The sequence below is a fragment of the Streptomyces sp. CNH189 genome (genome assembly GCF_000527195.1).
Genome location: NZ_AZUS01000002.1, coordinates 56,608 through 168,879, shown reverse-complemented (window position 1 = coordinate 168,879; position 112,272 = coordinate 56,608). Strand labels below are relative to the sequence as shown.

At 71.3% G+C, this 112,272-nt stretch carries 109 protein-coding genes and 6 pseudogenes; 36 read left to right on the top strand and 79 right to left on the bottom strand.

Going from position 1 to position 112,272, the window contains the following annotated elements:
• Positions 1-194: 194 nt before the first annotated feature.
• The 14 genes from nuoN to B100_RS0103565 are packed head-to-tail and all read right to left on the bottom strand — an operon-like array spanning position 195 to position 16,233.
• Positions 195-1,847 carry an NADH-quinone oxidoreductase subunit NuoN gene (nuoN, locus tag B100_RS0103630; RefSeq protein WP_024883104.1) on the bottom strand — a complete coding sequence of 551 codons (1,653 nt, stop codon included), beginning with the start codon at positions 1,845-1,847 and terminating at the stop codon, positions 195-197.
• Complete coding sequence (locus B100_RS0103625; RefSeq protein WP_024883103.1) at positions 1,844-3,415, bottom strand: NADH-quinone oxidoreductase subunit M; 1,572 nt, start codon at positions 3,413-3,415, stop codon at positions 1,844-1,846. Before B100_RS0103625 ends, nuoN begins: the two co-directional genes overlap by 4 nt.
• Positions 3,416-3,420: 5 nt before the next feature.
• Positions 3,421-5,385 carry an NADH-quinone oxidoreductase subunit L gene (gene nuoL / locus B100_RS0103620; RefSeq protein WP_024883102.1) on the bottom strand — a complete coding sequence of 655 codons (1,965 nt, stop codon included), beginning with the start codon at positions 5,383-5,385 and terminating at the stop codon, positions 3,421-3,423.
• A gap of 14 nt (positions 5,386-5,399) precedes the next feature.
• On the bottom strand, positions 5,400-5,699 hold the full coding sequence (nuoK, locus tag B100_RS0103615; protein WP_004927567.1) for an NADH-quinone oxidoreductase subunit NuoK: 300 nt from the start codon (positions 5,697-5,699) through the stop codon (positions 5,400-5,402).
• Complete coding sequence (locus tag B100_RS0103610; protein ID WP_024883101.1) at positions 5,696-6,538, bottom strand: NADH-quinone oxidoreductase subunit J; 843 nt, start codon at positions 6,536-6,538, stop codon at positions 5,696-5,698. The genes nuoK and B100_RS0103610 overlap by 4 nt, the downstream gene beginning before the upstream one ends.
• Positions 6,535-7,176 carry an NADH-quinone oxidoreductase subunit NuoI gene (gene nuoI / locus B100_RS0103605; protein WP_024883100.1) on the bottom strand — a complete coding sequence of 214 codons (642 nt, stop codon included), beginning with the start codon at positions 7,174-7,176 and terminating at the stop codon, positions 6,535-6,537. Before nuoI ends, B100_RS0103610 begins: the two co-directional genes overlap by 4 nt.
• Positions 7,169-8,542 carry an NADH-quinone oxidoreductase subunit NuoH gene (nuoH, locus tag B100_RS0103600; RefSeq protein ID WP_024883099.1) on the bottom strand — a complete coding sequence of 458 codons (1,374 nt, stop codon included), beginning with the start codon at positions 8,540-8,542 and terminating at the stop codon, positions 7,169-7,171. Before nuoH ends, nuoI begins: the two co-directional genes overlap by 8 nt.
• Complete coding sequence (locus B100_RS0103595) at positions 8,539-11,043, bottom strand: NADH-quinone oxidoreductase subunit G (protein WP_024883098.1); 2,505 nt, start codon at positions 11,041-11,043, stop codon at positions 8,539-8,541. The genes nuoH and B100_RS0103595 overlap by 4 nt, the downstream gene beginning before the upstream one ends.
• Positions 11,040-12,386, bottom strand: a complete 1,347-nt coding sequence (gene nuoF / locus B100_RS0103590) for an NADH-quinone oxidoreductase subunit NuoF (RefSeq protein WP_024883097.1) — start codon at positions 12,384-12,386, stop codon at positions 11,040-11,042. Before nuoF ends, B100_RS0103595 begins: the two co-directional genes overlap by 4 nt.
• Positions 12,386-13,246 carry an NADH-quinone oxidoreductase subunit NuoE gene (gene nuoE, locus B100_RS0103585; RefSeq protein WP_024883096.1) on the bottom strand — a complete coding sequence of 287 codons (861 nt, stop codon included), beginning with the start codon at positions 13,244-13,246 and terminating at the stop codon, positions 12,386-12,388. Before nuoE ends, nuoF begins: the two co-directional genes overlap by 1 nt.
• Entirely contained in the window at positions 13,243-14,562 is a 1,320-nt protein-coding gene (locus B100_RS0103580; protein ID WP_024883095.1) for an NADH-quinone oxidoreductase subunit D, read from the bottom strand. Before B100_RS0103580 ends, nuoE begins: the two co-directional genes overlap by 4 nt.
• Complete coding sequence (locus B100_RS0103575; protein ID WP_024883094.1) at positions 14,559-15,308, bottom strand: NADH-quinone oxidoreductase subunit C; 750 nt, start codon at positions 15,306-15,308, stop codon at positions 14,559-14,561. The genes B100_RS0103580 and B100_RS0103575 overlap by 4 nt, the downstream gene beginning before the upstream one ends.
• Positions 15,305-15,859 (bottom strand): NuoB/complex I 20 kDa subunit family protein, encoded by a 555-nt coding sequence (locus B100_RS0103570; RefSeq protein ID WP_006133126.1) that lies wholly within the window; start codon positions 15,857-15,859, stop codon positions 15,305-15,307. Before B100_RS0103570 ends, B100_RS0103575 begins: the two co-directional genes overlap by 4 nt.
• A gap of 14 nt (positions 15,860-15,873) precedes the next feature.
• Positions 15,874-16,233, bottom strand: a complete 360-nt coding sequence (locus B100_RS0103565; RefSeq protein ID WP_003974383.1) for an NADH-quinone oxidoreductase subunit A — start codon at positions 16,231-16,233, stop codon at positions 15,874-15,876.
• 838 nt (positions 16,234-17,071) lie between these two features.
• On the opposite strand from B100_RS0103565, the gene B100_RS0103560 reads away from it, so the two are divergent.
• Positions 17,072-17,899 (top strand): C40 family peptidase, encoded by an 828-nt coding sequence (locus B100_RS0103560; RefSeq protein WP_037722410.1) that lies wholly within the window; start codon positions 17,072-17,074, stop codon positions 17,897-17,899.
• 301 nt (positions 17,900-18,200) lie between these two features.
• Here the strand turns inward: B100_RS0103560 and B100_RS0103555 are convergent, their stop codons facing one another.
• Both B100_RS0103555 and B100_RS0103550 read right to left on the bottom strand, forming a co-directional pair.
• A complete protein-coding gene (locus B100_RS0103555; RefSeq protein ID WP_024883092.1) occupies positions 18,201-19,889 on the bottom strand; it encodes a hypothetical protein in 1,689 nt (562 codons plus the stop codon).
• 166 nt (positions 19,890-20,055) lie between these two features.
• On the bottom strand, positions 20,056-21,339 hold the full coding sequence (locus tag B100_RS0103550) for a geranylgeranyl reductase family protein (RefSeq protein WP_024883091.1): 1,284 nt from the start codon (positions 21,337-21,339) through the stop codon (positions 20,056-20,058).
• A gap of 99 nt (positions 21,340-21,438) precedes the next feature.
• Here B100_RS0103550 and B100_RS0103545 point away from each other — a divergent pair, with 99 nt between their 5' ends.
• Both B100_RS0103545 and B100_RS0103540 read left to right on the top strand, forming a co-directional pair.
• Positions 21,439-21,945, top strand: a complete 507-nt coding sequence (locus tag B100_RS0103545; RefSeq protein ID WP_024883090.1) for a GNAT family N-acetyltransferase — start codon at positions 21,439-21,441, stop codon at positions 21,943-21,945.
• 123 nt (positions 21,946-22,068) lie between these two features.
• Positions 22,069-22,422: a PASTA domain-containing protein gene (locus tag B100_RS0103540; RefSeq protein ID WP_037722409.1), complete on the top strand. Its 354-nt coding sequence runs from the start codon at positions 22,069-22,071 to the stop codon at positions 22,420-22,422.
• On the opposite strand, the gene B100_RS0103535 is transcribed toward B100_RS0103540, so the two are convergent.
• On the bottom strand, positions 22,409-23,104 hold the full coding sequence (locus B100_RS0103535) for a demethylmenaquinone methyltransferase (RefSeq protein ID WP_024883088.1): 696 nt from the start codon (positions 23,102-23,104) through the stop codon (positions 22,409-22,411). The genes B100_RS0103540 and B100_RS0103535 overlap by 14 nt on opposite strands.
• 255 nt (positions 23,105-23,359) lie before the next feature.
• Between B100_RS0103535 and B100_RS0103530 the strand changes: the two genes are divergently transcribed.
• The gene (locus B100_RS0103530) at positions 23,360-24,349 is read left to right on the top strand and encodes a chitinase (protein WP_024883087.1); all 990 of its coding nucleotides are present in this window, start codon (positions 23,360-23,362) and stop codon (positions 24,347-24,349) included.
• An 18-nt stretch (positions 24,350-24,367) separates the two neighbouring features.
• Here B100_RS0103530 and B100_RS0103525 read toward each other — a convergent pair whose 3' ends face one another.
• The 4 genes from B100_RS0103525 to B100_RS0103510 all read right to left on the bottom strand — a co-directional run bounded on the left by B100_RS0103525 (position 24,368) and on the right by B100_RS0103510 (position 29,993).
• Entirely contained in the window at positions 24,368-24,967 is a 600-nt protein-coding gene (locus B100_RS0103525; RefSeq protein ID WP_024883086.1) for an imidazolonepropionase-like domain-containing protein, read from the bottom strand.
• A gap of 7 nt (positions 24,968-24,974) precedes the next feature.
• Positions 24,975-26,174: a cyclic dehypoxanthinyl futalosine synthase gene (gene mqnC / locus B100_RS0103520; RefSeq protein ID WP_024883085.1), complete on the bottom strand. Its 1,200-nt coding sequence runs from the start codon at positions 26,172-26,174 to the stop codon at positions 24,975-24,977.
• A 68-nt stretch (positions 26,175-26,242) separates the two neighbouring features.
• Complete coding sequence (locus tag B100_RS0103515) at positions 26,243-26,980, bottom strand: prepilin peptidase (protein WP_024883084.1); 738 nt, start codon at positions 26,978-26,980, stop codon at positions 26,243-26,245.
• A gap of 13 nt (positions 26,981-26,993) precedes the next feature.
• A complete protein-coding gene (locus B100_RS0103510) occupies positions 26,994-29,993 on the bottom strand; it encodes a BTAD domain-containing putative transcriptional regulator (protein ID WP_024883083.1) in 3,000 nt (999 codons plus the stop codon).
• A gap of 223 nt (positions 29,994-30,216) precedes the next feature.
• Here B100_RS0103510 and B100_RS37475 point away from each other — a divergent pair, with 223 nt between their 5' ends.
• Both B100_RS37475 and B100_RS0103500 read left to right on the top strand, forming a co-directional pair.
• Positions 30,217-30,894 carry a hypothetical protein gene (locus B100_RS37475; RefSeq protein WP_024883082.1) on the top strand — a complete coding sequence of 226 codons (678 nt, stop codon included), beginning with the start codon at positions 30,217-30,219 and terminating at the stop codon, positions 30,892-30,894.
• 89 nt (positions 30,895-30,983) lie between these two features.
• Entirely contained in the window at positions 30,984-31,328 is a 345-nt protein-coding gene (locus B100_RS0103500; RefSeq protein WP_024883081.1) for a hypothetical protein, read from the top strand.
• 30 nt (positions 31,329-31,358) lie between these two features.
• On the opposite strand, the gene B100_RS0103495 is transcribed toward B100_RS0103500, so the two are convergent.
• The 15 genes from B100_RS0103495 to B100_RS0103425 all read right to left on the bottom strand — a co-directional run bounded on the left by B100_RS0103495 (position 31,359) and on the right by B100_RS0103425 (position 43,001).
• The gene (locus B100_RS0103495) at positions 31,359-31,592 is read right to left on the bottom strand and encodes a hypothetical protein (RefSeq protein WP_024883080.1); all 234 of its coding nucleotides are present in this window, start codon (positions 31,590-31,592) and stop codon (positions 31,359-31,361) included.
• Positions 31,593-31,953: 361 nt separating this feature from the next.
• The gene (locus B100_RS0103490) at positions 31,954-32,544 is read right to left on the bottom strand and encodes a hypothetical protein (RefSeq protein ID WP_024883079.1); all 591 of its coding nucleotides are present in this window, start codon (positions 32,542-32,544) and stop codon (positions 31,954-31,956) included.
• An 8-nt stretch (positions 32,545-32,552) separates the two neighbouring features.
• On the bottom strand, positions 32,553-33,164 hold the full coding sequence (locus tag B100_RS0103485; protein ID WP_024883078.1) for a hypothetical protein: 612 nt from the start codon (positions 33,162-33,164) through the stop codon (positions 32,553-32,555).
• Positions 33,161-34,477 carry a hypothetical protein gene (locus B100_RS0103480; protein ID WP_024883077.1) on the bottom strand — a complete coding sequence of 439 codons (1,317 nt, stop codon included), beginning with the start codon at positions 34,475-34,477 and terminating at the stop codon, positions 33,161-33,163. The genes B100_RS0103485 and B100_RS0103480 overlap by 4 nt, the downstream gene beginning before the upstream one ends.
• Entirely contained in the window at positions 34,474-35,901 is a 1,428-nt protein-coding gene (locus B100_RS0103475; protein ID WP_024883076.1) for a hypothetical protein, read from the bottom strand. The genes B100_RS0103480 and B100_RS0103475 overlap by 4 nt, the downstream gene beginning before the upstream one ends.
• Positions 35,898-36,233 (bottom strand): hypothetical protein, encoded by a 336-nt coding sequence (locus B100_RS0103470; RefSeq protein ID WP_024883075.1) that lies wholly within the window; start codon positions 36,231-36,233, stop codon positions 35,898-35,900. The genes B100_RS0103475 and B100_RS0103470 overlap by 4 nt, the downstream gene beginning before the upstream one ends.
• Positions 36,234-36,342: 109 nt before the next feature.
• On the bottom strand, positions 36,343-36,804 hold the full coding sequence (locus B100_RS0103465; RefSeq protein ID WP_037722439.1) for a pilus assembly protein TadG-related protein: 462 nt from the start codon (positions 36,802-36,804) through the stop codon (positions 36,343-36,345).
• A gap of 38 nt (positions 36,805-36,842) precedes the next feature.
• Positions 36,843-37,277: a TadE/TadG family type IV pilus assembly protein gene (locus tag B100_RS0103460; protein WP_024883073.1), complete on the bottom strand. Its 435-nt coding sequence runs from the start codon at positions 37,275-37,277 to the stop codon at positions 36,843-36,845.
• Complete coding sequence (locus B100_RS0103455) at positions 37,277-37,726, bottom strand: TadE family protein (RefSeq protein WP_024883072.1); 450 nt, start codon at positions 37,724-37,726, stop codon at positions 37,277-37,279. The genes B100_RS0103460 and B100_RS0103455 overlap by 1 nt, the downstream gene beginning before the upstream one ends.
• 29 nt (positions 37,727-37,755) lie before the next feature.
• Positions 37,756-38,007: a hypothetical protein gene (locus B100_RS0103450; RefSeq protein ID WP_006133157.1), complete on the bottom strand. Its 252-nt coding sequence runs from the start codon at positions 38,005-38,007 to the stop codon at positions 37,756-37,758.
• Positions 38,008-38,092: 85 nt separating this feature from the next.
• The gene (locus B100_RS0103445) at positions 38,093-39,022 is read right to left on the bottom strand and encodes a type II secretion system F family protein (protein ID WP_024883071.1); all 930 of its coding nucleotides are present in this window, start codon (positions 39,020-39,022) and stop codon (positions 38,093-38,095) included.
• Positions 39,019-39,975, bottom strand: coding sequence for a type II secretion system F family protein (locus B100_RS0103440; RefSeq protein WP_024883070.1), 957 nt, complete (start codon positions 39,973-39,975; stop codon positions 39,019-39,021). The genes B100_RS0103445 and B100_RS0103440 overlap by 4 nt, the downstream gene beginning before the upstream one ends.
• 106 nt (positions 39,976-40,081) lie before the next feature.
• Positions 40,082-41,389, bottom strand: coding sequence for a TadA family conjugal transfer-associated ATPase (locus B100_RS0103435; RefSeq protein ID WP_024883069.1), 1,308 nt, complete (start codon positions 41,387-41,389; stop codon positions 40,082-40,084).
• The gene (locus B100_RS0103430; RefSeq protein WP_024883068.1) at positions 41,386-42,252 is read right to left on the bottom strand and encodes a hypothetical protein; all 867 of its coding nucleotides are present in this window, start codon (positions 42,250-42,252) and stop codon (positions 41,386-41,388) included. Before B100_RS0103430 ends, B100_RS0103435 begins: the two co-directional genes overlap by 4 nt.
• A gap of 17 nt (positions 42,253-42,269) precedes the next feature.
• The gene (locus B100_RS0103425) at positions 42,270-43,001 is read right to left on the bottom strand and encodes a hypothetical protein (protein ID WP_024883067.1); all 732 of its coding nucleotides are present in this window, start codon (positions 42,999-43,001) and stop codon (positions 42,270-42,272) included.
• Positions 43,002-43,525: 524 nt separating this feature from the next.
• Between B100_RS0103425 and B100_RS0103420 the strand changes: the two genes are divergently transcribed.
• The 8 genes from B100_RS0103420 to B100_RS0103385 all read left to right on the top strand — a co-directional run bounded on the left by B100_RS0103420 (position 43,526) and on the right by B100_RS0103385 (position 50,273).
• Entirely contained in the window at positions 43,526-44,401 is an 876-nt protein-coding gene (locus B100_RS0103420) for a hypothetical protein (protein ID WP_024883066.1), read from the top strand.
• 278 nt (positions 44,402-44,679) lie between these two features.
• Positions 44,680-45,339: a hypothetical protein gene (locus tag B100_RS0103415; protein WP_024883065.1), complete on the top strand. Its 660-nt coding sequence runs from the start codon at positions 44,680-44,682 to the stop codon at positions 45,337-45,339.
• 155 nt (positions 45,340-45,494) lie between these two features.
• A complete protein-coding gene (locus tag B100_RS0103410; RefSeq protein ID WP_037722438.1) occupies positions 45,495-46,376 on the top strand; it encodes a hypothetical protein in 882 nt (293 codons plus the stop codon).
• 23 nt (positions 46,377-46,399) lie between these two features.
• Positions 46,400-46,699 carry a hypothetical protein gene (locus B100_RS0103405; RefSeq protein ID WP_024883063.1) on the top strand — a complete coding sequence of 100 codons (300 nt, stop codon included), beginning with the start codon at positions 46,400-46,402 and terminating at the stop codon, positions 46,697-46,699.
• Between the two features lies 1 nt (position 46,700).
• Complete coding sequence (locus B100_RS0103400; RefSeq protein ID WP_024883062.1) at positions 46,701-47,918, top strand: enoyl-CoA hydratase/isomerase family protein; 1,218 nt, start codon at positions 46,701-46,703, stop codon at positions 47,916-47,918.
• Between the two features lie 35 nt (positions 47,919-47,953).
• Complete coding sequence (locus B100_RS0103395) at positions 47,954-48,871, top strand: hypothetical protein (RefSeq protein WP_024883061.1); 918 nt, start codon at positions 47,954-47,956, stop codon at positions 48,869-48,871.
• Positions 48,872-48,901: 30 nt separating this feature from the next.
• A complete protein-coding gene (locus B100_RS0103390; protein ID WP_024883060.1) occupies positions 48,902-49,639 on the top strand; it encodes a hypothetical protein in 738 nt (245 codons plus the stop codon).
• A 223-nt stretch (positions 49,640-49,862) separates the two neighbouring features.
• On the top strand, positions 49,863-50,273 hold the full coding sequence (locus tag B100_RS0103385) for a hypothetical protein (RefSeq protein ID WP_024883059.1): 411 nt from the start codon (positions 49,863-49,865) through the stop codon (positions 50,271-50,273).
• A gap of 261 nt (positions 50,274-50,534) precedes the next feature.
• Here the strand turns inward: B100_RS0103385 and B100_RS33620 are convergent, their stop codons facing one another.
• From B100_RS33620 to B100_RS0103355, 5 genes are all read right to left on the bottom strand, one after another.
• Positions 50,535-51,404 carry a hypothetical protein gene (locus B100_RS33620; RefSeq protein WP_158686698.1) on the bottom strand — a complete coding sequence of 290 codons (870 nt, stop codon included), beginning with the start codon at positions 51,402-51,404 and terminating at the stop codon, positions 50,535-50,537.
• A gap of 49 nt (positions 51,405-51,453) precedes the next feature.
• Positions 51,454-52,107 carry a hypothetical protein gene (locus tag B100_RS0103370; RefSeq protein ID WP_024883058.1) on the bottom strand — a complete coding sequence of 218 codons (654 nt, stop codon included), beginning with the start codon at positions 52,105-52,107 and terminating at the stop codon, positions 51,454-51,456.
• The gene (locus B100_RS34765) at positions 52,107-53,426 is read right to left on the bottom strand and encodes a putative T7SS-secreted protein (protein ID WP_024883057.1); all 1,320 of its coding nucleotides are present in this window, start codon (positions 53,424-53,426) and stop codon (positions 52,107-52,109) included. The genes B100_RS0103370 and B100_RS34765 overlap by 1 nt, the downstream gene beginning before the upstream one ends.
• 2 nt (positions 53,427-53,428) lie before the next feature.
• Positions 53,429-53,740 carry a hypothetical protein gene (locus tag B100_RS0103360; RefSeq protein WP_024883056.1) on the bottom strand — a complete coding sequence of 104 codons (312 nt, stop codon included), beginning with the start codon at positions 53,738-53,740 and terminating at the stop codon, positions 53,429-53,431.
• A gap of 91 nt (positions 53,741-53,831) precedes the next feature.
• Positions 53,832-54,131, bottom strand: a complete 300-nt coding sequence (locus B100_RS0103355; protein ID WP_006133193.1) for a WXG100 family type VII secretion target — start codon at positions 54,129-54,131, stop codon at positions 53,832-53,834.
• A gap of 327 nt (positions 54,132-54,458) precedes the next feature.
• Between B100_RS0103355 and B100_RS0103350 the strand changes: the two genes are divergently transcribed.
• Complete coding sequence (locus B100_RS0103350; RefSeq protein WP_024883055.1) at positions 54,459-59,156, top strand: FtsK/SpoIIIE domain-containing protein; 4,698 nt, start codon at positions 54,459-54,461, stop codon at positions 59,154-59,156.
• Positions 59,157-59,186: 30 nt separating this feature from the next.
• On the opposite strand, the gene B100_RS0103345 is transcribed toward B100_RS0103350, so the two are convergent.
• Both B100_RS0103345 and B100_RS0103340 read right to left on the bottom strand, forming a co-directional pair.
• Entirely contained in the window at positions 59,187-61,163 is a 1,977-nt protein-coding gene (locus B100_RS0103345) for a serine/threonine-protein kinase (protein WP_024883054.1), read from the bottom strand.
• A gap of 135 nt (positions 61,164-61,298) precedes the next feature.
• On the bottom strand, positions 61,299-62,147 hold the full coding sequence (locus B100_RS0103340) for a menaquinone biosynthesis protein (RefSeq protein ID WP_024883053.1): 849 nt from the start codon (positions 62,145-62,147) through the stop codon (positions 61,299-61,301).
• Between the two features lie 333 nt (positions 62,148-62,480).
• On the opposite strand from B100_RS0103340, the gene B100_RS0103335 reads away from it, so the two are divergent.
• On the top strand, positions 62,481-62,684 hold the full coding sequence (locus B100_RS0103335) for a cold-shock protein (RefSeq protein WP_006133199.1): 204 nt from the start codon (positions 62,481-62,483) through the stop codon (positions 62,682-62,684).
• Between the two features lie 301 nt (positions 62,685-62,985).
• Here the strand turns inward: B100_RS0103335 and B100_RS37470 are convergent.
• A pseudogene (locus tag B100_RS37470) lies at positions 62,986-63,075 on the bottom strand (DNA-binding protein); the annotation flags it as partial.
• Between the two features lie 2 nt (positions 63,076-63,077).
• On the opposite strand from B100_RS37470, the pseudogene B100_RS37465 reads away from it, so the two are divergent.
• A pseudogene (locus B100_RS37465) lies at positions 63,078-63,155 on the top strand (AzlD domain-containing protein); the annotation flags it as partial.
• A gap of 80 nt (positions 63,156-63,235) precedes the next feature.
• Positions 63,236-63,919 (top strand): class I SAM-dependent methyltransferase, encoded by a 684-nt coding sequence (locus B100_RS0103325; protein ID WP_024883052.1) that lies wholly within the window; start codon positions 63,236-63,238, stop codon positions 63,917-63,919.
• 3 nt (positions 63,920-63,922) lie between these two features.
• On the opposite strand, the gene B100_RS0103320 is transcribed toward B100_RS0103325, so the two are convergent.
• Positions 63,923-65,845: an AMP-dependent synthetase/ligase gene (locus B100_RS0103320; protein ID WP_024883051.1), complete on the bottom strand. Its 1,923-nt coding sequence runs from the start codon at positions 65,843-65,845 to the stop codon at positions 63,923-63,925.
• Between the two features lie 243 nt (positions 65,846-66,088).
• Positions 66,089-67,375: an acetyl-CoA C-acetyltransferase gene (locus B100_RS0103315; protein WP_024883050.1), complete on the bottom strand. Its 1,287-nt coding sequence runs from the start codon at positions 67,373-67,375 to the stop codon at positions 66,089-66,091.
• 101 nt (positions 67,376-67,476) lie between these two features.
• Between B100_RS0103315 and B100_RS0103310 the strand changes: the two genes are divergently transcribed.
• Both B100_RS0103310 and B100_RS0103305 read left to right on the top strand, forming a co-directional pair.
• Positions 67,477-68,784: a 3-oxoacyl-ACP reductase gene (locus tag B100_RS0103310; RefSeq protein WP_024883049.1), complete on the top strand. Its 1,308-nt coding sequence runs from the start codon at positions 67,477-67,479 to the stop codon at positions 68,782-68,784.
• A gap of 5 nt (positions 68,785-68,789) precedes the next feature.
• The gene (locus B100_RS0103305) at positions 68,790-69,659 is read left to right on the top strand and encodes a MaoC/PaaZ C-terminal domain-containing protein (RefSeq protein WP_024883048.1); all 870 of its coding nucleotides are present in this window, start codon (positions 68,790-68,792) and stop codon (positions 69,657-69,659) included.
• On the opposite strand, the gene B100_RS0103300 is transcribed toward B100_RS0103305, so the two are convergent.
• The 11 genes from B100_RS0103300 to B100_RS0103255 all read right to left on the bottom strand — a co-directional run bounded on the left by B100_RS0103300 (position 69,629) and on the right by B100_RS0103255 (position 79,144).
• Positions 69,629-70,327, bottom strand: coding sequence for a TetR/AcrR family transcriptional regulator (locus tag B100_RS0103300; protein ID WP_024883047.1), 699 nt, complete (start codon positions 70,325-70,327; stop codon positions 69,629-69,631). The genes B100_RS0103305 and B100_RS0103300 overlap by 31 nt on opposite strands.
• A 23-nt stretch (positions 70,328-70,350) precedes the next feature.
• Positions 70,351-71,676 (bottom strand): SPFH domain-containing protein, encoded by a 1,326-nt coding sequence (locus B100_RS0103295; RefSeq protein ID WP_024883046.1) that lies wholly within the window; start codon positions 71,674-71,676, stop codon positions 70,351-70,353.
• Positions 71,673-73,355: an SPFH domain-containing protein gene (locus B100_RS0103290; RefSeq protein WP_024883045.1), complete on the bottom strand. Its 1,683-nt coding sequence runs from the start codon at positions 73,353-73,355 to the stop codon at positions 71,673-71,675. The genes B100_RS0103295 and B100_RS0103290 overlap by 4 nt, the downstream gene beginning before the upstream one ends.
• 183 nt (positions 73,356-73,538) lie before the next feature.
• Complete coding sequence (locus B100_RS35230) at positions 73,539-73,676, bottom strand: hypothetical protein (RefSeq protein WP_199785207.1); 138 nt, start codon at positions 73,674-73,676, stop codon at positions 73,539-73,541.
• Positions 73,677-73,848: 172 nt separating this feature from the next.
• Positions 73,849-75,156, bottom strand: a complete 1,308-nt coding sequence (locus B100_RS0103280; protein WP_024883044.1) for a dicarboxylate/amino acid:cation symporter — start codon at positions 75,154-75,156, stop codon at positions 73,849-73,851.
• A gap of 55 nt (positions 75,157-75,211) precedes the next feature.
• The gene (locus B100_RS37460) at positions 75,212-75,298 is read right to left on the bottom strand and encodes a putative leader peptide (RefSeq protein ID WP_311642580.1); all 87 of its coding nucleotides are present in this window, start codon (positions 75,296-75,298) and stop codon (positions 75,212-75,214) included.
• Between the two features lie 168 nt (positions 75,299-75,466).
• On the bottom strand, positions 75,467-75,772 hold the full coding sequence (locus B100_RS0103275; RefSeq protein ID WP_024883043.1) for a DUF4229 domain-containing protein: 306 nt from the start codon (positions 75,770-75,772) through the stop codon (positions 75,467-75,469).
• Positions 75,773-75,893: 121 nt separating this feature from the next.
• Positions 75,894-76,418, bottom strand: coding sequence for a GNAT family N-acetyltransferase (locus tag B100_RS0103270; RefSeq protein ID WP_024883042.1), 525 nt, complete (start codon positions 76,416-76,418; stop codon positions 75,894-75,896).
• A 267-nt stretch (positions 76,419-76,685) separates the two neighbouring features.
• Positions 76,686-77,849 carry an aminofutalosine synthase MqnE gene (gene mqnE, locus B100_RS0103265; RefSeq protein WP_024883041.1) on the bottom strand — a complete coding sequence of 388 codons (1,164 nt, stop codon included), beginning with the start codon at positions 77,847-77,849 and terminating at the stop codon, positions 76,686-76,688.
• A 49-nt stretch (positions 77,850-77,898) separates the two neighbouring features.
• The gene (locus B100_RS0103260; protein WP_024883040.1) at positions 77,899-78,357 is read right to left on the bottom strand and encodes an Lrp/AsnC family transcriptional regulator; all 459 of its coding nucleotides are present in this window, start codon (positions 78,355-78,357) and stop codon (positions 77,899-77,901) included.
• A 100-nt stretch (positions 78,358-78,457) separates the two neighbouring features.
• Positions 78,458-79,144: a UbiX family flavin prenyltransferase gene (locus B100_RS0103255; protein ID WP_078540703.1), complete on the bottom strand. Its 687-nt coding sequence runs from the start codon at positions 79,142-79,144 to the stop codon at positions 78,458-78,460.
• A 92-nt stretch (positions 79,145-79,236) separates the two neighbouring features.
• Here B100_RS0103255 and B100_RS0103250 point away from each other — a divergent pair, with 92 nt between their 5' ends.
• A complete protein-coding gene (locus B100_RS0103250; protein ID WP_024883038.1) occupies positions 79,237-79,842 on the top strand; it encodes a rhomboid family intramembrane serine protease in 606 nt (201 codons plus the stop codon).
• Positions 79,843-79,875: 33 nt separating this feature from the next.
• Here B100_RS0103250 and mqnP read toward each other — a convergent pair whose 3' ends face one another.
• Both mqnP and B100_RS0103240 read right to left on the bottom strand, forming a co-directional pair.
• Positions 79,876-80,781, bottom strand: coding sequence for a menaquinone biosynthesis prenyltransferase MqnP (gene mqnP, locus B100_RS0103245; RefSeq protein WP_024883037.1), 906 nt, complete (start codon positions 80,779-80,781; stop codon positions 79,876-79,878).
• Positions 80,778-82,235: a menaquinone biosynthesis decarboxylase gene (locus B100_RS0103240; protein WP_024883036.1), complete on the bottom strand. Its 1,458-nt coding sequence runs from the start codon at positions 82,233-82,235 to the stop codon at positions 80,778-80,780. Before B100_RS0103240 ends, mqnP begins: the two co-directional genes overlap by 4 nt.
• A 67-nt stretch (positions 82,236-82,302) precedes the next feature.
• Here B100_RS0103240 and B100_RS0103235 point away from each other — a divergent pair, with 67 nt between their 5' ends.
• Both B100_RS0103235 and B100_RS0103230 read left to right on the top strand, forming a co-directional pair.
• On the top strand, positions 82,303-82,635 hold the full coding sequence (locus B100_RS0103235; protein WP_024883035.1) for a PLD nuclease N-terminal domain-containing protein: 333 nt from the start codon (positions 82,303-82,305) through the stop codon (positions 82,633-82,635).
• A gap of 94 nt (positions 82,636-82,729) precedes the next feature.
• Entirely contained in the window at positions 82,730-82,975 is a 246-nt protein-coding gene (locus tag B100_RS0103230) for a hypothetical protein (RefSeq protein ID WP_158686697.1), read from the top strand.
• A gap of 6 nt (positions 82,976-82,981) precedes the next feature.
• On the opposite strand, the gene B100_RS0103225 is transcribed toward B100_RS0103230, so the two are convergent.
• Positions 82,982-84,811 (bottom strand): serine/threonine protein kinase, encoded by a 1,830-nt coding sequence (locus B100_RS0103225; protein ID WP_024883033.1) that lies wholly within the window; start codon positions 84,809-84,811, stop codon positions 82,982-82,984.
• 164 nt (positions 84,812-84,975) lie between these two features.
• Here B100_RS0103225 and B100_RS0103220 point away from each other — a divergent pair, with 164 nt between their 5' ends.
• A complete protein-coding gene (locus B100_RS0103220) occupies positions 84,976-85,425 on the top strand; it encodes a nucleoside deaminase (RefSeq protein WP_024883032.1) in 450 nt (149 codons plus the stop codon).
• Between the two features lie 66 nt (positions 85,426-85,491).
• Here the strand turns inward: B100_RS0103220 and ccsB are convergent, their stop codons facing one another.
• The 7 genes from ccsB to hemL all read right to left on the bottom strand — a co-directional run bounded on the left by ccsB (position 85,492) and on the right by hemL (position 93,366).
• Positions 85,492-86,601, bottom strand: a complete 1,110-nt coding sequence (ccsB, locus tag B100_RS0103215; protein WP_024883031.1) for a c-type cytochrome biogenesis protein CcsB — start codon at positions 86,599-86,601, stop codon at positions 85,492-85,494.
• A complete protein-coding gene (resB, locus tag B100_RS0103210; RefSeq protein WP_024883030.1) occupies positions 86,598-88,376 on the bottom strand; it encodes a cytochrome c biogenesis protein ResB in 1,779 nt (592 codons plus the stop codon). The genes ccsB and resB overlap by 4 nt, the downstream gene beginning before the upstream one ends.
• A 3-nt stretch (positions 88,377-88,379) precedes the next feature.
• Positions 88,380-89,153 (bottom strand): cytochrome c biogenesis protein CcdA, encoded by a 774-nt coding sequence (locus tag B100_RS0103205; protein ID WP_024883029.1) that lies wholly within the window; start codon positions 89,151-89,153, stop codon positions 88,380-88,382.
• Between the two features lies 1 nt (position 89,154).
• A complete protein-coding gene (locus B100_RS0103200; protein WP_024883028.1) occupies positions 89,155-89,835 on the bottom strand; it encodes a TlpA disulfide reductase family protein in 681 nt (226 codons plus the stop codon).
• Positions 89,836-89,912: 77 nt separating this feature from the next.
• A complete protein-coding gene (locus B100_RS0103195; protein ID WP_106966933.1) occupies positions 89,913-91,214 on the bottom strand; it encodes a polysaccharide deacetylase family protein in 1,302 nt (433 codons plus the stop codon).
• Positions 91,215-91,345: 131 nt separating this feature from the next.
• Entirely contained in the window at positions 91,346-91,993 is a 648-nt protein-coding gene (locus B100_RS0103190) for a histidine phosphatase family protein (RefSeq protein WP_051489929.1), read from the bottom strand.
• Between the two features lie 56 nt (positions 91,994-92,049).
• Positions 92,050-93,366 carry a glutamate-1-semialdehyde 2,1-aminomutase gene (gene hemL / locus B100_RS0103185; protein ID WP_024883025.1) on the bottom strand — a complete coding sequence of 439 codons (1,317 nt, stop codon included), beginning with the start codon at positions 93,364-93,366 and terminating at the stop codon, positions 92,050-92,052.
• A gap of 328 nt (positions 93,367-93,694) precedes the next feature.
• Between hemL and B100_RS0103175 the strand changes: the two genes are divergently transcribed.
• Entirely contained in the window at positions 93,695-94,303 is a 609-nt protein-coding gene (locus B100_RS0103175; protein WP_199785206.1) for a hypothetical protein, read from the top strand.
• 77 nt (positions 94,304-94,380) lie between these two features.
• On the opposite strand, the pseudogene B100_RS0103170 reads toward B100_RS0103175, so the two are convergent.
• Positions 94,381-94,800, bottom strand: a pseudogene (locus B100_RS0103170) (tyrosine-type recombinase/integrase); the annotation flags it as partial.
• Between the two features lie 238 nt (positions 94,801-95,038).
• Between B100_RS0103170 and B100_RS0103165 the strand changes: the two are divergent.
• From B100_RS0103165 to B100_RS0103155, 3 genes are all read left to right on the top strand, one after another.
• Positions 95,039-95,224 carry a hypothetical protein gene (locus tag B100_RS0103165; RefSeq protein WP_024883023.1) on the top strand — a complete coding sequence of 62 codons (186 nt, stop codon included), beginning with the start codon at positions 95,039-95,041 and terminating at the stop codon, positions 95,222-95,224.
• A 261-nt stretch (positions 95,225-95,485) separates the two neighbouring features.
• Positions 95,486-95,767, top strand: coding sequence for a metal-sensitive transcriptional regulator (locus B100_RS0103160; protein WP_024883022.1), 282 nt, complete (start codon positions 95,486-95,488; stop codon positions 95,765-95,767).
• Positions 95,768-96,075: 308 nt separating this feature from the next.
• The gene (locus tag B100_RS0103155) at positions 96,076-96,330 is read left to right on the top strand and encodes a hypothetical protein (RefSeq protein ID WP_051489919.1); all 255 of its coding nucleotides are present in this window, start codon (positions 96,076-96,078) and stop codon (positions 96,328-96,330) included.
• Between the two features lie 75 nt (positions 96,331-96,405).
• On the opposite strand, the gene B100_RS0103150 is transcribed toward B100_RS0103155, so the two are convergent.
• The 4 genes from B100_RS0103150 to B100_RS0103135 all read right to left on the bottom strand — a co-directional run bounded on the left by B100_RS0103150 (position 96,406) and on the right by B100_RS0103135 (position 99,624).
• Positions 96,406-96,981 (bottom strand): rhodanese-like domain-containing protein, encoded by a 576-nt coding sequence (locus B100_RS0103150; protein WP_024883020.1) that lies wholly within the window; start codon positions 96,979-96,981, stop codon positions 96,406-96,408.
• Positions 96,982-97,118: 137 nt separating this feature from the next.
• Entirely contained in the window at positions 97,119-97,862 is a 744-nt protein-coding gene (locus tag B100_RS0103145) for a sulfite exporter TauE/SafE family protein (protein ID WP_024883019.1), read from the bottom strand.
• On the bottom strand, positions 97,859-98,224 hold the full coding sequence (locus B100_RS0103140; protein WP_024883018.1) for a rhodanese-like domain-containing protein: 366 nt from the start codon (positions 98,222-98,224) through the stop codon (positions 97,859-97,861). Before B100_RS0103140 ends, B100_RS0103145 begins: the two co-directional genes overlap by 4 nt.
• A 35-nt stretch (positions 98,225-98,259) precedes the next feature.
• Positions 98,260-99,624: an MBL fold metallo-hydrolase gene (locus B100_RS0103135; RefSeq protein WP_024883017.1), complete on the bottom strand. Its 1,365-nt coding sequence runs from the start codon at positions 99,622-99,624 to the stop codon at positions 98,260-98,262.
• A gap of 179 nt (positions 99,625-99,803) precedes the next feature.
• Here B100_RS0103135 and B100_RS0103130 point away from each other — a divergent pair, with 179 nt between their 5' ends.
• The 5 genes from B100_RS0103130 to B100_RS0103100 all read left to right on the top strand — a co-directional run bounded on the left by B100_RS0103130 (position 99,804) and on the right by B100_RS0103100 (position 106,029).
• Entirely contained in the window at positions 99,804-100,199 is a 396-nt protein-coding gene (locus B100_RS0103130) for a DUF302 domain-containing protein (protein ID WP_024883016.1), read from the top strand.
• 1,527 nt (positions 100,200-101,726) lie between these two features.
• On the top strand, positions 101,727-103,349 hold the full coding sequence (locus B100_RS0103115) for an MFS transporter (protein ID WP_024883013.1): 1,623 nt from the start codon (positions 101,727-101,729) through the stop codon (positions 103,347-103,349).
• Between the two features lie 118 nt (positions 103,350-103,467).
• Positions 103,468-103,932 (top strand): SHOCT domain-containing protein, encoded by a 465-nt coding sequence (locus tag B100_RS0103110; RefSeq protein ID WP_024883012.1) that lies wholly within the window; start codon positions 103,468-103,470, stop codon positions 103,930-103,932.
• A gap of 31 nt (positions 103,933-103,963) precedes the next feature.
• Complete coding sequence (locus tag B100_RS0103105; RefSeq protein ID WP_024883011.1) at positions 103,964-105,478, top strand: diacylglycerol kinase family protein; 1,515 nt, start codon at positions 103,964-103,966, stop codon at positions 105,476-105,478.
• Between the two features lie 287 nt (positions 105,479-105,765).
• Entirely contained in the window at positions 105,766-106,029 is a 264-nt protein-coding gene (locus B100_RS0103100; RefSeq protein WP_024883010.1) for a hypothetical protein, read from the top strand.
• A 52-nt stretch (positions 106,030-106,081) separates the two neighbouring features.
• On the opposite strand, the pseudogene B100_RS37455 reads toward B100_RS0103100, so the two are convergent.
• Positions 106,082-106,279, bottom strand: a pseudogene (locus B100_RS37455) (site-specific integrase); the annotation flags it as partial.
• Between the two features lie 114 nt (positions 106,280-106,393).
• Positions 106,394-107,878, bottom strand: a complete 1,485-nt coding sequence (locus B100_RS0103095) for an NAD(P)-binding domain-containing protein (protein ID WP_024883009.1) — start codon at positions 107,876-107,878, stop codon at positions 106,394-106,396.
• A 169-nt stretch (positions 107,879-108,047) separates the two neighbouring features.
• On the opposite strand from B100_RS0103095, the gene B100_RS0103090 reads away from it, so the two are divergent.
• Positions 108,048-108,413 carry a metalloregulator ArsR/SmtB family transcription factor gene (locus tag B100_RS0103090; RefSeq protein WP_024883008.1) on the top strand — a complete coding sequence of 122 codons (366 nt, stop codon included), beginning with the start codon at positions 108,048-108,050 and terminating at the stop codon, positions 108,411-108,413.
• A 160-nt stretch (positions 108,414-108,573) separates the two neighbouring features.
• On the opposite strand, the pseudogene B100_RS0103085 reads toward B100_RS0103090, so the two are convergent.
• Positions 108,574-108,786, bottom strand: a pseudogene (locus tag B100_RS0103085) (arsenic resistance protein); the annotation flags it as partial.
• 397 nt (positions 108,787-109,183) lie between these two features.
• Between B100_RS0103085 and B100_RS0103080 the strand changes: the two are divergent.
• A pseudogene (locus B100_RS0103080) lies at positions 109,184-109,876 on the top strand (DUF5994 family protein); the annotation flags it as partial.
• Between the two features lie 95 nt (positions 109,877-109,971).
• Positions 109,972-110,358, top strand: coding sequence for an STAS domain-containing protein (locus B100_RS0103075; RefSeq protein WP_024883005.1), 387 nt, complete (start codon positions 109,972-109,974; stop codon positions 110,356-110,358).
• Here B100_RS0103075 and B100_RS37180 read toward each other — a convergent pair.
• The 4 genes from B100_RS37180 to B100_RS0103055 all read right to left on the bottom strand — a co-directional run bounded on the left by B100_RS37180 (position 110,307) and on the right by B100_RS0103055 (position 112,218).
• Positions 110,307-110,477: a hypothetical protein gene (locus tag B100_RS37180; RefSeq protein WP_199785205.1), complete on the bottom strand. Its 171-nt coding sequence runs from the start codon at positions 110,475-110,477 to the stop codon at positions 110,307-110,309. The two genes, B100_RS0103075 and B100_RS37180, sit on opposite strands and share 52 nt — an antisense overlap.
• Positions 110,478-110,616: 139 nt before the next feature.
• Positions 110,617-110,850: a hypothetical protein gene (locus B100_RS0103065; protein ID WP_024883004.1), complete on the bottom strand. Its 234-nt coding sequence runs from the start codon at positions 110,848-110,850 to the stop codon at positions 110,617-110,619.
• 38 nt (positions 110,851-110,888) lie between these two features.
• Complete coding sequence (locus B100_RS0103060; protein WP_024883003.1) at positions 110,889-111,320, bottom strand: Asp23/Gls24 family envelope stress response protein; 432 nt, start codon at positions 111,318-111,320, stop codon at positions 110,889-110,891.
• 34 nt (positions 111,321-111,354) lie between these two features.
• The gene (locus B100_RS0103055) at positions 111,355-112,218 is read right to left on the bottom strand and encodes an alpha/beta fold hydrolase (RefSeq protein WP_024883002.1); all 864 of its coding nucleotides are present in this window, start codon (positions 112,216-112,218) and stop codon (positions 111,355-111,357) included.
• Positions 112,219-112,272: the final 54 nt, after the last annotated feature.

The window sequence follows — 112,272 nt, the reverse complement described above, 5'->3', positions numbered from 1 at the left end:
CGTACCCCGCGGCCGTCCCTCGACCACTGCCCCCACCTTAGGCGTCCGGACCGACAGTCCCGGAGTTGTCCACAAGGCCGCACGGAACGGCCCGGCCCTGTACGGAACGGCACCCGTCCCGACCGGGAACGACCGCGGCCCGGCCCCCCGCCGAGGGGTACCGGGCCGCGTCCGTCGTCCGGCGGGCGTGCGCCTCAGCGCACGAACACCCCCGCGTCCCCGGCCAGCTCCAGGAAGTACTGCGGTGCCACACCGAGCACCACCGTGACCGCCACGCCGACCCCGATCGCCGTCATCGTCAGCGGCGACGGCACCGCGACGGTCGGGCCCTCGGGGCGCGGCTCGCTGAAGAACATCAGCACGATGACGCGGATGTAGAAGAACGCCGCGACCGCGGACGAGATCACACCGATCACGACCAGCGGGGCCGCCCCGCCCTCCGCCGCCGCCTTGAACACGGCGAACTTGCCGGCGAAGCCCGAGGTCAGCGGGATGCCAGCGAAGGCCAGCAGGAACACCGCGAACACCGCCGCCACCAGTGGGGAGCGCCGGCCCAGGCCCGCCCACTTGGACAGGTGGGTCGCCTCGCCGCCTGCGTCCCGGACCAGCGTGACGACGGCGAAGGCGCCGATCGTCACGAAGGAGTAGGCCGCCAGGTAGAACAGCACCGACGAGATGCCCGACGGCGTGGCCGCGATGACACCCGCGAGGATGAAGCCCGCGTGCGCGATCGAGGAGTAGGCCAGCAGCCGCTTGATGTCGGTCTGGGTGATCGCCACGATCGCGCCGGCCAGCATGGTGACGATGGCGACGCCCCACATGACCGGCCGCCAGTCCCAGCGCAGGCCCGGCAGCACCACGTACAGCAGGCGCAGCAGGGCACCGAACGCCGCGACCTTGGTGGCCGCAGCCATGAAGCCGGTGACCGGTGTGGGGGCGCCCTGGTAGACGTCGGGCGTCCACATGTGGAAGGGCACCGCGCCGACCTTGAACAGCAGGCCCATGACCAGCAGCGCGGCGCCGATCAGCAGCAGCGCGTCGTTGCCCATGGTGTCGGCGAGCGCCGGGGTGATCTCCGGCACCGTGCCGTCGACGACCTGCGCGATCGTCGCGTACGACATGGAGCCCGCGTAGCCGTACAGCAGGGCGATGCCGAACAGCGTGAACGCGGAGGCGAACGCGCCGAGCAGGAAGTACTTGACCGCCGCCTCCTGCGACATCAGCCGCTTGCGGCGGGCCAGCGCGCACAGCAGGTACAGCGGGAGGGAGAGGACCTCCAGGGCCACGAACAGCGTCAGCAGGTCGTTGGCCGCCGGGAAGACCAGCATGCCCGCGACCGCGAAGAGCAGCAGCGGGAACACCTCGGTGGTGGTGAACCCGGCTTTGACGGCCCGCTTCTCGGCATCGCTGCCGGGGACGGCCGCGGCCTGCGCGGCGAAGGAGTCGACGCGGTTGCCGTGCGCCTCCGGGTCGAGCCGGCGTTCGGCGAAGGTGAACAGGCCCACCAGCGCCGTCAGCAGGATGGTGCCCTGCAGGAAGAGCGCCGGTCCGTCGACGGCGATGGCGCCCATCGCCGCGATGCCCGCCTTGGTGGTGGCGTACCCGTCCGCGGCGAGCGCCACCACCGCGGCGAACGCGGCGGCCAGCGCGACCACGGAGACGAACATCTGCGCGTAGTACCGGGACCTGCGCGGCACGAACGCCTCGACCAGCACCCCCACGAGCGCCGCGCCGACGACGATCAGGGTGGGCGCGAGCTGCCCGTACTCGATCTTGGGTGCGTCGATCTTGGCGATCGGATCGGCCGCGGTTGTCCACAGGCTGTGGACGGCTGCTGTTGCGCTCACTTGGCCGCCTCCACCTCGGGCTGGGGGTCCTTCTTCTGTACGTCGGACATGGTGTGCTCCACTGCCGGGTTCACGACGTCCGTGACGGGCTTCGGGTAGACGCCCAGGAACACCAGCAGCACGACCAGCGGCGCCACCACCGCGATCTCCCGGACCCGCAGGTCGGGCATCGCGGCGACCTCCGGCTTCACCGGGCCGGTCATCGTCCGCTGGTACAGGACGAGGGTGTAGAGCGCGGCGAGCACGATGCCGAAGGTGGCGATGATGCCGATCACCGGGTAGCGCGTGAACGTGCCGACCAGGACCAGGAACTCACTGACGAAGGGCGCGAGCCCCGGCAACGAGAGGGTCGCCAGGCCCCCGATCAGGAAGGTGCCGGCGAGCACCGGGGCCACCTTCTGCACACCGCCGAAGTCGGCGATGAGCCGGGAGCCGCGCCGGGAGATCAGGAACCCGGCGATCAGCATCAGCACGGCGGTCGAGATGCCGTGGTTGACCATGTAGAGCGTGGCCCCGGACTGGCCCTGGCTGGTCATCGCGAAGATGCCCATGACGATGAAGCCGAAGTGGGAGATCGAGGCGTAGGCGATCAGCCGCTTGATGTCGCGCTGGCCGACGGCGAGCAGCGCGCCGTAGATGATGCTGATCACCGCCAGCACCAGGATCACCGGCGTCGCCCACTTGCTGGCCTCCGGGAAGAGCTGGAGGCAGAAGCGCAGCATCGCGAAGGTGCCCACCTTGTCGACGACCGCCGTGATCAGCACGGCGACCGGCGCGGTGGACTCCTGCATGGCGTTGGGCAGCCAGGTGTGCAGCGGCCACAGCGGCGCCTTCACCGCGAAGGCGAAGAAGAAGCCGAGGAACAGCCAGCGCTCCGTGCTGGTCGCCATCTCCAGCTCGCCGTTCGCGCGGGCCTGCGCGATCTCGGTGAGGGAGAAGTTCCCGGCGACCACGTACAGCCCGATCACCGCGGCCAGCATGATCAGACCGCCGGCCAGGTTGTAGAGGAGGAACTTCACCGCCGCGTACGACCGTTGGGTCGCCGCCTTCTCCTCGCCGTCCTTGTGCGCACGGTCCCCGAAGCCGCCGATGAGGAAGTACATCGGGATGAGCATGGCTTCGAAGAAGATGTAGAAGAGGAAGACGTCGGTGGCCTCGAAGGAGATGATCACCATCGCCTCGACGGCCAGGATCAGGGCGAAGAAGCCCTGCGTCGGCCGCCACCGCCTGTTGCCGGTCTCCAGCGGGTCGGCGTCGTGCCAGCCCGCCAGCACGATGAACGGGATCAGCAGGGCGGTCAGCGCGATCAGCGCCACCGCGATGCCGTCCACGCCCAGTTCGTAGCGGACGCCGAAGTCGGCGATCCAGGAGTGGGACTCGGTGAGCTGGTAGCGGTCGCCGTCCGGGTCGAAGCGGACCAGGACGGTGATGGCGAGGGCGAGGGTCGCCAGCGAGAACAGCAGGGCCAGCCATTTGGCGGCCGTGCGCTTCGCGGCCGGTACGGCGGCCGTGGCGATCGCCCCGATGGCCGGGAGCGCCGCCGTCGCTGTCAGGAGAGGAAAGGACATCGGTATCAGACCGCCCTCATCAGCAGGGTCGCGGCGACGAGGACCGCCGCGCCGCCGAACATCGAGACCGCGTAGGACCGCGCGAAGCCGTTCTGCAGCCTGCGCATCCGCCCGGACAGGCCGCCCACGGAGGCGGCCGTGCCGTTGACGACGCCGTCGACCAGGGTGTGGTCGACGTACACCAGCGACCGGGTGAGGTGCTCGCCGCCGCGGACCAGGACCACATGGTTGAAGTCGTCCTGGAGCAGGTCGCGGCGGGCGGCCCGGGTGAGCAGCGAACCGCGCGGGGCGACGGCCGGCACCGGGCGCCGTCCGTACTGCGCCCAGGCGATCGCCACGCCGATGACCATGACCGCGACCGTGGACAGCGTCACCGTCAGCGCGCTGACCGGCGGGTGCCCGTGGGCGTGCCCGGTGACCGGCTCCAGCCAGTGCACGAAGCGGTCGCCGATGCTGAAGAACGCGCCGCCCGCGACCGATCCGACGGCCAGCACGATCATCGGGACGGTCATCGACTTCGGTGACTCGTGCGGGTGCGGGGGCTCGTACGTCCCGCGCGTCTCGGCGGCCGGCTCGACGTCCGGGGCGGCCGGGGACGGCGTGGGCGCGTTGCGCCAGCGCTCCTCGCCGAAGAACGTCATCAGCATCACGCGCGTCATGTAGTACGCGGTGATGGCCGCGCCCAGCAGGGCGCAGGCGCCGAGGATCCAGCCCTCGGTGCCGCCCTTGGCGAACGCCGCCTCGATGATCTTGTCCTTGGAGAAGAAACCGGACAGGCCCGGGAAGCCGATGATCGCGAGGTAGCCGAGCCCGAAGGTGACGAACGTGACCGGCATGTACTTCCTGAGGCCGCCGTAGCGGCGCATGTCGACCTCGTCGTTCATGCCGTGCATGACCGAGCCGGCACCGAGGAAGAGGCCGGCCTTGAAGAAGCCGTGCGTCACCAGGTGCATGATCGCGAAGACGTAACCGATCGGGCCGAGGCCCGCGGCCAGCACCATGTAGCCGATCTGCGACATGGTCGAGCCGGCCAGCGCCTTCTTGATGTCGTCCTTGGCGCAACCGACGATCGCACCGAACAGCAGCGTGACCGCGCCGACGATGGTGACCACCAGCTGGGCGTCCGGGGCGCCGTTGAAGACGGCCGCCGAGCGGACGATCAGGTAGACGCCCGCCGTGACCATGGTCGCGGCGTGGATGAGGGCCGAGACGGGGGTCGGGCCCTCCATCGCGTCGCCGAGCCAGGACTGCAGCGGCACCTGGGCGGACTTGCCGCACGCGGCGAGCAGCAGCATCAGGGCGATCGCGGTCAGCTTGCCCTCGCCCGCCTCACCGGCGAGAGCGGCCTCCCCGTGGCCGCCGAGCACCGGTCCGAAGGCGAAGGTGCCGAACCACAGGAACATCAGCATGATCGCGATCGACAGGCCCATGTCGCCGACGCGGTTGACCAGGAAGGCCTTCTTCGCGGCCGTGGCCGCGCTGGGCTTGTGCTGCCAGAAACCGATCAGCAGGTACGAGGCGAGACCGACGCCCTCCCAGCCGACGTACAGCAGCAGGTAGTTGTCGGCGAGGACCAGGATCAGCATCGCCGCGAGGAAGAGGTTCAGGTAGCCGAAGAAGCGGCGGCGCCGCTCGTCGTGCTCCATGTACCCGACGGAGTAGAGGTGGATCAGCGAGCCGACGCCCGTGATCAGCAGCACGAACGTCATCGACAGCTGGTCGAGCCGGAAGGCGACGTCCGCCTGGAAGCCCTCCACCGGGATCCAGCTGAACAGGTGCTGCGTGACGGTGCGTTCCTCGGCGCCCTTGCCCAGCAGGTCGCTGAAGAGCACCAGGCCGAGGGCGAACGAGACGGCGGCCAGTGCCGTGCCGATCCAGTGGCCGACGGCGTCCAGCCGGCGTCCGCCGCACAGCAGGACCGCCGCTCCGAGCAGAGGCGCCGCCACCAGCAGCGCAATCAGGTTCTCCACGATTCAGCAGCCCCTCACAGCTTCATCAGGCTGGCGTCGTCGACCGAGGCCGAGTGGCGGGAACGGAACAGGGACACGATGATCGCCAGCCCCACCACGACCTCCGCGGCGGCGACGACCATCGTGAAGAACGCGATGATCTGGCCGTCGAGGTTGCCGTGCATGCGGGAGAAGGCGACGAACGCGAGGTTGCAGGCGTTGAGCATCAGCTCGACGCACATGAACACGACGATCGCGTTGCGCCGGATCAGCACACCGGTGGCGCCGATGGTGAACAGCAGCGCCGCCAGGTACAGGTAGTTGACGGGATTCACTTCGACGCCTCCTCGGCCCGCTTGAAGTTCGGCGGATCGATCGCCCGGCGCTCCAGGCGCTCCTCCGCGCGCTGCTCCATCGCCCGCAGGTCGTTGATCGCCTCCTGCGACACGTCACGGACCTGACCGCGGTCCCGCAGCGTCTGGCTGACGGTGAGGTCCGAGGGGGTGCCGTCGGGCAGCAGGCCCGCGATGTCCACCGCGTTGTGCCGGGCGTAGACGCCGGGCGCGGGCAGCGGCGGCAGGTACGTGCCCTCGCGGACGCGCTGCTCGGCCATCTCCCGCTGGGTCCTGGCACGCTCGGTGCGCTCCCGGTGGGTGAGCACCATGGCGCCGACGGCGGCCGTGATGAGCAGGGCGCCGGTGATCTCGAAGGCGAACACGTACTTGGTGAACAGCAGGGAGGCGAGCCCCTGCACGTTCCCGCCGGCGTTGGCCTCGCCGATGCCGTTGAACTCGTTCAGCGAGGCGTTGCCGATGCCGCCCACCAGCAGGACGCCGAAGCCGAGGCCGCACAGCAGGGCCAGCCAGCGCTGGCCCTTGATGGTCTCCTTCAGGGAGTCCGCCGCCGTGACGCCGACCAGCATCACCACGAACAGGAACAGCATCATGATCGCGCCGGTGTAGACGACGATCTGCACGACGCCCAGGAAGTAGGCGCCGTTGGCCAGGTAGAACACGGCCAGGATGATCATGGTGCCGGCCAGGCAGAGCGCGCTGTGCACCGCCCGCCGCATGAAGACGGTGCACAGGGCGCCGATCACGGCGACGGTGCCCAGCACCCAGAACTGGAAGGCCTCTCCGGTCGAGGTGGAGTAGGCGGCGAGCTGCCCGGTCATCGCCCGATCACCTTCTCCGACGCGGGCTCCTCGGGGCCGAAGGTCGAGTCGGCCTCCTGCACCACCTCGCCCTTGGAGTGGGCGACCTGGGGCTCCGTACCGGGCGCGGCCTCGGTCACCAGGCCCCGGTAGTAGTCCTGTTCGTCGGTGCCCGGGTACATGGCGTGCGGGGAGTCGACCATGCCCTCCTCCAGGCCCGCGAGCAGCTGCTCCTTGGTGTAGATGAGGTTGGCGCGGCTGGAGTCGGCCAGCTCGAACTCGTTGGTCATCGTCAGCGCGCGCGTGGGGCACGCCTCGATGCACAGGCCGCACAGGATGCAGCGGGCGTAGTTGATCTGGTAGACGCGGCCGTACCGCTCGCCCGGCGAGTAGCGCTCCTCCTCGGTGTTGTCCGCGCCCTCCACGTAGATCGCGTCGGCGGGACAGGCCCAGGCGCACAGCTCGCAGCCGACGCACTTCTCCAGGCCGTCCGGATGGCGGTTGAGCTGGTGCCGTCCGTGGAAGCGCGGAGCGGTGGTCTTCTGCTGCTCCGGGTACTGCTCGGTGAGCCGCTTCTTGAACATGGCCTTGAAGGTCACGCCGAAGCCTGCCACCGGGTTCATGAAACCGGGCTTGGTGTCCTTCGGTTCCTCAGCCATCGGACGCCTCCTTTCCATCCGTCGATCCGCCCTGGGATTCGTCACTGTGAGTATCGGGTCCGCCACTGACAACGAGCTCCCGCTCCCGGCGCGGACGGCGTCGCGGCACCGGCGGCAGCTCCTGCCCGGGCAGCGGCGGCACGGGGAACCCGCCCGCCGTCGGGTCGAAGGGAGGCTGGTCGACGGGCTCCCCGGTGTCCTGGCCCCTGCCGCGGAACATGTCGGCGACGAAGGAGAGCAGCAGCAGGACGAGGACGGCGCCGGCGATGTAGAGCGCGATGTCGGCGAAGTCGTAGTTCTCGTTGCGCAGCGCCCGCACGGTGGCGACCGCCATCAGCCACACCAGGGAGACCGGGATGAGGACCTTCCAGCCGAGCTTCATCAGCTGGTCGTAGCGGACGCGCGGGAGCGTGCCGCGCAGCCAGACGAAGCCGAACAGCAGGGTCAGCAGCTTGCCGGTGAACCAGAGCATCGGCCACCAGCCGTGGTTGGCGCCCTCCCAGAAGGTGCTGACCGGCCAGGGGGCCCGCCAGCCGCCCAGGAAGAGGGTCACCGCGACCGCCGAGACGGTCACCATGTTGATGTACTCGGCGAGCATGAACATCGCGAACTTGATCGACGAGTACTCGGTGTTGAAGCCGCCGACCAGGTCGCCCTCGGACTCCGGCATGTCGAACGGGGCGCGGTTGGTCTCACCGACCATCGTCACGATGTAGATCAGGAACGACACCGGCAGCAGCAGCACGTACCAGCGGTCGGCCTGCGCCTCGACGATCGTCGACGTCGACATCGACCCCGAGTAGAGGAAGACGGAGGCGAACGCGGCGCCCATGGCGATCTCGTAGGAGATCATCTGCGCGCAGGAGCGCAGGCCGCCGAGGAGCGGGTAGGTGGAGCCGGAGCTCCAGCCCGCCAGGACGATGCCGTAGATGCCGACCGAGGCGACCGCGAGGATGTAGAGCGCCGCGATCGGCAGGTCGGTGAGCTGCATCGTGGTGCGCTGGCCGAAGATCGAGATCTCGTTGCCGGCCGGGCCGAAGGGGATCACCGCGAACGCCATGAAGGCCGGGATCGCGGCGACGATCGGCGCGAGGACGTAGACCGCCTTGTCCGCGCGCTTGACGATGACGTCTTCCTTCAGCATCAGCTTCACGCCGTCGGCGAGCGACTGGAGCATGCCCCAGGGGCCGTGCCGGTTGGGGCCGACGCGCAGCTGCATCCAGGCGACGACCTTGCGCTCCATGACGATGGAGAGCAGCACGGTCACCATCAGGAAGGCGAAGCAGAACACCGCCTTGACGAGGATCAGCCACCAGGGATCGCGGCCGAACATCGAGAGGTCTTCAGCGGCGAGGTACGGGCTCATGCCTCCACCTCCTGGGGAGCCTCACCGGCGACGGTCGCCGGGCCGATGCGGACGAGCGAGCCGGGAAGTGCCCCGGTGCCGGAGGCGACCCCGCCGTCCGTGGAGTTGAGCGGGAGCCAGACCACCCGGTCGGGCATCTCGGTGACGGACAGGGTCAGTTCGAGGGTCCCGGCGGTGCCGGTCACCGCGAGCGTGTCGCCGTCCTTGACGCCGACCTCGGCGGCCGTGGCGGCCGACAGCCGGGCGTGGGCGGCGTGCCGGGTGCCGGCCAGTGCCTCGTCGCCCTGCTGGAGCACGCCCAGGTCGAGCAGGAGCCGGTGACCGGCGAGCACCGCCTCGCCCGCGGCCGGCCGGGGCAGGGCGCCCGCGGTCTCCACCGGGTCGGCGGCGCGCGGGCCGTCCCACACGCCGAGCCGGTCGATCTCCGAGCGGACCGTGCGCAGGTCCGGCAGGCCCAGGTGGACGTCCATGGCGTCCGCGAGCATCTGCAGCACGCGCGCGTCGGTGGGCGGGAGCCGCCGGGTCATCTGGTCGGGCTTGAGCGCCGCCTCGAACAGCCGCACCCTGCCCTCCCAGTTGAGGAAGGTGCCTGCCTTCTCGGCGACCGCGGCCACCGGCAGGACCACGTCGGCGAGTTCGGTGACCTCACCGGGCCGCAGCTCCAGGGAGACCACGAACCCGGCCTCGGCGAGCGCGGCACGCGCGCGGGCCGGGTCGGGCAGGTCGGTGACCTCCACGCCCGCCACCAGCAGCGCCTGCAGCTCGCCGCGGGCGGCCGCCTCGACGATCTGGGCGGTGTCCCGGCCGTAGCGGTGCGGCAGTTCGGAGACGCCCCAGAGGGCCGCCACCTCCTCCCGCGCACGCGGGTCGGTCGCCGGGCGCCCGCCCGGGAGCAGCGACGGCAGCGCGCCCGCCTCGATCGCGCCCCGCTCCCCGGCCCGGCGCGGGATCCACACCAGCCGGGCACCGGTCGCGGTGGCGAACCGCACGGCCGCGGTCAGCCCGCCGCGTACGGCGGCCAGCCGCTCGCCGACGACGACGACCGCGCCCTCGGCGCGCAGCGCCTCGGCGGCCACGGCCCCGTCGCCCTCCAGGCCGACGCCGCTCGCCAGCGCGTCCAGCCACTCGGTCTCGGTGCCGGGGGCCGCCGGCAGCAGCGTGCCGCCGGCCTTGGTCAGACCGCGCGTGGCGTGCGTGGCCAGGGCGAAGCTGCGCTGCCCGTGTCCGCGCCATGCCTTGCGCAGCCGCAGGAAGACGCCCGGTGCCTCCTCCTCGGACTCGAACCCGACCAGCAGGACGGCCGGGGCCTTCTCCAGGGAGGTGTAGGTGACGCCGCTGCCGTCCAGGTCGCGGCCCCGTCCCGCGACGCGCGCGGCGAGGAAGTCGGCCTCCTCGGGGCTGTGGGCGCGCGCCCGGAAGTCGATGTCGTTGGTGGCGAGCGCGACCCGGGCGAACTTGCTGTACGCGTAGGCGTCCTCGACGGTCAGCCGGCCGCCGGTCAGCACGCCCGTGCGGCCCCGGGAGGCCAGCAGGCCCTGTGCCGCGATCTGCAGCGCGTCCGGCCAGGACGCCGGCTCCAGGTCACCCTCCGCGTTGCGCACCAGCGGGGTGCCGAGACGGTCCCGCTGCTGGGCGTACCGGAACGCGAAGCGGCCCTTGTCGCAGATCCACTCCTCGTTGACCTCGGGGTCGTCGGCGGCGAGCCGCCGCATGACCTTGCCGCGCCGGTGGTCGGTGCGGGTGGCGCAGCCGCCCGAGCAGTGCTCGCACACCGACGGCGAGGAGATCAGGTCGAACGGGCGGGAGCGGAACCGGTAGGCGGCCGAGGTGAGCGCGCCGACCGGGCAGATCTGGATGGTGTTGCCGGAGAAGTACGACTCGAAGGGGTCGCCCTCGCCGGTGCCGACCTGCTGCAGCGCGCCCCGCTCGACCAGCTCGATCATCGGGTCGCCGGCGATCTGGTGGGAGAACCGGGTGCAGCGGGCGCACAGCACGCACCGCTCACGGTCCAGCAGCACCTGCGTGGAGATCGCGACGGGCTTCTCGTAGGTGCGCTTCTTGCCCTCGAAGCGGGACTCGGCGTTGCCGTGCGACATCGCCTGGTTCTGCAGCGGGCACTCGCCGCCCTTGTCGCAGACGGGGCAGTCCAGCGGGTGGTTGATGAGCAGCAGCTCCATCACACCCTTCTGGGCCTTCTCCGCGACCGGGGAGGAGAGCTGCGTCTTCACCACCATCCCGTCGGTGCAGGTGATGGTGCAGGACGCCATGGGCTTGCGCTGGCCCTCGACCTCCACGATGCACTGGCGGCAGGCGCCGGCCGGCGCGAGCAGCGGGTGGTCGCAGAACCGGGGGATCTCGATGCCGAGCTGCTCGGCGGCCCGGATGACCAGGGTGCCCTTGGGCACGCTGATCTCGGCGCCGTCGATGGTCAGCGTCACGAGGTCCTCGGGCGGGACCGCCGCCTGACCCCCGCCGGAGGGAGCGTTGGTGGTCACAGTCATGCGTGCACCTCCGTACGGTCGGCCCAGACCGTCGACGCGGCCGGGTCGAAGGGGCAGCCACGGCCCGTGATGTGCTGCTCGTACTCCTCGCGGAAGTACTTGAGCGAGGAGAAGATCGGCGAGGCGGCGCCGTCGCCGAGGGCGCAGAAGGACTTGCCGTTGATGTTGTCGGCGATGTCGTTCAGCTTGTCGAGGTCGGACATCTGTCCCTTGCCGGCCTCGATGTCGCGCAACAGCTGGACCAGCCAGTACGTGCCCTCGCGGCAGGGGGTGCACTTGCCGCAGGACTCGTGGGCGTAGAACTCGGTCCATCGGGTGACGGCGCGGACCACGCAGGTGGTCTCGTCGAAGCACTGCAGCGCCTTGGTGCCGAGCATGGAGCCCGCGGCACCGACCCCCTCGTAGTCGAGGGGTACGTCGAGGTGCTCGTCGGTGAACATCGGGGTGGACGAGCCGCCCGGTGTCCAGAACTTCAGCCGGTGGCCCGGCCGCATCCCGCCGCTCATGTCGAGCAGCTGGCGCAGGGTGATGCCGAGGGGCGCCTCGTACTGGCCGGGGCTCGCGACGTGGCCGCTGAGCGAGTAGAGCGTGAAGCCCGGGGACTTCTCGCTGCCCATCGAGCGGAACCACTCCTTGCCCCGGTTCATGATGGCGGGAACCGACGCGATGGACTCCACGTTGTTCACCACGGTGGGGCACGCGTAGAGGCCCGCGACGGCGGGGAAGGGCGGACGCAGGCGGGGCTGGCCCCGGCGGCCCTCCAGGGAGTCGAGCAGCGCGGTCTCCTCACCGCAGATGTACGCGCCCGCGCCCGCGTGTACGGTCAGCTCGAGGTCGAGTCCGCTGCCCAGGATGTTCTCGCCGAGAAAGCCGGCCTCCTTCGCCTCGCGCACGGCCTCGTGCAGCCGCCGCAGGACGGGGACGACCTCACCGCGCAGGTAGACGAAGGCGTGCGACGACCTGATGGCGTGGCAGGCGATGACGATGCCCTCGATGAGGCTGTGCGGGTTGGCGAAGAGCAGCGGGATGTCCTTGCAGGTCCCGGGCTCGGACTCGTCGGCGTTGACGACGAGGTAGTGGGGCTTGCCGTCGCCCTGCGGGATGAACTGCCACTTCATGCCCGTGGGGAAGCCGGCGCCGCCGCGTCCGCGCAGTCCGGACTCCTTGACGTACGCGATGACGTCGTCCGGTGACATGGCGAGCGCCTTGCGCAGCCCCTCGTACCCGTCGTGCCGCCGGTAGACGTCGAGCGTCCAGGACTTGTCCTCGTCCCAGAAGGCCGACAGCACCGGTGAGAGCAGCTTCTCCGGGCTGGTGTCCTTGAGTTCGGGTGCCAAGGTCATCACTCCCCCTCCTCGGCGACGGGTCCGGCCGGGTGGGACGCATCGGAGGCCGACGTGTCCTGCGGCGCGTCGTGCGAGCTGAGGTGCTCGGTGGGCGACGGCTCGTGCGGCGGGGTGTCCTGCGGCGCCTCGCCGCGCGGGTGCACCACGCGCGCGGGGGCGGCCTCGCCCTTGGCCAGCTTCAGGCCGATCAGGGAGGCGGGGCCCGCGCTGCCGGTGGCCTCGACGGCCCCTTCCCGCTCGTCGGGGAAGCCGGCCAGGATGCGGGCGGTCTCCTTGAAGGTGCACAGGGGCGCGCCGCGGGTGGGCGCGACCGGGCGGCCGGCGCGCAGGTCGTCGACCATGCGCTTGGCGCTCTCGGGGGTCTGGTTGTCGAAGAACTCCCAGTTGACCATCACGACGGGCGCGTAGTCGCAGGCCGCGTTGCACTCGATGTGCTCCAGGGTGACCTTGCCGTCGCCGGTGGTCTCGCCGTTGCCGACGCCCAGGTGCTCCTGGAGCTCCTCGAAGATCGCGTCGCCGCCCATGACCGCGCACAGGGTGTTGGTGCACACCCCGACCTGGTAGTCGCCGCTCGGCCGGCGTCGGTACATGGTGTAGAAGGTGGCGACCGCGGTCACCTCGGCGGTGGTCAGGTCCAGCATGTCCGCGCAGAACCGCATGCCGGTGCGCGTGACATGGCCCTCCTCCGCCTGCACCAGGTGCAGCATCGGCAGGAGGGCGGACCGGGAGTCCGGGTAGCGGGCGACGATCGCGCGCGCGTCGGTCTCCAGCCGGGCCCGGACGTCGTCCGGGTAGGCGGGTGCGGGCAGTTCCGGCATGCCCAGGCTGACGCCCCGCTCGGAAGAAGAGGTGGTCACCGGTCGACGCCTCCCATCACGGGGTCGATGGACGCGACGGCGACGATGACGTCGGCGACCTGGCCGCCCTCGCACATCGCCGCCATGGCCTGCAGGTTGGTGAAGGACGGGTCGCGGAAGTGGACCCGGTAGGGGCGGGTGCCGCCGTCGGAGACGACGTGCACGCCGAGTTCGCCCTTGGGCGACTCCACGGCCGCGTACGCCTGGCCCGGCGGGACCCGGAAGCCCTCGGTGACCAGCTTGAAGTGGTGGATCAGGGCCTCCATGGAGGTGCCCATGATCTGCTTGATGTGGTCGAGGGAGTTGCCGAGTCCGTCGGGTCCCAGGGCGAGCTGGGCGGGCCAGGCGATCTTCTTGTCCTCGACCATGACCGGTCCGGGCTGGAGCCGGTCCAGGCACTGCTCGACGATGCGCAGCGACTGGCGCATCTCCTCCAGCCGGATCAGGAAGCGGCCGTAGGAGTCGCAGGTGTCGGCGGTCGGGACGTCGAAGTCGTACGTCTCGTAGCCGCAGTACGGCTGCGCCTTGCGCAGGTCGTGCGGCAGGCCGGTGGAGCGCAGCACCGGGCCGGTGGCGCCGAGGGCCATGCAGCCGGCCAGGTCCAGGTACCCCACGTCCTGCATGCGGGCCTTGAAGATGGGGTTCCCGGTGGCGAGCTTGTCGTACTCCGAGAGGTTCTTCCGCATCTTCTTGACGAACTCGCGGATCTGGTCGACCGCGCCGGGCGGCAGGTCCTGGGCGAGGCCGCCGGGACGGACGTACGCGTGGTTCATCCGCAGGCCGGTGATCAGCTCGAAGATGTCGAGGATGAGTTCACGGTCACGGAATCCGTAGATCATGATCGTGGTGGCGCCGAGCTCCATGCCGCCGGTGGCGATGCACACCAGGTGGGAGGAGAGCCGGTTCAGCTCCATCAGGAGCACCCGGATGATCGTGGCGCGGTCGGGCACCTGGTCCTCGATGCCGAGCAGCTTCTCGACCGCGAGGCAGTACGCCGTCTCGTTGAAGAACGGCGTCAGGTAGTCCATGCGCGTCACGAACGTGGTGCCCTGGGTCCACGTCCGGTACTCGAGGTTCTTCTCGATGCCGGTGTGGAGGTAGCCGATGCCGCAGCGGGCCTCGGTGACGGTCTCACCGTCGATCTCCAGGATCAGCCGGAGCACTCCGTGGGTGGACGGGTGCTGCGGACCCATGTTGACGACGATGCGTTCGTCGTCGGTGCGGGCCGCTGTCTCGACGACCTCGTCCCAGTCGCCGCCGGTGACGGTGTAGACGGTGCCCTCGGTGGTCTCGCGAGGGGTTGCGTGCGTGCTCACGAGTACGACCTCCGCTGGTCCGGAGCCGGGATCTGGGCGCCCTTGTACTCGACGGGGATGCCGCCGAGGGGGTAGTCCTTGCGCTGCGGGTGGCCCTGCCAGTCGTCCGGCATCATGATCCGGGTCAGGGCCGGGTGGCCGTCGAAGACGATGCCGAAGAAGTCGTACGTCTCGCGCTCGTGCCAGTCGTTCGTCGGATAGACGGAGAACAGCGACGGGATGTGCGGGTCGCTGTCCGGCACGCTCACCTCCAGGCGGATCACCCGGTTGTGGGTGATCGAGCGCAGGTGGTAGACGGCGTGCAGCTCGCGCCCTTTGTCGTCCGGGTAGTGCACGCCGCTGACGCCGGTGCACAGTTCGAAGCGCAGGGCGGGGTCGTCGCGCAACGTCTTCGCCACCCGCACGAGGTGCTCCCGCTCGATGTGGAAGGTGATCTCGTCGCGGTCGACGACCGTCCTCTCGATGGCGTTCTCCGGGAGCAGGTCCTGCTCCTCCAGCGCCCCTTCCAGCTCGTCGGCGACCTCGTCGAACCAGCCGCCGTAGGGGCGGGCCGCCGGTCCCGGGAGCCGGACCGAGCGGACCAGGCCGCCGTAACCGGAGGTGTCGCCGCCGTTGTTGGCGCCGAACATGCCGCGCTGGACGCGGATCTGCTCGCCGCCCTCACCGCGCTGGCCGGGGAGGTTCTCGGCGGAGAGTTCCTTCTCGGGGTTCACGTCGTCACCCGCGGTGTTGTTCGCGTCGCTCATCGCAGCAGCCCCTTCATCTCGATCGTGGGCAGGGCCTTGAGCGCCGCCTCCTCCGCCTCGCGGGCCGCCTCCTCGGCGTTCACGCCGAGCTTGGAGCTCTGGATCTTCTGGTGGAGCTTGAGGATGGCGTCCATCAGCATCTCGGGGCGGGGCGGACAGCCGGGCAGGTAGATGTCGACCGGGACGACGTGGTCGACGCCCTGGACGATCGCGTAGTTGTTGAACATGCCGCCCGAGGAGGCGCAGACCCCCATGGAGATCACCCACTTGGGGTTCGGCATCTGGTCGTAGACCTGCCGGAGCACCGGCGCCATCTTCTGGCTGACCCGCCCGGCGACGATCATGAGGTCCGCCTGCCGCGGCGAGCCGCGGAAGACCTCCATGCCGAAGCGCGCCAGGTCGTAGCGGCCCGCGCCGGTGGTCATCATCTCGATGGCACAGCAGGCGAGGCCGAACGTGGCGGGGAAGACGGACGACTTGCGCACCCAGCCCGCGGCCTGCTCGACGGTGGTCAGCAGGAATCCGCTCGGCAGCTTTTCTTCGAGTCCCATGACTTAGTGGCCCCTCAGTCCCATTCCAGGCCGCCGCGCCGCCATACGTACGCGTACGCGACGAAGACGGTGAGCACGAAGAGCAGCATCTCCACGAGCCCGAAAATCCCCAGGGCGTCGAAGGTGACGGCCCAGGGGTAGAGGAAGACGATCTCGATATCGAAGATGATGAAGAGCATCGCCGTCAGGTAGTACTTGATGGGGAAGCGCCCGCCGCCGGCCGGCGTGGGGGTCGGCTCGATGCCGCACTCGTAGGCCTCGAGCTTCGCCCGGTTGTACCGCTTCGGACCGATCAGCGTGGCCATGACCACGGAGAAGATCGCAAAGCCTGCCCCGAGGGCTCCCAGTACGAGGATGGGCGCATACGCGTTCACCGCTCCTCGCTCCTCTCAGTCGGCACTGACTGCTGGCGGTTTGCATTGGACTCACGCGCCCCGCACGCCCCTCGAACCACGCCCGCCCCGGCGAAGATCGAGAACATGTGAAGCAGGTCACAAGCCCAACCGCTCCGCATCTTATGCCTGTGGGTCTGTGATCTGCGACACGGGGTATTGCACAAGCTTTGTGATCTCTACCACCTGACGAACGATCATGAAGTCGGATGAGCAGTGATCTTCACACGCCAAGCGTCCGCGTGATCACCAAAGGTGACATCTTGACCGGTCGATGCAGCTCAGAGGGGTTCCGGAGGAGGCGTCTCCATATCAAGACGATTCCTCTGCATGCAAATTGGTGTGGGACGAGATCGCTTGATAGAGGACGCGTTCACACATGAGGGGGGTCGCGAGGCGCGATGTGGACGTGTGCACGCGTTCACGAAGTCCGGACCGCGCTCCGATCACCCAACACCCCCGCCGTGCGGCCGACTCGGGAGGGGCAAAGCGGGCACTTCATCTCATGAAGGCACCCCAGGAGCCGCGAACCGGACAAGCGGCCCTCGCGGAGGTGCCCGCCGGCCCGCCGGACGCCCTGACGGCCCCGATCGTTCCGTGACCTCCGTCACACTTATGAGAGGCCCTCAGGAACGGGGCTTGGCCAACCAACCCAACCAGTGGTAAGCGGGGAGCAATTCGGGCGTAACGATGAAAGTACGTGATCACGGCCCGGTCACGGCCGCCCGCAATGTCCGTTGTGGCGTCAATGGCAGGGGACGCGCGGGGAATTTGGGCGCCCGATTGAACAACTGTGGCGCAGCACACGTTTCTTGAAGATATGAAGCAGCCCCTGGTACCGGTTGTTCCCATGTCCCACACCGCTCACATACGCAGCCACCGGAAACCCCGCCGCACCGCGCCCTCCACGATCGCGATGCGGGCCGGAGTTGCCGGTGGCGTCCTCAGCACCCTGGCAGTGGCCGGGGCGTCGGGTTCGGCGAACGCCGCCGAGCCGGTGACGCAGACCCTCGAACTGCCCACCCTGACGGCCGACCTGGCCGCCCAGGTCGCCCAGTCCGCGGACGCCACCCAGCAGGCGGCCGCGAACTACCAGCTGCGGGCCGAGCGCGACGCGGCGGCCGAACTGGCCGCCAAGCAGGCCAAGGCGGACCTCGCGGAGGCCAAGAAGAAGGCCGAGGCCAGGAAGAAGGCGGCCGAGGAGGCCCGCGAGGCGGCCGCCGAGCGCGCCGCCCGCGACGCCGAGCGCCCCTCGCTCACCACGCAGAGCGCGACCGTCTCCGCGCCGGCCAGCGGCAGCGTCGCGACGGTCATCGCCTTCCTCCAGGCGCAGGTGGGCGACGCCTACGTCATGGGTGCCACGGGCCCCAACGCCTGGGACTGCTCCAGCCTGGTGCAGGCCGCGTTCAAGCAGGTCGGTGTGGACCTGCCGCGCGTCTCCCAGGACCAGTCGATGGTGGGCACCGACATCCCGCTGTCGCAGGTCCAGGTCGGCGACATCCTCTACTGGGGCGGCAAGGGTTCCGCGTACCACGTGGGTGTCTACATCGGGAACGGCCAGTACCTGGACGCCGCCAACCCCTCGAAGGGCGTCGTCATCCAGGACCTCTCCGGCTACCCGGCGTCGGGTGCCGTGCGCGTGCTCTGAGCCGCGCCCCACGGACGGAAGGGCCGCTGCCTCACGGAGGCGGCGGCCCTCCGCGTGTTGAAGGGCGGGCCCGCACGGCACGCCGTCCCTCCCGGTGACCGCGCACGCCCGCGCGGCGGGCAAGATCACCGTAATGCCGGAATTGCACCCTGCGCGGCGGGCGTTGGCGGCGCGCGGAACCCCATCGCGACCCCCGCCGCGCCCCGTGACGGGCTCTCACGGGCCCCCGGACACGCGACGGGGGCCGGAGTCCGACGCGGCGGACTCCGGCCCCCACAGGGGCGTCACAGCGACGCGCGCGTCAGGCGGCCGCCTCTCCCCCGCGCCGTGCGCGGCGGCGCTGGTGCGCCACGACGCCCGCGCCGAGTCCCAGCGCGAGCAGTGCCGCGCCGCCGAGCAGGCCCACGCCCTGGGCGCCGGTGAGCGCCAGACCGCCGTCGGTGTCGCCGCCCGCGGCGCCGCCGGAGGTGCCGTTCGTCCCGTTCGTCCCGCTGTCCGGTCCGTCGGAGCCGCCCTCGTCACCGGTCCCGGGCGCGGACGGGTCGGCCGACGGGCCGCCGTCGGACCCGCCCGCACCGCCGTCGTCCGGCGCGTCAGGGGCGTTCAGCACGATCCACGCGGTGTCGTTCGCGGGGTCGGAGTCGTAGGGGTTGTCCCACTCCGGCATCGCCACCTTGCCCTTGGCGCCCTCCACGACCCGGTCGACGCGCAGCTCGAACGGGAAGGTGAGCCGGGCGTCCTCCAGCAGCGGGGTGGCCACCGAGCAGCGGTAGCCCGGCACGCTCCCGTCGACCGTGATGGTCCGGCACTCCTTCGGCGCCGAGGCCACACTCGACCCCTCGGGCGCGGTCACCGTGAAGGAGAACGGCTCGCCGCCGGAGCGCAGGGCGCTGATCCAGGCCGGCCCGTTGTTGCGGAAGCCGATCTCCGCCGTGACGGTGTCGCCGGCCGCGCCGGACGCGGAGACGCCGGTGAGTTCCAGGTCGTAGGTGTTGGTCGTGGGCAGGTCCAGCTCGGCGTACTTGGTGTGGTCGGCGGGGTCGGCGTCCGCCGCCCGCCGCAACGTCAGGTCCGGCCCGGTGCCTTGCCGGCGCCCCTGGCCCTGGTGCAGCGTCTTCTCCTCGCCCGGCTCCAGGGGCCGGAACGAGTAGGAGAAGATGTCGTGCAGCGCGAAGTCCGCGGCCTTCACCCGCACCGGCCGCGACAGGGTGTACGCCGCCCCCGCCTCGAGGGTGTCCGGGAAGGTGCAGAGCACCTCGGTGTGCTGCTCCAGCAGCGGGCCCGTGTCCACCACGGTCGAGGAGCAGTTGCCGTACGGGTCGGGGAAGGACAGCCCGCGGGAGCCGTACAGCCGGAGCACCGCCCCCTCGGACGACAGCCCGCCGACGTTCATCACGCCCGGCGCCGGCTCGAAGGTGCCCCCGGCCTTCAGGTTCTCCGGCAGGGAGAGCCGGCGGTTCAGCAGCTCGGGCCCGCCGACGCGCACGTCGATCGTGAGCGGCCGGAAGTCCAGCCCCTCCCCCTCGCCGGTGACGACGATCTTCCCGGCGTCCCCGGCCTCGCTGTCGTCGGCGAGGTCCAGTCTGATGCCGCCGACCCGGTTGTAGGTCGTGCCGGCGTACAGGTCGTAGCCCGAACAGACCGCGACCAGGCCGTCGGCCTCGCAGGGCAGGTCGGCCTTCGCGACGCCCTTCAGCCCGCGGGCGTCGATGCGGATCGTGTAGTCCCCGAGGTGCACCGGCGGGACCTCACCGTCCCCCTCGAACGGCGTGCCGGGGGCGTCGAGCCGCAGGTCGACCTGCGGCTCGGTGGGGTCGCCGTTGTCCGAGTGGAGGGACAGGTCCACCCGGTCCTCGCCCGTGATCACCACCGGGAGCGGGGCGTCGGCCGCGTGGGCCGCGCCCTGGACTCCGGCGGCGGCCAGAGCCGTGGCGCCCACCGCTCCCAGTGCCGCGAGCCGCGCGCGCAGCCGTCTCGCCTGCTGTGTCATGGATGGCTCTTTCGTCGAACGGGACGTGCCCGACTGGGTCACGTCCCGTTCGACACCGCCCGGAGTCGATCAGTTGTTCACGGATGCGTCACACGAAGATCACGATCGGACACCGTGCCCGGCCATGCCGGACATGCCCGCCGACTCCGGTCACGCGCGCCGCCGGTCACGCCTTCGGGGCCACCTTGCTCAGACCGTTGATGATGCGGTCCATCGCGTCGCCGCCCGTCGGGTCGGTCAGGTTGGCGAGCAGCTTCAGCGTGAACTTCATCAGCATCGGGTGCGTCAGGCCGCGCTGGGCGGCGATCTGCATGACCTTCGGGTTGCCGATGAGCTTCACGAAGGCGCGGCCGAGCGTGTAGTAGCCGCCGTAGGTGTCCTTCAGGACGCGCGGGTAGCGCTGGAGGGCGACCTCCCGCTGGGCGGGGGTGGCGCGCGCGTGAGCCTGCACGATGACGTCGGCGGCGATCTGCCCGGACTCCATCGCGTAGGCGATGCCCTCGCCGTTGAACGGGTTGACCAGGCCGCCCGCGTCGCCGACGAGCAGCAGCCCGCGCGTGTAGTGCGGCTGGCGGTTGAAGGCCATGGGGAGCGCGGCGCCGCGGATCGGGCCGGTCATGTTGTCCGGGGTGTAGCCCCAGTCCTCCGGCATGGACGCGCACCAGGCCTTCAGGACCTCGCGCCAGTCCAGCTCCTTGAAGGAGTCGGAGGTGTTGAGCACGCCGAGGCCGACGTTGGAGGTGCCGTCGCCCATGCCGAAGATCCAGCCGTAGCCGGGCAGCAGCCGGTCCTGCGGGCCGCGGCGGTCCCACAGCTCCAGCCAGGACTCCAGGTAGTCGTCGTCGTGGCGGGGCGAGGTGAAGTAGGTGCGCACGGCGACGCCCATCGGGCGGTCCTCGCGCCGGTGCAGCCCCATCGCCAGGGACAGCCGGGTGGAGTTGCCGTCGGCGGCCACCACCAGCGGGGCGTGGAAGGTGACCTCCCGCTTCTCCTCGCCCAGCTTGGCCTTCACGCCCGTGATGCGGCCGGTGCGGTCGTCGATGATCGGCGCACCCACGTTGCACCGCTCGTAGAGCCGGGCGCCCGCCTTCTGGGCCTGCCCGGCGAGCTGCTCGTCGAAGTCGTCGCGCTTGCGGACGAGTCCGTAGTCCGGGAAGGAGGCGAGTTCCGGCCAGTCGAGCTGGAGGCGGACGCCGCCGCCGATGATGCGCAGGCCCTTGTTGCGCAGCCAGCCGGCCTCCTCGGAGATGTCGATGCCCATCGCCACGAGCTGCTTGGTGGCGCGCGGGGTCAGGCCGTCGCCGCAGACCTTCTCCCGGGGGAACTCGGTCTTCTCCAGCAGGAGCACGTCGAGTCCGGACCGGGCCAGGTGGTAGGCGGTGGTGGAGCCGGCTGGCCCCGCGCCGACGACGATCACATCGGCGGTGTTGTCGGAGAGGGGCTCGGTCACGGCGGGATCTCCCCAAGGTTCGAAATCTTCGTGCCGACCGGCACTGGACACAGGCAGTCTATTCAGCGGACGTGATCACCCGGCTGAAGGGCTGCCCCCGTGAACCGAGCTCTCCCCGCTGTACGGCTGCGAGTCCCCACCGACGAGGACGCCGTCACCTGGCACCGCATCTTCGACGACCCGGACGTGATGGAGTTCCACGGCGGGAAGGCGGCGGAGCTGTCGGTCTACGAGGAACTCACCGCGCGCCAGCGCCGGCACGACGCCGAACTGGGCTTCTGCCTGTGGAGCATGCTCGACGAGACGGGGCAGGTCATCGGCTTCACCGGCGCCCAGCCCTGGCCGCACGCGTGGGGCCCGGCCGGTGAGATCGAGATCGGCTGGCGGCTCGCCCGGAACCACTGGGGCAAGGGGTACGTCACGGCGGCGGCCGTGGAGACGCTGGAGCGGGTGCGCGCGACGGGCCTGACGCACGTGGTGGCGATGGTGGACACCCGCAACGCCCGGTCCACGGCGGTCACCCAGCGGCTGGGCATGCGCCTCGCCGAGACGTTCACCTCGCCGGCGTCGCGGCGGGAGGGCCACTGCTACCGGCTCGACCTCTGACCGCACCACGCCCGCCGCTACGTAACTCTCGGTCGTCGATTGTCACGGAACGCCACAGAATGCTTCCGTCGGGCGCGCCCCCGGCCTACCCTGCCGGTACCGCTGGGGGTGACGTCCGTGCGTATGACACCCGAGCATTTCAGGGCATCCGGGGTGCGCGTGCCGCGCCTGGTCGGCCTGATGGCCGTGGACGCGCGCGAGTCGGCGCGGGCCAGGGGCCTGTCCGTCGAGGCGCCCGGCCGGCCGGACTTCCGCCACGCCGTCGTGGACTACGTGGTCCGCCAGTACCCGCAGCCCGGCACCGAGGTGCCCCGCCACTCCGTGGTGCACGTATGGCTGGACTTCGGCGAGGGCGAAGGAGGCGGCGGGGTGCGCGAGCCGCGCGGCCCGCTGCCGCCGCCGGGCGGACTCCGGTGCGAACGGGACGAACCCGGCGCCGGGGCCGCCGCGCGTGTCGTGGCGCTCAGCTCTCCTTGAAACCCCGGTGCAGCGCCACCACACCGCCGGTGAGGTCGCGCCACGCCACCTTGGACCAGCCGGCCTGCTGGAGCCGTCCGGCCAGTCCCGCCTGGTCCGGCCAGGCGCGAATGGACTCGGCGAGGTACACGTAGGCGTCCGGGTTGGACGACACCGCGCGGGCGACCGGCGGCAGCGCCCGCATCAGGTACTCGGTGTAGACCGTGCGGAACGGCGCCCACGTCGGGTGCGAGAACTCGCAGATGACGATCCGCCCGCCGGGCCGGGTCACCCGGTGCATCTCGCGCAGCGCCCCGTCGAAGTCCTGCACGTTGCGCAGGCCGAAGGAGATGGTGACGGCGTCGAACACGTCGTCCTTGAAGGGCAGCCGGGTCGCGTCGCCCGCCGTGAACGGCAGCCAGGCGTTGCGCTGCTTGCCGACCCTGAGCATGCCCTGGGAGAAGTCGCAGGGCACGACGTAGGCGCCGGTGCGGGCGAACGGCATCGACGAGGTGCCGGTGCCCGCCGCCAGGTCGAGGACCTTCTGCGCGGGCCGGGCGCCGACCGCCTTCGCGACCTCCTTGCGCCACAGCCGCGTCTGCCCGAGGGACAGCACGTCGTTGGTCAGGTCGTACCGTTCCGCGACGTCGTCGAACATCGAGGCGACTTCGTGCGGCTGCTTGTCCAGGGATGCGCGGGTCACGGGCCCATTCTTGCAGCCCGCCCGTCCGGCGGAGGCGTCGGCTCGTCCCGGGCCGTTCGGCGTCCCCCTCGGCGACCGGTCCCGCAGCCCGCCCGTCGCCGCGCCCGCGTACCCTGTGGGTTCCCCGAGGAATCACACGAACCGGGCCGTCCGCCGAGAATCACCGAAATGCAGGTGTACATCCTCAGAAACCACACAGACTCGTGTGCCATGGTGACCCCCCTCCGACGTCGACTCATGAACGGAACGAACCCGATGCGCGGTCCGCTGTCCTCCGCTGCCGGGTTCGCCCTCCTCGCCGCCCTGGCCCTGGCCGGCGTGGGCTGCTCCGCCGGGGACGACGCGGCGGACGCGAACGCGGGATCCTCCGTGCCGGTCCCCGCGTACGCGCCCTACGTCAACGCCTCCACCGCCTCCGGCACCGACGCGGCGGGCTCCCCCACGACGTACAACCTGGCGTTCGTCATCTCCTCCGACGGCGGCTGCACCCCGGCCTGGGACGGTGTCCAGGACGTCGACGACGCGCACGTGACGTCCCGGATCGCGGCGCTCACCCGCACCGGCGCCGATGTGCGGGTCTCCTTCGGCGGCGCCCACGGTGACGAACTGGCGGCCGTCTGCGACACCCCCGAGGACCTGGCCGAGGCGTACGGCGCGGCACTGGACGCGGCCGGTTCCACCCGCGCCGACTTCGACATCGAGGGCGACGAACTCGCCGACTCCGCCTCCGTGGACCGGCGTTCCGAGGCGATCGCCCTCCTCCAGGAGGAACGCGAGGATCTGGAGGTGACGTTCACCCTCCCGGTCATGCCGTACGGGCTCGACGACGAGGGACTGGAACTGCTGGAGTCGGCGAACGACCACGGCGTCCAGGTCGCCACCGTCAACCTCATGACGATGAACTACGCCGAGTCCTACGACGGCGACATGGGCGACTACGCCCTCACCGCCGCGCGGTCGGCGCACGCCCAGCTCCGGGACGTCTTCGGCCTGTCGGAGGCGGCGGCCTGGCGGGGCATGGCACTCACCCCGATGCTCGGCGTCAACGACGTGAAGGGCGAGACGTTCACGCTTCAGGACGCGGCGCAGGTCCGTGCCTTCGCCGAGGACAAGGGCGTCGCGTGGCTGTCGGCGTGGTCGGCGTTCCGGGACCGCCCCTGCGAGAAGGACGCCGACGACCCGCTGACGGACTGCAGCGGGGTGGAGCAGGAGGACGGCGCGTTCGGCGAGACGCTCACGGGCTGAGAACCGGCCGGCCCGCGGTCAGCGCCGCCGGTGCACCAGACGTCCGGCCACGACGGTCGCCACGCACGTGGACGCGCCCTCACGGACCAGGGCGTCGCGGTCGGGCACGTCGAACACCGCGAACCGCGCGGGCTTCCCGGCGCCGAGACCCGGCAGCAGCACCAGCGGCACCGGGGAGAGCGCCGGAGTCCCGGGCAGTGCGGCCGGACGCCCCGCCAGGGCGAGCCCCGCCCTGCGCACCGCGTCCAGGGCCTCACGGCTGCGCAGTTCACCGGCGACCGCGACCGTGCCGTGCGCCAGCAGGCGCTGCACCCCACGGCGCGCGCTGGCGCCCCGCGCGGAGGGCCCGGAGGCGAGCAGGGCCCGCGCGCGCAGCCCGAACAGCGGCTCGGTGCCCAGCCGGTCCGCCTCGCGCGGGTCGGGGTGGTAGGCCTGCTCCAGCAGTTCCGGGCCGTACGGGTTGAGCAGTCCGGGCGTCATGATGCCGGGCCACCGCCGCAGCCGGGCGTCCGGGTGGGCGGCGGCCAGTTCCTCGTGCGGGCCGACGGCCGCGATGAGCGCGCCGTCGACCAGGACGGCCGTCCCGGGCGAGGCGTCGGCGACGTGAAGGGTCAGCACCGGGGCGTCAGTTCGCCGGCAGGAGCTTCAGCTCCGGGTGGGCCGTGCCGCCCTCGATGGCGGTGGAGGAGATGTGCGAGACCACCCGGTCGTCGACGGGATCGTTCGCCGGGTCGTCGTGCACGACGAGGTGCTCGTACGTCGTCGAGCGCTGCGCCGGGACCCGGCCCGCCTTGCGGATCAGGTCGATGATCTCCAGCCGGTTGGAGCGGTGCCTGGCACCGGCGGAGGAGACCACGTTCTCCTCGAGCATGATCGAGCCGAGGTCGTCCGCGCCGTAGTGCAGGGAGAGCTGGCCGACCTCCTTGCCGGTGGTCAGCCAGGAGCCCTGGATGTGCGCCACGTTGTCCATGAAGATCCGGGCGACGGCGATCATCCGCAGGTACTCGAAGAGCGTCGCCTGCGTGCGGCCCTTCAGGTGGTTGTTCTCCGGCTGGTAGGTGTACGGGATGAACGCGCGGAAGCCGCCCGTGCGGTCCTGCACGTCCCGGATCATCCGCAGGTGCTCGATCCGCTCGGCGTTGGTCTCGCCGGTGCCCATCAGCATGGTGGAGGTGGACTCCACGCCCAGGTTGTGGGCGATCTCCATGATCTCCAGCCAGCGTTCGCCGGACTCCTTCAGCGGGGCGATCGCCTTGCGCGGGCGCTCCGGGAGCAGTTCGGCGCCGGCGCCGGCGAAGGAGTCGAGACCGGCCGCGTGGATCCGCGTGATCGCCTCCTCGACGCTCACCTTCGAGATCCGCGCCATGTGCTCGACCTCGCTCGCCCCCAGGCTGTGGATGACGAGCTGCGGGAACTCCTTCTTGATGGCCGCGAAGTGCTTCTCGTAGTACTCGACGCCGTAGTCCGGGTGGTGGCCGCCCTGGAACATGATCTGCGTGCCGCCCAGCTCGACGGTCTCCGCGCAGCGGCGCAGGATGTCGTCGAGGTCGCGGGTCCAGCCCTTGGCGGTGTCCTTGGGGGCCGCGTAGAACGCGCAGAACCTGCACGCCGTGACACACACGTTCGTGTAGTTGATGTTCCGCTCGATGATGTACGTGGCGATGTGCTCGGTGCCCGCGTAGCGGCGGCGGCGGACGGCGTCGGCGGCGGCGCCCAGCGCGTGCAGCGGGGCGTCGCGGTAGAGGACCAGGGCCTCTTCGGGGGTGATCCGCCCACCGGCGGCGGCACGGTCGAGGACGGGCTGAAGGTCGGCCTTCTCGGTCACCGGTGTCCCTTTCGCAGGGGTGTGGACGGACGGAATCAGCGTACGTCAGCCGGTTGCGCCCGTTGACGTCAGGCCGCGTACGCGCCCATCAGCAGCCCCGCGAAGGCCCCGCCGATCAGGAACGGGCCGAACGGGACGGACGTCTTGCGCCCCGCCTTCCGGGCGACCACCAGCGCCCCGCCGTACAGCGCCCCGAGCAGAAAGCCGGCGAGGGTGCCGAGCAGCACGGTCGGCCAGCCGTACCAGCCGAGGACCGCGCCCGCGCCGAGCGCCAGCTTCACGTCGCCGAAGCCCATCCCGGACGGGTTGACCAGGAACAGCACGAAGTAGCCCGCGCCCAGCGCGAGCGCGCCCAGCAGGGCGTCCGTCCACTCCCCCGCGTGCTCGGGCACCAGCGCGGTCAGGCCCAGCAGCACCAGGGCGGTGGCCGCGAAGGGCAGGGTGAGCGGGTCGGGCAGCCGCTGCACCCGGAAGTCCACGGTCGCGAGCAGCACGCCGGCGGGCGCCAGCAGCAGCCACACCGCCAGCTCGGGGCGGGTCCCGGTGGCGGCCGCGAGGGCGGCGCAGACCAGCGCGGTGACCGTCACGGGGACGGCGGCGCCCTTCCCGTACGGCGCTCCCGCGCACGCCCGGCAGCGGGCCGGTCCGAGCCAGCCCGCCAGCTGATGTCCCTGCGGGCACGCCGTACGCCACTCCTCCCCGGCCGGGACGGAGAACCGGTGTGCGGCGCGGGGCAGCACCGCGCCGGCCGCCGCGCCCCACAGGGCGGCGACGGCGATCAGCGCGACCTCCAGGCCGTCGGTCATCCCGTCCGGCCGCTCAGCCGGCCGCCGCGACCGCGTCGCGCCACGTCGGCAGCAGTTCGTCCAGCAGCGCCTCGGTGCGCGGCGGCAGCCCGCGGGCACCGCCGCGCGCGACCAGGTCGGACGCCAGGGCGGTGAGCCGCGCCGGGTCGTCCAGGGCGTGGGTGGCCCGCAGCAGCTCGTTCCACAGCCGCTCGTCGGCCGGGGCCGTGCGCAGCGCGGCGTTCAGCGCCTCGATGGCCTTCTCCGCGCGGTTCTTCTCCATGTGGAACTCGGAGAGCGCCAGGCCGGTGTCCGCGACGAGCAGCGGCAGCTGCGCGTCGACGATCTCGTGGGTGAGCCAGCGGTAGCGGCCCTCGGGCCGGTCGGCGAGGAGCGGGCCGCGCACCAGCACCAGCGCGTCGGTGAGCAGGCGCCCGCGCACCGCCCGGCTGTCGACGCCCTTGCCCTGCGTCGCCTCGTGGTACAGCGAGCGCAGCACGTCCAGGTCGGAGACCACGGACTTGGCGAGGGTCAGCCGGCCGGTGTCGTCGGTGCGCAGCCGCGGGCTGCCGTCGGGGTCGGTGCCGAGCCAGTCGCGCAGCCGGCCGATCAGCGCCTCGCGCACGTCGTCGGTGACACCGCGCGGCCACAGCGCGGAGGACAGCACCCGCGGGTGCACTCCCTCGCGGTGCAGGAGCAGCAGCGCCAGCGCCTCGTGCAGCAGCGCGCTGCGCTCGCCGTCGGGCGCCTCCAGACCGATGATCTCGTACGACCCGACCAGACGCGCGTACACGGCGGGCCGGCCCTGCTCGCTGATGTCGACGAGGAACGGCGGCGTGGTGCCGGGCCCGTCGGGGCTGCGCTCCGGGTCGGACTCGGTGAACAGCTCGACGACCGCGCGCTGTTGAGCGGCGGGCAGCAGCTGCGCGTCGAGTTCCAGACCGAGCAGCGGGGCGAGCAGCTTGCCCGCGCCGGTGATCTCCATCTCCCAGGCGGCGCCCGGCAGATCGCCGCTGCCGGTGCCGACGAGGTAGCCGATGCCGAGACGACTGGCGTCCGCGGCGAGTTCGGCGAGCGTCATGGCGTCGTCGGGGGACGGCTCGGCGGCGAGCAGCACCAGGTGCGGGGCCCAACGGGTGTGCTGTGCGGGGCCGGTGCGGCCGGTGAGCACCGAGTCGTGCCCGGCCGCGCCGAGCGCGCCGCGCCGCTGCCGGGTCTCCGCCTCCATCGTCTCGATCAGCGCCTCGATGCCGTCGAGGTGGCGCAGCCGGCTGGGCGCGAGCGCGGTGAGGTCCTCGCCGAACCCGACGAGGGTGATGGTCATGCGGTCCGACCAGCCGTTGGTGGCCAGCTCGGCGGCGACGGACGCGAACACCGCCGCCCGGTCCTCCTCACGGCCGCTCAGCGACACGATGCCGGGGACCGACTCCAGGTTGAGCAGCAGCCGGGAGTCGTCCATGGTGCCGAGGCTGACCAGGCCGGGGTACGGCGCTGCGGTGTCGACGTCCTCGTAACTCCCGGCGTCGGCGCGGGCCAGCATCCAGAACGTCTGGTCCTGCCCGAGCTGCCAGGGCGCCGGCGGCTTCCCGGACGGCTGGGCGAGCTGGAGGTGCAGATCACCGTTGCTGAGCCAGGCCGCGTAGACCGTGGGCAGCGGGCGGGACTCGGCGGCCAGCGACGCGGCGAGCCCGCGCAGCGACCGGTCCAGCAGCCGTACGCCCTCGGGGTCGGCGCCGACCAGCAGCGCGTCCTGGACGTCGAGGGCGTCGCCGGTGGGCGTCGGCGGCTCCATGCCACGCCGCCCGCCGATACCGCCGAACGCCGACTGCCACAGCGCCTGCCGGCGCCGGTGCCCGAGCGCCCCGAGCAGACCGGCGGCCAGCAGCGGGGCGGCGAGCAGTGCCTCGGGGAGCCCGAACGACGAGGAGTCCCGGGCGGGCGTGGCGACCTGGTCCGGCGCGGGGCGTCGCAGGTCGGCGTGACCGGTCTCGCCGGCGGGCGCGGGCCGCTGCTCGGGCACGTTCACGTGGGCGGTGCCGGGGCCGCTGCCGCTGCCGCTGCCGCTGCCCTGAGCCTGGTCGCCGCCGCTGCCCTGAGCCTGGTCGCCGCCGCCGGCCGCGCCGTCGCCGGTCTTCGCGTAGTCGCTGATCTGCTGCCGCACCTCGGGCGACACCTCGGGGGCGTCGTCCGGCATCTCGACGAGGTCGCCGCCGCGGGCGTCACCGGGCATCTCCATGATCCAGCCGGGGCGGATCAGACTGGCCTCGTTCAGCCGCGAACCGTCGGGCTGCACGCGGTCCTTGTTGAGCTCGAAGATCTCCTTGTACCGGCGTCCGTCGCCGAGGTGCCGCTCGGCGATCTCCCACAGCGAGTCGTGGTGACGGCCCTCGGGCGGCTGGATCCGGTAGAACTTCGTGTCGCCCTGCTGCCTGGCGGTGGAGCCGGCAGCCTCGGTGTGCGAGGCCTGCTCGGCGACCGCGGCTGCGGTGCCGGCCGCCTGCTCCTGCTGCTGGGCGAAGAGGCCGGGCGTCTGCTGGGCGGCGGCCACGGTGGGCCGCTGGTTGTCGTCGTAGGTCTGCCCGAGCTGGGCGAGCGACGGGGTGAAGCTGGCGGCGGTCGCGCCGACGAGCAGCAACGCCGCGACGAGCTGCCGGGCGAGCAACTGGCTGGGCCCGGCGCCGGGCACCCGCCCCGGCACGCCGACCCCGGAGAGCGCGGCCTTCATCTCCACCAGCACGCACGCGGTGAACTGCGCCCAGGCGAGCCAGACGATGAACGTCAGGATGGAGAGGAAGGTCGAGACGGAGATGTCCTGCTTGAGCCACTCCATCGGCTCGAACGTGTCGGGGAACGGCCAGCCCGCCGTCACCGCCAGCGCGAGCGGCACGCCGACGACCAGCACGAGCAGCGCCACGAACGCGAGGAACGCCTTGACGAAGTCCCCGAACGACCGCCGCCGCACCCGCACGGGCTGCGGCGTCCTGTTCCTCGGAGCCGTCGAGCTCGACGGGCTGTCACTGCGGCGTCGCGGCATGGCGGGTGTCCTGAGGTGTGGGGAGAAGAGGTCCTTGAGGCTAGGGGGATCTTATTGACTCGAATGGCCGCAGTCGAAGGGTCCCGCCCGTCTCCGCTCCGTCGGCCCTCGCTCCTCGCCCCGCACACTCCGCACAGCCCCCACACAACCCCCCAATGCCTCACAAAGACCCCTGATAGCTTCGATGGCAGCTACACACAGCCGACACCAGGGGGAACCGTCCGTGGCACGCCGCGCCTTCATCACGTCCGCCGCCGCCCTCACTGCGGCGACGGCACTGCTGCTCACGGGGTGCGGAGGTGACGACTCGTCCCCGGACGACATCAAGGGAGCGGACGCGGGGTCCAAGAGCCCGTCGGCGACGGCACCGGCCCCGACGGCGCCCGGCGCGGACCGCCCGGAGATCACCATCCCGAGCAGCTTCAGGCTCACCTTCCAGGACTGGACGAGCGACGACCCGACGAAGCAGGCCGTCCTGGACGACGGGCGGGAGCAGCTCCGCGCGGGGTACGCGGCCATCATCGCCAACGACCCCGAAGGCGAAGCCCTCGCCTTCTACCACACGGAATCGGGCACCTTCGGCGAGGTCGAGGAGAACGAACTGTCGGCCACGGCCACGACCTCCCGCATCAAGGTCACCCAGACGAGGGGGCCGAAGGGCGGGACGGGCACCCTGTCGTCGGTCGACCCGTCCTGGGAACCACCGCCCTGCTGGTACGAACCGGTCTTCACCCCAGAACAGTTGAAGAACTTCGCGGAGTCGGAGGCCGCGGGGGACGTCAGCATCCGGCAGGCCTGGTACGGCGAGGGTCTGTGGACCGACCATTTCAGGGACGAGAAGGACGCCCGGAACTACTTCGGCACACCTGCGGCCGTTCCGGGCTACGAGAACAACCGCTGAACGGAGCCGCGGCCCGGCCGGTGCCGGTCGTACTCTGCTGAGGAGTGCCGAGCCGGCCGTCGGGGCCGGACCGCCGAGGGGGATGCCGTATGGGTGAGGGCAAGAGCGATCTCGCGCTTCCGTTGTCCGATCTGGAGGATTACGGGCGCCGGTTGCGGTCGCTGAAGAAGCGGATGAACCACACCAAGAAGCTCTTCGACTCGTACAAGGACGACGTCGGCGACGGCGGCGTCAACGACGCCCTCTCCGACTTCGAGTCGAACTGGGAGGACGGCCGTGAGGACATCACCCAGCAACTCGACGCGCTCGCGGGCATGTCCGACGCAGTGGTGCGCGAGTTCAAAAAGCTCGAGGACGAACTCACCAAGCAGGTCAACGAGAAGATGAAGGTCGAGGACAAGCGCCCCAGGAAAGGCGGCGGGGCCGAGAAGTGAGCTCCCCGGCCCCGGCCCCGTGACGCCGGCTCAGTACAGCGTCGCGTGCAGGTGGGCGTCCACCGCGACGCCCTGCGGGGAGAGCGAGACGCCCACACCCGCGGTGAGGCCTATGTTCCCCGCCTCGACGTGGACACCGAGGGCGCCCGCCTCCGCGTGGACGCCGAGGTCGAGGCCGGCGCCGCCGCCCGCCTGGCCGCCGGAGACGAAGTCCAGGTCGGCGTCGGAGAGTTCGGCGGTGTCCACCCGGGGGGCAGGATTCATGGGGGCGCGTTTCCCTTCGTGTCGGACGTCGCGTCGCTTGACGTCCACCGATTTCCGTCACGGAATGCGGAATGGTCCGCGGCGGCGAACAGCGATCGCTTCACCGATGAAAGCACGCGCGCATTTCCCCGACCAGCGGCGTTCGACCGGCGGCCCGCTCCGAGGCACCGAACACGTCACAGGTGTGACGGGAACGGCGAGGAAAGGGCGCGGCTTCTTCACGTCCGGCACTCGGTGATCGGCCACGCACCGGTCACGGCCCGGTGAAAAGGCAGGTCACGTAAACGCCACGAGTAGCAGCCGTGAATCCTGTGCCCATTTCCGGGTTTCTTCGGTCAGGGCGTCGGAGCCGTTCGAGCCGTCACAGCGTCAGGGTCCGCGCGATGCCGTCCACGATGCCCTCCAGTGGTTCGTCGAGGACCGGTTCGGTCCAGGACACCATCAGCGTGACGGCCGCGTCCGTCGTCGGCGGGCGCACGCCGTAGAAGAGCGTGCGGACGACCGGCCGCGGCCCGAACGGCCGCTTGCGCTCCTCGACGAGGTTCTGCCGGATCCGTACGGCGTCCCCGAGCGGCAGCCGCACCCGGCTGACGTCCGGCGGCCCGAAGTCCGTCGCCGACATGGACTCGGCGAGGAGGTCGAGGGTCACCTCGGGGTAGGTCGCGTCGGGGTGGATCGCGTCCAGTTCGAGCACCGCCGCCACGGACTGGTGCCCGCTGACGTACCAGCCGAACGCGCCGAGCGGCTCCCGGCCGCGGCAGTCGGCCGCCGCGCGTTCCAGGTCGCGGGCCAGCAGCCGGGCGCTGCCCTTCTCGCCGTCGCGTGCGTAGCGCTCGACGAGCTCCCTCGCCTGGTACTTGGCCCAGTAGGACAGGTCCAGCGTGCCGGCCACCGGGAACGGCACCCAGTCCTCCGAGCACTCCAGGCCCAGCTTCGACAGGTCGTCGGTCATCGGCGGGATCACTCCGTCCAGGTGAGCGAGGAGGCGATGGCGTCGAAGAGGCCGGCCATGGCGTCGGCGACGGGTTCCAGCGGCGTCGAGAAGGTGAGCAGCAGGTACTGGGCGGTGCCGGGGACCGGCACGTGGTACTCGACCGAGACGGACGCGCGGTGCCCGTCCTGCCGCTCCCGCTCCGTCGGCCGCGTGGCGGACCGCACCCGTACGGCCGTGCCCGCCGCCAGGTCCTCGACGCTCACCTGCGTGCCGTCGTCGTCCGGTCCGGTATCGCGTGCGAACGCCCGCGCCAGGTCCTGCGGCGGCAGCGGCTCGGGGCCGCGCAGCGGGGCGAGGCTCACCAGCAGCGAGGCCGGGACGGTCAGCGGTCCCGCCTCCTGGAAGCTGAGGTACAGCTCGATGCCGCCGCCCTCGTAGGCCTCGGCGGCCCGACGGCGCAGGTCCGCGCGCATCTCCTCCTTGAGGTGCGGCGCGTCGTCGATGCCCCGGAAGCGGCGCTCCACCAGCGCGTCGACCGACGTGTCCCGCTGCTCGGGGTCGAGCAGGATCCGGAACCACCCGTCGGGCAGCAACAGCTGGTAGTCGGAGGGCGGTTCGGTGTTCTCGGGGCCGGTCATCGTCGGGCCTCCTCAGGCGTCCGCTCCACGGCCGGCCGGTCGAGGACCAGCCGGCCGCGCAGTTCGTGCACGGCGTACGGCACGGCCTGCAGGACGAGACCGAGCACCCCGGCGGCCACCGCGACGGCCCCGGCTCCGGGCGCCGTGTCGGCGACGCGTACGCCCTGGACGACGGAGAAGAGCGAGCCGAAGGCCATGACGGCGGTGGACGACACCCCCGCCGCCGTACCGGGGAAGCGGGCGGCCCGGCGGGCGTCCGCGCCGGTCCGGGGCAGCAGGCCCGTGCCCAGCACGGGCCCCTTGAGCCAGGTCCGCCTGCCGCTGAGGCGCCGTTCGGAGACCGTCAGCCCGGTGGCACGGCACAGCCGCGACCATCCGTCGGCGCCGTTCCCGCCGCCGAACCACAGGTCCCACGGAAGAACCGCCCGCACCTGCTCGCCGGGGCCCCGCAGTTCCACCCCCACGGGGCGGCCGGTCCCGTCGGTCACCCGGACCAGCCGGGTCACCGCGTGCGGGCCGGACCGGGCGAACCAGTACTCCTGGCCCCCCAGGTCACGCAGCACCAGGTCGCGGTCCTGCACCCGCAGCTCGGTGTCCCGCAGGAACCGGACCGTGGCCCCGGCCCCCGGCGCCGGGCTGGGTACGACGCGTTCGACGACCGTCACCCGGCGACGGCCCGCCCGCAGCCGCGTCCAGCCGCGCAGCGCCAGGCGGGCCACAGGCCCGCACAGGGCGGTCAGGGCGAGCAGCAGCACCAGCCAACCGGGCGCGGCGTCGGAGAAGACGACCACGGTGAACGCGGAGAACCACAGCGTCCCGGCGACGGCACGCACGCACCAGTACCACAGCGGGAAGGCAGGCCCGGGCCCGAGGGAGACACCCGAACTCCTCTGCGTCCGGCCGTCGTTCCGGTCGCTCGCGATGTGCAGCGGCACGCCCGCGGCCTTCAGCAGCCCGGCCACGCCGGACCGCTCCAGCAGCTGTTCCCCCCGCACGGAACCCGGCGGGAGCGCGGGCGCCTCCGGCAGCCACTCCTCGACGGCGACACGGGCGACCGGCGCCCCGTGCACATCCAGCAACCGCACCTCGCTCCAGGCTCCGGGGCGGCCCGGCTCCTGCCGTGCGGCGTCCCCGCCCGGCGCGTCGACGAACTCCGCGCGGACGACACCGCCCTCGCCGACGGGGACCCGGCGGGTACGGCCGCGGGCGCGCAGGACGAGCGCGCCGTCCTCCACGGACAGCCGGGACCCGTGACACCGTTCCAGACCGGGACCGCGCCCGCCGGCCGGCCGGAGAACGGGCTCGTCACTCATGGGGTGACCCGGTCCGCCAGCGAGGTCACCGTGCCGTAGGCGCCCTCCGCGCCGGCGACGACACCGGTGGCCGTGGCGCCCGCCCAGACGTTGGTCTGGCCGGTGAAGTTGTTCAGCGCGCTGCTGACCGCGGGGAACTCACGGGCGGCCGGGGCGATGCCGTCGAGCCCGGCGGCCGCCCGGGCGAGGTCCGGGTCCAGCGTGCCCGCGGAGCGCGGGGCGGCCATGCCGCTCAGCCCCTCGCGCCAGCCCTCCCGGGAGAACGCGTTGCGTACGGATTTCACACCGTCGACCGTATCCCGGTACATCGCGGTGGGGCTGAAGCCCTCCTTGATGTTGCTCCAGTTCGGCAGCTTGCCCTTGGGCATGGTGGCCATCGCCCGGGCCGCGTCCTTGCCGCGCACCGACCCCTGCGCACCGCGGTTGGCGAGGTTCCACGCCTTGTTGGTCTTCATGCCGGACCGCACGGCGTTCTTGTAGAGGTTGCTGCGGGCCAGCGCCTTGCTGCCCGCGGCCACCCCCTTGGCGCCGGCCATCGCGGCCCGCCCGAGGCCGAAGGTGGCCACGCCCACGGCGTCCAGGATCACGGACTTCCAGCTGCCCTCACCGCCCAGCGCCAGCACCAGGTCGGTCGCCAGCGCGACGACGCTGGCCGCCAGGGCGACGGCGCCGGCGACGGCGGCGATGGCCTGGCCGATGACCGGGATCCAGCCGAGGGCCAGGGCCGCCACCCCGGCCCACAGGGCGATCCGGCCCGCCCATTTGGAGATCTCCTTGAGCCAGCCGGCGTTCTCGTGGACCCAGTTCTTGAACTTGTCCTTCCAGCCGTCCTTCAGCCCGTCGTTCTCGATGACGTCGTGGATCGCGTCGGCGGCCGCCTGCGCGGCGCGGTCACGGATGCCCTTGGCGGCCTCCAGGGCCTTCTTCGCCGAGGACAGCGCGGAGGTCGCCGCCTTCCGCTGAGCGGTGTGCCGCTTGCGGTCCGGGTCGTCGTCGGGGGCGTCGTCGGGCAGACCGTCGAGGGCCCGGCGCGCGGTCCCCAGGTCCTCGTCGGCCGCCTCGGCGTCCCGCAGCGCCTGGTCGGCCATCTGCTGGGCACGGTGCAGTTCGGAGGCGAACTCGTTGCTGCACACGCCCTCCCGCACCTGGGTGCCGAGCGCCTGCGCGGCCTCGTCGTAGCGCTTGAAGGCCTTGCGGAGCTTGCCGCTCGCCCCCTCGGCGGCACCGCGGAACTCGGTGGCGGTCTTGCCCTTCCAGTTGTCGACCGACGCCAGCGCCTCGATCTCGCGGGCCTCCTTGTCGATGGCCTCGGCGGTCTTGCGCAGCTTGCGTCCGAGCCGGGCGACGGTTTCCGGGTCCCCGGGTATCGGGTCGGCGGACTCGTCGAGTACGGCCCAGCGGTGGGCGGCCGGTCTGGCGGTCATCGGCCCGCTCCCTTCGGCTTGCCGGTGCGTTCGTCGGTGCGCTCGTCCGTGCGCCGGAGGGCCTCGGCGAGCTCGTGGTCGAGCTCCTCGTACGACTGCGCGGCGGTCTTGGTGATGCCGTGCAGCTTCTCCAGCTCCTCGGTGAGCTGCCGGCGGTGGATCTTCCAGTTGCCGGCGAAGGTGTCGAAGGCGTCCAGGATCTTCTCCGAGCCGAGGTCGTCCACGCCGTACCCGTCGGCGGGGTTGGCCCGCTCGGCGAAGGTGTCGCGGATGCGCCCCAGCGCCCGGGCGGTCTCCTTGATCCGTGCGATGTCGGCTTCCTGGTCTCCCACCGTCTCCTCCTTCGCCCGCGCCGCTTCCGCTCCGTACGCCCGGCCCGTACGTCCGCTCCGTCCGCCCGGCCGCGCGACCGTTCCGCGCGCCCGGCCCGTACGGCCGTTCTCAGCCGACCTCGTTCTCCGCGACCGCCTGGCCGTGCACGACCACGTCGCCGCCGTAGAACATCCCCGTGAAGACGGGGGAATAGGTGAGCCGCACCTCGACCTCGACCGCGTCGACGGTCGCCGTGACGCAGTGGGTGCCCGCGATGTCCGCGCCCGACATGTCCATCTCGCGGGCGAAGGCCTTCACGCGGGCGTCGCAGTTCTCGTAGTTGATCGGCGCCGGGCCGCCCTCGTTGTCGTAGAGGGCCTCGCGGTCGATGTCCTGGGCGGCGTACCGGGCCGCCTGTTCCGCGATGTCCGCCGCGCGCTCCCGCTTGGAGATGGACATGCCGCCGTCGATGACGAAGGCCGCCAGCGACAGGAAGACCAGCGCGAAGATGATGACCGCGCCGGCGCCCGAGCCGCGGTCGTCCAGCCGTGCGCCGCGCTGCTCCAGCCAGGCCCGGACGCGCGCGCTCACGCCGCCGGGCACGGGCACGGGTGCGGGTGCGGGTGCCGTCACGCCGTCCTCCGGTACGGGTCGAGCGGCGAGCTGAAGCTCGCGGTCAGGGTGGTCGGGATGTCCAGGCCCAGCATGGCGAGGCCCCGCACCTCACAGCTCACCTGGACGCTGAAGAGGGTGTCCGGCTCGAAGCCGGGGCTGGTCTGGACGACGGTCACCGGGCCCGAGCAGACGTCCTGGAGGTTCGCCTCCGCCGCCGCCCGCGCCTCGGCCATCGCCGTGGCGTGGTCCTTCTGGATCGACCCGGCGCGGGCCGCGTCCCGTGCCGCGCCGTCCAGCGCGCCTCGCCCGTCGACCAGTTGCCCGAAACCCACCAGGACGAGGATGAAGAGGATCATCACCGGCGCGAGGATGACCACCTCGACCGTGGACAGCCCCCGGTCGGCGGTGTCCTGCCCCGTCGCCCGCAGACCCTGGAGGGAACGGCGCATCAGTTCTCCCCCTCCTGCACGAACCGCTCCACCGGGCCCACCGACTGGGCGTGCACCGTGAGGTCCAGGCCCGGGAACACCGTCGGGATGCGGGCGGTGATCTCCACACCGACCGTGTTCTGCTCCGGCTGGAGCATCTTCACGTCCGGGGCGATCACCAGCTGCGGGCCCAGCTGCCGGATGTAGCTGTCCACCACGTCGCGTGCCTCGCCCCGCCAGCCGCCGGGCTCGGCGTCCGCCGTCGCCCGCGCCTTGCGCGCACCCGCCTGCGCCGCCGCCTGCGCGACGTGATCGGCGAAGAAGTACAGCGCGAACTGCACCGTCGCGAAGATCATGAAGAACAGGATCGGCGTGAGGAACACGAACTCGATCGCGGTCATGCCGGAATCGCCGCGGGCGGAGGCGGCCTCCGCCCGTCGGCGTACCCAGCTGCGTACGCGCACCGGCATCCCCGTCGACGTCGAGAAAGTACGTGCGGTCAGCAGGTCTTGCCCGCGTCCGCGCCCTTGATGCAGTCGCCGACCTTGTTGGCGCCCTCGCTGAGCGCGGCGTTGATGATGGCGGCCACCACCCCGACGATCGCCACGACGACGGCCGAGATGATGACCCACTCCACCGCGGAGGCACCGCGGTCCAGTTCGCCGGAGCGCGCCCGCTCGACGCGGGCCCGCATGAAGGTGACCAGGAAGTCGACGGCGGGAATGCCGGTGTGGAAGGTACGTCCGTTCATGACGCGTTGTCCTCTCGAATTCGGTTCACGGAAGTTCTGACGTACGGCGCGCGGTCCGTGGTTCGCGGATCACGGGTCCGGGATCTCACACCTGGAACACCCGCATCGCCGCCGGGAAGATCAGGAACACGAGGAACCCCGCGCACAGCAGCAGCTGCGCCACGAGCATCGACTGGGACTTCTCACCCGCGCTGCCCTCGATCTCGGCGAGTTCGCGGTGCCGCATGGTCTCGGCGCGCGAGGCGAGGGACTCCCGCACCTTCGCGCCGTCGTCGGCGACCAGCGCCAGCGAGGCGGAGAGGTCCTTGAGTTCTTCCACGCCCAGCTCCTCGCCGAGCTGGCCGAGCGCCTGCCACTGGCTGACGCCGGTGATGCGGGCGTCGGCGAGGGCGCTGCGGATGCGCTGTGCCGCCCAGCCGTCGGACACCTCGGCGGCGGCCATCAGCGCCTCCGGCAGACCCCGGCCGCCGGCCAGGCTCATCGACACCAGGTCCAGGTACGCGCCGATCACCCGGCGCAGGTCGCGCCGCTTCTCGGCGGCGTCCCGGCGGACCTCCAGGTCGGGCAGGACGAAGAACAGCACAGCGCACAGCAGCGCCAGCCACACCGGGATGGCCGGGCTGCTGCCGAAGCCGAGCTGCCAGACGATGGCGAACAGGAACGGCCCGAAGAACAGGCCGGCCACCGCCAGCAGCACCTTCGTCGCCAGGAACCTCTCCCAGCTGCGCTCCAGCACGGCCAGGTCGGCCCGCAGCGACCGCTGCTCCCACCCCTGCTGCTGGTAGAACTCGGCCACCTTGAAGCCCACCTGGGCCCGCAACGAGCCGAAGCGTCCGGTCTCCCGCGCGGCCGGCCGCGCGGACTCGTACGCCGAGCCGCGCGCCCGCATCGCGTCGATCCGGGCGACCTGGGAGAGGGCGCTGCGCCGGGTCGGCATCAACGCCCGGACCAGGACGTAGATCCCCAGTCCGACGACCGCGCCGACGACCACCGGCATCGTCAGTCCGTCACTCATCGGCGTACCCCCTCCTCCGGCTGGAACGGCGACGCCTGCGCGGGTGCGGCACCGGGGGTGCGCGGACGCACCAGCCGCACCGACGACTCGTCGCGCACCAGGAAGCGTTCGGGCGTCTCGATCGTGGACAGCTTGCGCAGCCACCAGAAGCCCAGCGCGAACAGCCCGCACACGCAGAGGAGCACGAGCTGGCCGACGGCCGTGCCGTACGGCTCGACGAAGTCGCGGTTGAAGACGGACAGTCCCAGCACGAACGCGACAGACACGGCGACCACGATCTGCACCGAGCGCCGGGTGGAAGCGCGCTGCGCCATCACCCGCTGCCGCATGTCGACCTCCTCGCGCGCCGACTTCGCCAGCGCGCCGAGCACCTGCCGCAGACCGGGTCCGCGCAGCCGGGCGTTGAGGATGAGGGCGGCGACGATGATGTCGGCGGAGGCGTCGTCGATCTCGTCGGCGAGCTGCTGCAGCGCCTCGGGCAGCGGGGTGCGGGCGCGCAGCCGGTCGACCAGCGCGTCCAGGTGCGGGCGCAGCACGGGGGCTGCGGCCCGCGCGGACGCCGGGATGGCCTGTTCCAGGCCCACCGCGCCGGCGATGGTGTCGCGCAGGGACTCCGTCCAGGAGGCGAGGGCCTCCACGCGCCGCATGGCGGCCCGCTCCTCACCGGCGCCGCCGAACAGGCGGTCCCAGAAGAAGACGAGGACGGCGGCGGCGGCGCCGGCCACCGCCCAGCGGGTCAACAACAGCACGGCGAGCCCGACGAGCGCGGCCAGCGAACCGCGCCGGCCGGCGAACCGCAGCAGCTCGTTCGCCCGCTCGCTCGCCTTCTGCTTCTCGTGCTCGGGCTTGGCGGGCAGGCCCCGTACGGCGACGGCGAACAGGGCGAGGCCGCCGCCGACGGCGACGCCGCTGGCGAGGGCGTACAGCACGGTGGTGGAGAACAGTCCGCCCATGGAGCCGAGCGAGCCGAGCGCTGCCAGGTCCGTGGTGGCGGGTCCGGGGGTGGTCACCGGCGCGGTGGAGAGCGTGACGGCGGTCAGAGGCACAGTGGTCATCGGCTCACCCCCACGTTCCGCTGGGGCGGTAGCCGTAGGCCATCAGTTCCTCCAGGCAGGCTATGGGGGCGTGCGCGGTGACCCGGCCGTCGGGCGTCTCCGCGAACACCTCGCTGGACAGCACGCGTCCGTCGACGCCGTTGACCTCGCGCACCGAGGTGACCATGCGCTGGAGGCGGCCGCCGCTCTGGAACTCGTTGCGCCGCTGGATGAAGACGACGAAGTTCACCGCGCCCGCGATGAGCAACTGGCTCGCCTCGATGGGCAGCCTCTCCGAGGCCTGCAGGGCGTACGTGGAGATGCGGTTGAAGACCTCGCTGGAGCTGTTGGCGTGGATCGTGGACAGCGAGCCGTCGTTGCCCTGGGACATCGCGTTCAGCATGGTCACGATCTCGTCGCCGAGCACCTCACCGACGATGACGCGGGAGGGGTTCATACGCAGCGACCGGCGCACCAGCTCCGCCATCGAAATGGCGCCCTGGCCCTCGGAGTTGGGCAGCCGCTCCTCGAACGCGACCACGTTGGGGTGCAGGTCGGGGAAGGTGTCGAGCCCGAGCTCCAGCGCGCGCTCCACGGTGATGAGGCGCTCCTGCGGCGGGATCTCGTTGGCGAGGGCCCGCAGCAGCGTGGTCTTACCGGCGTTGGTCGCGCCGGCGATCATGATGTTCTTGCGGGCGCGGACCGCGCAGGCGAGGAAGTGCCCGAGCTCGGGGGTCAGCGTGCCGTTGCCGACCAGATCGGAGATGAAGACCTTGCCCATGCGGGCCCGGCGGATGGACAGCGCGGGCCGGCGGGCCACGTCCATGACGGCCGACAGACGCGAACCGTCCGGCAGCCGCAGGTCGAGCTGCGGGTTGGCGGAGTCGAAGGGCCGGGAGGACAGACCGGAGTACGCGCCGAGCACCTGGATCAGCTCGATGAGCTCCTCGTCGGTCTCGGCGACCGGCTCGCCACGTGTCTCGCGCCCGTCGGAGTAGCCGACGAACACCTGGTCGCAGCCGTTGATGTCGATGTTCTCGACCTCGGGGTCGTCGAGCAGCGGCTGGAGCCGGCCCACCCCGAACAGCGCCGCGTGCACGGCGGCCGCGTACTGCTCCTCGGTCTCGGCGTCCAGCGGCGTACGGCCCGCGTTGATCTCGGAGCGGGCGTACTCCTCGAGGATCTGGGCTATGACGGCACGGGCGTACTGCCGCTCGTCCTCGGTGGACATCGGCGTGACGCCGTTGACCTGGTCGAGGCGGCGCTGCTCGGCGATCCGGTCACCGGCGTCCTGCCGGAACCGCTTGACCAGGGAGTGGTCGACAGCGGTCATCGCCCGGCTCCGTGACCCTGCGGCGGCTGCCCGGCGTGGGCCTGCTGGGCCTGCGCCTGGGCGGCCCAGGCGGCGCCGTACTGCTGGTACACGTCGGCCGTCACCTTGCGCGCCGAGCGGATCAGCAGCGACTTGTCGAGCCGTCCGCGCCGGCGTCCGGCGAGCTGCTCGGCGCCGGCCGGGTCGTCGGCGAGGGTGCCGACCACGCGGGCGCCGGTCTGGGCGTGCACGAGCATGTCGTTGACCTGGCCGGCCAGCTTGGCGGCGTTGCCCGGGTCGGCGACCAGGACGACGCCGATCACCGGGTTGCTCAGACTCGCGGCGCCGCGCGGGCCGCCGTGCAGCTTGCCGGCCAGCGCGGCCGCCCGGTCCCTCACCCGGGCCAGCGCCTCGGGCTCGGTGCGGGAGATCAGCAGCACCAGGGAGGCGTGCGGGAACAGCTCCGCGGCCGGGGTGTCGCCGCTGATGCGTCCGCAGTCGGCGATGACGTCGGCGGGCGCGTTGGGCGAGTCGGCGAGGGAGGCGAAGGCGTGCCCGAGGGTGGGCCACAGCCCGGCGAGTCCGGCGGCCTGCTCGGCGATGCCGAGTCCGACGAGCACTTCGAGTCCGCCGCTCAACGGCTGGACGTGGTCCCACAGTTGGTCGGGCACGAGGCCGCGCCGCGCGGTGGCGGCGATGGACAGCATGCCGGTGTTGGGGTTGAGCGGGCCGCCGTGCGCGGCGGCGCTGCGGTACACGAGGTCACCGCCCGCCGGGTCGGTCTCGGCGAGCAGCACGCGCCGCGGCCAGACCGCCGCGAGGGCGACGGCCGCGGTCGTGACGCCGGGGGAACCCTTGTCGGCGGCGAGGGCGATGAGGGCCATGGGTGGGGTGCCGCCTTCTAGTTGCCAGGAACGAGGACGAGCGCCACCTCGCCGTTGGAGGCGGCCTGGGTGAGCGCCGCGGCCTGCGCGCTGTCGACGAGGAGCGTCACGGGCCGGTTGCTGCTGCTGACGAGGTCGTCGCCCTTGATCTCCTGGACGTAGTTCACGACCGCCTTGTCCACGATCACGGTGTCGCCGCCGCCGGAGGAGCCGGAGGAACCGCTGTCGCCGTCACCGCTCGACCCGGACCGCGAGGTCCCGCCGACCCGGTACGCGGCCACCGTGGCGCCCGACTTCAGACCGGCCGGGTACTGGCCCTCCTTGAGGGACAGGCCGACGAGGGCCTTCCCGTCCGGGACCTTGGCCTCCGCGCCGAACATCTCGCCGACGGCGACCACACCGCCCGGGATGGTGGTGACGGCCTTCAGCTTCTTCAGGGCGCCGAGCTGCGAGTACTTGACGTAGTGGATGCCGGGGTCCTCGGCGACCATCACCGACGTGGTGTTGCTGTCGGTGACCGCCTGTCCGGCCGGGATCTCCGCGGTGATCTTGACGACCTCGATCCGGTCACCGGCCTGCAGCACGAGCATGGTGGCGCCGAGCGCGCCCACCAGGATCAGCAGCACGGCCAGCGCGGCGAGGGCCGGCTTGCGCTCGCGGGGCGGAGTGGGAAGCCGGTCACCGACCGGCGGTTGAGCCGGAGCCGCGGAACGACCCGCGCCCGCCCCCGTACGCTCCTGGATCTTCACGCAGCCGCTCCCCGTACACCCAAGATGATGTCTGCCAAGTTCCTTGAAATTCCTGACACTTCACCCGCCTCCGCTCGCACGCGGACATGAGGGACGCGTGGGGCGTAGTCGCCCTGATGCGGGCGAATAACCAACGCGTACGTGAGTGTCAAGCCATCGCACCGTATCAGCCGGGCATACGGCCCTCAAGACGGAAGCGACCTCATCCGGCCCGCCGCGCACACCGTTGTTCAGCTGCAATTTCACCGTTGAACGACCCAGTCGGCAGCGGCCCGTGGGGCGGCGCTTCCGCTGTGCGGACGCGAAGCCCCAACTGTGCGTGCTGCCTTGACCGCGAGGCCGCTTCCTCACCCACCGCACACCTCTCCCCTACGAACTGCTCACGAGGGCTGTCGGAGACGCGTGCCATGATCGTCCTCCGGCACGGTGACCGGCCGGTCGCCGAGGGCGACGGACGTCACACCGGTACGGGCGTCGAGGGAAGTCGCCGAGCAGGCAACAAACAGGCACGCAGGGGGTCCAAGGTGACGGAAGCACGGACGGTGACACCGCCGCTCGCCGGTGCGGCATTTGCGGCGGACTCACGCCTGTTGGAGCGGGTCCGTGTTGTCGGGGCGCGTACCGGGGTCGACTACACGGACGACGCGGCGGTGAGTGACCTGCTCGGGCGGCACCGACGCGCCGTCGACCGGGCCGCTCGCGGGCCCGCCGGGTGGATCGGCGGTCTCACCATGACGGCGGGCGCGATCTGGCCCTTCATCGGCCACGCGGTCCCCGCGACGGCAGGCAGGCCGCTGCTCGCCTATGCCCCCGCGGGCCCGCTGCTGGTCCTGGCGGCCGTGTGCCTCACGCTGGCCCGCCTCCGCTGGAAGCGTGCACTGATACACAAGGAGTTGGGGGGTTACCGCGAGGTGCTGGGCCTCGCATGGGCCTACGGCATCGAACCGGCCCACGTTCCGGCGTGGCTGGAGGGCCGCCGGGAGGACGGAGGCGGCAAGGGCGCCACGCCGATACCGAGGTACGCACCGGTGGAGCGGTCCGCCGAAGGCACCGTCACACCTCCGATTGTGACGCCTCCGCCGAAAGAGGCCGCGGTGTCGGAGTACGAGCGTGTCGCCGACCAGGGCGGCTGGCACGACGAGGTGGGCTGGTTGCTGCTGTTCGCCGGCGGGATCGGCGCCGCGGTGGCGGTCAGTTCGGGCGAACCCCTCGGTCTCGCCGCGCTGGCGCTCGTACCCCTCGCCGCCGTCGTCTGGGTCGCGGGCCACCGCCAGGGAAGCCGGAAGGCGGGCCTGCGGCCGGAGGCGGAGGCGTACGCCCGAGCCGTCGTGGCGGCCCGGGCGGCGGGCGCGGATACCCCGGATCTCTCGCCTCAGCTACGGGCGCTGCTCGACGACTGAGCCGGCCCGCCTACCGATTTCCCTCACCGGCGGACCGCACCGGTGCGTCCGGCGGGGTCACGAAGCTCATGGCCCCCTGGAGAGGGACGGCGAGTTCGATCCCGGACACCTTCGCCTCACGTCTTGTGCACCTGTCCGAAGTACGTCCAGGTCCCTCCCGCTTGCCCCCGACCCGCCGGATTCGCGCCGTCCGCGAAACCCTTCGCCCTGGCGAAACCGAAAACCTCACCGATACCGTCATTGCTCTCGACTGCACTTCTGTCTCACGGGGAGTCACTGTGAAGCGCCGCACCTTGCCCACCGCCGCCGCATTCGCCGCCGCGACAGCCTTGCTCCTCACGGCTTGCGGCGGCGGGGACGACGGGTCCTCCAAGGCTGGCGACGAGATCGCGGGTTCCAACACCGGAGACACGGGCAAATCAACGGCACCCAGCGCCACGACCACCGAATCGGTGTCACACCCCAAGGTGACACTGCCCGAGGACGTCACCCACACCTTCGAGGGGTGGCAGACGGGCAACGCATCGAAGGACGCCGTCCTGACCGACGCGTCCCGCCGCATCAACGCACTCGCGTATGCGATCACCCAAGGCAACCCCGATGAACCGGCCCTCGGCTTCTACTACAAGGGCGATGCCCTCGTCGGGGCCGCCGACTGGGTGCAGGAGTTCGTGAAGGCGAAGAAGTCCATGACGGGTGATGTCCGCTACTTCAAGCCGAACGTCGACGTGTACGAGAAGGACAAGGCGACGCTGACGTATTGCTCATTCGAAGGCAAAGCCTACGTCAAGGACAGGAAGACGGGCGAAGCGAAGATCACACCCGTCACCGACAACTCGTACCTCCTCTACTCTACCCGCCTGGAGAAGAACGCCAATGGCGTGTGGCAGACGGCCACGCTCAGCTCCGAGAGGGGTAACGACTCGTGCACTCCGTGAAGGCTCTTCGTCGGGTCTTGCCTGTCGCGGGATTGACCGTCGTGTGTGCTTTTCTCGCCTCTCCCGCACATGCCGACCTGGATATCGGCAGCGGTAACGAAGGGGCCAAGGTCCAGCAGGAGGGCAGGAACAGCGGGAGGACCCTGGAATCCCGGATCACCTTCAGCGGTTCCACCCGCGGCCGTGGCGGCACGACGCCCGGAAGCCTCAAGCCAGTAGGCGACTGGACACCACCGGCTTGCTGGTACGAACCGAGATCCGCGGAGGAGTTCGCACGGTACGTGGAGGACATGTACGAGACCACGGTCAACGCTCCAGGGCAGCACAGCTATGCCAAAACAAGCGCCGGCGTGACCCGACACAAGTACAAGGAAGGCGAGTACGAGGACTACAACCTGGGCAAGAAGGACGAGGGCAACTGGTGGGTCGCTGTCCGGGACCCGGACAGATGGATGGAGCCGGCGGCACAACTCTGTGACGAGGAACCCTTCTGGGTGGAGAACGGAGAAATGCCGGACGTAGAGAACGCGGTCACTCCGCGGGTCTTGGCCGAACTCGCTTACAACCGGGTTCAACTCCCCACGACCGAAGTCACTCTCGCCCCCACGGAGACCACCAAGGTCAACCTCCCGACCTGGACGTGGCTGGACAGGACCACGTTCAAGGACGTATCCGTGACCGCGTCACTGAACGCCGGAGGCGTGAACGTCCAGGCCACCACTACGGCCAAGCCGGTTTCTCTGAGGTTGGACCCGGGCACGGACGACGCCGAAACCTACCCGGCGTCGGGGGAATGCCTGATCAACGACGACGGCTCGATCGGCGAGCCTTACGCCAGGGGTAAGGCCGACCGAACCCCGCCCTGCGGCCTCACCTACCTCCGCTCCTCGGGCAACGACACCTTTCCACTGCAGGCGACCGTCACCTGGGAGATCACGTGGACCGGCACCGGCGGCGTCGGCGGTGAGCTGCCCGACGGCACGTTCGGATCCACCCAGGCCGTCACCGTTCAGGAAATCCAGTCCGTCAACCGCTGACCCTTACGTAAGGCCCCCACGTCATGAGCGACCTGACCCTCGAAGACACCGTCTTCGAAAGCCTGAAGAAGACCTTCTCGTCCATCAGCGACCGCATGGAGGACGCCCGCCGCAGTCTCCGTGGCACGGATGCCTCTGCCGTCGGCGAGAGCGGACTCGTCGAGGACGTGCAGGACTTCGCCGACGAGTGGGGCTACGGCATCAAGCAGCTGGGCAAGCACACGCACGGTGCGGTCAAGATGATCAATACCATCGGCAAGACGTTCGGTGACCTGGACCTGGAGCTCGCGCAGTCCCTCAAATTGAAGAAGAAGGGCAAGTGACGTGACCGGCCCGCAGGCCCCTTACCCGAATATCGGGCGCAACCCGACACCGGGCAGCGTGGAGGACACACGGGAGCTTGCCAAGCGTCTCGGCTCGCTGGCGAGCGAACTGGGCACCGCGGTACGCCAGCTCGAACGGATCGAGTGCGGGGCCTGGAAGGGCAAGACCGCGGTCGCCTTCACCGAGTACGTAGGGCAGGACGTGACTCCCCTCGTCCGCAAAAGCCACGAGTCCTTCGGCAAGGCATCACGCGCCCTCCACCGCTGGTCCAACGAACTCGCGGACTTCCAGGACGAGGCGGCCCGGCTGGACAAGGCCGCCGGCAAAGCCCTTGACGCCAAGGACACGGCCGAGAAAGAGGCCAAGGGCAAAGGCAGCGACGACCTCGCCACGGCCGCCAGTGACGTCGACGAGGTGATCCAGAAAGTTCACGGGCTCGAGGAACGCTACAAGCAGGCCGCCGCGCGTATCGGCAAGGAGTTGGACAAGGCCGCCGACATCGCGCCCAACGAGCCCGGGTTCTGGGACAAACTCGGCCAGAGCATCGCCGACGCGTGGGACGCAACCGGTGACTGGCTCAAGGAGCACGCCGACCTGATCAAGGTGATCGGTGACGTGCTCAGTGACGTCACCGCCGTACTCGGCATGCTCGCGATCGTCACCCTGCCGTTCCCGCCCCTCGCGGCCATCTTCGGCACGGCTGCTCTCATCGGTTCCGGGCTGTCCTTGGCAGCGCACGGCGTCGCGAAGGCGGCCGGGGCGGATGTGAGCTGGCTGCAGGTGGGACTCGACGCGGTGGGCCTGCTGCCGGGGATCGGGCTGTTCGGCAAGGGGATCAAGGTGGTGGGGGCGAGCAAAGCCGCGACCACCGCGAGCAAGCTCGGAAAGGGGTTCACCGCGACCCCCATGGGACCGACCCGGGTCCTCCTGGCCTTTGGCAAAGAGTCATCGGCCATGTCGGGGGGGCTGGGCAAGGCAGGACTCATCAAGATCGGCGGAATGGCCAGCGAGGTGCATCAAGTCGCGCACGCCGGCAGCGGAGCGATGTCTCGTCTCGGAGGACTCGCGTACCAGGGATACCACCAAGGACAGCTCATCGGCACCAAGGGAGCCAATCTCCTGGGGGCAAAGATCGATCCGTTCAGCGCAGGCGGCATGGCTCTCGATGCCGGCCTCAAGGTCGCTCCCAAGATCTACGGACATGTGACCGATGATTGAGATCGCGCCGTCCACGAGAAGAGGAAAGCCCCGAAATGGAACTCTGGCAGCCCGATCCAGGTGAAACTCTCGTCGCCCGCGCGCCCATCAGTTTCGCTACGGGAGCGGCCGCCCCTGTCAGCGGCATGCGATGGTTTCGCGACACCGCGCGGAACGACATCCAGAACGACCTGGAGGGGTGGCCCCCAGGGCCGCTGTACGAGGCTCGCTCGGCGTCGGGATCCACCGCCCGGCAGATCCTCAGAGGTGCGGTCGTGGCGACAGGGATGGCGATCGGCACTTTCCTTTCCATGCACGGAGGAAGGGTCAACGGCACACCAGGTTCGAGTCCGGGCACCGACACTCCCGAGGACCGAGCCGACGAGGTGGACGACTTCCCGGTCATGTGGGCTGCTCCGGACACTGTCGCCCGCACGCTTCCCTGGCAACTCGACCCCGCCCGCGCCCGCACCGACGGTTGCCGGACACATGCAGTCGTCACCGACCGTCGCCTCGTCGTCGTGGGCTTCGACTTCATCAAGGGAGCCCACGACTTCATCCATGACGACTTCCTGTGGGAAGTCCCTCGTACTGCGATCGAGAAGGTCGAGCTTCGCAACTTCAAAACCGGGTTGGACACGAAGATCGTGTTCACCGACGGCTCGTGGTGCAGAGTAAGCAGCCGAGCACGGGAGCGGCTGACCCGATACCTGATCGAGCCTTTGGATTTCATCCCCCTCCGCTCACTCTCACCTGCCCAGCGCAAAACCGCTGAGGAAATCGCCGCGCGTCAGGGACCGGACGCTCAGGCGCCCCTGGTGAAGCGCAACTCCTGCGGTTGTTTCCGCATCGAGGTACTCGCGCCGAGCAAAACGGACGCGACGTTCGGCCATCCGGGCCTGAACAGCCTCATGGACGACGACGGGACCGAAATCCCTATCACTGAATATCACCCGCAGGATTTCCTCACCTGATCCTCCTCCCACCCGAATGGCTCCCGCACCATGCCCACCGCCCCCGGCAGCACACCCGCCCCGCGCCTCAATCCGTCCCCCGACGCCCTCCCCCCTCTGTGGTTCGTCGCCCCTGAGGGCTTTTTCGCCCTCCCGATCGCCGCGACCCCGGAGGAGCGCACGGAACGCGCCCGCTCCTTCGTGCGCGAGCTCTACTCCCGCGGTGACTCGAACATCTGGGAGCCCGCCGCCCCCTACTACGAGGCCATCGCCGAGATGGTGGGTGCCGCCGGCCTCTCCTACGCCGCCATGGGCCTGTTCTCCGCGGCGGACGATGCCACCGACGGCACCCCCCTCACGGACGAACCCGTGAGGCACGAACCCTCCGACGGCGTCGTCCAGTGCGCCTTCACCGTCGGCATCGTCCAGACCGACCACGCCGGCGACGACACGGACGTCGTGGCCCAGGGCATCCTCACCGCGCTCTCCGGCGACCCCTACAACGACGCGGTCTGGCTCGACCTGCCCTGCGGACCGGCGGTGTCCTGCATCAGCGTGCGCGAGTACCTACTCAATCCCGAGATGACCGCGACCGGTGAGGAGACGAAACTCCTCACCGGTCAGATCCAGGTACACGTCCCGTTCCCCACGGGCCCGTACACTGCCGTGTTCACCCTCCACACGGCCTCCATGGAGCACTGGGCGTCGGTGTACCGCCTGATGTCGGCACTCCTGCAGACCGTCTCCTTCACCGATCCCCTCGAAGCCATGCCCGAGGAACCGGCCTGACCGGCGACACAGGAGACCATGGCCCTCTTTGACATGTACCCAAGAGCGCCGAACTCGCCTCCAACGTCAGCCAAGCTCAGCGCCCACACAGACGTGGCCTAGGGCTCATGAATTGTCGACACTGCGTTGAACGTGACAGACAGGGAAGCGAACTCCGCCACCGAGATGGTTACAGCAGAATGAAGGATGGCATGACGGTCACAGCAGTGAAGGAATTCGGACGATGACGAAACCTCGTGAGATCGAGGCAGATGGCCAGAAAGTCCCTTTCCTCTCCTACTGTGTCGCGGGAGTGAAGGTGGCCTTCCTCCTGGCCGTGTTCCGAGTGCTGGCCGGCCCCTTCACCAAGGACATCTTCGGGGAGGAATTGCTACCCATGCCCACCTGGGAATGGTTGGTGTGCTCTGTCACACCAGTGATTCTCATCTGGCTGGCGCGACGCCCGGCCGACTGGGCGACACTGTCCGATGAGCGCATGTTCCTCAGGATCGCGCTGGCGTTCTACCTCCTCTACGCGCTGGCGTTCGCCCTGCTTCAAGGTGAGTGGATGCTTTGGCTAGGGGTGGCCACAAGCCTCGTTGGGCTGTCAGGAATTCGCTATCTCAACCACAGGGGGGCCATGCATAACCGCTGAGCAGACCACAGCCGCATCAACCTTGGCGAGTCAAACCTTGTGACGAAACACCCGCTCCCTTGACGACGGCCGTGATCTTCTTGCCGTCGATCACCGCAGCCCGGGCCGTCCTTCCCAGGATCATGCTGGTCAGCTTGACAGCAACGCGGTTGAGAGAACCTCTGTCCGGCGCCGTCCAGCGCCCTCATGCCACTGAGCCTGAACCTGGTCAGCCCCCTGACGCCCATGCGAGCCCGCCTTAGGACGTAGACGCCGCCCGGGTCACTCGTGCGGCGCCTCCTTGACGACCTGTTCCGCGAAGCGCCACGACCCTCGGTTGCCGACCGCCTCCGCCTTCAGCCCCATTTCCCACGCGATGCGAGCCGCGCGGCCGTGTGAAAGACCGGGAAACTCCCCCGGGGAGATCTTGATGTAGCCACGCCGGTCAGCAGGGTACGTACTCAGCGCCGTCCGCAGCCGCTCTTCCTGTTCGCGCTGTGCACTGCCTGCGACCACGGCCTCTGCAGTGGTCGTCTCGGCACGCGCTCCCCGCCAAGCCATCCACACGACCGAGCCGACGGCTGCTAGTGCGAGCCCCGCAGCGCTGAGGAGTTCCGCTGTGGCGTCAGCCTGCCCCGGCGCCTGTGGCCGGAGATCCGCCTCAGGGTCCTCGATGACTGTCAGCACGTCGCCCACGTCGTAGAGATCCGACGTCGTTTCCATCTCAGGCCCGGGGACACGCGTGCCGTCCTCATGCTGCAGCGTGTAGAGAGAATTACTGCCACTGCGTCCCTGTACGGGAGAGAGCCGCTCACTCACCACCGTAGCGACCACTTGCTCGCCCCGCTGCTGCAACGTGAGATCGTCCCGGGCAATGTCCGCGACCCATACTGACATCGCGGATACAACCACGATGAAGAGCGCCGCATACGAACTGGACTCTCGGGCTCCGAACTTCCTGATGGCAACGATGAGCAGCGCACCGTGCGCCACCCACAGCGGGATCTGAACCGCGGTGCTGGCTTCGGCCGCGAGAACATACATGCTGGTGATCACAGCGAGCACGTAGCAGGTAACGCCTACCGCCAGCCATACAGGCTGCCGCGCCCGCCTGCCCCGGTTCCCGTCGCCGGGTGCTGACACGTCGTTCATGCTCGTTACTCCGTCCTTCTGCCACATGGCTCGCACTACTTCGGAGCCTCTATGCACCCGGCTCCTTCGTGGAGACCGACATCATGATGCCGCTGAGCAGGTCGAGGTACTCGCCCCAGTGGTCGACGTCCTGGGTCATGAAGACGAACAGAGCTGATCCGGGCCCGGTCTTCAACGGCAGATTGAACTGAGCCTGTCGGACAGTGGCAGGAACCGGCTCGTCGATGCCGAAGAGGACCCCGGGGATCAGCAGTTCCTGCTCACGGATACAGAGCGCCGAGATGCCGTACGGCAGCATGACAAGGCCGACCTCGGCATCCGGGTACATGCTGCGCCACTGTTCGGCCGTGCGGGAGGCAGAACCCTTACGGTCCTGGCTCTGCGGCCCGGTCTCCGGTCGCTCGATCATCACGAAGAATGTGCCCTGGGAGAGCTCATCCCTAGGCATGCGGAGCAGGCAGCTCGACACATGCTCGGCACCAGCCGCGACCATGGTTTGGAGGATGTACTCGCTCGACACCACGAGGCTGAGCTTCTGCTCGGCTGTGGCGCCCGGGAAGGACGCATCAGCAACCTCCGCCATGCGCAGGACACGTGCCTGTGAGTCCTCCGCCAGATCGAACTTCATGAACCCCGGAGGCAGCTCGAACCAGAGGTCAGGAGTGTCGTCGACGGCTGCCGTCGAATCGACTGCGGTCGTCATCAGTCCGTCAGCTCCCAGGCGCCCAGGCCAATGGTGCTGCCCACGGCCACAATTCCACCGAACTTGCCGCCGCCCGAACCGGTGACGACGTTACCCACTCCTGTTCCCCAGGTAGCTGCGTCTTGACGACCGACGCTCGTCTCGTAGGTGTTGATGGCGGTGGGCGCCGTCCACGCAAGTTGGGAGGCAGCCTGAACCCCCTCTGTGACCGTCAAGGCTGTGCCGCGCGCCACGCCCAGTTTGGCGGCGGCAGCCATGATCGGTTTGTCGATCACGGCAGCCACAGGATCGGCAGCCTTCATCGCATTCTTCGCCACTGCGGAGCCTGTCTTGATGCCGACCCGGGTACCTGCGGCGACGCCACTCGCCCCGCGTCCCGCCTTGACTCCGGCCAGGATTCCAGCCTTCGCGGCGCCGAAACCAGGCACCATGCCCAGTGCGTCACCGCCGAGCGTGAGCCAGTTGCCGATGTTGGCCCCTGTGGGCGGCCACAGTTGACTCCGGCCGTACTTGGCGGCATGCGCGAAGAAAGCCACGGCGCTCAGTCCGATGGCCAGTGGAGCCAAAGCCGGACAGAAGATGGCCACCACACCGAGCACCGAGGCTGCCACGCCGATCCAGTCCGCGTGCTCCTTGATCCAGTCGCCGACGGCGGAAAGGACATCACCCACCTGCCCCGGCAGGTCGGCCAGCGCCTTGCCGAGATCCTTGATGGCGTCACCGAGCTTGTCCCACATACCGGGCTCGTTCGGCGCGATGTCCATCGCCTTCTTGAGCCTCTCGGCGATGTCCTTGCCGTACTCCCGGTACGCCTTGGCCATGCGGCGGCCCTCGCGGCGAAACTCTTCCAGCTCCTCCTCCTTGGCGTTCACCGCCCGGCCGGCTGCCTTGAGCTTCTCCTCGTGGTCGTCGGCGTCCTTGGCCTCGTCATCGCCGGCGTTCTTGAGCTTGTCCGATTTCTCCCGCGCCTTGCCCAGCTGCTCATCGACGGCGGCCGCACGGGCCTCCAGCCGTACGGCGGCGCCCTGCTTCCTCTCCATGTAGGACGCCCAGTCCTCCAGGGCGGTGGACGCGGCGCCGAAGGAGTCTCGGGCCTCGTCCATACGCGGGCGGAACTCGTCGTCGAACTTCTCCCGGAACGCGTTGGCCGCCTTCCCCTCCCAGTCGCCGACACCGGTCCCGTGCAGAACCTGACAGATCTCGACGAGCGCTTTCGCCGTTCTGCGGACGGTCTTGGCCACGTCGTCGGCCACTGTGTGGTCACCGGGGCAAGGGACGAATCCCAGCGCCGGGAAGTCAGCCGCTTTCGCTTCAGCCATGGCTACTTGCCGCCCCCCTTGCCCGTGCCCCCTCTACGGCCCGCCTCAGCCAGTTCGTGGTCCAGTTCCTCGAAGGACTCCTTCACCTTCAGCAGCGCCTTGGACGCCTTTTCCGAGAACTTGGTCAACTGCTTGATGCCGTAGGACCACTCGTCGCCGAAGTCGTCCATGCGCTTGGCCAGCTCCGGCACTCCCATGGCATCGCCGGTGACCTGTTCCATCTCCCGGCCGGGCTTCTTCATCAGCTCGGCTATGTGGTCCAGGTTGTGCCGGACGCGGTTCAAAGTCGCGTAATCGGCAGACAAGTCACTCATAGTGTCCCCGTTGTTGAGATTGCGTTTCGCTCACGGCGGTGCGGCGGCCCGTGGGACCGCCGCACCGTGAAGAGCTGTTTGTCGGGACGCGTTACTTCCGCGCCGCCTTCGCCAGCTCGTCGTCGATCTGCTCGAACTTGTCCGCCGCCATGGTCAGGTAGTCGCCCATGCCGTCCAGACCGTCCAGCGTGGTCTTCGCGCCGTTGGTGAACTCGTCGAAGTTCTCGTCGAAGGCCTTGGAGGAGCTCTTCGTGACGTAACCGGAGTTGACCAGGTTGTTGATGTACTTGCGGAGGCCGTCCAGCTTCTCCTGAAGCTTTTCCTTCTCCTTCACGACATGCTTGGCAGCCTCCCGCATGTCCTGGTATGTGATGTCAAGGTCTTTGGCCATGAAGCCGCTTCCTCTCGCAACGCCGCAGGGCCAACCCCCGTGGCTCCCTTGTTTGCGGAACTGCCGGCCTGCCGTCGCGCCCCCTGCGGCTCAGGGGCCGCCGTGGCCCACCGGTGTGTCCGTCCGCTCTTGCGGCAGAAGCTTACGGGGGTGAACTCGGCTGCCACATCCCCACCTTGTGAAGGCAACGTTCACAAGTCGTGTGTGCCGTTGCTGCCGGGAATGCGGCCCGCTCCCCGACTGCCTTCGACGGCGGTGGAGCCGATATCGTCGGCGGGACTGTGAGCCGCGGGGTGGAAGCGGCCACAGGGCCTGGGGAGGACAAGCGTGCGCCTGACTCTGACCGTCGTCGATCCGTACGGCGGGGACGCCGCCGATGTCGTACTCGATGCCGATCCCGAGTCGACCGTCGGGGACATCGCGCGCGAGCTCGCCTCGCAGGTCGGGGCCGGCGGCGCCCAGGTCATCCCGATCGGGCACCAGGGGCAGGCGCCCGCCGGGAACGCGCCACTGGTGTACGTCGACGGGTACGCCGTCGACTCCACCGCCACCGTCGTCGGGTCGCCCCTGCGCGACGGGGCCGTCGTGTCCCTCCAGGACCCCTCCGGATGTCTCCCCGGTGAGCCCACCGGGCTCGTCGAGCTGGGCATCGTCGGCGGGCCGGCCGCCGGGTTCGTACACCGGCTCGGCGTCGGACGCTACGACATCGGCAGCGGCAACGCCTCGTACGTCCGGATCGACGACCCCGAGGTCGAGGCCCGCGCGCTGACCCTTTCCGTCGCGACCGACGGCACCTGCCAGGTCGTCGTGCACGGCGACGACGCCGACGTGACCCTCGACGGCAGGCCCATCGCCGAGGCCCAGGAGGACGCCGCGGACGGCGGCGACGACGAGACGGGCGAGACCAAGGACGGCAAGCGCAGGAAGAAGGCCAGGAAAGCCAAGAAGAGGAAGAAGGCGCGCGCGGACGGCGGCGAGACCCCGGCGCGTCGCGGTGAGCGCTTCGACTGGCCGCTCGGTGGTCAGATCGGCCTCGGCAACACCCTGCTGGAGCTGACCCGTTACACCCCGCCCAACGCCGCCCTGAAGTGGTCCGACGACGGCGTCGGCCTCGACTACAACCGGCCGCCCCGCCTTCGCCGGCCGGAGCGGCAGACGAACTTCCGGCTGCCCTCCAAGCCCCGCGAGTACGAAGCCCGGCCGCTGCCCTGGCTCATGGCGCTGACGCCCCTCGTCGGCGCGGTCGTCATGGTGACGATCTTCCAGCGCTGGTACTACCTGATCATGGCGGGGCTCAGCCCCATCCTCCTTTTCGCCAACTACTTCAACGACAAGAAGCACGGGCGCAAGTCCCACGCCAAGCAGGTCGAGGAGTACAAGGAGCAGAAGGAGCGGATCGAGAAGGACGCCCAGGATGCGCTGGTCCAGGAGCGCAACGACCGCCGGCACGCCATCCCCGACCCGGCGACCGTGCTGTCGATGGGCACCGGGCCACGTACCCGGCTGTGGGAGCGGCGGCGCACCGACCGCGACCATCTGCTGCTGCGGTTCGGCACCGGACGCCTGCCGTCCGAGGTGGTGCTCGACGACCCCGAGCAGGACGACCACCGGCGCCAAGTCACCTGGAAGATCGAGGACGCCCCGGTCGCACTGAACCTGCGGGGGCTCGGCGTCATCGGCGTGGCCGGCCCTGGCGACTCGGCGCGGGCTCTGGGGCGGTGGGCCGTCGGCCAGGCCGCCGCGCTGCACAGCCCGATGGACGTGCAGTTCTACGTGCTGAGCGAGAACTCCGCGCAGCCGTCCTGGGACTGGGTGCGGTGGCTGCCGCACGCCCGCCCCTCCGGCGGCCACGACGTGAACGTCCTCATAGGCACCGACGCCGAGACGGTCGGCGCCCGCATCGGCGAGCTGACGCAGATCCTCGACGCCCGTAAGAAGGCCGCCGAGCAGAACCGTTCCCAGGGCACGACGTTCAGCGACCCCGACATCGTGGTCGTGTGGGACGGCTCGCGGCGGCTGCGGTCGCTGCCCGGCGTGGTGCGGCTGCTCCGCGAGGGCCCCTCGGTGTCCATGTACGCCCTGTGCCTGGACGCCGAGGAGCGGTTCCTGCCCGGCGAGTGCCAGGCCTTCGTCGTCGCCGAGCCCCGCCCGGAGGAGCTGGAGCAGCAGCAGGCCGACCGCGCGGCCCAGCCGGCCGTGGCCGGTGGTTTCCCCTCCTTCCAGGCCTGGCACAGCAGCTCCCCGGAGCCCGGCCGCGCCCAGCAGACGCCCGACAAGCTGCGGCTGCGCGTCGAGGAGGCAGGCGCCGAGCGCATCAAGGACGTACGGCCGGACTTCGTCACCCCCGCATGGTGTCTGCGCCTCGCCCGCTCCCTGTCCCCGCTGCGCGACATCAGCGGGGAGACCGAGGACTCGGCGCTGCCCGGGTCCAGCCGGCTGCTGGACGTCCTCCAGCTGGAGCCGCCGACGAGCGACGCGATCGCCGCACGCTGGCGCATGGGCGGGCAGTCGACGCTCGCGGTCATCGGTGAGTCGTACGACGGGCCGTTCGGCATCGACATGCGCAAGGACGGACCGCACGGCCTCATCGCCGGTACGACCGGTTCGGGTAAGTCCGAGCTGCTGCAGACGATCGTCGCGGCCCTGGCCGTCGCCAACACCCCCGAGAACATGACGTTCGTCCTCGTCGACTACAAGGGCGGCTCGGCGTTCAAGGACTGCGTCAAACTCCCGCACACCGTCGGCATGGTGACCGACCTTGACGCCCATCTCGTGGAGCGCGCCCTGGAGTCGCTGGGCGCCGAGCTGAAGCGGCGCGAGCACATCCTGGCCGCCGCCGACGCCAAGGACATCGAGGACTACCAGGACCTGGTGCGGCGCGACCCCTCGCACCCGCCGGTGCCACGGCTGCTCATCGTGATCGACGAGTTCGCCTCGATGGTGCGTGACCTGCCGGACTTCGTCACCGGCCTGGTGAACATCGCCCAGCGAGGACGTTCCCTCGGCATCCACCTGCTGCTCGCCACCCAGCGGCCGAGCGGTGTCGTCTCCCCCGAGATCCGCGCCAACACCAACCTGCGCATCGCGCTGCGGGTGACGGACGCCGGTGAGTCGACGGACGTCATCGACTCCCCGGAGGCCGGGCACATCTCCAAGAGCACGCCCGGCCGTGCCTACGCCCGGCTGGGGCACGCCTCGCTCGTGCCGTTCCAGTCGGGACGGGTCGGCGGCCGGCGGCCCGGCGCCGCGGACCCGGCCGCCCTCGCACCCTGGGTGGGTCCGCTCACCTGGGAGGACCTGGGCCGGGCGGCGCTCACCAAGCCGAAGTCCGAGGCGCGTGAGGACGAGGAGATCACCGACCTGAAGGTGCTGGTCGACGCGGTCCGCGACGCGAACCGCACGCTCGGCATCCCCGCCCAGCACAGCCCGTGGCTGCCCGCCCTGGACGAGACGCTGCTGCTCGACGACGTCGAGGTGCCGGTGTACGCGCCCGCGCCGGGAACGCTGCCGCCGGCGCCGTTCGGTGTCGAGGACCTGCCGTCCGACCAGGCCCGCCGTCCGGTCGTCGTCGACTTCTCCTCCTTCGGTCACCTGATGATCGGCGGTGCCCCGCGCAGCGGCCGGTCGCAGGTGCTGCGCACCATCGCGGGCTCCCTGGCCCGCACCCACTCCGTGGCGGACGTCCACCTGTACGGCATCGACTGCGGCAACGGCGCGCTCAACGCGCTGACCCGGCTGCCGCACTGCGGGGCGGTCGTCGGGCGTAACCAGACCGAGCGGGTGATCCGGCTCGTCAACCGCCTCAAAGGCGAACTGTCGCGCCGCCAGGACCTGTTGGCGGACGCCGGCTTCGCGGACATCGGCGAGCAGCGGGCCGCGGTCGCCGAGGACGAGCGCCTGCCGCACATCGTGGTGCTGCTGGACCGCTGGGAGGGCTGGGTGCCCACGCTCGGCGAGATCGACCACGGCTCGCTGACCGACGAACTGCAGACGATGATGCGGGAGGGCGCGAGCGTCGGCATCCACCTGGTGCTGACCGGCGACCGGACGCTCCTGGTGGGCCGGATCGCGAGCCTCACGGAGGACAAGTACGGTCTGCGGCTGGCCGACCGCAGCGACTTCTCCTCGCTGGGCATCCCCACCCGCAAGGTGCCGGAGGAGATCCCGCCGGGCCGCGCCTTCCGCAACGAGGCCGGTACGGAGACGCAGTTCGCGCTGCTCGCCGAGGACACCACCGGTCAGGGGCAGGCGGCGGCGCTGACCGCCATCGGCGAGGCGGCGGCCGCGCGGGACGCCGAAGTGCCGCGCACGCGGCGGCCGTTCCGGGTGGACAGCCTGCCGAGCCGGATCGCCTTCCCCGAGGCGTGGGAGATGCGCGACCCGGAGGCGTCGCGGTCCAAGTTGTACGGCCTGGCCGGCATCGGCGGTGACGAGATCGTCGGCTTCGGGCCCGATCTCGCCGACGGCGTACCGGCGTTCGTGATCGCGGGTCCGGCCAAGTCGGGCCGCTCCACGGTGCTGATGAACTTCGCCCAGTCGTTCCTGGCGCAGGGGACGCGGCTGGTGATCGCCGCCCCGCGCCAGTCGCCGCTGCGGCAGCTGGACGGTGCGGAGGGTGTGCTGAAGGTGTTCACCGGCGACGACATCGACGAGGACGAGTTCGAGGAGCTGGTCGACGAGGCGTCCCTGGAGGAGCCGATCGCCGTGCTCGTCGACGACGGCGAGATCCTCGAGGACTGCGACGCCGAGAGCCAGTTGAAGAAGTTGGTCTCCCGGGGCTCCGAACGCGGGCTCGCCCTCGTCATCGCCGGTGACGAGGAGGACGTGTGCAGCGGCTTCTCCGGCTGGCAGGTCGACGCGAAGAAGGCGCGGCGGGGCATCCTGCTCTCCCCGCAGGAGACCTCCAGCGGGGACCTCATCGGCGTCCGGCTGTCCCGCGGGACGGTCGGCGGGCAGATCGCCCCGGGCAAGGGCATGCTGCACCTCGGTGACGGCGAGCTGCGGACGGTCGTCGTCCCGGGGTGAGCGACTTCCCCGCGTGACCCGGAGGCCCGGCTACTCGATCTTCGAGAGCCGGGCCTTCGGCCGTCCCGAGTCCTTGCTGTCCGACTCGTAGACCAGGTCGTCGCCGACCGGGGTGAGCAGGACCGTGTGGCGCGCCTGGTTGCAGACGTCGCGGTTGGTGGGCGCGCCCACGGAGGTCGTGACGATGCGCCGGGCGGTGACCTCCTTCAGGGTCAGAACGTCGTCGCAGATCCCGCCGAAGATGTCCGTGTGCCGCAGGGTGCCCACCCGCTCGCCGACCCGCGCCTCCCGGAGGGTGACGCGGAACGTGCCGAGCGGGATGGTGATGCTTTCCCGGGAGCTGGCCTGTCCCTCCCAGGTGCCGACGTAGGCGGCGGGCACGGTGCCGGAGGGCGCGGAGGCGGAGGGGGAGGGCCGGGCGCCGCTCGGGCCCTGATCGGCTCCCCCGCGCCCGGGGGGGCCCGGCAGCAGGTCGAACACGAACACGGAGCCGACGGTCACCGCCGCCAGCGCGCCCGCCACCGCGAGGGCGACCGTGCAGCTGACCCGTCTGCCCCGGCCTCCGGCGCCGGGGGTGGAGGCCGCCGATACGGAGACGGACAGCCTGCCCGGCTCGCCGCCGCGCCGGTCCCCCGGCTGGGTGGGCGGGTGCGGGGCACCGGCCCCGGCGGGTCCGTGATCCGGGGCGTGGCGCGGCTCCGGCACTCCGGCGTCCGTCTTCGCCCCGTCCGGGGGTGGCATGACGGGTGGCATGACGGGTGGCATGACGGGTGGCATGACGGGCGGCGGCCCGAAGGTGCCGGTGCCGGCCCCGGACCACGACGGCCCGCCCGCCGGTGTTCCGGGAGCCGGGACGGACACACCCGCCGCGGCTCCGTCCCCGGCCGCCGGCCCACCCGCGGAAGGGCCGGAAGCCGCCGCAGCCCCGCCCGGCGAAGCCCCGGAGGCCGGGACGGACCCTCCTCCGGCCGGCGGCCCTCCGACCGCCGCCCCCTGCGCCCCGCCCGGAACCGTGTGTTCGCCGACCGACGGGCTGCTGAAGCCCACCGGGCCCGACGCCGCACCGTCCGCCGGTGCGCCCGTCGCCTCCAGGTTGAGCAGGCTCACCGCGGACCGGCTCACCTGTTCCACCAGGGCGCCCGGCAGCCAGCCGCCCGACACCAGACGGGCGGCGCCGCCCTCGGGGACGAGGCGCCGGGTGATCTCGGCCGGTGACGGACGGGCGGCGGGGTCCTTGCCGAGGCAGGCCTCGGTCAGCTCGCGCAGGTCGCCGGTGAGCCCGTCCAGCTCGGGCGGCTCGTGCACCACCCGGTAGAGCAGCGCCGCCGAGGAGTCGCCGGGGAAGGGCGGTGCTCCCGTCGCCGCGTACGCGAGGACCGCGCCGAGGGAGAAGACGTCCGCCGCGCCGGTCACGCCCTTGCCGAGGATCTGCTCGGGTGACATGTAGCCGGGCGAGCCGATCGACACGCCGGTCGAGGTCAGGGACGCCGTTCCTCCCCCGGACTTCGTCCGGGAGGTGCCCCCAGTGGCGCGCGCGATGCCGAAGTCGATCAGCAACGGGCCGTCGAGGGTGAGGAGCACGTTGGAGGGCTTCACGTCCCGGTGCACCAGGCCCAGGCCGTGCACCGCCGTCAGCGCCTCGGCCAGCCCGGCGCCCAGGGCCCGTACGGTGTGCTCGGGCAGCGGGCCGACGTCCGTGACGGCCGCCGTGAGGGAGGGCCCGGCCGCGTAGGCGGTGGCGACCCAGGGGACCCGGGCGTCGGGGTCGGCGTCCAGGACGGGCGCGGTCCAGGCGCCGCCCACCCGGCGCGCCGCGTCCACCTCGCGCCGGAAGCGGGCGCGGAACTCCTCGTCGAGTGCGAAGTGGGGGTGCACGATCTTCACCGCGACGGTGCGGCCCCCGGCGCTGCGGCCCAGGTAGACCCGGCCCATGCCGCCCGAGCCGAGCCGGCCGAGCAGCCGGTAGGGCCCCACGACCGTGGGTTCGTCAGCATCGAGCGGCCGCATGGCGCCACCCCTCCCCCGTCGTCACGCCCCTACGCCGTTGTCACCCCGCAGCGTAGTGGCCGGCCCCGGCGGAGGAACCGGACCGACCGAGCGGCGTCCGACGGCCGCGGGCGGGCGGCCGTCGGAACCGTCACGTCACGGGCGCAGCAGTTCCACCCGTACGTCCGCCGGGAAGCCCGTCGTCGGGCCGACCCTGCGGGCGAACTCCGCGACCGCCGCCAGCTGCGGGGCGCCGAAGCGGAAGTCGAGGGTGGTGAAGTACTGGGCGAGGGTCTTCTGGTCGAAGGCCTCCCAGCGGGCCGCCTGCTCGGCCACCTTGTCGACCTCGTCCAGGGAGAGGTTGCGGGAGGCGAGGAAGGCCTCGTGCACCTTGCGGGTGAGCGCGGGCTCGCGCTCCACGTACTCCTTGCGGGCCGCCCAGACGGCGAAGACGAACGGCAGGCCCGTCCATTCCTTCCACAGCGCGCCCAGGTCGTGCACGTCGAGGCCGTAGCGGGGGCCGTCGACCATGTTGGCGCGCAGGGCCGCGTCACCGATGAGGACGGCCGCGTCCGCCTCCTGCATCATCAGGCTCAGGTCGGGCGGGCAGGTGTAGTAGTCGGGCCGCACTCCGTACCGTTCGGCGAGGAGGAGCTGGGCGAGCCGTACGGAGGTGCGGGAGGTCGACCCGAGGGCGACCCGCGCTCCGTCCAGCCGGTCCAGCGGGACCTGCGAGACGATCACGCAGGACATCACCGGGCCGTCGCAGCCGACGGCGATGTCGGGGAAGGCGACGAGCTGGTCCGCGTGCTTGAGGTACTCGACCAGGGTGATGGGCCCGATGTCGAGGTCGCCCTGCACCAGCTGCTCGCTGAGCTTCTCCGGGGTGTCCTTCGTCAGCTCGAAGTCGAGGAGCGTGCCCGTTCTCGCGAGCCCCCAGTACAGGGGCAGGCAGTTCAGGAACTGGATGTGGCCGACGCGCGGCCGGGTGCGAGGATTGTCCACATCGTGAGGCTAGACCTTGTCCCGGTCGGCGCGGCCGTCGCCCCCGCCCAGTAGCGCGCCATCCGGACGCCGCAATTCCGGCCGGATCGAACGCACTGGCGTGACGAACGGGGCCTGCAAACATTCGGGTGACGTGATCTTGGCCTCTATTGCGATCAGGCCCCTGCGTGCTAGGCTCCTCGCAAGTTGCAGTTTGGTTTCCCTTGCAGTACAGAGCCTGCGGAGCATGTGACCGCGGGCTCTCGTCGTTCTCAGACGGATGCAGTTGTGCGGAATAGTCTTCACACTTGCTGGTTCTGGAGCAGGGCAACCCTTTGGGCCCAAGGAGGGCTTATGGCTACCGGAACCGTGAAGTGGTTCAACGCCGAAAAGGGCTTCGGATTCATCGCCCAGGAGGGCGGCGGCCCCGACGTCTTCGTCCACTACTCCGCGATCAACGCGACCGGCTTCCGGTCCCTCGAGGAGAACCAGCAGGTCACCTTCGACGTCACGCAGGGCCCGAAGGGCCCGCAGGCGGAGAACGTCACCCCGGCCTGACCCTGATCCTCCGATCCGGGAACGACTAGCAGTACCCAAGGAGCCCCACGCCGCGAGGCGAAAGGGGCTCCTGCCTTTTCTCCGGAGCCGGTCAGGGGCGTCCCTGATCACTTCCATCTGATCACCGCCGTCTGATCACCCCCGGCTGATCATCCCCGCCCGATCGCCCCCGATCACCCTTGGTCCCCCGGGAACGCCTGGGATACGGCCCGGTGAATGCCCGGCGCATTCTCGCCGCACGCCCCCGAGGTTCTCGCCGTACGCCCCCGAGGCCGGCCCCATTCGCCCCAGCGCGCCCCCTTCAGACGTGCTGCATGATCAGCACGTATTTCGTCCCGGACTCCAGCGCCTCATAGCGGTGCGGCACATCCCCGCGATACACCATGTAGTCAGCGCCGGGCGCCGTTCGTCCTGGTCGTCCTCGGCGCGGCGGCGACGACGGCGGTGCTGCGGGCCGTGGGGGTGGCGTAGCGGGAGGGGACGCGACCTCGGCATGGGGGCGCCACGCACGCCCTGAGGGTTGTCAGTGGGGGCCGGTAGGGTCCGGACCCATGACCACCAGCCGACCCGCGGACACCGATCAGCCGGAGCACGTCCTCGCCACCCGCGCCTTCTACGACGCGATCGCCGAGGACTACGCCGTGATGTTGCGGGACCTCCCCGCCGCCACACCGCTGGACCGGGCCCTGCTGGCCGGGTTCGCCGAGCTGGTCGGGAAGGGCGCCCGGGTGGCCGACGTGGGATGCGGTCCCGGCCGGGTGACCGGGTACCTCGCCTCGCTCGGTCTGGACGTCCAGGGCGTCGACCTGTCCTCGTCGATGCTGGCGATCGCCCGCCGGGAGAACCCCGGACTGCGCTTCGAGCAGGGCTCGATGCTCGGCCTCGACCTGCCCGACGGCGCCCTCGCCGGCCTCGTCTCCTGGTACTCGACGATCCACACCCCGCCGGAGCACCTGCCCGCCGTGTACACCGAGTTCCGCCGGGTGCTGGCGCCCGGGGGCCATCTGCTGGTGGCGTTCCAGATGGGTGACGAGCCGCGCCGGCACGAGCGGCCGTGGGGGCACCCGGTCACCTTGGACTTCCGCCGGATGAGACCGGAGCGGATCGCGGAGCTGATGGAGGCGGCCGGCTTCGCCCTCGTACAGCGGACCGTCCGGGAGGCCGACACCCGGCAGGGCGAGCCCACCCCGCAGGCCTTCCTGGTCGCCCGCGCGCCGGGCGGACCCGCCTCCTGACCGTCACCGCGCGTACAGCGCCTCCACGTCGTCCGCGAAGTCCCGCAGGATCTCCGCGCGCCGCAGCTTCATCGAGGGCGTCAGATGGCCGGCCTCCTCGGTGAAGTCCTCCGGCAGGACGGCGAAGCGCCGGATGGACTCCGGGCGGGAGAGCATCTTGTTGGCCTCGTCGACGGCGCGCTGCAGGATCGCCAGCAGTTCCTCGTCGTCGACGAGGAGCTTCGCCGGGACCGGGTGCTTGCCGTTCATGCGGCGCCAGTGGGTGACGCCGTCGAGGTCGAGGGTGATCAGGGCGGACACGTAGGGGCGGTCGTCGCCGAGGATCATGACCTGGGAGATCAGGGGGTGGGAGCGGAGCCAGTTCTCCAGCGGGGCCGGAGCGACGCTCTTGCCGCCCGCGGTGATGATCAGCTCCTTCTTGCGGCCGGTGATGGTCAGGTAGCCGTCGTCGTCCAGCTCGCCCAGGTCGCCCGTGGCGAACCAGCCGTCCCGGGTGGCGGGCACGACTCCGCCCGCCTGCGGGTCCCAGTAGCCGCGCAGCACGTGTTCGCCCGCCACCAGGACCTCGCCGTCCGCCGCGATGCGGATCCTCGTGCCGGGCAGCGGCCAGCCCACCGTGCCCAGGCGGGGCTGCAGCGGGGGCGTCACGGTCGAGGCGCCGGTGGTCTCGGTGAGTCCGTAGCCCTCGAAGATCTCGATGCCGGCCCCGGCGTAGAAGGCGCCCAGGCGGCGGCCCAGCGGGGAGCCGCCGCAGATGGCGTAGCGGACCTTGCCGCCCATGGCGTTGCGGATCTTCCGGTAGACCAGCGGGTCGTAGAAGGCGCGGGCCGTCCTCAGGGAGCGGGAGGGGCCGCCGCCGGTGCCGGACTGGCGGGCCTCCAGGGCCTCGCCGTAGCGGCGGGCCACCGTCGCCGCACGGTCGAAGGTGGACTGCCGGCCGCCCGACTCGGCCTTGGCGCGGGCGCTGTTGAAGACCTTCTCCAGCATGTACGGGATGGTGAGCAGGCAGGTGGGGCGGAAGCTCGCCAGGTCCGGCAGCAGGTCCTCGGCGGCGAGGCTGGGCGCGTGTCCGAGGCGCACCCGGGCCCGTACGCAGGCGATGGCGACCATCCGCCCGAACACGTGGGACATGGGCAGGAACAGCAGTACCGAGGCCTCATCGTCCGTCCGGTCACGGAAGACGGGGTAGAGCAGTTCGACGGCGTTGTCGACCTCGGCGAAGAAGTTGCCGTGGGTGAGGGCGCAGCCCTTGGGGCGGCCGGTGGTGCCGGAGGTGTAGACGAGGGTGGCGAGGGTGTCGGGACCGAGCATGCCCCGGCGCACCTCCACCTCATGGTCGGGTATGTGACTGCCGGCGTCCGCGAGGGCGTCGACGTGGCCCTTCTCCATGACCCACACGTGCCGCAGGTCGGGCAGGTGCGGGAGTTCCGGGCCGAGCGCGGCGGCCTGGGCGGAGGTCTCGGTGATCACGGCGACGGCGCCGGAGTCCTGGAGGATCCAGCGGGCCTGGTAGGCGGACGAGGTGGGGTAGACGGGCACCGTGACGAGGCCGGCGGCCCACGCGGCGAAGTCGAGGACCGTCCACTCGTAGACGGTGCGGGCCATGACGGCGATGCGGTCGCCCGGCATCAGCCCCTCGGCGACGAGTCCCTTCGCGGCGGCGAGGACCTCGGCGGCGAAGCCTTCCGCCGTGACGTCGCGCCAGGAGCCGTCGGCCGTCTTGCGGCTGAGGACGACGTCCCCGGGCGCCACGCTCGCGTTGTCGAAGGGCAGGTCGGCCAGGGACCCGTGCCGCACCGGCTGCGCGAACGGCGGTACGGACGCCTCCCGGACGGCCCCGTCCAGCCTCCGGATGGCCGGCCTGACCAGGACGGGCGCCCCGTGGACGTCGTCGTCGAGAGCGGTGGCTTGGTGCGGGGTGGACACGGGCGGCTCCTGGGGCGTGCAGGCGAACTGCGGGGGCGCCACGACGTACGTGCCTCGCACGCCGAGGCGCTCACCGGTGGCGTCCACGGCTCGGTCCGCCACCGGTCGGTGCGGGGATCGTACGGCCCTGGCGTGAGGGGTACGTGCGGGTCCGGCAAGGGTCCGGGATCAAGCGTGTGCAGTGTCGGGGGTTACGTGAGGGTCACTCAGGTATGCCCCCGAACGGGGCCGCAGCGGTCCTGCTCAGGGCCGCTCCAGGATCGCCGTGACGCCCTGCCCGCCGGCCGCGCAGACCGAGATGAGCCCGCGGCCGGGGGCGTTCCGTTCGGCCAGCAGCTTGGCGAGGGTCGCCGCGATGCGGGCGCCGGTGGCGGCGAAGGGGTGTCCGGTGGCCAGGGACGACCCGGCCACGTTCAGCCGGGTCCGGTCGACGGGCGGCAGACCGCGTTTCTCCCAGGCGGCCAGGGTGGCCAGCACCTGGGAGGCGAACGCCTCGTGGACCTCGATCAGGTCGAAGTCGTCCAGGCCCAGCCCGGCCCGCTCCAGCATGCGCGGGAGCGCGTATGCCGGTGCCATCAGCAGGCCGTCCTCGCCGTCCGCGACGTCGCCGTGCACGAAGTCCACTGCCGCGGTCTCGTGGGCGGTGAGGTAGGCCAGCGGTTCCAGGCCGCGCTGCTCGGCCCACTCCTCGCTCGCCAGCAGCACGACGGCGGCGCCGTCGGTGAGCGGGGTGGAGTTGCCCGCCGTCATGGTGGGTTCGGGCCGGTCGAGGCCGAAGACCGGCTTGAGCGTGGCGAGTTTCTCCACCGTGGAGCCGGGGCGCAGGTTCTGGTCCCTGGCCAGGCCTCGGAAGGGCACCACCAGGTCCTGGAACAGTCCGCGTTCGTACGCCGCCGCCAGCCGCTGGTGGCTGGTCGCCGCCAGCTCGTCCTGCGCCTCCCGGCTGATGCCCCAGGCGTGTGCCGTCACGGCGGCGTGCTCGCCCATGGACAGTCCGGTGCGCGGCTCGGCGTTGCGCGGGATGTCGGGGACGAGGTGGCCGGGGCGCACCTTGGCGAGCGCCTTGAGGCGGGCGCCGAACGACTTGGCGCGGCGCGCCTCCAGCAGCACCTTGCGCAGGTCGTCGTTGACGCCGAGCGGCGCGTCGCTCGCGGTGTCGGAGCCGCCGGCGACCGCGGCCTCGGTCTGACCGAGGGCGATCTTGTTGGCGGCGGCGATCACCGCCTGGAGTCCGGTGCCGCAGGCCTGCTGGATGTCGTAGGCGGGGGTGCGGGGGTCCAGGCGTGAGCCGAGGACCGTCTCCCGGGCGAGGTTGAAGTCGCGGCTGTGCTTGAGGACCGCCCCGGCGACGAACTCACCCACAGCTCCCGGCTGTTCGAGCGCGTACCGCTCGACGAGGCCGTCCAGGGCGGTGGTGAGCATCTCCTGGTTGGAGGCGGTGGAGTAGGGCCCGTCGGAGCGGGCGAACGGGACGCGGCTGCCGCCGATGACCGCGACGCGCCGCGCCGCGGCCGGTTTCAAGGTGCTCATCTCGACCTGCTCCTCAACCGTGACATAGGCTTACCTCCGGTAACCTTACTCCAGAGTAAGCACTGAGTGAGCCCTCTCGCACGCACACCTGGGAGTCCCCGATGGCCGACCGCTATCTGAGCTTCACCGGCACCGCGCCGGGCCGCTTCCTCACGCGCCGGCTGGGACTGCCCCGGCCCGCCCCGCTGCGCCGCTGGTCGGCGGAGCGACCGGCCCTGGACGGCGGGCTGCTCCACCTCACCGCGGGCACCTCCCGCCTCGGCCTCGCCCCCGTCCTCGCCCGCACCGGGCTCCCCACGGACGAGGCCGCGGGGAAGCCCGCCGCCGTCGTCCTGGACGCCACCGGGGTGCGGACGGTCGAGGACCTCGCCGAGGTGCACGCCGCCCTGCACCCCGTCGTGCGCTCGGTCGCCGAGAGCGGCCGGATCGTGGTGCTCGGCGCCCCGCTCGACCTCGCTGACCACCATCAGGCCGCCGCCCAGCAGGCGTTGGAGGGCTTCACCCGCTCGCTCGGCAAGGAGACCGGCGGCGGCAGGACCGTGAACCTGGTCCGCCTCACCGACGCGGACGCGGCCGAGTCCACCCTGCGCTTCCTGCTCTCCCCCAAGTCCGCCTACGTCAGCGGCCAGGTCGTCACCGTCGGCGACCAGGAGAGCCCCGCCGCCGAGGACGCCGACCGCCCGCTGACCGGACGCACCGCCCTGGTGACGGGCGCCGCGCGGGGCATCGGTGAGGCCGTCGCCGAGACCCTGGCCCGGGACGGCGCCGAGGTCGTCGTCCTCGACGTCCCGCAGGCCGAGCAGGACGCCCGCCGGGTGGCCGAACGCATCGGCGGCAGCGTGCTGCTGCTCGACATGACCGCCGCCGACGCGGGCGCCCGGATCGCCGAGGCGCTCCCCGGCGGGCTGGACGTGCTGGTCCACAACGCCGGCATCACCCGCGACCGGCGCCTGGTCAACATGCCCAAGGACCGCTGGAGTCCGGTGCTGGAGGTGAACCTGGCGAGCGTGCTGCGCACCACCGACGCGCTGCTGGAGGCCGGGGCGCTCCGGCGCGACGGCCGGATCGTCGCCACCGCCTCCATCGCGGGCATCGCCGGGAACGCCGGCCAGACCAACTACGGCGCGAGCAAGGCCGGCGTCACCGGGCTGGTCCGCGCCCTCGCGCCCCGCGCGCTCGCCGAGCACGGGGTGACGGTGAACGCGGTCGCGCCCGGCTTCATCGAGACCAAGATGACGGCCGCCGTCCCCCTGTTCATCCGGGAGGCCGGCCGCCGGATGAACTCCCTGGCCCAGGGCGGGCTGCCCGTCGACGTCGCCGAGACCACCGCCTGGCTCGCCCACCCCGGCTCGGGCGCGGTCAACGGCCAGGTCGTGCGCGTCTGCGGCCAGAGCCTGCTGGGGGCGTGAACGCCATGACACCGCCCCCCTCGGACCGCGCCGAGGCCGTCCTCACCCGCGCCCCCGCCCTCACCCCGCTGCTCGCCCGCGGCGCGGTGCTGTCGCCGTTCCGCCGCCCGGACCCCGCCGCCGCGCACCCGCGCACCCGGCTGGTGCTCCCGGGCCTGCGCGCCGACCCCGCCCGGCTCACCGCGTACGAGAGGGTGTGCGGCTTCCCGGACGGCACGGGCACACTGCCGGTGACGTATCCGCACGTGCTGGGCTTCCCGCTCGCCATGCGGCTGATGAGCGCCCGGGACTTCCCGCTCCCGCTGCTCGGGCTCGTCCACACGTCGATCGGCGTCACCCGGCACCGCGCGACGCCGTCCGCCGACACCTACGACCTGAGTGTGCACGTCGACGGGCTGGTCCCGCACCGGCGCGGCACCGAGGCCGCCGTGGTCACGGAGCTGCGGGCGGGCGGCGAGGTCGTGTGGGAGTCACGCAGCACCTACCTGGCCCGGCACCGGACCACCGTCACGCCCCCCAAGGACCCCGCGGAGACCCGGGAGGACGCCCAAGGGCTTCCCGCCGTCGCGGAGTGGCAGCTCGCCGGGGACCTGGGCCGCCGCTACGGCGCCGCGTCCGGGGACCGCAACCCCATCCACCTGCATCCGCTCACCGCGCGCCTCTTCGGCTTCCCCCGCGCCATCGCCCACGGCATGTGGACCGTCGCCCGCTGCCTCGCCACGCACGGCACCCCGGACGCGGCGACCGTGCGGGCGGACTTCCGCGCCCCGGTGCTGCTGCCCGGCACGGTGACCTACGCGGCGCACGGCGGGCGGTTCGCCCTGCGCGGGGGCGGCGGCCGGGTTCACCTCACCGGTGAGGTCAGCCCGCTCTGAGGCCCGGGGGCGTCCGCGTCCCCGGTGTCGTCGGGCGGCGACCAGTGCCGGCCCGCCATCAGGTCGCCCAGGCCGGCCCACGCGAAGTTCATCAGCGTGGTCGCCGCCTGCCGGGCGGTGACCCCGGGGGTGACGTTGGCCCAGTCGGCCAGCGACTCGGCGGCCCCGACCAGCGCCTCGGCCAGCCCGGACACCTCCGCCTCGCGCAGGTCCGGGTCCCGGTGGGCCTCCCGCGCGGCGGCCAGGATGAGCTGCGTCACGAACGCGACGATCTCCGCGCGCATCGCCGCGACCTCGGCGGCGAACACCTCGCCGTGCGTGCGCGCCTGGAGGTGCAGCACCGCCCAGCCGTCGGGGTGCAGGGCGGTGTGCGTGAAGAACGCGGTCAGGCCCGACCAGAGCTGCCGGTCGGCCGGCAGTTCGGGCCGGGCCCCGGCGCGGACCGCCTCGGTCAGCGCCCTGGCCTCACGGCGGATGCACGCGGTGAACAGGTCCTCCTTGGAGTTGAGGTACAGGTACACCAACGGCTTGGACACGCCCGCCAGTTCGGCGATCTCGTCCATCGACGCGGCCATGTACCCCCGGTGACCGAAGGTCCGTACGGCCGCGTCCAGCATCTGCTGTTCACGGACCGCACGCGGCATGCGCTTCGTCTTCACGGCACCCATGGGACACAGCGTACGGTCCGCCGCTACCGCGGGTCGTGGCCACCGTCCTCCGCCGGCCGGAGCGCGCCGCCGGTCACCGGCAGCTCGCCCGCCGTCAGCCGCGGCAGCAGCTGCGCGGTGAACAGCGTGGACAGCGCCGAGGTGTCGGTGCCGCCGTCGGTGCGCACCACGACCGGACGCGGGGCCTTGCCGGCCAGTCCGGCGCCCACTTCGAGCCGCCTGCGGGCCAGTTCGTACTGGAGCACCGCCCGGTTGTCGCGGTAGGCCTTGGCGAGGGCCTGCTGGGCGCGGGCCTCGTTCTCGGCGGCGATGAGACCGCTGCGGCCCCGCGTCTCGATCTCGAAGCGCACCCGCTGGGCCTCGGTCTCCTGCCGCTCCAGCAGCTGGGCGACCTCCTCACGGGCGCGGTTCAGCGCGGCCCGCACCTCGACGATCCGGGCGTCGCGGATCTTCTTGGCCCGCTCGATGTCCATGCCCAGGCTGTCGATGCGGCGCTTGCGGATCAGGCCCCACTCCTGCTCGTAGGCGGTGCTCTCCTTGGCGACCTGCTCCCGGGTGGCCAGGTGCTGCTGGTACTGCGCCGGCAGCTGCACGTCGGGGATGTTGCAGCCGGTGATGCGCACGCCGTAGCGGGACAGCTGGTGGTTCAGCAGGTCCTGCATGTCGGCGACGTCGGAGCCGCGCAGGTCGTAGGCGCGCTCGGTACGCACCCGGCGGGCCCGCTGCCGGATCGCGTCCTGCACGGCGCTGGACAGCACCAGGTCGAAGTTGCCCGCGCCGATGGTCCGGACGAACAGCACCGCGTCGGTGATGCGGAACTTCAGGAAGAACTCGATCGAGCGCAACGGCACGTTCTCCTGCGTGGGGCAGGCCATGACGGGCGCCGAGTACGGGATCTCGGTGGCCGTGTCGACGACGAAGTCGACCCGCGACCAGGGGTGCCACAGGTAGTGCCGGCCCGCGTCCAGGGTGCGCACGACGGCGCCGTACCGGGTGAGCACGCCGTTGGTGCCCTGCTCGATCTCGACGATGGAGGAGCGCCACCACCACAGACTGCCGGCCACCAGCAGCAGCACGCCGACGGTGTAGGAGAACGTGGCCAGGGCGCCGGCGGCCATGCCGCCGAGCCCGTCGGAGCCGGACTCCTTCAGGGTGAGCGTCACGCCCGACAGCAGGGCGTAGGCGCCGGCCCAGAACGGCAGCATCCACCACAGCCTGCGGCGGTGCTTGGGGATGATGACCGGCAGCAGGGTGCCGGCCTCGCCGCCGCGCAGCAGCCGGGCGATGTCACCCCAGGGCGCGACGGCTTCGGAGATGACCGAACGACGGTGAATGCGGGCGGAACTCACGGCTGGACCTCCTCGGCGGACCCGGACACATCGGCTGCTTCGGCGCCCTCGGGGGCAGCGCTCGTCACGCCCGCCTCCGGCACCTCGGGCACCGTCGGCCGCTCGGCCGCCAGCAGCGCGCCGATCTCCTCCTGACGGGCGGCGATCCGCGCGGACACCTCCGCCAGTCGCTCCCGGACGGCGGCCATCTCGCCCTCGCCGAACAGTTCCCCGCCGCGCTCGCCGACCAGCTCGCGCGCCAGCTCCAGGAAGTCGATCCCGGCGGCCCCGGTGCCGTCGGCGCCGCCGATGCGCACCAGGCGCGGCAGGTGGTCGGCGACCTGCTCCAGGGTGTCGAGCACCTGCTGCTGGTAGCGGTACTCCAGGATCTCGGGCGCCTCCGCGGCGGTCACCGCGCGGATGTCGAGGGCCTGCGCCTCCAGCAGCGCCGCGTTGGCCTTGGCCTCCGACTCGGCCTGCACGTAGCGCTGGCGGGCCAGCGCCTCGGCGCGGTTGGTCTCCCGCTCCACGGCGGTGTCCATCTGCGCCTGGTACTGGGCGATGTCGGCCTGGATCGCGGACAGCGTCTCCTGGCTGGACGCGAGCTCGCGGTTCAGGTCGCCCTCGTCCTGTTCCTTGCGCAGCTGGAGCGCGTACTCGTGCGTGTACGCCTCCTTGGCCATGCGGACCATCTCGGGCGCGGCCAGGTCCATCCGGTAGCGGCGGTCGGAGGGCTCGGCGTGCGTGATGTTGGCGTTGGTCAGCTCCACCGCGGGACGGAACTGCTGGTTGAGCTGCTCCAGCAGCCGGCCGCTGTCCTCGCCGACCATGTCGTAGATGCCGGCCGCCTCCTGCTCGTAGATCAGGCTGCGGATGGTCTCGCTGACCGCGTTGCCGAGCTTCTCCTCGAAGCCGCGCACCGCGCCGAGCGTGTAGACGAACTCCACCGGGTCGCTGATCCGGAACTGGATGAACAGGTCGATGGACGCCTTCACGCCACCCTTGGTGGGGGCCTCCCGCACGGGCGCGTTGAACGGGTACTCGCGGGTGGTGTTGACGATGTACGACACCCGCTTCCAGGGGCTGAGCAGGGTGACCCGGCCGGGGCCGACGACCTTCTCCAGCTTGCCGAACCGGGTGAGCATCGCCTGGCAGCCGTCCGGCACCATGACCAGGCCCTGCCGCCACCACACGAAGGCGACGGCGGCCACCGCGATCACCCAGTAGTGCAGTCCGAACACCGGCTGGGTCACGCTCCAGCCGCCGGCCGCCGAGGAGACCGACGTGCCCACGATCCCGATCACCAGCAGCGACAGCACCGGCAGCATGGACATCAGGGAGCGGCCCTTGGGCATCACCATCGGGTAGATGGCGTGCACGGTCTCGCCGTCCTCCCGCAGCTGCTCGCTGCGGCTCAGCGCCTCGCCGGCCTCGTCCAGCGACACGGTCTTCTGCCGCATCACCGTGTCGACGGAGCTGCCGCCCTGCTCCCGGGCGGCCGGGAAGTCGGCCGGATCCATGCCGTCGCCCTCGGCGGGCCACTCCTCGTGCTCGTCACCGGTGTCCCGGCGCGACGCGCTCTGTGACGTGCCGCCGCCGGTGCGGCGGCGCAGTTCGTCACGGGCCGCGGCGCGCGGGTCCGCGCCGCCGACGACCGACTGAGCGACGTTGCGTAGGCTTTGCGCCCGCGTACGTGCCACGGGGTCCCCCTTCGCCTGTGGTGCTGTTCCCGCGGTTCGCTGCGGGACATGTGTGTGGTCCTGTGATCACACACCACCACGGCACCCTGCGTAAGGGGCGCTCCCCAGCAACGGTCACCACTCACTCATTGCCGGAAAGCGCCCCCTTGTGCGCCGGTGCGGCGTCAGCAGAGACAGGGATCGTCAGCAGAGACAGGGATCGGTCTCCCGGCCCAGCCGGCGCACGTCGTCGTCCGTCGGAGCGCCCGCGTACGCCTGGACCTCGTCCACCTGGCCCTGCAGGTGTTCGCCCCAGCCGTCGGCCGTGCGGGCACGGCCCACCTGGAGCGGACCGGTGCTCGTCCAGCCGTCCTCAACGTGGGCGGTGGCGTCCGCCTCGGTGGAGCCGTCGGGTTTTCCCGGGGCCGGGCGGCGGGCTTCGCAGGGGCCGGGGCGACAGAGAGCGTCCCCGGGACCGCGAACGGGACCGGGGACGCATGGCGAGGCGCGGCGGTCAGGCGGCGGCCGCCACCCGCGGTTCGTCCGCGTCGATGGGCGCCGACGCCACGTTGTCGTACTTCGCGCGGTCGAGCAGTCCCTCGCGGGCGGAGACGACGACCGGCACCAGGGCCTGCCCGGCGACGTTCGTCGCGGTGCGGATCATGTCCAGGATCGGGTCGATGGCGAGCAGCAGGCCCACGCCCTCCATCGGCAGGCCGAGGGTGGACAGGGTGAGGGTCAGCATCACGGTCGCGCCGGTGAGGCCGGCCGTGGCGGCGGAACCCACCACCGAGACGAACGCGATCAGCAGGTAGTCGCCCACGCCGAGCGGCACGTCGAAGATCTGCGCGACGAAGATCGCGGCGATGGCCGGGTAGATGGCGGCGCAGCCGTCCATCTTCGTGGTCGCGCCGAACGGCACGGCGAAGGAGGCGTACTCCTTGGGCACGCCCAGGCGCTCGGTGACCTTCTGGGTCAGCGGCATGGTGCCGACGGAGGAGCGGGAGACGAACGCGAGCTGGATCGCGGGCCAGGCGCCCTTGAAGAACTGCACCGGGCTGACCTTGGCGGCGGTCGCCAGCAGCGCCGGGTAGACGCCGAAGAGGACGATCAGGCAGCCGACGTAGATGTCGGCGGTGAAGGTGGCGTACTTGCCGATCAGGTTCCAGCCGTAGGTGGCGATGGCGTTGCCGATGAGGCCGACGGTGCCGAGCGGGGCCAGGCGGATGACCCACCACAGCGCCTTCTGCAGCAGCTCCAGGACGGACTCGCTCAGGGTGAGGACGGGCTGGGCCTTCTCACCGAGCTGGAGGGCGGCGATGCCGGCGACGGCGGCCATGAACACGATCTGCAGCACGTTCAGTTCGGTGAACGGCGTGATCACGTCGGTCGGCACGATGCCGGTCAGGAAGTCGATCCAGGAGCCGGTCTTCTCCGGGGCCCCGGAGCCGTCTGCCGGGTCGAGGCCCGTGCCCGCGCCGGGGTTGGTGACCAGGCCGATGACCAGGCCGATCGCCACCGCGATCAGCGAGGTGACCATGAACCACAGGAGGGTCCGCGAGGCCAGCCGGGCCGCGTTGTTGACCTTCCGCAGGTTGGTGATGGAGACCAGGATCGCGAAGAAGACCAGCGGCGCGACGGCGAGCTTCAGCAGGCCGATGAAGGTGCCGCCGACCTTCTCCAGGGTGGTGACCAGCCAGGAGAGGTCCTGGCTGCGGGCGAGCCAGCCGAGCAGGACGCCCAGGACGAGGCCGGCGAGTATCTGGGCCCAGAAGGGCACGCGGACAGGCAGCTTCGACTGCGTGTTCGAGGACACGGACATGCTCCGGAAGGGGGGAAGGCGTGGGGATGTGACGGGACTCGGGTGGGGCGGAACGTCAGGGACGACAGTTCGCGGCGGTGACCCGGCAGAGGTCCACGTGCAGGCGCGCCACGAGCGGAACACTCCGGGGCGTGGGGAACACGGCTGCTGACTTCACCAGGAGACCGTAACACCTGAACTTTGGGATCCTCAAAGCCTTGCTTTGGAAGGCGTGAGGGCAAACACGCACAGAGAACGCAAAGCGCCCCGGGTTCCCGCCGATGGGGGGAGCCCGGGGCGCCGACGATGCGGTGCGCGGGTGTGAGGGACGTTACGAGGTCTGCGCCTGCCCCTGGGCGCGGGCCGTGTCGTCGGCCGCGTCCTCCTGGGTGCGGTTGGCGTCCAGGTTGGCCTTGGCGCGCTCCACCCGCCGCACGATCCGCTCGGAGGCCCGGTCCCGCTCCTTGCGGAGCACGACGAAGCTGATCGGGGCGGAGATCAGCAGCGCGAGCAGCACGACCCACAGGCCGTTGGAGTCGCCGAGACCGCGCGGCGCCGCACCGGAGTAGACAAGGCCCCAGACGACCAGGAGGCAGCCCGCGAAGACCCCGAGGCGCATCAGCGTGTAGCGGAGCATCTCATCCACTCTTCCGTGCGTACGGTCAGAAACGTCCCCGAGGGGACGACGTCCAGTGAAGCACGTCCGGCGGCCGACCTTTCAGCGGGGTACGGCGCCCCGGCGGATCCGCACCACGGGCTCAGGTCAGCGGCAGCAGCATGATCACGTCGTCCCGGTCGTCGCCGGGCGCCACGCGGATCGCGCCCGGGACCCGGCCGACCTCCTTGTAGCCGCAGGCGGCGTAGAAACGCTCCAGGCCGAGGCCGCCGCGGCAGGCGAGGCGGATCGCCTCCACCCCGTCGAGGGTGCGGGCGGACCGCTCGGCGGCGGCGAGCAGGTCGCGGCCGTACCCCTTGCCCTGGTGGCGGGGGCGGACCATCACCGTGTACAGCCAGATCCAGTGGGTCATCAGGGGGTGGGTGTTGCGGGTGAGGAACGCCGTGGCGGCCACCTCGCCCTTCTCGTCGTGCCCCACGAGCAGCCGGGAGCGGCCCTCCGCCATGTCGGCGAACTGCCGCAGCAGGGCGGGGCGGATGTCCTCCCGCGTCACCGGCGGTACGAAGCCGACGGCGCCGCCCGCGCGGGTGACGTCGGCCCAGAGGTCGAGGATGCCGTCGCGGAGTGGGGGCGTGACCTCGGGGTCCAGGGTGAAGGTAAGGGGCATGAGGGGAGCCTACCTATTACCTCAGCGCTCGCGCAGTCACCTCCGGGAGGCCGGTCGCGCAGTTCCCCGCGCCCCTGAGGGGGCCGCTGTGCCGCCGGCTGTGAAGCGAGGGCGCGCCGGCGCGTCCCTAGGGGCGCGGGGAACTGCGCGGCCGACCCACCACCCCGCCGCGGACGGCAGCGCACCAGGCCCCCGCTCCCTTGGGGGGCGCGGGGAACTGCGCGGCCGGCGTCGGACCAGACCCCCCGGCCCCCAACCCCCGACGAGTCAGACCCGCATCGGCTGAGGCGACTCCCGGCGCGCCGGGTCCGGCCCGTCGTACTCGCGGATGATCTCGTACCGCGTGTTCCGCTCCACGGGCCGGAAGCCCGCGTCCCGGATCAGATCCAGCAGATCCTCACGCGTCAGCTTGTTCGGCGTCCCGAAGTTGTCCGCGTCATGCGTGATCTTGTACTCGACGACCGACCCGTCCATGTCGTCCGCCCCGTGCTGCAGCGCCAGCTGCGCCGTCTGCACGCCGTGCATCACCCAGAACACCTTGACGTGCGGCACGTTGTCGAACAGCAGCCGCGACACCGCGAACGTCTTCAGCGCCTCCGCCCCCGTCGCCATCTGCGTCCGCGCCTGGAGCCGGTTGCGGATCTTGCCGTCCTTCATGTCCACGAAGTCGTGCTGGTACCGCAGCGGGATGAACACCTGGAAGCCGCCGGTCTCGTCCTGCAGCTCACGCAGCCGCAGCACGTGGTCGACCCGGTGCCGGGGCTCCTCGATGTGGCCGTACAGCATGGTGCTCGGGGTCTTCAGACCCTTCTCGTGCGCCAGCCGGTGGATGCGGGACCAGTCCTCCCAGTGGGTCTTGTGGTCCACGATGTGCTGCCGGACCTCCCAGTCGAAGATCTCGGCCCCGCCGCCGGTGAGCGACTCCAGCCCCGCGTCGATGAGTTCGTCGAGGATCTCGCTCGCGCTCAGCCCCGAGATCGTCTCGAAGTGGTGGATCTCGGTGGCGGTGAACGCCTTCAGCGAGACCTCCGGCAGCGCCGCCTTCAGCTCCCGCAGCGAACGCGGGTAGTAGCGCCACGGCAGGTTCGGGTGCAGGCCGTTGACGATGTGCAGCTCGGTGAGGTTCTCCGACCGCATCTCCTCGGCGAGCTTCACCGCCTCCTCGATGCGCATCGTGTACGCGTCCTTCTCCCCCGGCTTGCGCTGGAAGGAGCAGTACGCGCACGACGCCGTGCACACGTTCGTCATGTTGAGGTGGCGGTTGACGTTGAAGTGCACGACGTCGCCGTTCTTCCGCGTCCGCACCTCGTGCGCCAGCCCGCCGAGCCAGGCCAGGTCGTCCGACTCGTAGAGCGCGATGCCGTCCTCGCGGGTCAGCCGCTCACCGGAGCGGACCTTCTCCTCCAGCTCGCGCTTGAGCCCGACGTCCATGCCGTTACCTCTTTCCCAGAAGACAGACCCGCACCACCGTACGCCCCGGTCAGTCGACCTCCTCGGGCAGCTCACCGACGCGGTTCTCCCACTTGGTGGAGAGCACGATGGTGGTGCGGGTGCGGGAGACTCCCTTGGTGCCGGACAGCCGGCGGATGATCCGCTCCAGGCCGTCCACGTCGGTGGCGCGCACCTTGAGCATGAACGAGTCGTCGCCGGCGATGAACCAGCAGTCCTCGATCTCCTGCAGGTCCTTCAGCCGCTGCGCCACGTCCTCGTGGTCGGCGGCGTCGGACAGCGAGATGCCGATCAGGGCGGTCACGCCGAGGCCGAGCGAGGGGGCGTCCACCGTGGCGCGGTAGCCGGTGATGACTCCGGCCGCCTCCAGCCGGTTGATGCGGTCGGTGACGCTGGGTCCCGACAGACCGACGAGGCGCCCCAGCTCCGCGTAGGAGGCCCGGCCGTTCTCCCGCAGGGCCTGGATGAGCTGCCTGTCCACCGCGTCCATCGAATCGATGCCTTCCACTGAAGAGGTACGAAGTTTCCGAGAGGTGGTGCCGTGTGGTGCCGTCGCGGCCGGCGGGCGTGCCGGGCCGCGGTCGGGTGGGTCAGTCGTCCTCGCGGGTTCCGCCGCCGAGTCCGCCCTTCCAGCGGCGGTACAGGGTGTGGGGGACGCCCGCCGCGTCGAGTACGCGTCCGGCGACGAAGTCCACCAGGTCCTGGATGTGCGTCGCGCCCGCGTAGAAGGCCGGTGAGGCGGGCAGTACGGTCGCGCCCGCGTCGTCCAGCGTCACCAGGTGCCGCAGCGTCTGGCCGTTCAGCGGGGTCTCCCGTACGGCCACGACCAGCGGGCGTCCCTCCTTGAGGGTCACGCTCGCCGCCCGCTGCAGCAGGTCCTTGGACAGCCCGAGCGCCACCCCGGCGACGCTCGCCGTGGAGGCGGGCACGATCAGCATGCCCTTGCTCGGATACGACCCCGAGGACGGTCCGGCCGCGAGGTCACCGGCGGCCCAGTACCGTACGCCGTCGAGGTCGACGGAGAAGGTGTCCGGCTTGCCGTCCGCCCCCCGGGACAGCCATTCCCGCAGGTCGGCGCGCCAATGGGCGTCCCGGAAGGCGATCTTGGTCTCGTCCAGCAGGGTGAGCCGGGAGGCCCGGCTCACGACGAGGTCGACGCTCTCCCCCGCGGCGAGCAGCCCCCGCAGCACCGCGGCGGCGTAGGGAGTGCCGGAGGCGCCCGAGACCCCTACGATCCAAGGCGTACGCCGCGTCTCTCCTGGCTTGGCTGGGTTCACGGGACCGAGCCTATCCAAAGTCGCAGGGCGGGAACCGGGCCAGGGTGCCCGGGCGTTCTCCCTCACAACGGCCCGGCGACGGGGGGTGGACGATGACGGACACGCGTCCTGCGTGGTCACGGGGCGAGCGGGTGCGGGCCGCCGCCGTGCTGATGGCCGGCTGGGTGGCGCTGCTGTGGGTGCTCGAGGTCGTCGACGTCGCGACCGGGCACGCGCTGGACGGCTACGGCATTGTGCCGCGCACCCCGTCCGAGCTGGTGGACGTGGTCCCGTCGGCGTTCATCCACTTCGGCTTCTCCCATGTGGCGGCGAACAGCGTGCCGCTGCTGGTGCTGGGCTTCCTCGCCGCGCTCGGCGGGATACGCCGGTTCCTCGCCGTGTGCGCGCTGATCGTCGTCGCGGACGGCATGGGCGTATGGCTGATATCCCCGGAGGGCACCAACACCGCGGGCGCGTCCGGCCTGATCTTCGGCCTGTTCGGCTTCCTGCTGGTCAGCGGCTTCGTCGAGCGGCGGCCGCTGGGCATCCTGGCCGGGGTGCTGGTCGGAGCGGTCTGGGGCGGCTCGATCCTCGCGGGCCTCGCCCCCACCCAGTCCGGCATCAGCTGGCAGGGCCACCTGATCGGCCTGGCGGCGGGCATCGCGGCGGCCTTCCTCCTCCGCCGCCGCCCGTCCAAGCCCCTCGAACCGGTCCTCTGATCCCCCGGCTACCCGGTCCTGCGCCCCCCTCGTTCACACCGTCAGCCCGCGCACCAGCAGGTCGAGGAGGGCACAGACGAAGAGGGCGATGCCGATGAAGCCGTTGACGCTGAAGAACGCGCGGTTGAGGCGGGTCAGGTCGTGCGGGCGGACGATGGTGTGCTCGTAGACGAAGGCGCCGGCCACGATCAGCAGGCCGAGCCAGAAGAAGGCGCCGGCGTCGGTGAGCACCGCGTACCAGGCGAACAGCGCCGTCGTCACGGTGTGGCAGGCCCGGGCGCCCCAGATCGCCGCGGGAATGCCGAAGCGGGCCGGGACGGACCTCACGCCGATCTCCCGGTCGGTGTCGACGTCCTGGCAGGCGTAGATCAGGTCGAAGCCGCCGATCCAGATGCCGACCGCGAGCCCGAGGACGACCGCCTCCCAGGACCAGGAGCCGGAGATCGCCAGCCAGCCGCCGACCGGGCCCATGGCCTGCGCGAGACCGAGGATGGCCTGCGGGAAGTTGGTGAACCGCTTGCCGTACGGATAGACCACCATCGGGATCACCGCGACGGGGGCGAGCGCGAGGCACAGCGGGTTGAGCAGGGCCGCCGCGCCCAGGAAGACGGCGAGGGCGATCAGCGCGCCGGTCCAGGCGTGCTTGACCGACATGGCGCCGGTGACCAGTTCGCGCTGCGCGGTGCGCGGGTTACGGGCGTCGATCTCGCGGTCGATGACGCGGTTGGCGGCCATCGCGAAGGTGCGCAGGCCGACCATGGCGACGGTGACCAGCAGCAGCCGGCCCCAGTGGATGTTCTCGTCCCACTCGTACATCGCCGTGAGGGCGGCGATGTAGGCGAAGGGCAGCGCGAACACCGAGTGCTCGATCATCACCAGCCGCAGGAACGCCTTGGTGCGTCCCGGCTGCTGGGGAAGCGCGGCGGAGGCCGAGGTCACAGTCCGTACTCCTTCCAGCGGCGGTCGACCTTCGACGCCGTCTCCGGGTCGGACTCCACCATCTCGGGCCAGCCCCCGTCCCGGGTGTACCCCTCCTCGGGCCACTTCCGCGTCGCGTCGATGCCCGCCTTGCCGCCCCAGAACTGCTGGTAGGAGGCGTGGTCGAGATGGTCGACGGGGCCTTCGACGACGGTGAGGTCGCGGGCGTAGTCGGTGTTGCCGAGGGCCCGCCAGGACACCTCGTGCAGGTCGTGGACGTCGCAGTCGGAGTCGACGACCACGATCAGCTTGGTCAGCGACATCATGTGCGCGCCCCAGATGGCGTGCATCACCTTCTGCGCGTGCTTCGGGTACTTCTTGTCGATCGAGACGATCGCGCAGTTGTGGAAGCCACCCGACTCGGGGAGGTGGTAGTCCACGATGTCCGGCACGATGATCTTGAGGAGGGGCAGGAAGAAGCGCTCCGTCGCCCGTCCCAGCGGTCCGTCCTCGGTCGGGGGCCGGCCGACCACGATCGACTGCAGCAGCGGACGCTTCCGCATCGTCACGCAGTCGATCGTCAGCGCGGGGAAGGGCTCCTGCGGGGTGTAGAAGCCGGTGTGGTCGCCGAACGGTCCCTCGGGCAGCATCTCCCCGGGCTCCAGCCAGCCCTCGATCACGACCTCCGCCTGCGCGGGCACCTGCAGCGGGACCGTCTTGCAGTCCACCATCTCGATCCGCCTGCCCTGGAGGAACCCGGCGAACAGGTACTCGTCGATGTCGCCGGGCAGCGGGGCGGTGGAGGCGTACGTCACGGCCGGCGGGCAGCCGAAGGCGATGGCGACCGGCAGCCGCTCACCACGCCGCGCGGCCACCTGGTAGTGGTTGCGGCTGTCCTTGTGGATCTGCCAGTGCATGCCGATGGTGCGCTTGTCGTGGCGCTGGAGGCGGTACAGCCCGAGGTTGCGGACGCCCGACTCCGGGTCCTTGGTGTGGGTGAGGCCCAGGTTGAAGAAGGAGCCGCCGTCCTTGGGCCAGGTGAAGAGCGCCGGGAGCTGCTCCAGGTCCACGTCGTCGCCGGTGAGGACGACCTCGTGCACGGGCGCGTCGGACGACTTCACCTTCTTCGGCGGTACGTGCGTCATCGCGCCGAGCTTCCCGAACGCCTCGCGCACCCCGACGAAGCCGTGCGGCAGCTCGGGCTTGAGCAGCCCGGCGATCTTCTCCCCGATCTCCGCGTACGACTTCAGGCCGAGCGCCTTCAGCAGCCGGCGGTCGGTGCCGTAGACGTTCATGGCGAGGGGCATCGAGGAGCCGCGCACGTTCTCGAAGAGCAGGGCGGGACCGCCGGCCTTGTTCACCCGGTCGACGATCTCACCGACCTCCAGATGCGGGTCGACCTCGGCCTTGATGCGCTTGAGGTCGCCCTCGCGCTCCAGCGCCCTGAGCAGGGAGCGAAGATCGTCGTAAGCCATGGGGTCCAGTATCCCCGAGCGGCTACGCTGGACTGGTACCGCCCACCTCTTTCGCTGGAGAGGCCCCATGCTTCGGGTGCTGATGTTCCTCGTGCCACTGGCCCTGAGCGTCTACGCGTTCATCGACTGCATCAGCACGAAGGACGAGGACATCCGTCACATGCCCAAGCCGCTGTGGGCGATCCTCGTGCTGCTGTTCCCGATGGTCGGGTCGATCTCCTGGCTCATCGCCGGCAAGAAGCGCCAGCCCGCCGGTGCGGGCGGTTCCGCCTGGGGCGGAAGCGGCGGCCGCCGCCAGTGGGTCGCCCCGGACGACAACCCGGACTTCCTGAAGTCCCTCGACGAGGACAAGAAGCCGGAGAAGGACCGGGACGCGGACGAGGATCCCCGGACCGACTGACGCTGCCGGGCCCCGGAAGGATCCGGGCCCGCCGATTGCCGGTTCCGGCCGCTGCACCGGGCGTCCACCCCCCGACACACTGAGCCACGACGTGGTGGACGGCGTGCAGGGGGCGGCGATGCGGCACAAGCCGATTTTCCGGTGGGTCGTGGCCGCCGGACTGCTGTTGGTCCTCCTCGGGTTCGTGGTCTGGGAGACCGGCCCGGAGTACCCGGAGCTGGAGCAGGTGGAGCTCACCGTTCTGGAGGAAAAGCCCGACGGCACCTGCGCGTCCCGGCCCGACGCCTACCAGGAGCAGCTGTGGCACATCGTGCGGACGAGGCCGGTGCTCACCCGGTGAACGGGCTCACGTCCGCGTCCAGCTCTGGGTCACCGTGCCCTCGCAGACCCGGACCATGATCATGCCGCTCGGCCTGGAGTGCTCCAGGCACCTGCCGGTCTTCTGCAGCACCACGGTGCCGCCCGAGCCGAGACGCCACTCCTGGGCGTCGTCCACGCCGCACCTGACCATGTGCATGGAGCCGTAGGCGGACAGGCAGGCGCCGGTCGAGGCGTGGACGATCCGGTACGTGCCGCCGGAGGCGCCCTGAAGGCTCCACTGAGCCGCAGCGGAGGAACAGTCGCCCGTGGAGACGTTGCCGTAGCCCTGGCCCCCGGAACCGGTGAGGCACCGTCCGCTCGATGCGTTGCGCAGGGTTCCGCCGCCTCCCGGGGCCCCGCCGCCGCCTCCCCCGTCGGAGCCGTCGGAACCGCTGGCCCCGCCGCCGTCGCCGGTGTCGGTGTCACCGCCGCCCGAGCCGGGCCGGGTGTCCGAGCCGCCGTCGCCCGTGCCGCCCCCGTCGCCGGAACCGGCGCCCGCACCCGAACCGGTGTCCCCGGAGTCGGAGTCCTTCTCCCGCCCCTTCGCGTCGTCGTCCTTCGGCTTCTTCGACGCGGACGGGCTGCCCGACGGGGACGGCTTCGCGGACCCGGCGGTCGCCGACGGTGTGACGTCGGCGGAGACGCTCACGGACGCGGAAGGCGTGGGGCCGCCCGCGGCGTTCCCGGAGTCCGTGACGTACGGCAGGAGCTGGAAGGCGAGCGTGCCGCCGGTGACGACGACCACGACCGGCACCACGACGGGCAGCATGCGCCGCCGGCGTTCCTTCCGCGCGGGCGGCTCCTCCTTCTTCTCCTTCTCCCGTTTCTCACCGGCGGGTTCCTCGGCCTCCTCCCCCGCCGCCTCCGTCGGGCCGAGGGTCGGAGGGAGGTCCTGCGGGTCGGGCGGGCGGGCGGCGAAGGCGGCGCGCTCGGCCAGCCGCTCGCCGATGACGGCGGGCCACGGGGGCGTGCCCGACGGCCCGTGCGCGGAGGCGCGTGCGGCCAGTTCGGCGGCGGTGGGCCGGCCCTCGTGGTCCTTGTCGAGGCAGGACGCGACCACGTCGGCCAGCTCGGGGTCCAGCTCCCGCAGCGGCCCCAGGTCGGGCTCCTCGTGCACGATGCGGTACAGCACGGCGTGCCCGGACTCGTCACCGAAGGGAGGCCGGCCGGAGGCGGCGTACGCGATCACGGAGCCCAGTGCGAAGACGTCGACCACGCCGCCGGACGCCCGCTTCCCCGAGGCCTGTTCGGGCGACATGTAGGCGGGGGTGCCCACCACCATGCCGGTCCGGGTCAGCTGGCTCTGGTCGGCGGCGCGGGCCACGCCGAAGTCGATGAGGGTGAGGCCGTCCTGGGTGAGCATGACGTTGGACGGCTTGAGGTCGCGGTGCACCATGTCCAGCGCGTGCACGGCGGCCAGCCCGGTGGCGGCCTCCCGCAGCAGGAGCCACAGCGACGCGGCGGGCAGGGGGCCGTGCAGGTCGACGGCCTCGCGCAGGGTGATGCCGGGCACGTACGCGGTGGCGAACCACGGCGGCCGGGCGTTCCGGTCCCCGGCGAGCAGCGGGGCGGTGGCCTCGTCGGGGAGCCGCGAGAGGTTGTCCAGCTCGTGCCCGAAGCGGCGCAGGAAGTCCTGGTCCTCGCCGGCGACCGAGGGCAGCACCTGCTTGACGGCCGCGTAGCGGCCCTCGTGGACGCCGAGGTACACCCGGCCCATGCCGCCCGCCCCGAGCCGCCCCAGCAGCGGGATCGGCCCGATCCGCCGCGGGTCCTCGTCCCGCAGCGGCTCGGCCCCGCTTCCCGTGAGGCCGGTCACGTCTTCCCCGCTCAACCCTGTCCCCGTTCCACCTGTCACCCCGAGTGCCCGTGGCCCCCCTTCGACCACTGACGGGACGCTACATCTTCACGCCCCGCAGCCCCAAGTGACGTTGTGTATACGTATGGTGAAACGCCGTCAGTCGAACGAGAGGTCCGGACACCGTGGAGAGGCAGCTCGACCGCGCCTGGCTGGCCACAGCGCTGGAAGAAGCGCGGGCCGGGCTGGCCGAGGGAGGCGTCCCGATCGGGGCCGCGTTGTACGGCGCGGACGGGACGCTGCTCGGGCGGGGGCACAACCGCCGGGTGCAGGACGGGGACCCGTCGGCGCACGCGGAGACGGCGGCCTTCCGGGCGGCGGGACGGCAGCGGTCGTACCGGGGGACGACGATGGTGACCACGCTGTCGCCCTGCTGGTACTGCTCGGGGCTGGTGCGGCAGTTCGGGATCTCGCGGGTGGTGATCGGGGAGGCCGACACCTTCCACGGCGGGCACGACTGGCTGGCGGAACACGGCGTGGAGGTCGTGCTGCTCGACGACCCGGAGTGCGTGGCGACGATGCGGGACTTCGTCGCCCGGAACCCGCAGCTGTGGGGCGAGGACATCGGGGAGTGAACGCGACGGAGGCCGCCCCGGGACTGTCGTCCGGGGCGGCCTCCGTGTGGTGCGGTGCGGGTCCGGTCAGAAACCGACCGCCTGGAGCGCGCCCAGGCCGACGTCGGCGTAGGAGTGCTTGCCGGAGACGAAGATGTTGACGCCGTAGTAGTTGAACAGCCAGCAGCCGAAGGCGAGCAGGGCCAGGTAGGCGGCCTTGCGGCCCTTCCAGCCGGCGGTGGCGCGGGCGTGCAGGTAGCCGGCGTAGGCGACCCAGGTGATGAAGGACCAGGTCTCCTTGGGGTCCCAGCCCCAGTAGCGGCCCCAGGCGTCACCGGCCCAGATGGCGCCCGCGATGATCGTGAACGTCCACAGCGGGAACACGGCGGCGTTGACGCGGTAGGCGAACTTGTCCAGGGAGGCCGAGGCGGGCAGCCGCTCCAGGAACGACGTCGCGAAGCTGCCCGGCTTGCCGCCGTTCGCCAGCTTGTTCTCGTACGAGTCCTTGAACAGGTACATGATCGTCGTGAAGGCGCCGACGTAGAAGACCGCGCCGCACAGGATCGCCGTCGAGACGTGGATGTACAGCCAGTACGAGTGGAGCGCGGGGACCAACTGGTCGCTCGCGGTGTACAGGACGGTGACGGCGAGACCGAGGTCGAGGAGGACCGACGCGGTCAGGAACAGGCCGAGCCAGCGGACGTTCTTCTTCAGCGCCAGCAGCAGGAGGTAGACGCCCACCGCGGTCGTGGAGAAGGTGATGTTGAACTCGTACATGTTGCCCCACGGCGCCCGCTCCACGGACAGCGCGCGGGTGAGCACACCGCCGACGGAGAGCAGGAAGGCGAGCACGGTGAGGGAGATGGCGACGCGTCCGTAGAGGTCGCCCTTCTCGTCGCCGCCGTGCGCCCCGGGCCCGTCGGGCACGTCACGCGAGCCGGACGCGGCGCGCACCACGACCTTCGGCCGCTCCAGCACGGCGGTGCCGCCGCCCTGCTTGACGGTGACGGCAGGGGCCGTCGCCGCCGTCGCCTTCGGGGTGAGCGCGGCCGCCGTGCGGGCGACCTTGCTGCGGCTGCCGAGGAGCCACTCGGCGATGTACGCGAAGAAAGCGAGGGTGTAGACCGCCATCGCGGAGTAGATCAGCACATTGCTGATCTCCGCGAGGTTCTCGTTGGTCGCGGCGGCGAGAGTCACTGCTGCTCAGCCCCTTCGGCAGGCACGGCTTGAGGGTCGGGGTCGGTGGACTTGGCGGGTCCGGATCCGCTGGGCGTTCCGGGGTCTTCGGAGGGTGCGGCGTCCGGCTCGGGGTCGGGCGCGCCGGGGGCCAGGTCGTAGAGGATCCCGGCGAGCTCACCGAGCTCCTCGGGCACCTTCGCGGACTCGCTGCGGCCGAGGCCCGCCATCTCGACGACGGTCACGCCGTCGTCACCGCGCACCGCGCGCACCCACACGCGGCGGCGCTGGACGAACAGCGAGGCGGCCAGTCCGCCGATCGCGGCCACGGCGCCGCCGAGCGCCCAGCCGCCGCCCGGCTCCTGGACGACCTGGAAGCCGGCCCACTCCTTGATGTCCTTCTCCAAGGTGATCGAACCGGCGCCGCCGGGGAGCGTCATGGTCTCGCCGGGGGTGAGCAGCTGCTTGAACAGCTCCCCGTCGGCGTCCTTGAACTCCTTCATCTTGGTCTTGTCCATCTGGTACACGCTCTGCGGAATGCCGGAGTCGGCCTTCAGGTCGCCGTGGTAGGCGTTGAGCGCGAGCACCGGGTAGTCCAGCGCCGGGAACTGGGAGAGCATCGTGCCGCTCGCGGACCCGCCGAAGGTGGGCACGAAGAACGCCTGGAAGCCGAGCTGCTCCTTCTCGCCCTGCGGGTTGCGGTAGCCGTCGAGGACCTTGACGACGCCGTTGGAGGTGACGTTGTTGTCGAGCGGCAGCAGCGGCACGGCGTCCCGGTAGACGACCTGGCCCTTGCCGTCGCGGACGGTCACGACGGGCGCGTAGCCGTGGCTGACGAGGTAGACCTTGGCGTCGCCGATCTCCAGCGGCTTGTTCACCTTGATCACGGCGCGCTTCTCGTCGCCGTCCGGCCCGTCGGTGTACGTCACCTCGGTCTCGTACGTGCGCGGGGTGCCCTTGTTGGGGCCGGTGCGCTCGTAGGTGCCGGTGAACTCCTTGACGTCGAAGCTGAACGGCACCAGGTCGTCGTTGGTGAAGAGGTTGCCGGACTTGAAGTCGTCGTACTGGGTGAGCGTGTTGGAGAAGCCGTCGCCCTCGACGACGATCTTGTTGCCCTCGGACTTGAACAGCTGGCCCCAGGCGAACGCGATCAGCATGACGATGAGCGCGAGATGGAACGCCAGATTGCCGACCTCGCGCAGGTAGCCCTTCTCGGCGGCGACGGCGTCCCCGACGACATGGGCGCGGAAGCGGCGCTTCTTCAGCAGCGCGAGGGCGGCCTCGCGCACCTCCCCGGCGTCGGTCCGGGTCCGCCAGGTGGTGTGCGCGGGCAGCCGTGTCAGCCGGCGGGGCGCGCCCGGCGGGCGGCCGCGCAGCTGGCCGACGAACTGCCAGGTGCGGGGCACGATGCAGCCGATGAGCGAGATGAACAGCAGGATGTAGATCGCGGAGAACCACACCGAGCTGTAGACGTGGAACAGGCCGAGCTTGTCGTAGACGGGCGCGAGGATGTCGTGCCGCTCGCGGAAGTCGGCGACGCGGGTCTCGTCGACGCCGGTCTGCGGGATGAGCGAGCCGGGGATCGCGGCCAGCGACAGCAGCAGCAGGAGCAGCAGCGCCACCCGCATGGAGGTGAGCTGCCGCCAGAACCAGCGGGCCCAGCCGATCACGCCGAGCGCGGGCAGGTTGGGCGAGGGCGCGTCCTCCACGGGTGCGGTGGACATCTGGGAGCCGGCGGCGCCCAGGTCCTGGTCGTCACCGGCCTTCGTGGTGTTGTCCGTCGTGGTGTCGCTCATGGGTCAGATCCCCACCGTGAAGCCGTTGGACCAGGTCTGCATCTCCGCCACGAGGCTGTCCCACGCGCCGGTGAGCAGCAGCACACCGGTCGCGATCATCATCGTGCCGCCGATGCGCATCACCCAGGCGTAGTGCCGCTTGACCCAGCCGAAGGCACCGAGCGCCTTGCGGAAGGCCACGGCGGCCAGCACGAAGGGCACGCCCAGCCCCAGACAGTACGCGACGGTCAGCACCGCGCCGCGTCCGGCGCTCTCCTGCTGGGCGGAGAGCGTGAGGACGGAGGCGAGGGTGGGCCCGATGCAGGGGGTCCAGCCGATGCCGAACAGGGCGCCGAGGACGGGCGCGCCGACCAGTCCGGTGGCCGGCCGCCTGTGGAAGCGGAACTCCCGCTGGGTGAGCCAGGGCATCAGGCCCATGAAGAAGACGCCCATGAGGATCATGAAGACGCCGAGGATCTTGGACAGGACGCCCGACTGCTCCTGGAGGGTCTGCCCGAAGTAGCCGAAGAAGGCGCCGCCCGAGACGAACACGACGGTGAAGCCGAGCACGAACAGGGAGGCGCCGGCGACCATCCGGCCGCGCCGGGCCTCGGCCAGGTCGGTGCCGGAGACGCCGGTGACGTAGGAGAGGTAGCCGGGGACCAGCGGCAGGACGCAGGGCGAGAAGAAGGAGACCAGCCCGCCGAGCACGGCGATGGGCAGGGCCACCAGCAGGGCGCCGTTGAGCACCGTGCCGTTGTAGCCCGTCTCCGCGGCGAGCGTGTGCAGGGCCGTCACGTCATTTCTCCGTGACGACCGGTTCGAGCATCTTCCGCAGCCGTTCCTCGTCGAGGGCGGTCAGCGAGCGGGCGGCGATCCGGCCCTCCCGGTCCAGCACCAGGGTCGAGGGAATGGCCTGCGGGTTGAGGGTGCCCTTCTCGAAGCGGAGCATCAGCTTGCCCGTCGGGTCGTACAGGCTCGGGTAGCTGATGCCGAAGTCCTTCTCGAAGGCCAGCGCGGCCGTGGTGCTGCCGTCCCGGGTGTTGATGCCGACGAACTGGACGTCCTTGCCCTCGTACTCCTTCGACACCTTCGCGAAGTACTTGGCCTCCGCGCGGCACGGGTTGCACCAGGAGCCCCAGACGTTGAGGACGACGACCTTGCCCTTGTAGTCGCCGACGTCGAGCTTCTTGCCCTCCAGGGTCTGGCCGGACAGCTCCGGCGCGGCGACCCGGTTGCCGGCGGCGACGGTGGAGATGCCGTCGGTGCCGGTGACGAAGCCCGTGTTGCCGCCCCCGCCCGAAGTGCCCCCGGAACCGCACGCGGTCAGCAGCAGTGCGGCCGCGGCGGCACCGGCGGCCAGTGTGGCGCGACGGCGGACGCGCACGGCGCGTGCGGCGCGGTTCGAGCTCTGCGCGGCTCGGTTCGAGCGCTGGAGGGCTCGGTTCGAGCGCTGGGGGGCGCGGCTGGCGGCACTCATGTGAAAAGTTTCGCATGCCCGTTCTGGGGATCTTGCGCACCCCCCTGCGCGCCCCGGTGCGGGTGGAAACCCGCATCTCAGGCGGGGTCGGCGGCTCCGGTCGCGGTGGCGCCTGCGAGGTCACGGGTGAACGCCTGCCAGCCACCTGCGGGTTCCTGGCCGACGTCCAGGGTGCGCAGTCGGTCGAGCATCGCGGGCTTCTGCACGTCCAGCCAGTCGGTGAACTGCCGGAAGGAGACGAGCCTCACGTCCTCGCCCTTCTCCTTCTCCCGCGCGATGTGCCGCAGGGCCTCCTCGACGGCGTCCATGTAGATGCCGCCGTTCCACTGCTCGAAATGGTTGCCGACAAAGAAGGGCGCCCGGTTCGTCTCATATGCCCGCTTGAAGCCTGATATGTACGCCTGTGCCGACTGCCGTCGCCAGCCCGGGTAGTTGTGGGCCGGGGCGTTGGTCGAGTTGACCGACTGGTTGGCGAGCATGTTGTAGTCCATCGAGAGGACCTCGAAAGAGTGTCCGGGGAAAGGTATCTGCTGGAGCGGAAGGTCCCAGATGCCCTTTTTCCTGGACGGCCAGGTCTGCCGCCCGCCGGGCGAGGAGGCGTCGTAGCGCCAGCCGAGCTCACGGGCGGTGGGCAGCAGCTGGTCCTGGCCCAGCAGGCAGGGCGTCCGGCCGCCGACCAGTTCCTTGTCGTAGTCGAACGGCAGGGACTCCACGTCGGTCCACCCGGAGTTGGTCCGCCACTCCTTCACGAACGACTTCGCCTGCTCGATCTCGTCACGCCACTGCTTCGGCGTCCAGTTGCCGACGCTGCCCGAGCCGCCGCAGAAGTGGCCGTTGAAGTGGGTGCCTATCTCGTGGCCCTCCAGCCAGGCGCGGCGGACGTTGCGCAGGGTGTCCTTGATGTGGGCGTCGGTGAGGTAGCCGATGTCGGAGGCGCCGCGCGGGTTGTTCGGCGGGTCGTAGAGCCGCTTCTTCGACTCGGGCAGCAGATACAGCCCCGAGAGGAAGAAGGTCATGGACGCGCCGTGCTCCTTGGCCAGGTCGAGGAAGCGCGGGAACAGCCCGTTGCCGACCTCGCCGGCGCCGTCCCAGGAGAACACGACGAACTGCGGGGGCGTCTGACCCGGCTCCAGCGGCACGGGCGCGTCCGGCTGGTGGGGCTGCCTGCCGGTGAAGGAGGTGGAGCCGTCGCCGATCGGACGGGCCGTCGCGGTGGGTTTCGGCTTCGGCGTCGTCGGGCCGTCGCCGTGGCCGGTGCGGGAACCGCCGCCGGGGGTGGATCCGTCGGAGTCGGTGTGGCCGCCGCATCCGGCCAGGGAGACGGCGGCAGCGGCCCCCGCGCCGAGCCCGAGCATTCCCCTGCGGGAGAGAGTGCGCATGGCATCCCCCTTCGTCACGTCCGTGAGTGGTCACCCAGTCAGAGGACTTGACGAAGGGGGAGGTTCCCGTCAGATGCGGAGGTTTCGCAACGAAACCCCGGCCGGGGCCGCGCACGGCGGACACACCGGCGTCACGCGCCGAAGGCCTTGCCCTGCCCCTTCACCGGCCTGGCGCCCGCCCGCAGGTGCGCGGGCACCAGGTCACGGGCCGGTTCGCTGTAACCGACGGACACGATCCGGTCGCCGCGGTAAGTGAACGTGGTCAGCGAGGCCAGGGTGCACTGGCGGCGGCGCGGGTCGTGCCACAGCCGGCGCTTCTCCACGTAGGACCGCACGATCCAGATCGGCAGCTGGTGGCTGACCAGCACCGCCTCGTGACCGCGCGCCGCGTCCTTCGCCGCGTCCAGCGCGCCCATCATGCGGACCACCTGGTCCACGTACGGCTCGCCCCAGGACGGCTTGAACGGGTTGACGACGTGCTTCCAGTTGGCCGGGCGGCGCAGCGCGCCGTCGCCGATGCCGAAGGTCTTGCCCTGGAAGACATTCTCCGCCTCGATCAGCCGCCGGTCGGTGGCGATGTCCAGGCCGTGCGCCTTGGCGATGGGTTCGGCCGTCTCCTGCGCCCGCTCCAGCGGGGACGCGCAGACGTGCACGACGTCCCGGGGGGCCAGGTGCTCGGCGACCCGGTCGGCCATGCGCCGGCCCAGCTCGGAGAGGTGGTACCCGGGCAGGCGGCCGTAGAGGACGCCGTCCGGGTTCTCGACCTCGCCGTGCCGCATCAGGTGGACGACGGTGAGGTCCTCGTTCCCGAGGGTCTCGAAGATCTTCTCGGAGCTCACGCGGTGGCCTCCGCCGCTGCTCGGGCCGCCGCCGGGAGGGCGTCGGCGATGCGCTGGACGGCCCGCTCGTCGTGGGCCGTGGACACGAACCAGGACTCGAAGGACGACGGCGGCAGGTAGACGCCGTTCGCCAGCAGCGAGTGGAAGAACGCGGTGAAGCGGAACGACTCCTGCTTCTTGGCGTCCTCGTAGGTGCGCACCGGGTTCTCCGTGAAGAACACGGAGAACATGTTGGAGGCGTTCTGCAGGGTGTGCGCCACGCCCTCCTTGCTCAGCGCCTCGGTGACGAGCGACTGGATCCGCGCGGAGACCGCGTCCACCTTCTCGTATGCGGCGTCGTCGAGCAGCCGCAACTGCGCGAGCCCGGCGGCGGTGGCGACCGGGTTCCCGGAGAGGGTGCCGGCCTGGTAGACGGGGCCGGCCGGGGCGAGGTGAGCCATCACGTCGGCGCGTCCGCCGAAGGCCGCGGCCGGGAAGCCGCCGCCCATGACCTTGCCGAAGGTCATCAGGTCGGGCCGCACGCCGTCCACGCCGTACCAGCCGGCGCGGCTGGTACGGAAGCCGGTCATCACCTCGTCGGAGATGTACAGCGCGCCGTTCTCGGCGCACGCGTCCCTGAGCCCCTGGTTGAAGCCGGGCAGCGGCGGGACGACGCCCATGTTGCCCGGGGACGCCTCGGTGATCACGCAGGCGATCTCACCGGGGTGCGCGGCGAACGCGGCGCGCACGGCGTCGAGGTCGTTGTACGGCAGCACGATCGTGTCGCCGGCCTGGGCGCCGGTCACCCCGGGGGTGTCGGGCAGCGCGAAGGTCGCCACACCGGAGCCGGCCGAGGCGAGCAGCGAGTCGACGTGGCCGTGGTAGCAGCCGGCGAACTTGACCACCTTGCTGCGCCGCGTGAAACCGCGGGCGAGCCGGATCGCCGACATGGTGGCCTCGGTGCCGCTGGACACCAGCCGCACCTCCTCCAGCGGCTCGATCCGGGCGACCATCTCCTCGGCGAGCGCGACCTCGCCCTCACCGGGGGTGCCGAAGGAGGTGCCGCGCGCGACGGCCTCCTGCACGGCGGCGATCACCTCGGGGTGCGCGTGCCCGAGGATCATCGGCCCCCAGGAGCACACGAGGTCGACGTACTCCCGCCCGTCGGCGTCGGTCAGATACGGCCCGCTGCCGGAGACCATGAACCGGGGCGTGCCGCCGACGGCGCGGAAGGCACGCACCGGTGAGTTCACACCACCGGGAGTGACGGCCGCGGCACGATCGAACAGCGCCTGCGAGGCTGGGGCTTCGTACGAATATGGCAGTTCGCTCATGACCTGCGACTTCTCCGACCTTTTCCGACGTCCCGGGTATCTCGCCGGGCTGCGGCTGCTGTGACTCGTTTCAGGGTAGGCCAGGGGCGCTCCACGGCCTCCCCGCCCCGATCAGGGCGGTGATCGGGGTCCCGGATCCGCTGTGATCTGCGAAACTGGCCCCTGGTGCACACACCCCGCACGGCCGGGGCGGGCGCGGCCCGCGCAGATCGAGCGGTCGGATGTTTCACCGCACGTTTCGGCGGGCGGCCGTGGGGGAGGTCACTGTCACGATGATCGGGTTGCGCGGCGGGGGCCACGCGTCCTAGAACAGCAGTCGGGTGGAGATATGCATCGCGGTGGCGGACTGGGCGAGGGGACCGACGACCTGGGTCCTCGACGTGCCCGGCGGGGAAGGCACCGACGCGAGGCTGAGGAGACGGAACAGACGCGTCGTTCACACGGCGAGCCGGAGCGGATCGGCCCACTGGGCGGGGCGGGGAGCAGGAATGGTGGTCGGGTGGGGGTGACGTACAAGTACTTCGGTGCGCCGGACGGCGCCACCGCGGCCCGCGTCCCGATCTCCATGCGCCCCGAGGAGCTCGGCGGGGACGAGCTGGGCATGGGCGGCATGTTCACCAAGATCAAGCCGGAGACCATGGCCGCGATGGTCCTCACGGGCATCGAGGGCGTTCCCCTGCACAAGGTGCCGCCGCTGGAGCTGGTCGTCCTGCACCCCGACTACGCGGTCGTGAAGCTGCCCATGACGGTGGTGGACCCGCTGCGGGACATAGGCGAGGAAGCGGTCGGCGCGGCGGCCTTCATCTGGTCGACGGTCCCGGACCGCGGCGGCCCGCGCGACGCGTTCAACGTCTACCAACTGCTCCACGAGTGGCAGGACTTCTCGCACCGGCTGCATGAGGCGGGGCATCAGCCTTATTGCCTTGTGTGGCCTTGAGCTGGGGTTTCGTAGGGGTCGGGCGGGGCCTTCGGGCCTCGCCCTTTTGCGTGCCGGGGAGGGGCCGTCAGGCGGCCAGGGCACATTGGTATCGCTGGGGGTGGTGATGTGCCCTGGGGCTCTCCGGTTTCCAACGGCTCCGCGCCGGTGAAGGCGTCGTCTATCGCCTTGCGGGTCCGGCTCTCGCTGGACGGCAGCAGGTGCGTGTACGTCCGCAGCGTGAAGCCCGGGTCCGAGTGGCCGAGGTACTCGGAGAGCGCCTTGATGCTCTCCCCCGCGTCCAAGAGCACGGAGGCATACGCGTGACGGAGGGCGTGCATGCCGTCCTCAGGAGCCGCCTGGAGGTACCTCGCCCCGCGCTCGCGGGGAGGGATCACGCCGGCGGCGACCAGGGCTCGCTTCCAGGCGCCCATGTTGAAGACGCTGCGGTTGTACGCTCGGCCCTTCTCGTCGACGAAAAGCAGCCGGAAGGTCTTGGGCTCGCCGTCGGGCTTCGCCACGCGCGGGCCGCCGCCGCGGTGGACCGGGCGCTCGGCAAGCTCGGTGACCGGAACCAGGCCGAGCGGGCCATCGGACGGGCGCTGGAGCTCTCCGACCGGCATGATGTGCCCGTCGGCCTGACCTCATGCATCTCCTTCTTGCCGCATGGGCGGGCCCGCACCCTGGCAAACGCGCTGACCGCCCGTGTCGCTCTGCAGGACACCGGGCACGTGCTGCGGGACGCCGAGGACCGGCGTGCACGGCACTCTGTACGGCCGGGACGAGGGCGGTGTGAAGGTCATCGCACAGCCGGATGCGCCGTTGCCGTACGGCCATCCGAACACCGGGACGTTCCTCGCCTCGCAGTTGATTCGCCGACTCCAGTCGTTCCGCGTCGTGGGCCTCGACGAGTTACTCAACGATCTGGCCACTGCCTCGTAGACCCCGCGGCCTCACCGGCCGGCCAACCGAAGGACAGGAAGCCGGTGAGCGGGGCGGGTCCGAGGGGAATGTTGCGGGCGCCGGGCAGGTGGCCTGCGGCGTATTCGCCGAGGCCGCTCGTCGATGATGGTGTGGCCGTACAGGCGGGCGTTGGCCTGATCAGCGGTGACGGCAGTGGGTGCCGCGGGGATTTTTCCTTGCCCGGTCGGGGTTGTCCCGTCTGTAAGATACCCAAGGGGGTATCTCGAAGGAGTGTGGGTTGTGGAACTGGCGATGGCGGCTGAGGAACTGAAGACGGTGGTCAACCGGCTGCGCCGGGCACAGGGCCAGATCGCCGGTGTGATCAAGATGATCGAGGAGGGACGGGACTGCGAGGACATCGTCACCCAGCTCGCCGCGGCGTCCCGGGCTCTGGACAAGGCCGGTTTCGCAATCATCGCCACCGGCCTGCAGCACTGCCTGACCGACGCGGACATGGCCGCTTCCGGCGACCGGGAGCAGATGCGTACCCGACTGGAGAAGCTGTTCCTCTCTCTGGCCTGAGCTTGGGTACCCCGACATCCGGCTCACCCGCCTGAGTCTCCGAGCGGACGCAGGATCGATGATGAAGCGAGCAGTGGCACAGAGGCCGACACACGTCGGCTTCCGCGGTGTGCCGGCTCTGCTCGTAGCCGCGGTGGCGCTGTTGTGCGTCTTTGGACACGCGGAGCGTGGCGGGCCCGGCACGCCCCCGTCCGCCGCGCAGCATGTGCATGCCCCTACCGCCTCTGAGGGGTCCGGCGGGACGGCGGCGCCATGCGGCAAGAAGGTGCTCGCCGATCACAGCGCGCAGCACCTCGGTCGTCGGCGGCGTGCTGTTCATCGCGCTCGGTGCGGCTTTCCTCGCCTTCGACGGCACGTCCGCGCTGCCGTCGGTGTTGCGCACCGATACCGAGTTCGCCCTGGAAGAGCGGTTGTCCGACCTCGGCGTAGCGGTGTCCGACCGGCTGATCGTGCTGATCACGGCCGCTGTGGCGACGCTGGCGGCACTGCTGGTGCTGCTTCGCACGTTGAGAAGGAGGGATCCGCAGCCGTCACCGGAAGAGGAGACGTCTGCGCACGGGTAGCGCGCCTTGGCCGCATGCCTGGCAGGCGAAAAGGGAGGGGTCCGGTTCAGGATCCCTCCCATCCCTTCGCGTGGCTCAACGGTTGCGCAGCGCGGCAAGCGTGTTGTCGAGGTCGGCGGCGCGGGGACGGTTGTGGGGCAACTTGGCGAGCAGGGCGGCCATGCCGCAGGTATTGGTCAGGGCGGAGAAGACCAGACCACCCGCGATGCCGGCGGAGAGCAACTGGAAGGCCGGGTGGATGACGAGCCCGAGCAGCAGGCCGAGCAGCACGATCACTCCTGCAGTGAGCCTCACCTGCCGTTCCATGCCCCAGGTGGCACGTGAGGCGCCCTGCGGGCGGTGCAGCTCGTGGCCGTCGGCCGCCCAGGCGCCGGTGCCCCCCGACAGGGTGGCCGCCGTGACGCCGTTCTCCGCGAGGATCCTGCCGGCGTTCTCGGAGCGGGCGCCCGAGGCGCAGACGACCAGGACGTCACCGCGGTCGGCGGCGTGCCGGATGTCGGGCAGCGCGCGCTGGATCTGGTCGAGGGGGATGTTGAGCGCGCCGGGGAGGTGACCGCCGGCGTATTCGCCGGGGGTACGCACGTCGATGACGGTCAGTTCGTGCAGGCGGGTGCGCGCCTCGTCGGTGGCGAGGGCCGTGGGTGTGGTCATGGCAGATGTCCTTACAGGTGCGGAAGTTGTGGTGGAACTTGATCTGACGGGAGCCGGGCAGCAGGCGGTCCTGAGATGCGCGTCGGCCGGAGAAGCTCTCCCGGTCCCTGCTTCTGGGCTGTTGACGGCCTTCGTGTTCAGACGATCACGTCGACGAGCATGAAGGCCGCCACCGCCAGCAGTACGCCGGCGAAGATTTTCTGAAGGGTGGTGCCGGAGATCTTCGTCGCCAGCCGTTTGCCGTCCCAGGCTCCGAGGATCGCAGCTCCGGTGAAGGGGCCGATGATCTCCCAGTGGAGCCCGCCACCGGTGCCGGTGCGAGCGGCGAGCGCGGCGAGTGAGTTGACCGTGATGACGAGCAGGCTGGTGCCCACCGCCCGCCGCATGGTCAGTCCCAGGACGCTCACCAGGGCGGGCACGGCGAGGAACCCCCCGCCGACGCCCAGGAAGCCCGTCACGGCGCCGAGTCCGGCACCGGCGCCGGCCGCCTTGCCGGGACGGATCCGGTCTGGCGGCTCGGACGCGGACGGACGCAGCATACGCAGGGCCGCCAGCGCGGCGATGACCGCGAACGCCGACGTCAGGACGGCTTCGGGCAGGCTCCCGGCGACGGCCCCCGCGAGGAAGGCGGGGACGATGCCCGCCGCGGCGAACAGCGCCCCTGTCTTCCATGCCACGTTCCCGTCGCGGGTGTGGGCGTACAGGGCCGTGACGGAGGTGGCGGTGACGATGATCAGGCTGGCGGTGGTGGCGGCGGCCGGTGTGAAGCCGAGCAGGTAGATCAGTGCCGGTACGGCTAGGACGCTGCCACCGCCGCCGAGGGCTCCGAGGGCGAGACCGACGACGGCCCCGGCGATGAGGGCGAGAACAAGTACGGTCACGCTATCCGGCCGCTGTTCCCGCGTTCGTCGACGACCGGGTGCCCGGCAGCGGCCCACGCGTTCATGCCGCCTTCGACGTCCACCACCTGGGCTCCGCGTTCGGCGAGGAGCTTGGCCGCCTGCTGGGAGCGGTGCCCGCTGCGGCAGATCACCACCAGCGGTCGCCCCTGCGCCTGGGCGGGCAGGGTGGCGCCTGCGACCAGTTTCGTCAGCGGTACGTGCACGGCGCCCGGAGCGTGGCCCGTGGTCCATTCGGGCTTCTCACGCACATCCAGCATGACGGCCTCGGGCTGATCGCCGCTGGTGCGACTGCGTGCCTCGTCGACCGTGACGCGGGGCCCGTTTCGGCGAAAGAGGAACATCACGCGCTTCCTTCCTTGCGGGGGAACGGTCGGAATCAGCCGGAGGCCAGGGACAGACCGGCATCCGTCGCGGCGTCGAAGCCGTCGTCGACGGCGACTACCTCGCGGCCGGCGGCATCCAGCAGGGAGGCGGCGATCGCCGCGCGCATCCCGCCGGCGCAGTGCACCCACACCGTCCCCTCCGGCACCTCGCCGATACGGCCGTGCAGCTCGTGGATCGGGATGTGGACCGAGCCCTCGATGTAGCCGCCCACGCGCTCCGAATCCCGGCGCACATCCAGCACGACAATCTCGTCGCCGCGCGCACGGACCTCGGCGAGATCGGCGAAACGGGCACGCGGGAAGGAAGCGAGCTGCTCACCCTCACGGACCCAGCCGGCCGGGTCGCCGGTGGCGGCGGCGGCCGGACGGTCGACACCCACCCGCGCCAGCTCCCGCTGCGCATCGGCGATCTGCTCCCGGGTGTCGGCCAGCAGGGTGACCGGCTTGCCCCACGGGATCAGCCAGGCCAGGTAGGTGGCGAGCTTGCCCTCGCCCTCGAAGTTGAACGATCCGGCCACGTGCCCCGCGGCGAAGGCCATACGGCTGCGCAGATCAACCACCCACTCACCCGCGGCCAGCCTGGAGGCGATCTCCTCCGCGTCCGCACGCGCGGGCGGGGTGAGGTCGACCGGTGCGGGGCCCGCGGCGTTGGCCGGGCCCATGTGCGCGTAGTAGGCGGGCACATCGTCCAGGCCGTCGAGCATCCGGGCGACGAAGGTGTCCACGTCCAGGGTCAGCGCGTCGTTGGTCTCGCGCTCCTTGCCGATCGTGGTCGCGTCCCCCTCGGCCTGGGATGAGGAACAGAAGCTGCCGAACCCGTGGGTGGGCAGCACCGGCACCTCGTCGTCCAACTCGTCGGCCAGGCGGTGGGCGGAGGCGTACTGGGCTCGGGCCAGTCGCTCGGTCAGTCGCGGCTCGACCAGGTCGGGGCGACCGACGGTGCCGATGAGCAGCGACCCGCCGGTGAACGCCGCCACACCGCGTCCGTCCTCCGCGAGGGCGTAGGAGGTGTGGTGCGGGGTGTGCCCGGGAGTGGCGATCGCCCTCAGCACCAAGCCCTCGTCCACCGTCACGGTGTCGCCGTCGGCGACAGGGGTGCGGTCGAAGGACACCTGTGCCCCGGCCGGAACCAGGTACTGGGCGCCGGTGACGCGGGCCAGCTCCAGGCCGCCGGTGACGTAGTCGTTGTGTACGTGGGTCTCGGCCACGAAGGCGATACGCACCCCGCGGCGGGCCGCCGCGGCGATGACCTGGTCGATGTCGCGCGGCGGGTCGACGACCACCGCGGCATGGGGCCCGCCGGCCAGGTAGCTGCGGTTGCCCAGACCCTCGAACTCCAGGGTGTCAACGAAGAACACGGCTCACGACTCCTCTCGGACGGCTTACCCCGGGGGGTATCTGACGCCCACCATAACAGGTATACCTGGGGGGGTATTCCATGCGTGCAAACCACCCCGCTCAAGGCGTCGCCTCGCGCCCTGCGGGTACCCGGCGGGGTATAGAGGAATCAATCGTTCCGCACTATCCGGGAGTGTCCGTGTCCTACGACCGCACCGTTCGCCTGGCCGCCACCGACTTCGACACCGCCGTCACTGCCGTACGCAAGGCCCTGGCCGACCAGGGATTCGGCATCCTCACTGAGATCGACGTGGCGGCCACCCTCAAGGCGAAGCTCGGCCACGACATGGAGGACTACCTGATCCTGGGCGCCTGCAACCCGCCGCTCGCGCACCGGGCCCTGGAGGCCGACCGCTCCATCGGCCTACTGCTTCCCTGCAACGTCGTCGTACGCCGCGACGGTGACCAGATGCTCGTCCAGGCTCTCGACCCGGGCACCATGGTCACCCTCACCGGTCTGGACACCCTCAAGCCCGTCGCCGACGAAGCCACTGCCCGACTCGACGCCGCGCTCAACGCCCTGGCCGCCCTCTGACCTCTCCCTGTCCGGCGGCCGGGAGGCGGTCGATCGGCGTTCGTGCCGGGCAGCACGTCCTGTCGGCGCAGCAGCCGGTGCAACAGGATCCCGTCGACGCAGCCATCCAGCCCCACAAGGTCGTCGGGGACCTCGATCCACGGCGAGCACACGGGCCAGCCGGTCCAGCCCGAGGGCACATCCAGGGCACACGAGCCTGGGAAACGGCGTTGACCCGTTAGAAGTACCGAAGGGTAGTTTTCGCAGGTCAACGCACACTTTCCCCAGAATTTCCAGGTCAGCGCACCGCCGCGTTCAATCGCTCCACGAGTGGCAGGACTTCTCGCACCGGCTGCATGAGGCGGGGCATCAGCCCTACTGCCTGGTGTGGCCCTGAGCGGGGATTTCGTGGTGTTCGGGCGGGGCTTCCGGGTCCCGCCTCGCTGCTGACCCCTCTGGGATCGCACGCCTGTGGGCCGGCCGCTTCGAGGACGCGCCGCCGCCCTGACCACCGTGACCGGCACTCCGGCGGGACCTCCACCGCGCTGCCGCGGGAGAAGCCGATGGGACACCTGGCCCTGCTCCACCACCTGAACGGCCGGCTCGGCCGGGCGGAGCACAAGGCCCTGGCGGCGGCGTCCGAGGCGGGGCGGGCCGGCCCGCCCCGACCGTCCGGCTCCGGCATCGGGCAGCCGGCCCCGGCCGCCGTGGCCGTCGACCGCCATGAGCTGGGCCGGGCACAGGCGCTCCTCGACGAGACGGCCCATCTCCCATCAGGAACGCGTGATCCGGTGACGGCGGCGGGGCGCGCCCTGGCCACGGCCCGCCTCCTGCTGGTCAGCTGGTCAGGGGCACGGCACGAGCCGCCGTCGAGGCGGCGGGCCCGGCCGTCCCCACCGTCGTGGCCTCCCCCTGGGCGGGCAGGCCATGAAGCGCTGTTCGCGTCCACCACTCACCTGGCCGAAGGACGGCCGGACGAAGCCGTCGAGGTGTTCCAAGGGTCTCCGGCGACCAGCCGGTGTGCGTGGGGGCCCCGGCCGGCCGCTTAGGTGTGCCGGTGGCCGTGGCCCCGCTGCTCGATACCGCACACGGCGCAGCCCATCGGGCGGTCCAGCTCGCGGCAGGGCGTCCCGGGGCTGCCCTCGACCCGCTCGACAGCATCCGCGCCGAGAGCCTGACCGGTCCGGCGGTGTCCGTGCGCCCGGCACTGGTGAGGGCTCGGACCGCAGCGGAGGCGGAGGACGGCGCCGTCGGCCTCTACGTGTCGTGACACGGTGAAAACCCGCCTCAACAGCGGGTACCGGAAGCCGGCGGTGGGCCGGCGGGGTGACGCGGTGCCACCTTGGACCGCTGTGAACGCGTACGGGTGGAAGGGCTCGGCGCCCGCTCTCTCCCGGAGTTCAACCGGCCCGGGTCACGGTCCTTCCCCCGTGGCGGGTGAGGCACGGGGCGCGTACCTCGGATGTGATGGACGAAGCGGCGGGCGTGCGCCGGCCGCCGCCCGGCCGGCGCCACCGGCGTGCCGGGCCGACCCGGTGAGGTGGACGCGTGAAGCACTGGCGGGCTCTGGCCGTCCTCGGTACGGCTCAGTTCCTCATGGTCCTGGACACCTCGGTCATGAACGTGTCCATCAGCCAGCTGGTCGAGGACTTCGACACCGAGGTCACCGCCATCCAGGCCGTCATCACCCTGTACGCGCTGGTCATGGCGGCGTTCATGCTCATCGGCGGCAGGTTCGGGGACATCCTGGGGCGCCGCCGCATGTTCCTCCTGGGGCTGGTCGTCTACGGCGCGGGTTCGGCCCTGACCGCCGTGGCGCCCACGCTGTGGGTCCTCACGCTGGGCTGGTCCGTCATCGAGGGACTCGGAGCCGCCATGGTGCTGCCGGCCATGGCCGCCCTCGTCGCGGAGTCGTACCGCGGGCGGGACCGGGCCGTCGCCTACGCGGTCGTCGGCGGCCTCGCCGGCGCCGGGATCGCGGTCGGCCCGCTGCTGGGCGGCTGGGTGACGACGTACCTGACCTGGCGGCTGGTCTTCGCCGGCGAGGTCGTGGTCGTCGTGGCCGTCCTGCTGTGCCGCCGGGTGATCGCGAAGGCCCCCCGGACCGGCCCCCGTCCCCGGCTGGACGGGGTCGGCGCGGTGCTCTCGGCGGCCGGACTGGGGCTGGGCGTGCTCGGCGTGCTGCAGAGCAGCACCTGGGGATGGGTGCAGCCCCGCAATCCGCCCTTCACCGTCCTGGGGTTCGCCCCGACACTGTTCGTCGTCGGCGCCGGGGCGGCCGTCCTGGCCGTCTTCCGGCACTGGGAGCGACGGCGGGAGAACCGGGACGTCGCCCCCCTCGTGCACCTGTCCCTGCTGCGCAGGCCCGTGCTGCGGTCCGGCCTGATGACCCTGCTGAGCCAGAACCTCATCCTGCTGGGGCTGTTCTTCACCATCCCGCTGTACCTGCAGGTGGTGCAGGGGTTCGACGCCTTCCAGACGGGGCTGCGGCTGCTCCCGGTGTCCGCCACCATGCTGGTGACCTCGCTGTGCGGGTCCTCGCTGGGGCGGGTGCTGGGGCCGCGCCGGGTGGTCCGGCTGGCCCTGCTGATCCTGACGGCGGCCATCGTGTGGCTGCTGGCCACCGTCGACCCGGTCATCGACGACGCGCAGTTCGCCGGAGCCATGGCCCTGCTGGGTGTGGGCGTCGGTCTGCTCGCGTCGCAGCTGGGCAACGTCGTGCAGTCCGGCGTCGGGGAGGAGGAACGCAGCGAGGCCGGAGGACTGCAGTTCACGGCGCAGAACCTGGGCTCGGCGCTGGGCACCGCGCTCATCGGGTCGATCCTCATCGGCGCGCTGGCCCACGCCTTCACCACACAGGTGGACGACGACCCGCGGCTGTCGGAGGAGGCCCGCGCGCAGGTCGGTGTGTCCCTCGAGGCGGGAGTCACCTTCGTCCCCACCGATCAGGTGCGCTCGGCGGCCGAGCGCACCGGACTGCCGCCGTCCGAGGTCGACGCGGTCGTGGACTCCTACGCCTCCGCGCAGCTGGACGGCCTGAAGGCGGCGATCCTGGCCACCGGCGGCGTCGCTCTCGCCAGCTTCCTGGTCACCCCGCACCTTCCGACCGCTCGGGACAGCCGTCCGCGGCAGCCGGGCGCCGAGGACGGGGCGCCCGGCCCGACGCGCTGAACCTCACCCGGTGCGCACACTCACCCGCGCCGGGTGAGGCCGCCCGGCGCTCGCCGTGGGCACGCTGAGGGCGGTACAGACCGGAGCCGGGCGAAAGCGTCCGGGACGGAGGTCGGACATGAGCTCACAGACCTACCTGGCGTACGACTACCCGTTGTTGGGCGCCTTCTGGAGCATGCTGGTCTTCTTCCTGTGGATCATGTGGTTCGTCCTGCTCATCCGGATCATCGGCGACATCTTCCGCGACGACCGGCTGAGCGGCTGGGCGAAGGCCGGCTGGCTGGTGTTCTGCATCGTCCTGCCCTTCCTGGGCGTGTTCGTCTACGTGATCGCCCGCGGCAAGAACATGGGCCGCCGCGAGATCGCGCAGGCGCGTGCGCGGCAGGACGAGTTCAACGCCTACATCAGGCAGACCGCGGCCGACGACCGGTCCAGCAGCGTCGACGAGCTCGCCAGGCTGTCCGAGATCCGCGACCGGGGAGCCATCACGGACGACGAGTTCCGCAGGGCGAAGGAATTGGTCCTGGCCGTCCACGGCCCAGTGGAGCACTCGGACTCCACCGCCCGCACACCCGGTCGCTGAGCACCCGTCACACCACGAAACCAGGCGCAGGATGACCGCGACACAGACCCGGCCGGCGTACACCGCGAAGCATGGACGGGCGACCGGCCTGACCGTCTTCGGAGCAGTGATGCTCTTCCTCGTCGGACTGCTCGCCATCCTCCGGGTCATCACGGGCGAGGCGGGTGCCACGACGGCACGCGAGGGCGGTGCCGGGCGGGCCCGCCTCGCCCTGCTCGCCCTCCTCGGAAGTGTTCTGGTGCCGCTCGTCACCGCCGGTCTGCGGAGTGTGCTGTGGGTACCGGTCGGTGTCGGGGGGCTCGCGCTCGCCGCCGTCGGCGTGTGGAGGGCCCTGGCGCACACCGGTGTGCTCCGCATCCTCGGAGCAGCCCTGTCGCTGGCCGCGCCGGTCACCGTACTCGTCGTGTTCGCCGCGTCCGGCATGCTGGGGCCGGCCCTGGTGTCCCTGGCCCTGTGGGCACTGGCCGTCATGACGGCACGCACCGCCCTGGCACCCGGCCGCACCACCTCCGGACAGGTTGTCGTCACGGCGCCCCGCGCCCCCTGGGTCCTCATGAACCCGCGCTCCGGCGGCGGCAAGGTGGGCCGTTTCCAGCTGGCGGAGAAGGCCCGGGCGGCGGGTTGCCGGGTGGTCCTGCTCGATGCGGGACAGGACGTCGCCGAGCTGGCCCGGCGGGCCGTCGCCGAGGGGGCCGACCTGCTGGCGGTTGCGGGCGGAGACGGCACCCAGGCGCTGGTGGCCGAGGTCGCGTCGCGCCACGACCTGCCGTTCGTGGTGATCCCCGCGGGCACCCGCAACCACTTCGCCCTCGACCTGGGGCTCGACCGCGACGATCCGGCCACGGCCCTGCGGGCCCTGACCGACGGTGCAGAACTCCGCGTCGACCTCGGGTACGCCGCGGACCGCGTCTTCGTCAACAACGCCTCCTTCGGAACGTACGCCTCCGTCGTCACCGACCCCGCGTACCGGGACGCCAAGGCACGTACGACCCTGCGCACGCTGCCCGGCCTCCTCGCCGGCGAGAACGCACCCAGGCTCCGGGCACGGGCCGACGCAAGGTACGTCGACGGGCTCCAGGCGCTGCTCGTCAGCAACAACCCCTACGGGCGCGCCGTCGACGCGGCCCGTCCGGGACGCAGGGAGCGGCTGGACTCGGGGCTGCTCGGCGTGGTGTGCGTGCGGGTCGGCAACACCGCCGAGGCGGCGCGCGTGGTGCGCGGTTCCCGCTCGGGAGGACTGGTCCGGCTGAACGCCGGCGAAGTCGTCGTCGAGGCCGGCGCGGACACCCTCCCGGCCGGCATCGACGGGGAACACGTCGTCCTCCCCTCCCCCGTCGTGTGCCGCAGCGCGCCCGGGGCACTGCGGGTCCGCGTGCCACGCCGACGCACCGGCACACCCGGGACGAGCAGGGCGGCGGCCGACTGGCCGCGTGTGGCCCGGTTGGCACTGGGCCGCCCGTCTCCGACCGGGGGCACGGGACCGGACGCACGGACCGGTCACCGGCGCGCGAACCCGGTCGACGGCGCGAAGGGGCCGCCGGGATGACGGTCCGGGCCCGGGAGGATCGGCACTCGGGCCTCCACCGCGCGTTCGCCCCTGTCGTGGAACGACACAGGACGACCGCTCGGGCGAGGCCCGGGACGCCGTGGCGCGGACAGGACCTCGAAGGGCACGCGGTGGTGCACGCGACACCGCACCCCCGTGCCGTCGAAGGTGCGACCACACCCGGAACGGGGACGAAGAGCCGCCGAGCCGGCGCGGCCCCTTCGGTGGCACGCCGCGTACCGGAAGAGGACGCTGGACGCGGGGGCAAGGCAAGGGAGAGACACCTCATGACTCGGACCAGCACGGACAAGGCGCACACGCCGTTCTTCTCCCGCCCCGGCGTCCGCCGCCTCATGCCGTTCGCTCTCATCACCGCGATCGCTCTGGTCTTCATCTTCGAGAACCGGACGAGTGTCGAGATCCGCCTTTTCGTTCCGATGGTGACCATGCCCCTGTGGGGTGCCCTGCTGATCGCCTGGGGCCTCGGCGTCCTGGCCTGTGTCTTCAGCGTGCGTCGACGGTCGAACCGGCACGCGCACGGGCCGAGGTGACCTTCCGCCCGCCGCCGCACGGGGCGCGGGGCTTCAGCCACCGACTGCATGGGGCCCCGCGCTCGCGTGGAGGGATCACACCGGCGGCGGCCAGGGCGAGTTCCCAGGAACCCATGGTGAAGACACTGCGGCTGCAGGCCCCGTCCTCGTCGACGAAGAGCAGGCGCACGGTCTTCGACCCACCGTCGGGCCTGGCCCGGGGCAGCGTGACTCCGACCGGCGGGAACTCAACGCACATATGGCCAAGAAGCCCCAGGTCAGCCCCCCACCCCACCCACTCGCTCCACGAGTGGCAGGACTTCTCACACCGGCTGCACGAGGCGGGGCATCAGCCTTATTGCCTGGTCTGGCCCTGAGCGGGGCGTCAGGCACACGCGGGCAGGGCGACAGCGGGGCCGCGACCGGTCCCCTGTTCCGGTCGCGGCCCCGCTGTCGCGAGTGGTGAGCCCGGTCGCGAGCCGCAGCAGCCGCCCGCCGGTGCCGCATCGGCATCCGCGCCCACCGTCGTGGGCGAGACGAGCTGCACGAGCTGCGGTTCCGGGGCCGCGCAGCATCCGCCACCGTCGGTCCGCCGGGTGGCGGGAGTGTCGAACAGGCCCGCGCCGCCGCAGACTCCGGTCTCGGGGAGGGTGAGTTCCACGCGGTCGGCGGAGTCGACGTCCCCGGCGATCGCGGCGACGACGGAGCGGACCTGCTCGTACCCGGTCATGGCCAGAAAGGTGGGGGCGCGGCCGTAGGACTTCATGCCGACCAGGTAGACGCCCTGCTCGGGGTGGGAGAGCTCACGGTGACCGTGCGGGTAGACGGTGCCGCAGGAGTGCTGGTTCGGGTCGATCAGCGGGGCCAGTTCCACCGGGGCCCGAAGACGCTCGTCCAGGCCCAGGCGCAGTTCGTCCAGGAAGGACAGGTCGGGGCGGAAGCCGGTCAGTACGATCACCTCGTCCACCGGGTCGAGGCGGCGCCCGTCCTCGCCCACCAGGACGAGGCGGCCGTCGGCGGCGCGTTCGATCACCTCGGTGCGGAAGCCGGTGACCGCGTCCGCGTGCCCCTTGTCGACGGCGGCCTTCGCGGCGAGGCCGAGGGCGCCGCGCGCGGGCAGTTGGTCGGCGGTGCCGCCGCCGAAGGTGGAGCCGGAGATGCCGCGGCGCAGGATCCACACCGCGTGCGTGCTCGCGCCCTCCTCGGACTCGGCCAGCTCGGCGAGGTACGCGAGTGCGGTGAAGGCGGAGGCACCCGAGCCGATGACGGCCGTGCGCCTGCCCGCGTACCGGGTGCGGACGGCCGGGTTCTTCAGGTCCGGCACGCGGTAGGTGATCCGGCCGGCCGCCGCCTTCTCGCCGAGTGCGGGCAGGCCGCTGCCGCCGGCCGGGGACGGGGTGGTCCAGGTGCCGGATGCGTCGATCACGGCGCGGGCGAGGATGCGCTCCTCATGCCCACCGGCGTCCTCGACGTGCACGACGAAAGGCTGCTGGTCCCGGTCGGCGTCGACGATCCGGTCACGGCCGGCGCGGGAGACACCGGTGACGGTGACCCCGGTGCGGACCCGGTCGCCGAGGGCGTCCGCGAGGGGCTGCAGATAACGCTCCGCCCAGTCCCCGCCGGACGGATACGTCGCCGGGTCGGGGCGCGTCCAGCCGGTGGGGGCGAGGAGCTTCTCGGCGGCCGGGTCGACGACCTCGCCCCACGTGGAGAACAGGCGCACGTGACTCCATTCACGCACGGCCGCACCGGCACGGCTGCCCGCCTCCAGCACGACGGGCTCGATGCCGCGCTCGACGAGGTGGGCGGCGGCGGCGAGCCCGACGGGGCCGGCTCCGACGACGACGACAGGGAGCTGCTGGGTGCTCATGATGCTCGGTCTCCTTGAGGGGCCGGGTGGCGGGCGTGCGACGGGCTCGAGCGGCGGTGGGCGCGGAACGGAGGGCGGTGGCCACAACGACTCCTTGCTTCGACATCTGTCGATGTCCGTCCACGCCTCGGAGCTTGCCACCCGTATCGACGAGTGTCAACATAGACGCATGTCGAAATCGAAGGTCGCGGAACTCCCCGTCGTGCAGGACGGTGACGCCGTGCCGTGCTGCCCGCCGATCACCGCCGGGGAGCTGTCCCAGGCGGACGCGGAGAAGATGGCCGCCATGTTCAAGGCGCTGTCGGACCCGGTGCGCCTGCGCCTGTTCTCCAAGATCGCCTCGCATCCGGGCGGGGAGGCGTGCGTGTGCGACATCGCCGACGTCGGCGTGTCCCAGCCGACCGTGTCCCACCACCTGAAGAAGCTGCGCGAGGCCGGTCTGCTGACCTCCGAGCGGCGTGGCACCTGGGTCTATTACCAGGTCGCCCCGTCCGTGGTGGCGGCCATGGCCACGATGCTCGACCTGCGCGCCTGACCGCCGCCCGCGTCGCCGCGGCTACGGCGGCGGGCCCGGCATCCGGTCTCCGGCAGCCGTGCGAGCCGGGCCACGAAGTGCGGGCCCCGGCGGCGCAGGAGGTGGCCGGCGGCGAGCCCTGGCTGCCCGCCGCCGACCACCACCACGATCGCTTACTGGGTCACGGTGCCGTCGTCACCGTGTCGGCGGCGAACTTCCGTCGCCGGGCGAGCGCGACATGGACCAGGCCGATCAACACGGGCACCTCGATGAGCGGGCCGACGACCCCGGACAGGGCCTGGCCGGAGGTGACGCCGAAGGTGGCGACGGCGACCGCGACGGCCAGTTCGAAGTTGTTGCCCGCAGCCGGGAACGCCAGGGCCGTGGTGCGGTCGTCCCGGGAGTCCGGGGAGCGCCTGGCTGGATGTCTGGCCCCGCCTGGACGGCTGGAAACGCTGGCTGGCGGTTGCCGGGGCTGCACACTTCGCCTTCACCGGCCTGCCGGTCCTGGCCCACCGACTGGGCCTGTCCGATCCCGCGGCGCCGCTCTCGGGTGAACGCTCATGGCAGCTCACGCGCGACTGGAAGCCTCCCGGAGCAGGACGGACGCGCATCCGTCAGGGCCAGCAGCGGGTGTGCGGCACACACGGGATTGTCGCGGGAGCGGGCGGGCGCGGGCCCTGAAGTGACGCCACCCGGCGTGCCCCGGGCCCCCGTCCGACGCCGTCGCGCGGCAGGAAGGCCACATCCGTCCGGCCGCCGCTCCTCGCCGCAGGGAAACGCGGAGTAGCGTGGGGAGTACCGAGGGCATCTCGCACACCGGCTTCCACGCCGGGTCGTCCCCGGTGAGAGACGAAACCCGGCCCGCCGCAGAGGCGGCCCGGAGACGGGTCCGCATCATGTCGGCGACCTCGCACCCCACCTTGCCGCACCCCGAACCGGTCGCAGCCCCGGACGCGCGGGTGGCCCTGAAGACCGACGGCGCCCCCCGCGGGCTCCTGGACGGAGCCTGGTGGCCCCGGTCCCGGGACTTGGCGGGCGAACTGACGGCGCTCATGGAGGTGTTGGACCCCCTGTGGGGCCGCATCACCCGTATCGCCGTCAACCCCGAGCACTGGCCGGTCGTCCCCCGCAAGATCCCCGTGGACGGACACATCGTCAAGGCCGGCTGGTTCACCCCGGAGATCGACCCGCACAAGCTCCTCCTGCTCTCGTACGGCACCGGGCGCTGGGATCTCCTGGTCGTCCCGCCCGGGACCGGGGCGACGTCGGCGGCCCGCCTGATGGCGGCCGCGTCCCGCCCCGACGGCCCGCCTCTGACCGCGAGCGCGCTGATCGCCGCAGACGCGGCCCGGCCCGCCGTCTCCGCCACCGACCGGGCGCTGGACCCGGACGAGGCGTGGGAGTACGAGGGCGGCGCCTCCGCGGTGTCCGCGGCCGTACCACGGCAGGCCGGTACGCCAGAGCCACCGAGCCGGCTGGTCGCGGTAGCCGAGGTGACCGCCTTGGACGCCGTGCCGGAAGGCGCGCGGACCGAGGCGTCCGAGGACAAGGACCCGACCATCTGAATCGAGGCGTCATGACTCATCCGCGGCTGACCATCTACCGGCACGACCGGGGCGGGAGGGCGCTGGTCACCCTGGCCGGTGTGATCGACCCCGCCACCGCGCCCAAGGTGCGCACCGCTCTGGAGCGGTGTCTGCACGACGGCATCACCGTCATCGACGTCGATCTGACCACCGTCGACCGCTGTGACGGGAGCGGCCTGCGCGTCTTCCTCGACGCGTCACGGCACGCGGCCCGCGACCACGCGACCCTGCGGCTGCACCACCCCTCCGCGCAGACCGAACGCCTGCTCACGGACACGGGCTTCGACCGCCTGCTCCGTGAGACGAGGCCGGGAGGAGCGCGGCCTCAACGGGTGTGGCGCCGAGGGGAGCGCCACAGGGAGCGGGCTGCCAGGTAGAGCAGAGCGGCGAGGAGGAGCGGCACGCCGACGGACATCAAAGGAAGCGCTCCGCCGACGGTCGTGCCGATGACGATCAGAGCGATTCCGGCGACGAGCAGCGCCAGGAAGAGGACCATGGCGGCCCCCCTCTCTCCCTCCCTCCGACCAGGCCCGGTCCCGACGGGAGGCCGGCCCGAGGCTCTCATCCGGCGGCGGTGACCGTGGTCGCTGCGTGCTCTCGGCGGCCGATGCCCGGACGTCGCTCCGCTTCGCCGGTCACCGCATCCGGTCCCCGCGAACCCGAGCCCGTCGGCGGTCGTCGCGGATCCATTCCTGCCGGTCCCGGCGGCGGACGAAGTCGCCCGGCCCGAGATCACCTTGCGTGAACCGCCCGATCACGAGACCGGCGATGCCCAGCGCGAGCACCAGCAGAAATGCCCAGCCGTTACCGAAATACGCGGCGAAGCCCAGCGCGATTCCGGCCATCAGACCCACCTCGGCCCTGCTCATCACGCGTCCCTTCGCCCACTCGGCCCCTTGCGCCCCCGCTACCGGATCCGCTGCTGGTCCTCGCCTTCGTCCTCCTCGTCAGGGAGCTTCACGTCGCCGACCGTGATGTTGACTTCGACGACTTCCCTGCCCGCCATCCGCTCCACCGCGGAGATCACACTTTCCCTTACCTCACCGGCGACGTCCGTGATCGAGAAGCCGTACTCGACCACGATCCCCAGTTCGACGGCCGCCTGCAGTTCTCCCACCTCGACGTCGACCCCGCGGGTGACGGACTTGCCGCTGCCGGCACCGGGCATCCGCTCCCTCACGGATCCCATGGAACGGGCGAAACCACTGCCCAGGTCATGGACCCCGGGCACGTCCCGTGCCGCCATTCCCGCGATCTTCGCCACCACCACGTCGGCGACCGTCGTCCTGCCACGATCAGCGGGAGCGCCACCGTGCCTTACACCGGTGTTCTCGGCCATCGGAGATACCTCCTCCAGAGGACTACGTGTCCCTTTATAGCCCAATTGTATTATTTTCCCCCAGGAAGCGCGTCAGCTGGTCGTCCAGCTCCTCCGGGCCGGCGAGGGGAAGCGAGTGGTGGGTGGCTCCGGGGAGGACCGTCACCTCGCCCCGAGGCAGGGCCCGGCGGGCCGTGTCCGCCACCTTGGCGGCGCGGTGTGCGCGGCTGTTCTCGGCGAGCAGGACAAGGACCGGCATGGTGAGGCCGGCGGTCCGGGGGCGGCGGCCGGCGATCAGCTTGCGGCCGGGGACGGTGGTGGCCAGCGCATAGAGGCGCTGCCAGGTCTCGTCCGGGTGGTGGCCCGCCGTTTCCCAGGACAGGAACGCGCGGGCCCGGGCCTCGGTCGGGCGGATCAGTGAGGGCAGTGCGCGCAGCAGGTAGCCGGGCCGGAACCCGGCGAACACCTGGGTGGGGTCCACGAGGGCGAGCCGGTCGACCCGCTGCGGCGCGCGCACCGCGTACGTGGCGGCCAGCCAGGCACCGTAGGAGTGACCGCACAGGTGCGCGCGGGCCAGCCCCAGCCCGTCGAGCAGCGCGTCCAGCCAGGCCGTCAGGTCGTCGGCGCCCTTCAGGGGAGTACCCCGGCGTTCGGTGCGGCCGGCATCACCCAGCAGGTCCACCGCGTACAGCCGGTGGCGGCGGCCGAGGGCCGGGGCGTTGGCGAACCAGACCAGGCCGGTGGCGGAGCCGCCCGGCAGCAGCACCAGAGGACTGCCGCCCGCCGGACCGTGGACGTGGACCCGGGTGGGCCCGTAGGGGGTCTCCACGTCGCGTTCCTCGGTGGACTCGGGCCAGCGGGCGCGGAGTTCCTCGTAGGCGCGGTCGAAGGCCGAAGACGGTGCGGACTGGACGGACACGGAGACACCCCTCGCTCGGCGATACTCTCGTTCAGCGAGATAATAGGACGGTTT

Bases quoted from the DNA above. Each gene is read 5' to 3' on its own strand.
- B100_RS0103270 (WP_024883042.1), bottom strand. From the start codon at position 76,418: ATGCCCCTTACCTTCACCCTGGACCCCGAGGTCACGCCCCCACTCCGC.
- mqnE (WP_024883041.1), bottom strand. From the start codon at position 77,849: ATGGACGTCGGGCTCAAGCGCGAGCTGGAGGAGAAGGTCCGCTCCGGT.
- nuoH (WP_024883099.1), bottom strand. From the start codon at position 8,542: ATGAGCCCGTACCTCGCCGCTGAAGACCTCTCGATGTTCGGCCGCGAT.
- B100_RS0103235 (WP_024883035.1), top strand. From the start codon at position 82,303: ATGCTTCGGGTGCTGATGTTCCTCGTGCCACTGGCCCTGAGCGTCTAC.
- B100_RS0103485 (WP_024883078.1), bottom strand. From the start codon at position 33,164: ATGACCGGCCCCGAGAACACCGAACCGCCCTCCGACTACCAGCTGTTG.
- B100_RS0103395 (WP_024883061.1), top strand. From the start codon at position 47,954: ATGGAACTCTGGCAGCCCGATCCAGGTGAAACTCTCGTCGCCCGCGCG.
- B100_RS0103275 (WP_024883043.1), bottom strand. From the start codon at position 75,772: ATGCTCCGCTACACGCTGATGCGCCTCGGGGTCTTCGCGGGCTGCCTC.
- B100_RS0103570 (WP_006133126.1), bottom strand. From the start codon at position 15,859: ATGGGACTCGAAGAAAAGCTGCCGAGCGGATTCCTGCTGACCACCGTC.
- B100_RS0103575 (WP_024883094.1), bottom strand. From the start codon at position 15,308: ATGAGCGACGCGAACAACACCGCGGGTGACGACGTGAACCCCGAGAAG.
- B100_RS0103260 (WP_024883040.1), bottom strand. From the start codon at position 78,357: ATGGACGCGGTGGACAGGCAGCTCATCCAGGCCCTGCGGGAGAACGGC.
- nuoI (WP_024883100.1), bottom strand. From the start codon at position 7,176: ATGGCTGAGGAACCGAAGGACACCAAGCCCGGTTTCATGAACCCGGTG.
- B100_RS0103105 (WP_024883011.1), top strand. From the start codon at position 103,964: ATGACCGCGACACAGACCCGGCCGGCGTACACCGCGAAGCATGGACGG.
- B100_RS0103305 (WP_024883048.1), top strand. From the start codon at position 68,790: ATGACACCGCCCCCCTCGGACCGCGCCGAGGCCGTCCTCACCCGCGCC.
- B100_RS0103250 (WP_024883038.1), top strand. From the start codon at position 79,237: ATGACGGACACGCGTCCTGCGTGGTCACGGGGCGAGCGGGTGCGGGCC.
- B100_RS0103060 (WP_024883003.1), bottom strand. From the start codon at position 111,320: ATGGCCGAGAACACCGGTGTAAGGCACGGTGGCGCTCCCGCTGATCGT.
- B100_RS0103515 (WP_024883084.1), bottom strand. From the start codon at position 26,980: ATGACCGACGGCCTGGAGGTCGCGCTGATCGCCGTCGCCGCCCTGTGG.
- B100_RS0103500 (WP_024883081.1), top strand. From the start codon at position 30,984: ATGGGTGAGGGCAAGAGCGATCTCGCGCTTCCGTTGTCCGATCTGGAG.
- B100_RS0103335 (WP_006133199.1), top strand. From the start codon at position 62,481: ATGGCTACCGGAACCGTGAAGTGGTTCAACGCCGAAAAGGGCTTCGGA.
- B100_RS0103315 (WP_024883050.1), bottom strand. From the start codon at position 67,375: ATGAGCACCTTGAAACCGGCCGCGGCGCGGCGCGTCGCGGTCATCGGC.
- B100_RS0103325 (WP_024883052.1), top strand. From the start codon at position 63,236: ATGACCACCAGCCGACCCGCGGACACCGATCAGCCGGAGCACGTCCTC.
- B100_RS0103595 (WP_024883098.1), bottom strand. From the start codon at position 11,043: ATGACTGTGACCACCAACGCTCCCTCCGGCGGGGGTCAGGCGGCGGTC.
- B100_RS0103370 (WP_024883058.1), bottom strand. From the start codon at position 52,107: ATGACGACCGCAGTCGATTCGACGGCAGCCGTCGACGACACTCCTGAC.
- B100_RS0103610 (WP_024883101.1), bottom strand. From the start codon at position 6,538: ATGACCGGGCAGCTCGCCGCCTACTCCACCTCGACCGGAGAGGCCTTC.
- B100_RS0103300 (WP_024883047.1), bottom strand. From the start codon at position 70,327: ATGGGTGCCGTGAAGACGAAGCGCATGCCGCGTGCGGTCCGTGAACAG.
- B100_RS33620 (WP_158686698.1), bottom strand. From the start codon at position 51,404: ATGAACGACGTGTCAGCACCCGGCGACGGGAACCGGGGCAGGCGGGCG.
- B100_RS0103460 (WP_024883073.1), bottom strand. From the start codon at position 37,277: ATGCGCCGTTCCCTCCAGGGTCTGCGGGCGACGGGGCAGGACACCGCC.
- B100_RS0103280 (WP_024883044.1), bottom strand. From the start codon at position 75,156: ATGTCCGTGTCCTCGAACACGCAGTCGAAGCTGCCTGTCCGCGTGCCC.
- B100_RS0103190 (WP_051489929.1), bottom strand. From the start codon at position 91,993: ATGCGGCACGGCGAGGTCGAGAACCCGGACGGCGTCCTCTACGGCCGC.
- B100_RS34765 (WP_024883057.1), bottom strand. From the start codon at position 53,426: ATGGCTGAAGCGAAAGCGGCTGACTTCCCGGCGCTGGGATTCGTCCCT.
- hemL (WP_024883025.1), bottom strand. From the start codon at position 93,366: ATGAGCGAACTGCCATATTCGTACGAAGCCCCAGCCTCGCAGGCGCTG.
- B100_RS0103475 (WP_024883076.1), bottom strand. From the start codon at position 35,901: ATGACCGCCAGACCGGCCGCCCACCGCTGGGCCGTACTCGACGAGTCC.
- B100_RS0103240 (WP_024883036.1), bottom strand. From the start codon at position 82,235: ATGGCTTACGACGATCTTCGCTCCCTGCTCAGGGCGCTGGAGCGCGAG.
- B100_RS0103625 (WP_024883103.1), bottom strand. From the start codon at position 3,415: ATGTCCTTTCCTCTCCTGACAGCGACGGCGGCGCTCCCGGCCATCGGG.
- B100_RS0103480 (WP_024883077.1), bottom strand. From the start codon at position 34,477: ATGAGTGACGAGCCCGTTCTCCGGCCGGCCGGCGGGCGCGGTCCCGGT.
- B100_RS0103065 (WP_024883004.1), bottom strand. From the start codon at position 110,850: ATGAGCAGGGCCGAGGTGGGTCTGATGGCCGGAATCGCGCTGGGCTTC.
- B100_RS0103385 (WP_024883059.1), top strand. From the start codon at position 49,863: ATGACGAAACCTCGTGAGATCGAGGCAGATGGCCAGAAAGTCCCTTTC.
- B100_RS0103355 (WP_006133193.1), bottom strand. From the start codon at position 54,131: ATGGCCAAAGACCTTGACATCACATACCAGGACATGCGGGAGGCTGCC.
- B100_RS0103140 (WP_024883018.1), bottom strand. From the start codon at position 98,224: ATGTTCCTCTTTCGCCGAAACGGGCCCCGCGTCACGGTCGACGAGGCA.
- B100_RS0103110 (WP_024883012.1), top strand. From the start codon at position 103,468: ATGAGCTCACAGACCTACCTGGCGTACGACTACCCGTTGTTGGGCGCC.
- B100_RS0103435 (WP_024883069.1), bottom strand. From the start codon at position 41,389: ATGACCGCTGTCGACCACTCCCTGGTCAAGCGGTTCCGGCAGGACGCC.
- B100_RS37180 (WP_199785205.1), bottom strand. From the start codon at position 110,477: ATGGTCCTCTTCCTGGCGCTGCTCGTCGCCGGAATCGCTCTGATCGTC.
- B100_RS0103450 (WP_006133157.1), bottom strand. From the start codon at position 38,007: ATGAACGGACGTACCTTCCACACCGGCATTCCCGCCGTCGACTTCCTG.
- B100_RS0103445 (WP_024883071.1), bottom strand. From the start codon at position 39,022: ATGAGTGACGGACTGACGATGCCGGTGGTCGTCGGCGCGGTCGTCGGA.
- B100_RS0103390 (WP_024883060.1), top strand. From the start codon at position 48,902: ATGCCCACCGCCCCCGGCAGCACACCCGCCCCGCGCCTCAATCCGTCC.
- B100_RS0103345 (WP_024883054.1), bottom strand. From the start codon at position 61,163: ATGCGGCCGCTCGATGCTGACGAACCCACGGTCGTGGGGCCCTACCGG.
- B100_RS0103495 (WP_024883080.1), bottom strand. From the start codon at position 31,592: ATGAATCCTGCCCCCCGGGTGGACACCGCCGAACTCTCCGACGCCGAC.
- resB (WP_024883030.1), bottom strand. From the start codon at position 88,376: ATGAGCGACACCACGACGGACAACACCACGAAGGCCGGTGACGACCAG.
- B100_RS0103455 (WP_024883072.1), bottom strand. From the start codon at position 37,726: ATGCCGGTGCGCGTACGCAGCTGGGTACGCCGACGGGCGGAGGCCGCC.
- B100_RS0103360 (WP_024883056.1), bottom strand. From the start codon at position 53,740: ATGAGTGACTTGTCTGCCGATTACGCGACTTTGAACCGCGTCCGGCAC.
- B100_RS0103560 (WP_037722410.1), top strand. From the start codon at position 17,072: ATGAAGCAGCCCCTGGTACCGGTTGTTCCCATGTCCCACACCGCTCAC.
- B100_RS0103200 (WP_024883028.1), bottom strand. From the start codon at position 89,835: ATGAGTGCCGCCAGCCGCGCCCCCCAGCGCTCGAACCGAGCCCTCCAG.
- B100_RS0103405 (WP_024883063.1), top strand. From the start codon at position 46,400: ATGAGCGACCTGACCCTCGAAGACACCGTCTTCGAAAGCCTGAAGAAG.
- B100_RS0103090 (WP_024883008.1), top strand. From the start codon at position 108,048: ATGTCGAAATCGAAGGTCGCGGAACTCCCCGTCGTGCAGGACGGTGAC.
- B100_RS0103530 (WP_024883087.1), top strand. From the start codon at position 23,360: ATGCGCGGTCCGCTGTCCTCCGCTGCCGGGTTCGCCCTCCTCGCCGCC.
- B100_RS0103175 (WP_199785206.1), top strand. From the start codon at position 93,695: ATGCATCGCGGTGGCGGACTGGGCGAGGGGACCGACGACCTGGGTCCT.
- B100_RS0103430 (WP_024883068.1), bottom strand. From the start codon at position 42,252: ATGGCCCTCATCGCCCTCGCCGCCGACAAGGGTTCCCCCGGCGTCACG.
- B100_RS0103490 (WP_024883079.1), bottom strand. From the start codon at position 32,544: ATGACCGACGACCTGTCGAAGCTGGGCCTGGAGTGCTCGGAGGACTGG.
- B100_RS0103510 (WP_024883083.1), bottom strand. From the start codon at position 29,993: ATGCCGCGACGCCGCAGTGACAGCCCGTCGAGCTCGACGGCTCCGAGG.
- B100_RS0103075 (WP_024883005.1), top strand. From the start codon at position 109,972: ATGACTCATCCGCGGCTGACCATCTACCGGCACGACCGGGGCGGGAGG.
- B100_RS0103310 (WP_024883049.1), top strand. From the start codon at position 67,477: ATGGCCGACCGCTATCTGAGCTTCACCGGCACCGCGCCGGGCCGCTTC.
- B100_RS0103150 (WP_024883020.1), bottom strand. From the start codon at position 96,981: ATGACCACACCCACGGCCCTCGCCACCGACGAGGCGCGCACCCGCCTG.
- B100_RS0103195 (WP_106966933.1), bottom strand. From the start codon at position 91,214: ATGCGCACTCTCTCCCGCAGGGGAATGCTCGGGCTCGGCGCGGGGGCC.
- B100_RS0103540 (WP_037722409.1), top strand. From the start codon at position 22,069: ATGACACCCGAGCATTTCAGGGCATCCGGGGTGCGCGTGCCGCGCCTG.
- B100_RS0103440 (WP_024883070.1), bottom strand. From the start codon at position 39,975: ATGGGCGGACTGTTCTCCACCACCGTGCTGTACGCCCTCGCCAGCGGC.
- nuoF (WP_024883097.1), bottom strand. From the start codon at position 12,386: ATGACCTTGGCACCCGAACTCAAGGACACCAGCCCGGAGAAGCTGCTC.
- B100_RS0103100 (WP_024883010.1), top strand. From the start codon at position 105,766: ATGACTCGGACCAGCACGGACAAGGCGCACACGCCGTTCTTCTCCCGC.
- B100_RS0103095 (WP_024883009.1), bottom strand. From the start codon at position 107,878: ATGAGCACCCAGCAGCTCCCTGTCGTCGTCGTCGGAGCCGGCCCCGTC.
- B100_RS0103555 (WP_024883092.1), bottom strand. From the start codon at position 19,889: ATGACACAGCAGGCGAGACGGCTGCGCGCGCGGCTCGCGGCACTGGGA.